General features: G+C 56.7%; 97 protein-coding genes and 1 pseudogene (2 of these 98 running past the window's edge). 72 read left to right on the top strand and 26 right to left on the bottom strand.

The window, feature by feature from the left end; all coding sequences use genetic code 11:
* The 4 genes from FJE54_RS08610 to FJE54_RS08625 all read right to left on the bottom strand — a co-directional run.
* Window positions 1–373 carry the beginning of a DUF5996 family protein gene (locus FJE54_RS08610; protein ID WP_139652393.1) on the bottom strand. 521 nt of this gene lie to the left of the window's left edge, so only the first 373 of its 894 coding nucleotides appear in the window; its start codon is at window positions 371–373; its stop codon lies beyond the left edge, outside the window.
* 10 nt (window positions 374–383) lie between these two features.
* The gene (locus FJE54_RS08615; RefSeq protein ID WP_139652394.1) at window positions 384–1,019 is read right to left on the bottom strand and encodes an ABC transporter permease; all 636 of its coding nucleotides are present in this window, start codon (window positions 1,017–1,019) and stop codon (window positions 384–386) included.
* Entirely contained in the window at window positions 1,016–1,780 is a 765-nt protein-coding gene (locus tag FJE54_RS08620) for an ABC transporter ATP-binding protein (protein ID WP_139652395.1), read from the bottom strand. Before FJE54_RS08620 ends, FJE54_RS08615 begins: the two co-directional genes overlap by 4 nt.
* A gap of 145 nt (window positions 1,781–1,925) precedes the next feature.
* A complete protein-coding gene (locus FJE54_RS08625; protein ID WP_139652396.1) occupies window positions 1,926–3,491 on the bottom strand; it encodes a glycine betaine ABC transporter substrate-binding protein in 1,566 nt (521 codons plus the stop codon).
* Between the two features lie 254 nt (window positions 3,492–3,745).
* Here FJE54_RS08625 and FJE54_RS16455 point away from each other — a divergent pair, with 254 nt between their 5' ends.
* Together FJE54_RS16455 and FJE54_RS08635 are read left to right on the top strand one after the other, a co-directional pair.
* Complete coding sequence (locus FJE54_RS16455) at window positions 3,746–4,024, top strand: type II toxin-antitoxin system RelE/ParE family toxin (RefSeq protein ID WP_139652397.1); 279 nt, start codon at window positions 3,746–3,748, stop codon at window positions 4,022–4,024.
* 14 nt (window positions 4,025–4,038) lie between these two features.
* A complete protein-coding gene (locus FJE54_RS08635; RefSeq protein WP_139652398.1) occupies window positions 4,039–4,350 on the top strand; it encodes a HigA family addiction module antitoxin in 312 nt (103 codons plus the stop codon).
* A gap of 23 nt (window positions 4,351–4,373) precedes the next feature.
* On the opposite strand, the gene FJE54_RS08640 is transcribed toward FJE54_RS08635, so the two are convergent.
* On the bottom strand, window positions 4,374–5,840 hold the full coding sequence (locus FJE54_RS08640) for a DUF2130 domain-containing protein (protein WP_139652399.1): 1,467 nt from the start codon (window positions 5,838–5,840) through the stop codon (window positions 4,374–4,376).
* Between the two features lie 228 nt (window positions 5,841–6,068).
* Here FJE54_RS08640 and FJE54_RS16035 point away from each other — a divergent pair, with 228 nt between their 5' ends.
* Window positions 6,069–6,236 carry a hypothetical protein gene (locus tag FJE54_RS16035; protein WP_180326669.1) on the top strand — a complete coding sequence of 56 codons (168 nt, stop codon included), beginning with the start codon at window positions 6,069–6,071 and terminating at the stop codon, window positions 6,234–6,236.
* A 58-nt stretch (window positions 6,237–6,294) separates the two neighbouring features.
* Here the strand turns inward: FJE54_RS16035 and thpR are convergent, their stop codons facing one another.
* Window positions 6,295–6,834, bottom strand: a complete 540-nt coding sequence (thpR, locus tag FJE54_RS08645; protein ID WP_139652400.1) for an RNA 2',3'-cyclic phosphodiesterase — start codon at window positions 6,832–6,834, stop codon at window positions 6,295–6,297.
* A gap of 170 nt (window positions 6,835–7,004) precedes the next feature.
* Here thpR and FJE54_RS08650 point away from each other — a divergent pair, with 170 nt between their 5' ends.
* Together FJE54_RS08650 and FJE54_RS08655 are read left to right on the top strand one after the other, a co-directional pair.
* Window positions 7,005–8,174: a nuclease-related domain-containing protein gene (locus FJE54_RS08650; protein ID WP_255467472.1), complete on the top strand. Its 1,170-nt coding sequence runs from the start codon at window positions 7,005–7,007 to the stop codon at window positions 8,172–8,174.
* An 81-nt stretch (window positions 8,175–8,255) separates the two neighbouring features.
* Window positions 8,256–9,455, top strand: coding sequence for a hypothetical protein (locus tag FJE54_RS08655; RefSeq protein WP_139652402.1), 1,200 nt, complete (start codon window positions 8,256–8,258; stop codon window positions 9,453–9,455).
* Window positions 9,456–9,521: 66 nt separating this feature from the next.
* On the opposite strand, the gene FJE54_RS08660 is transcribed toward FJE54_RS08655, so the two are convergent.
* Window positions 9,522–9,932, bottom strand: a complete 411-nt coding sequence (locus FJE54_RS08660; protein ID WP_139652403.1) for a peptide deformylase — start codon at window positions 9,930–9,932, stop codon at window positions 9,522–9,524.
* Between the two features lie 170 nt (window positions 9,933–10,102).
* Here FJE54_RS08660 and FJE54_RS08665 point away from each other — a divergent pair, with 170 nt between their 5' ends.
* On the top strand, window positions 10,103–10,585 hold the full coding sequence (locus FJE54_RS08665; protein ID WP_139652404.1) for a flavodoxin: 483 nt from the start codon (window positions 10,103–10,105) through the stop codon (window positions 10,583–10,585).
* Window positions 10,586–10,685: 100 nt separating this feature from the next.
* On the opposite strand, the gene FJE54_RS08670 is transcribed toward FJE54_RS08665, so the two are convergent.
* The 4 genes from FJE54_RS08670 to FJE54_RS08685 all read right to left on the bottom strand — a co-directional run bounded on the left by FJE54_RS08670 (window position 10,686) and on the right by FJE54_RS08685 (window position 14,262).
* Window positions 10,686–12,251: an amidohydrolase gene (locus FJE54_RS08670; protein ID WP_139652405.1), complete on the bottom strand. Its 1,566-nt coding sequence runs from the start codon at window positions 12,249–12,251 to the stop codon at window positions 10,686–10,688.
* A 9-nt stretch (window positions 12,252–12,260) separates the two neighbouring features.
* Complete coding sequence (locus tag FJE54_RS08675; RefSeq protein WP_139652406.1) at window positions 12,261–13,400, bottom strand: aromatic amino acid transport family protein; 1,140 nt, start codon at window positions 13,398–13,400, stop codon at window positions 12,261–12,263.
* Window positions 13,401–13,424: 24 nt separating this feature from the next.
* Complete coding sequence (locus FJE54_RS08680; protein ID WP_139652407.1) at window positions 13,425–13,844, bottom strand: peptide deformylase; 420 nt, start codon at window positions 13,842–13,844, stop codon at window positions 13,425–13,427.
* 160 nt (window positions 13,845–14,004) lie between these two features.
* A complete protein-coding gene (locus FJE54_RS08685) occupies window positions 14,005–14,262 on the bottom strand; it encodes a helix-turn-helix domain-containing protein (protein ID WP_139652408.1) in 258 nt (85 codons plus the stop codon).
* Window positions 14,263–14,526: 264 nt separating this feature from the next.
* Here FJE54_RS08685 and FJE54_RS08690 point away from each other — a divergent pair, with 264 nt between their 5' ends.
* The 11 genes from FJE54_RS08690 (at window position 14,527) to FJE54_RS08740 (ending at window position 27,952) form a co-directional block, all read left to right on the top strand.
* Window positions 14,527–15,138 carry a cytochrome c3 family protein gene (locus FJE54_RS08690; RefSeq protein WP_139652409.1) on the top strand — a complete coding sequence of 204 codons (612 nt, stop codon included), beginning with the start codon at window positions 14,527–14,529 and terminating at the stop codon, window positions 15,136–15,138.
* 72 nt (window positions 15,139–15,210) lie between these two features.
* A complete protein-coding gene (locus tag FJE54_RS08695) occupies window positions 15,211–16,878 on the top strand; it encodes an FAD-dependent oxidoreductase (RefSeq protein ID WP_139653760.1) in 1,668 nt (555 codons plus the stop codon).
* A 272-nt stretch (window positions 16,879–17,150) separates the two neighbouring features.
* Window positions 17,151–18,122, top strand: a complete 972-nt coding sequence (locus FJE54_RS08700; protein WP_139652410.1) for a carboxypeptidase-like regulatory domain-containing protein — start codon at window positions 17,151–17,153, stop codon at window positions 18,120–18,122.
* A 189-nt stretch (window positions 18,123–18,311) separates the two neighbouring features.
* Window positions 18,312–18,800: an ASCH domain-containing protein gene (locus FJE54_RS08705; protein ID WP_139652411.1), complete on the top strand. Its 489-nt coding sequence runs from the start codon at window positions 18,312–18,314 to the stop codon at window positions 18,798–18,800.
* 268 nt (window positions 18,801–19,068) lie between these two features.
* Complete coding sequence (locus tag FJE54_RS08710; protein WP_139652412.1) at window positions 19,069–19,896, top strand: GIY-YIG nuclease family protein; 828 nt, start codon at window positions 19,069–19,071, stop codon at window positions 19,894–19,896.
* A 382-nt stretch (window positions 19,897–20,278) separates the two neighbouring features.
* Window positions 20,279–20,656 carry a DUF5674 family protein gene (locus FJE54_RS08715; RefSeq protein WP_139652413.1) on the top strand — a complete coding sequence of 126 codons (378 nt, stop codon included), beginning with the start codon at window positions 20,279–20,281 and terminating at the stop codon, window positions 20,654–20,656.
* Window positions 20,653–21,276 (top strand): RadC family protein, encoded by a 624-nt coding sequence (radC, locus tag FJE54_RS08720; RefSeq protein WP_139652414.1) that lies wholly within the window; start codon window positions 20,653–20,655, stop codon window positions 21,274–21,276. Before FJE54_RS08715 ends, radC begins: the two co-directional genes overlap by 4 nt.
* 126 nt (window positions 21,277–21,402) lie before the next feature.
* Window positions 21,403–21,981, top strand: coding sequence for a restriction endonuclease subunit S domain-containing protein (locus FJE54_RS08725; protein WP_139652415.1), 579 nt, complete (start codon window positions 21,403–21,405; stop codon window positions 21,979–21,981).
* Window positions 21,978–25,178: a type I restriction endonuclease subunit R gene (locus FJE54_RS08730; protein WP_139652416.1), complete on the top strand. Its 3,201-nt coding sequence runs from the start codon at window positions 21,978–21,980 to the stop codon at window positions 25,176–25,178. The genes FJE54_RS08725 and FJE54_RS08730 overlap by 4 nt, the downstream gene beginning before the upstream one ends.
* An 8-nt stretch (window positions 25,179–25,186) precedes the next feature.
* Window positions 25,187–26,356: a restriction endonuclease subunit S gene (locus FJE54_RS08735; protein ID WP_139652417.1), complete on the top strand. Its 1,170-nt coding sequence runs from the start codon at window positions 25,187–25,189 to the stop codon at window positions 26,354–26,356.
* A 15-nt stretch (window positions 26,357–26,371) separates the two neighbouring features.
* Window positions 26,372–27,952, top strand: a complete 1,581-nt coding sequence (locus FJE54_RS08740) for a type I restriction-modification system subunit M (protein WP_139652418.1) — start codon at window positions 26,372–26,374, stop codon at window positions 27,950–27,952.
* On the opposite strand, the gene FJE54_RS08745 is transcribed toward FJE54_RS08740, so the two are convergent.
* Window positions 27,933–28,658, bottom strand: coding sequence for a restriction endonuclease subunit S domain-containing protein (locus FJE54_RS08745; RefSeq protein WP_139652419.1), 726 nt, complete (start codon window positions 28,656–28,658; stop codon window positions 27,933–27,935). The two genes, FJE54_RS08740 and FJE54_RS08745, sit on opposite strands and share 20 nt — an antisense overlap.
* Here FJE54_RS08745 and FJE54_RS08750 point away from each other — a divergent pair.
* From FJE54_RS08750 to FJE54_RS08795, 12 genes and pseudogenes are all read left to right on the top strand, one after another.
* Window positions 28,612–29,190, top strand: a complete 579-nt coding sequence (locus tag FJE54_RS08750; RefSeq protein ID WP_139652420.1) for a restriction endonuclease subunit S — start codon at window positions 28,612–28,614, stop codon at window positions 29,188–29,190. The two genes, FJE54_RS08745 and FJE54_RS08750, sit on opposite strands and share 47 nt — an antisense overlap.
* A 330-nt stretch (window positions 29,191–29,520) precedes the next feature.
* Complete coding sequence (locus tag FJE54_RS08755) at window positions 29,521–30,447, top strand: site-specific integrase (RefSeq protein WP_139652421.1); 927 nt, start codon at window positions 29,521–29,523, stop codon at window positions 30,445–30,447.
* Window positions 30,448–30,683: 236 nt separating this feature from the next.
* Window positions 30,684–32,246: pseudogene (locus FJE54_RS16500) on the top strand (TOTE conflict system archaeo-eukaryotic primase domain-containing protein).
* The gene (locus FJE54_RS16310) at window positions 32,189–33,079 is read left to right on the top strand and encodes a DEAD/DEAH box helicase (RefSeq protein ID WP_255467321.1); all 891 of its coding nucleotides are present in this window, start codon (window positions 32,189–32,191) and stop codon (window positions 33,077–33,079) included. Before FJE54_RS16500 ends, FJE54_RS16310 begins: the two are co-directional and overlap by 58 nt.
* Window positions 33,080–33,281: 202 nt before the next feature.
* Window positions 33,282–33,668, top strand: coding sequence for a phospholipase D-like domain-containing protein (locus FJE54_RS16315; protein WP_255467322.1), 387 nt, complete (start codon window positions 33,282–33,284; stop codon window positions 33,666–33,668).
* Window positions 33,669–33,782: 114 nt separating this feature from the next.
* Window positions 33,783–34,082, top strand: a complete 300-nt coding sequence (locus FJE54_RS08765; protein ID WP_218971914.1) for a helix-turn-helix domain-containing protein — start codon at window positions 33,783–33,785, stop codon at window positions 34,080–34,082.
* Entirely contained in the window at window positions 34,066–35,289 is a 1,224-nt protein-coding gene (locus tag FJE54_RS08770; protein ID WP_218971915.1) for a type II toxin-antitoxin system HipA family toxin, read from the top strand. Before FJE54_RS08765 ends, FJE54_RS08770 begins: the two co-directional genes overlap by 17 nt.
* Before the next feature lie 313 nt (window positions 35,290–35,602).
* Window positions 35,603–35,824, top strand: a complete 222-nt coding sequence (locus FJE54_RS08775) for a helix-turn-helix domain-containing protein (RefSeq protein ID WP_139652422.1) — start codon at window positions 35,603–35,605, stop codon at window positions 35,822–35,824.
* A gap of 238 nt (window positions 35,825–36,062) precedes the next feature.
* The gene (locus tag FJE54_RS08780; RefSeq protein ID WP_180326670.1) at window positions 36,063–38,687 is read left to right on the top strand and encodes a winged helix-turn-helix domain-containing protein; all 2,625 of its coding nucleotides are present in this window, start codon (window positions 36,063–36,065) and stop codon (window positions 38,685–38,687) included.
* Window positions 38,688–38,945: 258 nt separating this feature from the next.
* On the top strand, window positions 38,946–41,693 hold the full coding sequence (locus tag FJE54_RS08785; RefSeq protein ID WP_139652424.1) for a molybdopterin-dependent oxidoreductase: 2,748 nt from the start codon (window positions 38,946–38,948) through the stop codon (window positions 41,691–41,693).
* A gap of 13 nt (window positions 41,694–41,706) precedes the next feature.
* A complete protein-coding gene (locus FJE54_RS08790) occupies window positions 41,707–42,312 on the top strand; it encodes a 4Fe-4S dicluster domain-containing protein (RefSeq protein WP_139652425.1) in 606 nt (201 codons plus the stop codon).
* Window positions 42,313–42,436: 124 nt separating this feature from the next.
* Window positions 42,437–43,354, top strand: a complete 918-nt coding sequence (locus tag FJE54_RS08795) for a formate dehydrogenase accessory sulfurtransferase FdhD (RefSeq protein ID WP_139652426.1) — start codon at window positions 42,437–42,439, stop codon at window positions 43,352–43,354.
* A gap of 1 nt (window position 43,355) precedes the next feature.
* Here FJE54_RS08795 and FJE54_RS08800 read toward each other — a convergent pair whose 3' ends face one another.
* From FJE54_RS08800 to guaA, 6 genes are all read right to left on the bottom strand, one after another.
* Window positions 43,356–43,787 carry a hypothetical protein gene (locus tag FJE54_RS08800; RefSeq protein ID WP_139652427.1) on the bottom strand — a complete coding sequence of 144 codons (432 nt, stop codon included), beginning with the start codon at window positions 43,785–43,787 and terminating at the stop codon, window positions 43,356–43,358.
* A gap of 819 nt (window positions 43,788–44,606) precedes the next feature.
* Window positions 44,607–45,140, bottom strand: coding sequence for a hypothetical protein (locus FJE54_RS16505; protein ID WP_139652428.1), 534 nt, complete (start codon window positions 45,138–45,140; stop codon window positions 44,607–44,609).
* A gap of 52 nt (window positions 45,141–45,192) precedes the next feature.
* Window positions 45,193–46,968, bottom strand: a complete 1,776-nt coding sequence (locus tag FJE54_RS08810; protein WP_139652429.1) for a coiled-coil domain-containing protein — start codon at window positions 46,966–46,968, stop codon at window positions 45,193–45,195.
* The gene (locus FJE54_RS08815; protein ID WP_139652430.1) at window positions 46,961–47,410 is read right to left on the bottom strand and encodes a hypothetical protein; all 450 of its coding nucleotides are present in this window, start codon (window positions 47,408–47,410) and stop codon (window positions 46,961–46,963) included. Before FJE54_RS08815 ends, FJE54_RS08810 begins: the two co-directional genes overlap by 8 nt.
* Before the next feature lies 1 nt (window position 47,411).
* Entirely contained in the window at window positions 47,412–48,530 is a 1,119-nt protein-coding gene (locus FJE54_RS08820; protein WP_139652431.1) for a hypothetical protein, read from the bottom strand.
* A gap of 562 nt (window positions 48,531–49,092) precedes the next feature.
* Entirely contained in the window at window positions 49,093–50,688 is a 1,596-nt protein-coding gene (gene guaA, locus FJE54_RS08825) for a glutamine-hydrolyzing GMP synthase (protein ID WP_255467324.1), read from the bottom strand.
* Window positions 50,689–51,168: 480 nt separating this feature from the next.
* On the opposite strand from guaA, the gene FJE54_RS08830 reads away from it, so the two are divergent.
* From FJE54_RS08830 to FJE54_RS08840, 3 genes are all read left to right on the top strand, one after another.
* Complete coding sequence (locus FJE54_RS08830) at window positions 51,169–51,585, top strand: helix-turn-helix domain-containing protein (RefSeq protein WP_139652433.1); 417 nt, start codon at window positions 51,169–51,171, stop codon at window positions 51,583–51,585.
* 118 nt (window positions 51,586–51,703) lie between these two features.
* Complete coding sequence (locus FJE54_RS08835; protein ID WP_139652434.1) at window positions 51,704–51,934, top strand: hypothetical protein; 231 nt, start codon at window positions 51,704–51,706, stop codon at window positions 51,932–51,934.
* A 15-nt stretch (window positions 51,935–51,949) separates the two neighbouring features.
* The gene (locus tag FJE54_RS08840; RefSeq protein ID WP_139652435.1) at window positions 51,950–52,885 is read left to right on the top strand and encodes an undecaprenyl-diphosphate phosphatase; all 936 of its coding nucleotides are present in this window, start codon (window positions 51,950–51,952) and stop codon (window positions 52,883–52,885) included.
* Between the two features lie 138 nt (window positions 52,886–53,023).
* Here FJE54_RS08840 and FJE54_RS08845 read toward each other — a convergent pair whose 3' ends face one another.
* On the bottom strand, window positions 53,024–54,496 hold the full coding sequence (locus FJE54_RS08845; protein WP_139652436.1) for a helix-turn-helix transcriptional regulator: 1,473 nt from the start codon (window positions 54,494–54,496) through the stop codon (window positions 53,024–53,026).
* Window positions 54,497–54,826: 330 nt separating this feature from the next.
* Here FJE54_RS08845 and FJE54_RS08850 point away from each other — a divergent pair, with 330 nt between their 5' ends.
* The 3 genes from FJE54_RS08850 to aroF all read left to right on the top strand — a co-directional run bounded on the left by FJE54_RS08850 (window position 54,827) and on the right by aroF (window position 58,007).
* Window positions 54,827–56,572: an FAD-binding protein gene (locus FJE54_RS08850; protein ID WP_139652437.1), complete on the top strand. Its 1,746-nt coding sequence runs from the start codon at window positions 54,827–54,829 to the stop codon at window positions 56,570–56,572.
* A 356-nt stretch (window positions 56,573–56,928) separates the two neighbouring features.
* The gene (locus FJE54_RS08855) at window positions 56,929–57,210 is read left to right on the top strand and encodes a chorismate mutase (RefSeq protein WP_102377582.1); all 282 of its coding nucleotides are present in this window, start codon (window positions 56,929–56,931) and stop codon (window positions 57,208–57,210) included.
* The gene (aroF, locus tag FJE54_RS08860; RefSeq protein ID WP_139652438.1) at window positions 57,207–58,007 is read left to right on the top strand and encodes a 3-deoxy-7-phosphoheptulonate synthase; all 801 of its coding nucleotides are present in this window, start codon (window positions 57,207–57,209) and stop codon (window positions 58,005–58,007) included. The genes FJE54_RS08855 and aroF overlap by 4 nt, the downstream gene beginning before the upstream one ends.
* On the opposite strand, the gene FJE54_RS08865 is transcribed toward aroF, so the two are convergent.
* Window positions 57,931–58,587, bottom strand: coding sequence for a DUF1016 N-terminal domain-containing protein (locus FJE54_RS08865; protein WP_139652439.1), 657 nt, complete (start codon window positions 58,585–58,587; stop codon window positions 57,931–57,933). The genes aroF and FJE54_RS08865 overlap by 77 nt on opposite strands.
* Window positions 58,588–58,779: 192 nt before the next feature.
* Here FJE54_RS08865 and FJE54_RS08870 point away from each other — a divergent pair, with 192 nt between their 5' ends.
* Window positions 58,780–61,116, top strand: coding sequence for an ATP-dependent helicase (locus tag FJE54_RS08870; RefSeq protein WP_139652440.1), 2,337 nt, complete (start codon window positions 58,780–58,782; stop codon window positions 61,114–61,116).
* A 79-nt stretch (window positions 61,117–61,195) separates the two neighbouring features.
* Here FJE54_RS08870 and FJE54_RS08875 read toward each other — a convergent pair whose 3' ends face one another.
* Window positions 61,196–62,746, bottom strand: a complete 1,551-nt coding sequence (locus tag FJE54_RS08875; RefSeq protein ID WP_139652441.1) for a helix-turn-helix transcriptional regulator — start codon at window positions 62,744–62,746, stop codon at window positions 61,196–61,198.
* Between the two features lie 271 nt (window positions 62,747–63,017).
* On the opposite strand from FJE54_RS08875, the gene FJE54_RS08880 reads away from it, so the two are divergent.
* Window positions 63,018–64,655, top strand: a complete 1,638-nt coding sequence (locus FJE54_RS08880) for an FAD-dependent oxidoreductase (RefSeq protein WP_139652442.1) — start codon at window positions 63,018–63,020, stop codon at window positions 64,653–64,655.
* 225 nt (window positions 64,656–64,880) lie between these two features.
* Here FJE54_RS08880 and sdaAA read toward each other — a convergent pair whose 3' ends face one another.
* A complete protein-coding gene (gene sdaAA / locus FJE54_RS08885; protein WP_139652443.1) occupies window positions 64,881–66,509 on the bottom strand; it encodes an L-serine ammonia-lyase, iron-sulfur-dependent, subunit alpha in 1,629 nt (542 codons plus the stop codon).
* Window positions 66,510–66,828: 319 nt separating this feature from the next.
* On the opposite strand from sdaAA, the gene FJE54_RS08890 reads away from it, so the two are divergent.
* The 4 genes from FJE54_RS08890 (at window position 66,829) to FJE54_RS08905 (ending at window position 75,700) form a co-directional block, all read left to right on the top strand.
* Complete coding sequence (locus FJE54_RS08890) at window positions 66,829–68,199, top strand: putative manganese-dependent inorganic diphosphatase (protein WP_139652444.1); 1,371 nt, start codon at window positions 66,829–66,831, stop codon at window positions 68,197–68,199.
* Between the two features lie 103 nt (window positions 68,200–68,302).
* Window positions 68,303–68,644: a hypothetical protein gene (locus tag FJE54_RS08895; RefSeq protein ID WP_255467326.1), complete on the top strand. Its 342-nt coding sequence runs from the start codon at window positions 68,303–68,305 to the stop codon at window positions 68,642–68,644.
* Between the two features lie 529 nt (window positions 68,645–69,173).
* Window positions 69,174–72,119 (top strand): PD-(D/E)XK nuclease family protein, encoded by a 2,946-nt coding sequence (locus FJE54_RS08900; RefSeq protein ID WP_139652445.1) that lies wholly within the window; start codon window positions 69,174–69,176, stop codon window positions 72,117–72,119.
* Complete coding sequence (locus FJE54_RS08905; protein WP_255467327.1) at window positions 72,116–75,700, top strand: UvrD-helicase domain-containing protein; 3,585 nt, start codon at window positions 72,116–72,118, stop codon at window positions 75,698–75,700. The genes FJE54_RS08900 and FJE54_RS08905 overlap by 4 nt, the downstream gene beginning before the upstream one ends.
* Window positions 75,701–75,840: 140 nt before the next feature.
* Here FJE54_RS08905 and FJE54_RS08910 read toward each other — a convergent pair whose 3' ends face one another.
* A complete protein-coding gene (locus FJE54_RS08910) occupies window positions 75,841–76,428 on the bottom strand; it encodes a nitroreductase family protein (RefSeq protein WP_139652446.1) in 588 nt (195 codons plus the stop codon).
* Window positions 76,429–76,575: 147 nt separating this feature from the next.
* Here FJE54_RS08910 and FJE54_RS08915 point away from each other — a divergent pair, with 147 nt between their 5' ends.
* The 10 genes from FJE54_RS08915 (at window position 76,576) to rplW (ending at window position 83,903) form a co-directional block, all read left to right on the top strand.
* Entirely contained in the window at window positions 76,576–77,688 is a 1,113-nt protein-coding gene (locus tag FJE54_RS08915; protein ID WP_139652447.1) for a M20/M25/M40 family metallo-hydrolase, read from the top strand.
* A 78-nt stretch (window positions 77,689–77,766) separates the two neighbouring features.
* Window positions 77,767–78,129 (top strand): type II toxin-antitoxin system RelB/DinJ family antitoxin, encoded by a 363-nt coding sequence (locus FJE54_RS08920; RefSeq protein ID WP_139652448.1) that lies wholly within the window; start codon window positions 77,767–77,769, stop codon window positions 78,127–78,129.
* Entirely contained in the window at window positions 78,122–78,598 is a 477-nt protein-coding gene (locus FJE54_RS08925; protein WP_180326672.1) for a type II toxin-antitoxin system VapC family toxin, read from the top strand. The genes FJE54_RS08920 and FJE54_RS08925 overlap by 8 nt, the downstream gene beginning before the upstream one ends.
* 329 nt (window positions 78,599–78,927) lie before the next feature.
* Window positions 78,928–79,302: a 30S ribosomal protein S12 gene (gene rpsL, locus FJE54_RS08930; RefSeq protein WP_139652450.1), complete on the top strand. Its 375-nt coding sequence runs from the start codon at window positions 78,928–78,930 to the stop codon at window positions 79,300–79,302.
* Window positions 79,303–79,381: 79 nt separating this feature from the next.
* Complete coding sequence (gene rpsG / locus FJE54_RS08935; RefSeq protein WP_139652451.1) at window positions 79,382–79,852, top strand: 30S ribosomal protein S7; 471 nt, start codon at window positions 79,382–79,384, stop codon at window positions 79,850–79,852.
* A gap of 17 nt (window positions 79,853–79,869) precedes the next feature.
* Window positions 79,870–81,972, top strand: coding sequence for an elongation factor G (gene fusA / locus FJE54_RS08940; protein ID WP_139652452.1), 2,103 nt, complete (start codon window positions 79,870–79,872; stop codon window positions 81,970–81,972).
* 47 nt (window positions 81,973–82,019) lie between these two features.
* A complete protein-coding gene (gene rpsJ, locus FJE54_RS08945; RefSeq protein WP_102377598.1) occupies window positions 82,020–82,328 on the top strand; it encodes a 30S ribosomal protein S10 in 309 nt (102 codons plus the stop codon).
* Between the two features lie 14 nt (window positions 82,329–82,342).
* Window positions 82,343–82,963 (top strand): 50S ribosomal protein L3, encoded by a 621-nt coding sequence (rplC, locus tag FJE54_RS08950; RefSeq protein ID WP_139652453.1) that lies wholly within the window; start codon window positions 82,343–82,345, stop codon window positions 82,961–82,963.
* A gap of 32 nt (window positions 82,964–82,995) precedes the next feature.
* On the top strand, window positions 82,996–83,619 hold the full coding sequence (rplD, locus tag FJE54_RS08955; protein WP_139652454.1) for a 50S ribosomal protein L4: 624 nt from the start codon (window positions 82,996–82,998) through the stop codon (window positions 83,617–83,619).
* Window positions 83,619–83,903, top strand: a complete 285-nt coding sequence (gene rplW / locus FJE54_RS08960) for a 50S ribosomal protein L23 (RefSeq protein WP_139652455.1) — start codon at window positions 83,619–83,621, stop codon at window positions 83,901–83,903. The genes rplD and rplW overlap by 1 nt, the downstream gene beginning before the upstream one ends.
* 397 nt (window positions 83,904–84,300) lie before the next feature.
* On the opposite strand, the gene FJE54_RS08965 is transcribed toward rplW, so the two are convergent.
* Complete coding sequence (locus tag FJE54_RS08965; protein ID WP_139652456.1) at window positions 84,301–88,461, bottom strand: BadF/BadG/BcrA/BcrD ATPase family protein; 4,161 nt, start codon at window positions 88,459–88,461, stop codon at window positions 84,301–84,303.
* 653 nt (window positions 88,462–89,114) lie between these two features.
* Between FJE54_RS08965 and FJE54_RS16510 the strand changes: the two genes are divergently transcribed.
* A complete protein-coding gene (locus tag FJE54_RS16510; RefSeq protein ID WP_439653132.1) occupies window positions 89,115–89,300 on the top strand; it encodes a zinc-ribbon domain-containing protein in 186 nt (61 codons plus the stop codon).
* A 23-nt stretch (window positions 89,301–89,323) separates the two neighbouring features.
* Here the strand turns inward: FJE54_RS16510 and FJE54_RS08975 are convergent, their stop codons facing one another.
* Window positions 89,324–89,539, bottom strand: a complete 216-nt coding sequence (locus tag FJE54_RS08975; RefSeq protein WP_139652457.1) for a helix-turn-helix domain-containing protein — start codon at window positions 89,537–89,539, stop codon at window positions 89,324–89,326.
* A gap of 236 nt (window positions 89,540–89,775) precedes the next feature.
* Here FJE54_RS08975 and FJE54_RS08980 point away from each other — a divergent pair, with 236 nt between their 5' ends.
* The 16 genes from FJE54_RS08980 (at window position 89,776) to tig (ending at window position 110,890) form a co-directional block, all read left to right on the top strand.
* On the top strand, window positions 89,776–91,320 hold the full coding sequence (locus FJE54_RS08980; protein ID WP_180326674.1) for a response regulator transcription factor: 1,545 nt from the start codon (window positions 89,776–89,778) through the stop codon (window positions 91,318–91,320).
* Between the two features lie 42 nt (window positions 91,321–91,362).
* A complete protein-coding gene (locus tag FJE54_RS08985; RefSeq protein WP_139652459.1) occupies window positions 91,363–92,796 on the top strand; it encodes a helix-turn-helix transcriptional regulator in 1,434 nt (477 codons plus the stop codon).
* Between the two features lie 230 nt (window positions 92,797–93,026).
* Window positions 93,027–95,519: a molybdopterin-dependent oxidoreductase gene (locus FJE54_RS08990; RefSeq protein WP_139652460.1), complete on the top strand. Its 2,493-nt coding sequence runs from the start codon at window positions 93,027–93,029 to the stop codon at window positions 95,517–95,519.
* 15 nt (window positions 95,520–95,534) lie between these two features.
* Window positions 95,535–95,879, top strand: coding sequence for a 4Fe-4S dicluster domain-containing protein (locus tag FJE54_RS08995; RefSeq protein WP_139652461.1), 345 nt, complete (start codon window positions 95,535–95,537; stop codon window positions 95,877–95,879).
* Window positions 95,880–96,091: 212 nt separating this feature from the next.
* The gene (locus tag FJE54_RS09000; protein WP_139652462.1) at window positions 96,092–97,357 is read left to right on the top strand and encodes an MFS transporter; all 1,266 of its coding nucleotides are present in this window, start codon (window positions 96,092–96,094) and stop codon (window positions 97,355–97,357) included.
* 202 nt (window positions 97,358–97,559) lie between these two features.
* Window positions 97,560–98,873: an MFS transporter gene (locus FJE54_RS09005; RefSeq protein WP_180326675.1), complete on the top strand. Its 1,314-nt coding sequence runs from the start codon at window positions 97,560–97,562 to the stop codon at window positions 98,871–98,873.
* Between the two features lie 230 nt (window positions 98,874–99,103).
* Window positions 99,104–101,671 carry a molybdopterin-dependent oxidoreductase gene (locus tag FJE54_RS09010; protein ID WP_139652464.1) on the top strand — a complete coding sequence of 856 codons (2,568 nt, stop codon included), beginning with the start codon at window positions 99,104–99,106 and terminating at the stop codon, window positions 101,669–101,671.
* Between the two features lie 15 nt (window positions 101,672–101,686).
* Window positions 101,687–102,031 carry a 4Fe-4S dicluster domain-containing protein gene (locus FJE54_RS09015; RefSeq protein ID WP_139652461.1) on the top strand — a complete coding sequence of 115 codons (345 nt, stop codon included), beginning with the start codon at window positions 101,687–101,689 and terminating at the stop codon, window positions 102,029–102,031.
* A gap of 118 nt (window positions 102,032–102,149) precedes the next feature.
* Window positions 102,150–103,220, top strand: coding sequence for a uroporphyrinogen decarboxylase family protein (locus FJE54_RS09020; RefSeq protein ID WP_180326676.1), 1,071 nt, complete (start codon window positions 102,150–102,152; stop codon window positions 103,218–103,220).
* Window positions 103,221–103,301: 81 nt separating this feature from the next.
* Window positions 103,302–103,943 (top strand): corrinoid protein, encoded by a 642-nt coding sequence (locus FJE54_RS09025; RefSeq protein ID WP_139652466.1) that lies wholly within the window; start codon window positions 103,302–103,304, stop codon window positions 103,941–103,943.
* A 29-nt stretch (window positions 103,944–103,972) separates the two neighbouring features.
* Window positions 103,973–104,992, top strand: coding sequence for a uroporphyrinogen decarboxylase family protein (locus tag FJE54_RS09030; RefSeq protein WP_180326677.1), 1,020 nt, complete (start codon window positions 103,973–103,975; stop codon window positions 104,990–104,992).
* Window positions 104,993–105,049: 57 nt separating this feature from the next.
* Window positions 105,050–107,416, top strand: coding sequence for a molybdopterin-containing oxidoreductase family protein (locus FJE54_RS09035; protein ID WP_139652467.1), 2,367 nt, complete (start codon window positions 105,050–105,052; stop codon window positions 107,414–107,416).
* A gap of 2 nt (window positions 107,417–107,418) precedes the next feature.
* The gene (locus tag FJE54_RS09040) at window positions 107,419–107,913 is read left to right on the top strand and encodes an oxidoreductase (RefSeq protein ID WP_139652468.1); all 495 of its coding nucleotides are present in this window, start codon (window positions 107,419–107,421) and stop codon (window positions 107,911–107,913) included.
* A 28-nt stretch (window positions 107,914–107,941) separates the two neighbouring features.
* The gene (locus FJE54_RS09045) at window positions 107,942–108,376 is read left to right on the top strand and encodes an FKBP-type peptidyl-prolyl cis-trans isomerase (protein WP_139652469.1); all 435 of its coding nucleotides are present in this window, start codon (window positions 107,942–107,944) and stop codon (window positions 108,374–108,376) included.
* Window positions 108,377–108,657: 281 nt separating this feature from the next.
* Window positions 108,658–109,428 carry a DUF169 domain-containing protein gene (locus FJE54_RS09050; RefSeq protein ID WP_139652470.1) on the top strand — a complete coding sequence of 257 codons (771 nt, stop codon included), beginning with the start codon at window positions 108,658–108,660 and terminating at the stop codon, window positions 109,426–109,428.
* Between the two features lie 163 nt (window positions 109,429–109,591).
* Window positions 109,592–110,890, top strand: a complete 1,299-nt coding sequence (gene tig, locus FJE54_RS09055) for a trigger factor (protein ID WP_139652471.1) — start codon at window positions 109,592–109,594, stop codon at window positions 110,888–110,890.
* Window positions 110,891–111,074: 184 nt separating this feature from the next.
* Here tig and FJE54_RS09060 read toward each other — a convergent pair whose 3' ends face one another.
* Window positions 111,075–111,707: a DUF2284 domain-containing protein gene (locus FJE54_RS09060; protein WP_139652472.1), complete on the bottom strand. Its 633-nt coding sequence runs from the start codon at window positions 111,705–111,707 to the stop codon at window positions 111,075–111,077.
* 311 nt (window positions 111,708–112,018) lie between these two features.
* Between FJE54_RS09060 and FJE54_RS09065 the strand changes: the two genes are divergently transcribed.
* The 4 genes from FJE54_RS09065 to FJE54_RS09080 all read left to right on the top strand — a co-directional run.
* On the top strand, window positions 112,019–112,657 hold the full coding sequence (locus FJE54_RS09065) for a corrinoid protein (protein WP_139652473.1): 639 nt from the start codon (window positions 112,019–112,021) through the stop codon (window positions 112,655–112,657).
* Between the two features lie 73 nt (window positions 112,658–112,730).
* Window positions 112,731–113,735 (top strand): uroporphyrinogen decarboxylase family protein, encoded by a 1,005-nt coding sequence (locus FJE54_RS09070; RefSeq protein WP_139652474.1) that lies wholly within the window; start codon window positions 112,731–112,733, stop codon window positions 113,733–113,735.
* A gap of 75 nt (window positions 113,736–113,810) precedes the next feature.
* Entirely contained in the window at window positions 113,811–114,800 is a 990-nt protein-coding gene (locus tag FJE54_RS09075; RefSeq protein ID WP_255467329.1) for a uroporphyrinogen decarboxylase/cobalamine-independent methonine synthase family protein, read from the top strand.
* 86 nt (window positions 114,801–114,886) lie between these two features.
* Window positions 114,887–115,343, top strand: partial view of an oxidoreductase gene (locus FJE54_RS09080; protein WP_139652475.1) — the 5' portion only. The gene runs 1,532 nt beyond the window's last position; only the first 457 of its 1,989 coding nucleotides appear in the window; the start codon lies at window positions 114,887–114,889; its stop codon lies off the right edge, out of view.

Genomic DNA, 115,343 nt, shown 5'->3' on the forward strand with positions numbered 1-115,343 from the left:
AGGGGGTCGTTATATCCATTTCCTGAGGTGCGGGGTTGATGGCCGTATCGATGCCGATCTCGTCGAGCATGCGCTTGAACTCGTCGTAGTACTGGGCGATCGAGCGCTGGTCGCGAAGCTCAAACGAGCTGTGCGATCCGTCGGTGCTCGTTGCGGTTACGGTCGAGGCGAACAGGTCGATCGATATGCTGCACGCGTTTTTCTCGCAGGGGACGAGGCCGGTGGTGAAACCCGTGGCAGTAAGCGGAAGCGTGACCTGCTGCCATTCGGGTTGCGCGGGCATTTTGTCGAGTTTGAATTTGCCGAGCATCTGAGAGACGAGATGCACGGTTTCCGCAGTGCTGCTCCAGGAAGAATACGGGAGGGCTTTCATGGCGTTCTCCTTACGCGTTGTGGTTGTCGATGTGTCGGTTGAGCCGTCGTTCGACGAGCCTCAGCGTCGCATCGGCGATGACGGCGAGGCCTCCGGCAAGGATCGCTCCCCAGAGGATCTTCACCATGTTCTCGGTGCGGAGGCCGTCGAACAAGAGCGTGCCGATGCCGCCCGCGTTGATGAGTGCGGCGATGGTGATGATGCCGATCGTCGAAACGGTGGCGAGCCGAATGCCCGTGAAGAGCACGCTTTTCGCAAGCGGGAGGCGTATCTTGACGAGTATCTGAAACGTGCTCATCCCCATGCCCGTAGCGGCTTCGACGATGGCCGGATCAACGCTTTCGAGTCCGGCGAGGAAGTTTCTCAGCAAGAGGTACTGGTTGTACGTTACGAGCACGATGAGCGCGGTTGTGGTGCCGAGCCCGGTTAGCGGGATAAGGAGGACGAACAGCGCGATGCTCGGGATCGAGTAGATGACCGAGAAGACGTACGTCAAGCTTCTTGCGAGCGTTTTCGAATACATGGAAGCGATCGTGAGCAACGCGGCGATCACCAGGGATACGGCAAGCGTGATCACGAGCAGCTCAAGGTGTTGGAGCAGGGGAGTGACGAGTTTGTCGGGATAGGCGACGAGGTAATCGATCATGCAAGCTCCTCCCAGAACCGCTCTTGCTCGCGTGCCGAGGCGATAAGCGAAGCGGTGAACTCGTCGGCGGGGTGCAGCGCGATGTTTCGGGGGGTGTCGAACTGGCGGAGCGTTCCGTTATCCATGACGATAACGCGATCGCCCAGCTTGAACGCCTCGTTGATATCGTGCGTGACGAACAGAAACGTTTTGCAGAGAGTGCGATGCAGGCGCAAGAGCTCTTCTTGCAGGTTCGTGCGGGTGATGGCGTCAATGGCGCCGAACGGCTCGTCGAGCAGCATGATCTTCGGGTCGACGGCGAGCGCCCGTGCAAGGCCGACGCGTTGCTGTTGGCCGCCTGAGAGTTGCGAGGGATAGCGGTTCTTGTACTCGCGCGGATTAAGGCCCACAACCTCGAGCAATTCATCCGTGCGCTGCTCGATGGCCGTTTTGTCCCACTTGAGCAGCTTCGGTACCGTTGCGATGTTATCGGCGATCGTCATATGGGGGAACAGGCCCACCTGCTGGATCACGTAGCCGATGCGCCTTCTCACGGTTATCTTGTCGATGGTGGAAATATCCTCGCCGAACAGCGTGATCGTGCCTGATGTCGGCTCGTACAGCCTGTTGACCATCTTGAGAAGCGTCGTTTTGCCGCAGCCCGACGTGCCGAGGATAGTGATGAACTCGCCCTCTTCGATGCACAGGGAGACCCCGTTCACGGCAGGCATGCTCGCATCGCGGAACTGCTTGGTCACGTCCTTCATCTCGATGGCTTTCATCTCTGTCCAATCTTATCGTGTGTCTCATGCGGGTTCGATCGGTGCGCCGCCTGAATTTCTGAAAAGGCGGCGCACCGCTGGCGTTCGTGAGTTGGTCTCCCTGCGTACGTGCGCTCGATGCGCAATGGCGGGCGGTACGGTTCGGTTACTTGATCGAGTCGTAGTATTCGCGGGCGACTTCGTCGTACTCGCGCTTGTCGACATCGACGGCAGCGTTCAGGGCCGTGACGGTTTCGGTGTCGAGCGTTGCGCTCACCTTGTTGAGTATGTCGGCGATGTCGGGGTTCGCGTTCAGCACTTCGTTGCGGACAATGGGGGCGAGGTTGTAGGGAGGCCATACCTGCTTATCGTCTACCAAGAGCGTGTACTCGTCGGTGTTCGTGAGCTGTCCTTCGGTGGTATAGGCGGGCGACACGTCGCCTTCGCCGTTCGAGAGCACGCTGTACTTGAGACCGTTGTCGTAGACCTTCGAAGATTTCCAATCGAACGGCCCGTACGTTGCGATGAGGGCGGGAAGACCGTCTTCGCGCTGGTCGAATTCACCCTGTGAGGCGAAGTTCAAATCGCTCGCGTGCTTTTGCAGATCGGATATGGTTTTGATGCCGTACTCGTTGGCGACCGACGTGCGGATGACGAGGCCCTGCCCGTCGTTTGCCTGCGCGTACTCGAGCCAGGTGATATCGAATTGCTTGTCGTATTCGTCCTTGACGATGCGGTACACCTCGTCGGGATCGGTGACCATATCCATGCCGAGAACCGAAAGCAAGCCGGTTCCCGTGTACTCGGGGTACAGGTCGATTTCGTTGCTCGTGATGGTGGTGTGGATGACTGAGCTCGCCACGGCGGGCACGCGCTCGACGGTGTAGCCAGCGTCTTCGAGTGCGAGTGCGTACACTTCGCTCACGACGATGTTCTCCGTGAAGTCTTTGGAGCCGACGCGGATGGTATCCTTGCCGTTTTCGTTGCTGCCAGCGGTTGCGTTGCCGCAGGCGACCAGCGTGACCGCCAACCCTACGGCTGCAAGGCAGGCCGCGATCGTTTTTATCGGTTTCATTTTCGTACCTTCTTTCGCTCTGGCATGTCTATGCGCTACGAGCACGTATTCCAACAAGTCAAAGAGCAGACTGACTGCCAAGGATATGAGGGCGACCGATAAGCCGCCCACGAGGACGAGGCCCATTCTGTTGAGCCCGAGTCCCGTGAAGATAAGTTCGCCCAGGCCGCCTGCGCCGATTTTCGCGGCGAGGGTTGCGCTTGCGATGATTTCGATCGCAGCGGTTTTCATGCCTGCGAGGATGAGGGGAAGTGCTAACGGGAAGCGTACTTTGAAAAGAACTTGCCGGTCGGTCATGCCGAGTCCGTAGCCGGTTTCGACGACGGCTGGATCGACCTCGCCGAGCCCTGCCGTGGTGTTCATGAGGATGGCGGGTACGGCGAGCAGCACAAGCGCGATCGAGGCGGGAATGACGCCCGTGCCCATGATGGGTATGAACAAAAGCAGGATTGCGATGCTCGGTATGACGCGCAGAACCTGGAAGAAGGCGAGCAGCGGCTTTCCCGCGGACTTGAACCTCCAGCAAAGATAGCCCGAGGGGACGCCGATGATGACGGCGATAAGAAACGCGAGCGCGCTGATTTCTACATGCTGCAGAAAAGCCTGTTGCAGCTCGGCTCCGTTCGTGCTGAGGTATTGTGCTATCTGTTCGCCCATGTGCCTTCGTGACGTTCCTTACGCGGGGATGCCAAGGTAAGAGCTTAGTATACTGGTGCCTATAGGCGTGTTGATCTGCACCGTCAGGCTGTTGACAAGGTGAAGGGCTTTTGTAATATGGTCTTTTTGTAAGGGATTATCTAATAGGAAATTAGGATGCGGGTTCGCGCCCTGCATTATCCAGGCGATGCTTAGAGCGCCCTGCGTTACTAATGACGATTGACGTTATTAACGTGAGGCGTTATTATTCATGCATGATAGTTTCGTACAAAGACGGTGAAACGGAAAAGCTTGCACGAGGTGTCCGGGTAAAGAAGTTTGTGCCGTTTGAACGCACGGCTCGTCGAAAGCTGAGGCAGTTGGAAATTGCCAAGGTGCTTGAAGATCTTCGCATACCTCCAGGCAACAGACTTGAAGCCCTCAAAGGTGACCGTTGCGGGCAGCATAGCATTCGCATAAGCAACCGGTATCGCGTTTGCTTTCGTTGGACCGATGCAGGTGCGGAAGATGTCGAAATAGTTGACTACCATTGAAAGAGGCGATCGATATGGGCGAGATAGAATATGCAGTTGTTCCCATTACACCGGGGGAGCTTCTCAGGGAAGAATTTCTTGATCCAATGGGCATTTCCCAGTATCGACTTGCGAAAGAAATCGGTGTACCTGCTGGGCGTATAGGCCAAATCGTTTCAGGAAAGCGATCGATAACCGCAGATACCGATCTACGGCTGTGCAAGTTCTTCGGGCTGTCGGACGGATACTGGTTACGTGCCCAAGCAGCATACGATACAGAAATCGCGTCGCAGAAAATTGCCGACGAGCTTGCTGCCATCAAGCCGTGGAACGGGTCGGCGGCCTAGGGCGTCGATGGACAAGGTTCTGATCAGGCTGTATCTTTGCTTCCCTCGCTCAGGCGTTTTCCTGCATCGAGTTCGTCGAACTTCGCCTTCATGGTGGGGTTGTTGCGCGTGAGCTTCTTGATGGTGAGGCCCTCGGCCTTGTCGTTTGCGAGCCGGAGGTTCCTATCGGAGGACAGAAGCGCGTCTTTCGTCTTCTGCAGATGGTCGATGGTCTTGTCGATCTCGTCGATCGCAGTTTGGAACTTGCGGCTCGCGAGGTCGTAGTTGCGCGCGAAGCTCGATTTGAACGTGTTTATCTGTTCTTCGAAGTTCGTGATGTCGATGTTCTGGTTCCTGAGCGTTTGCAGCTGCGCTTTGTACTCGAGCGAGTTCAAGGCGGCATCGCGCAGAAGCGTGATCATGGGAATGAAGAACTGGGGGCGGATGACGTACATCTTGGGGTAGCGGTAGCTTACGTCGACGATGCCGGCGTTGTACAGTTCGCTTTCGGGTTCGAGCAGCGAGACCAAGATGGCGTATTCGCAGCCTTTGTCGGTGCGGTCTTTGTCGAGCTTCTTGAAGAAATCCTCGTTCTTGTGCTTCGTGGCGGTTTGGTCGCACTCGTTTTTCATCTCGAACATGATAGAGACGATCTCGTTGCCGTGCTCGTCGCACTCGCGGAAGATGTAATCGCCCTTGCTGCCTTGGCTCGCATCGTTGTCTTTATCGAACTGGGCGCTTCGAAACGCCGTTGCGCGCAGCTTGTTGAATTCGGTCTCGCAATGCTGCTCGAGCGTTTCGCCGACCATCTTGGTCGAAAGCTTCGCCTTCATGTCGCGCAAGCGCTCGATCTCTTGATCCTTGTACCGGATGATCTCCTGCTTCGATTGCAGCTCGCTGTGCATCTGCTCTTTGAACGAGGCTTCGAGTTGGGCTTTCTCACTCTCTTTAAGCTTCACTTCGTTGGCGAGCCTATCGCGCTCGCGCTCTGCTGCGGTGACGGCTTCCTGCACCGCAAGCTGCTTCTGCGTCTCGAATGCCGCCACCTGCGCCTTCAGGGCATCGCGTTCCTTTTCGACCGCCGCGAGCGCCTCTTGTACGGCGAGCTGCTTTTGCGTGCCGAACGCGGCTACTTTCGCCTGAAGCTCGTCACGCTCCTTTTCGAGTTTGGCGGCGACCTCTTGGACGGCGAGCGTCTTTTCGTTGTCGAACGCTTTGAGCTGGGACCTCAGGCTTTCGATTTCCGAATCCTTGGTGTTGAGGGCCTGTTGCACCTGGGCCTTCAGCTCGGATATCTCGACGTCTTTCTGCCCGAGTTCTTTCTGCTGCTCGGCTGCGAGCGTTTGCCGAGCGAGTTCGACGGCCTGCTCCCGTTCACGGCGCATCACCTGCTCGCGCTCGCGGATGGCCTCATCGAACTCGTGATTGCGCACCTGCTGCACGATGGCCGCGTAGTCTGATTCGTCGACGGTGAAAACCTGTCCGCAGCTCGGGCATTTGATTTCGTTCATGGGAACCTCTTTCGCGGCGTGTATGCAAAAAACGTATTGGTAGGTATTGTAGACGATATGCGGAAGGTAGGTGTCCCGAGTGGGGGACGAGTCGGATTCGTTGTTGACTCATGCCGTGCGCGCAAGGCATCGGTTCATTCGTATAGTGTCCTATTTATGGTACACATATTGCATGGTAGAGCGGTATGGTGATGCCTAACGGTTGATAGGAAGCGAACGGTGAACAGCATGGAGCATACGAACAACGCGCTCGTTGAGGCATTGCATGAAGAGCGTGCATTGCTCATCCAATTCGAAGAGATCGAACGCGAGCGCAGCGCAAAGGCGCTTGCAAGCATCGAAGGCAAGGGCGACGCGGTCGTCGCACGGCTGGCTGCGTATCGCCGACCGGCATAGAGGTTCGGAATCCTGGGCTCTGAGAGCGTTCGGCCTCCCGTCAAATTCTCGTGCGTCTTTACGGCCGACCTGCGGCGAGCTCGACGGAATGCAGGGGCTTGTACGCTGCGCCGTCCCGCCCGAGCGTGCTTCTGAAGAGCGTGACTGCGGTTGCTTCGTCGTCTTGGGGGAAGGCGAGCGGCGGCAGATCGGCTTTCGGTATGCGTGCGCGGCGGGCGAAGGTGATGTGCGGCTTGAACGGCTTGCCGTCGAAGGGTACGGCTCGGGCGGCAAGCTCTTCTCGTATGTTCGCAGAAAGCTGCATGAGCTCAGGTGCGGGTGCGATGCCGAGCCAGAGCGTCGCATCGTTTGCGCGCCCGAACTTTCCGAGGCCGTCGCTGCGCAGGGGGATAGCTGCGATGTTCGTGCAGGATACGTCTATCGCATCGATGGCGCAAGCGAGGTCCGTCTCGGATGTGTCGCCCAAGAACGCGAGCGTAAGGTGATAGCTTTCCGGGAAAAGGAAACGCCCCTCGATCGAGGGCTTAAGCCGCCGCGAAATCGCAGCGATATCCGAGGCGAAGTCGGGCGGCAGCTCGAGTGCGATGAAGGTTCTCATCGGATGCCTCCTAAATGGCGAACATTTCGGTCGGTTATGATGAGACATTGTACCTCAAACATCATATGCGGGTTTTTGTTGTACCACGTATGGGACACCAGCGGCAAATGTAATGGGTATACTCTCGATATAGAGTGGTGCAAGTTTTTCGAGATGATTGGTTGGCCAAAATGGAGAATGCCAAAAAATGCATCTGCTGGAACTGTGGGGAGGACGTGTCGCTAGAGTATGCGGGTAAAACGTGTCCCGAATGCGGAGCGAGTCTCACCGTTTTCGATTACGACGAGGTGGCCAAAGAGGTTTTAGAACTGAAAGAAGCTCTAAAAAACGAAACAGATGTGCTACGGGTTCGGGTTGAGAAGGCTGCCGGCAGAAATCGCTGTTTTGGTTTTTTGGGAAGATGCCGCTTTTTCCCTACCCTTGTTTTGCTTAAAAAGAAGGTTTCTGCGTTGGGGCGCAGAGAAAAGGAGATCGCTGAAACCGAAAAACGGCTTGCCGAACTTGCTGCAGCGAGATGGTATTGCGGTTTATGGTTCAGGGAGACGGCGATGCTGCCTCGTTCGCTTGGTGGCAATAGCTCGGCGATCGACAGCGTGTTCTATAACGGCGAAGGAAAGTACGAAGTAGAAAGCAGCGCGTCTAACCTATCTCGCGAGGCGGGCGAATACGGTGAGTATAGGGTGTTCGATCTTCTGTCTCAAAGCGTTGAGGCGGGAGAGTTTGGCTATGCTCATTTGATTCCGAGGGTTTTCGTTCCCGTTTTGCGCAATCCCTATTCTCGCCGATGCCAAAACTCCTATGCTGAAATCGATGCCGTGCTCATCACTGAACGGGTAGTTGTCGCCATAGAGGTGAAAAACGTTAGCTGCGAAATTGACATCCGGTATGTTCAGGGTAAGGGTCACCGTGTGGAATTTCGCTATCATGATGATATGGGGCGGGTCTTACGTCGGGAAAAAAGCAATGTAATCAAGCAAAACGCCTATCATTGCAAGGCCCTCGAACACGCTTTGGAAAACTGCGGTGTAAAGAAGGCGGTCAATCTCGTTGTCTTCTGCGAAAGCGACCCCCGCGTCAATGTTTCCACGCAAGGACGCGACGGCGTTTTCGTTGCAACCAACTGGCGCGGTGGCCGCTATCTTCCGAAGGTTATTCACCGGGTAATTCGTAAAAGCGCGCGTATGCGTACCCGAGAGCAGGTTGATGCTCTCTATGAGCACATCAAGCTGAATTACTCCGATCCACATGGTTCGAAAGCGAAGAGCCATGTAAAAGAAGTAAGGGAAGGAAAGCGTCTCGACGAGATGATCAAAGCCATGCGTTTCTTCGAGGCTTCTTGAGTTCTGAGCGTTCAGCGGGTGTGCAGCGGAATCTTCGGGCGGTACGGGAGCGGATACGGTTGGGAACAGGGGTGGACGGATATGGGTTCTCGGGCAAATGTGGTTTTGATACGCAATGGTACAAGGCGCGTTTTCTATAGCCATTCTGCTGGTCAGCATATGGATGAAATAATGATGTGGGGTCCGGAAATCGCCGAATTGGAGCTCTCTGGATGGCAAGATGTCACAGGAGCCGATTCGAATTGCCAAGACGTGCGCTGGCTCGATAACGCATGGGCCGAAGGAGGTGCGTGCATCGATTTTGATACGAGGCACCTCGTTCTATGCGGGGGAGAAGACATCGAGTGCGACGTCCTTTGGATAGAAACGTATCTACGCCTTTTACGATTCACCTGGCGAAACTGGACTATGGAATGGTCGTGGGGAAAGCTCGGTCAAATTGCTCGGTATGCCGGCGTAGATGGGAAGGCGCTTGCTGAAATCGAATGCGACACGAATTGGAGCGTAGGAATAGATCATCTGAGCGACGAATGGATTGCTGAAAATGTATTTACTGGTGAGCCTACTTCGACGTTATCGATTAAGGATTCCGGGTCGTGCGCTATAGCGTTTGTTGATAGTGTGGTTCCGGAATCTTTGCTTTCCCTCGGCGACAGGCTGTTGAGCTTTTCGCCCTTGCTCACACCCGACCCGTTGGACTTCAAGGATTTCAGGTGCTTTCTTATGGGGGGACTGCATATCGATGAAGACTCCAAAGACATCTTCTGCTGGAGAACGTGGAATGCCGATCGACGTATTGTGGATCATGACAAATGGTCTGGATATGCCATCCATGATCTTGGACATGATTATCGTGCGTTTTATCAGGTGATCAGGGGGATGATTCGCATCGAGCAAGTATCGGAAGGGGTTTATATCGACCAGATCCGAAAACGAGTGACCGATAATCTGAGTTCGACTCGGTTGAGCAGAGATGATCGGACGAAGCGTTTTGACGCTCTCGAGCAAGATTACTTTGACGAAAGCCCTTTCGATCGATATGTGCCTTGCGATCTTGACGCAGAAGAGTGCGAACCCGAAATAACAATGGGGGACGTTCTTATGGATGGCGAGCGAGAGTGGATCGAAAACTATCGTTGCCCAATGTGCGGCAGGCCCATACACTATCGTTACTCAGCGTGCATTGGCTTTTCGTACGGGTGCAAGTGTTTTGAGTGCAGAAGTCTGCCTCCGTCCTACATGCCCAATTGCGTTGTCTACTTTGGCGATGAAATGAATTGAGGGGAGCGACGCGTTGAGAGGTTGGCCAACGTGTCTCGGTGAAGACGTTTAGCTGGGTATGGGGTTTTAGATGATGATCCCGTTTATGTGATCTATCTCGTGCTGGATGATCTGCGCGGTCCATCCGGTGTACGATTTCGTTTTTTCGCGAAATTCGACATCTTCATAGCGTATCCTGATGGTGCGGTAGCGCGTGGTCGGACGACGGCCGGCAAGCGAAAGGCATCCCTCTTCCGTACCGTATGTGCCGGCCTTGCTGATGATTTCGGGGTTGTACATGATGCGGTATGTGCCCTCGTCGTCGAATGCGATGATGCGCTTGGCCACGCCGATCATGTTCGCCGCCATGCCGACGCACTCGTGTTTGTGGGCGGCAAGCGTGTCGAGGAGATCCTGGGCCGTCTGCGCATCTTCGACGGTTGCCTGCGCCGAAGGCTGAGCGAGGAACATCTCGTTGGTCATGATGGGCTTGATCATGGTGACTCCGGTTTTTCGCGGGATACATGCTGTACGTACTTAGTGTAGCCGAGCCTGTGCGGTTGCGGAACCTCTTGTGCGCGCACCCGACGACCGCGCACCGTGCCATTTGACTTAGAGTGCACTCCAGGTTTTACAATCGTGTGAACGAAACCGAACAGGAGGCATCAATGAGTAAAAAAGCACTGGTTGCGTACTTTTCATGCAGCGGCGTGACGAAGGGCGTCGCCGAATCGCTGGCCGAGGTTGCGGGAGCCGACCTCTTCGAGATCGAGCCCGAAAAACCCTACACCGCTGCCGATCTCGATTGGACGAACAAGAAAAGCCGCAGCACCGTCGAGATGAACAACCCCTCGTCAAGACCCGCGATCAGGCGCACCGTTTCTAACATGGACGACTACGACGTTGTGTTCGTCGGGTTCCCGATCTGGTGGTATGTCGCTCCGACCATCGTCAACACGTTTTTGGAGTCATACGATTTCGCGGGTAAAACGGTCGTGCCGTTCTGCACATCGGGGGGAAGTGGCGTCGGCCGCACGGGCGAGGTGCTCCGGGCGCTGTGTCCCGATACCGTCATCTGGCGTCCAGCCAAGCTGCTGAACGACGTTTCGAAGGCGAGCTTGCGGGCGTGGGTCGACGGGCTTGATTTGTAAGAGTCGGATACGCGGCATAGTCGAGCGGACGCCGAGCCGTCAGCGCTCTAGGCGATGATCGGATGGGCTGGACTGCTTGCGCGGATGACCTCCGATGCCGCTAAATCTTTCTCGGTTTCGCGGCAAGCAGGCGAAGGAACGTGCCGAGCCCGTCGGGCAGGGGTTTGTAGCGTTTGCCGTGGAGCCACATACCTTGCGCATGCATGCTTTCGAGACCCGCCGGTTCGATGTCGAGCAGGTTTTCCGTGCAGGTGAAGAAATTCGCCTCGTAGCCTTCGCGCAGAAGCCCCTTATTCTCGCCGAGCATCGCGCCGCCGTTTACGGTGTAGGTTTTGAGCGCCTCGTAGGCCGAAAGCGACTGGTCCTCGACATAGAACTCGCGCATGCCACGCATCTGCAGAAACGGATCGACCGATTGCACGGGCGCGTCGGTCGATCCGCAAAGCGGCACGCCCGCTTCGGCCAGGCGCGCAAGGGGGATCTGGCTTGCTATCTGGGTCTCGCTCAGGAAGCGCTCGTAGCCGTGCAGGTAGCGTTTGTCGATCCAGGCGTAGCCCGGCTGCACCGTGACGAAGGGCTTCAGCGTGCAGACGCGTTCGACGGCGTCTTTCGAGGGAAATTCGCAGTGGTCGATGCGATGCCGTCCGCCCACCCGCTCGAAGATGCCCACCAGCTGATCGATGGCCGCATCGCCGATGGCATGCGCCGAAACCATGAACCCGCGGTCCGCAAAGCCTTCGACGGTGTGCGCGAGCTCATCGGTATCGAAGTAGAGCGAGCCTGCGGAGCCGTCGGCGTAGGGCTCGAAGAACGCCGCCGTGCGCGATCCCACCGATCCGTCGAGTTCCCATTTCATGCAGCCGCCCACGCGGCTCGCTCCCATGCGGGGGAGCACCTTCTGAAGCTTCTCTTCGTCCATGTACTGGGGGAATAGGCGGACATCGAGGGGGAAGCGCTGTGCGAGGAACGCGGTAAGCTCCGCCATACGGTCGCGCTCGCTGTCGTCGGTTCCCTCGAGGGCGCACACGGTGCCGATGCCGTAGGCGGCGCACTGGTTGCAGAAGTGCGCGATGCCGCGGGCGAGTGCGGCGGGCGTGATGCTCGAGGCCAGATGGTCGGTGAACTTTCCGAGGTTCGCGTCGTGGGCGGGGCCGACGAAGATGCCGTCGGGCGCGATATCCTCAAGCCCGAGTGCTTCGAGGAGGGCCGAAGAGCACGCTCCCGAATGCCCGTCTATGTTGAGCACCCACACCCGCGCTCCGTTCGCCCACGCGTCGAGCTCATGGCGGTTGGGAAGGCGGCCTTCGTCCATGGCGGCGGACACGTAGTTGCTGAAGATGAAGAGCGAATTCGGCTTCGCTTGCGCGGTATGCGAGCGGATTTTTGCTTCGATGCCCGCGAGGTTGTGGGGCTTCACGCCGCCGTGCACGATATCGCAGATCTGCTCTCCCATGCTTGCGAGCGCGATGCTTTCGAGCATGTGCAGATGCGCATCGATGAGCGCGGGAAACACGTGCGCACCCCCGAGGTCGACCGTTTGCGCGCCGTTCGCTTCCGCAGTTTCATCGAATCCTGTGATGATGCCGTTCTCGACCGTCATCGTGGCGTGCGTGTCGGTTTCGCTTTCCATCGTGTGGAAGGTTGCGTTTACGAAGACAGTGCGCATGACGCTTGCCTAGATTCCAACCGCACTGCCGATGGCCATGAGCAGAAACGCCAGCAGCACGACAACCTGCAGGGGCGTGCTTGCAAGGGGGTTCGGCAGCAAAAGCTTGCCGTTTTCCCGACGGCAACGTCTGAACGCGGGCACGACGAGGAAAGCCATGAGGATGGCGATGAGGCCGCCCGCCGTGCGCATGATGTCGAGGAATCCCCCGAGGTTCAGCAGCACGAGGATGAGCGAGGGAAGCGTGGCGATGACCCAGCAGATGCGGCGGTTCCACTTCGTCTGTTCCTCGACGATATCTGAGAGCGCGAGCGAGATCGACCAGTATGTGGTGAGCATCGCGAGTACGGTGAACGCCGATCCGAGCACCTGGGCCCAAAGCCCTATGCCCTCAGACCAGCCAATCATTGCAAGCTCGGTGATGCGCGCGGAGCTTGCGAGCGAACACGTGACGATGACGAGGATGAACATGAGGTTGAGCCCGAGTCCGATGAGGATTGCCTTGCGCACCTTGGCGGGATCGCGATCGAGCCCTTCGACGGCTTGCGGCACGCTGAAGAACGCGACGAACGAGAACATGGCCATGCCGAAGAAAGCGAGGAGCTCGTTGGGCGTGCCAACGGTACTAAGCGGCAACGGATTATGCCAGTTGAAAAGCGAAGCAACGGCGAGTACCGCAACGATGGCGATGATGATGCTGACCGAGATGGATTCGCTTATGCCGAGCACTTTCAAACCGAAGAACACGACAGCAGCGGCGATCACGTAGAACAAGAGCTGAGCTGCCAAGGGAGGCAATCCGGCTGCCGCGAATATCTCGGCACCGCCTGCGATGTAGGCAGCGAGGTTCGTGATGAGCACGAGTGTGGTGAGCACGAACAGTGCGATCACGAACACATTGCCGTGTTTGCCGCGGAAAAGGTAGGTGCGAAATACCGAGATGACCTGCGTGCCCTTGCCGCTTCCGATCGTCAGCTCGGCGAGCATCATGTGCATGCAGTAGCTGAAGAAAAACGCGGCTAGCATGATGGCGAGGCTTGGTACGAGTCCGGCACGGTCGACGAGGTAGGGAAGCGTCATGACGCCGCTGCCCACGCCGTATCCGGTGATGATGCAGGCTGCCTGCCAGACGGTGAGTTTTCGTTCCATGGGGATCCGTTCTTGCGATGCGGCCTAGACCAGCTTGCCCTTGCAGTGGTCGATCATATGCTGGATGATCTGGGCCGTCCATCCCGTGAAATCCTTCTTGCGGGACACGAGCGCGCCATCGACAAGCTCGTCGTAGGCAACTTTGATGCGATCGTAGCGCGTCACCTTGGATTCGTCTTCGAGCGAAAGGCAGCCCTCGACGGCCTTGAACGCGCCGAGCGCCTGCTTGAGCACGGGATTGTACATGACGTGCGGCTGGTCGTTGTCATCGAGGTAGACGACAACGCGCTTGGCGAAGCCGATCTGGTTTGCGGCCAGGCACGCAGCGCCCTCGAGCGACGCGATGGTATCGAGCAAGTCCTGCGCCACCGCTTCGTCTTCGACCGTAGCTGCCTCGCAGGGCTGCGAGAGGATCGCTTCGTCTTTGGTGAGTTCCTTGATCATGGTGCTCCTGTCTTGGTGGGCCGTGCTCACGCGTTCTTCCGGCAATACCGCTCCCTCTCGGAGGCGGATTTCTCTTCCGATGAATTCTATCACGAGGGGATGTTGGTTGAGCACCTTGGATAAGCAGGGGCTAGTTACATTCTTGGGTCGAAATTTGCGTTTACCCGAAGTCGAGCAGATCCCGAATGTCCATGTCGAATACGTCCGCGAGGGCGAGCAGCGTAAACAAGCGCGGATTCATGGGGGTGCCTGGTTTTGATTCACCCTTTTCGAATTTCTGATACGTGTAGGTCGATATGCCCGCAGCGTGGGCGACGCTCTCTTGGCTTAAGCCCCGTTCGTCGCGAAGGGTGCGGAGACGTTGTGCGAGCTTTGCCGAATATGCCTCGAAAGGGGCTTGTTGTTTGCGAGTATCCATGTACTCATAATTCCTCAAATTCCCTCTAGACACTACCATATATGTATGGGAATATATTTATGGAGCTTTTTAGTAAGGGGTAGGGATGCACTAAGGTTCGGCGATGGGGTTTCTCGTCAATTCCGTCGCAAACCGTACGAGGGCTTGAGGATTATCTGACAAAGCAAAGGTTCGCTCAAAACTGAAAAGGCACTTAAAAGGCTTCGCAGCAGAGGCTATCCTCTCGCGGTCTTGCTGCGTATTCCCAGATTGAAAGGGGATTCGATGGGGCTTGCTCGAAATTCAATACGTCGTATAACATGGCTCTGCGTCTCGATATGCGCTGCGGGTGCGGTAGTGGGGTGTGCGCCGCATGCGCCCAACGCGGTCAAAACAGAGAACGTCAGCGAGAACCCCGTTTCAGCAGTCGCCTTTACTTGGTCGCCCGATTCCGATTGTGCGATGTGCCACGCTATCGAATCGGAATCGATGCAGGACTCCGCGTATCCAGCCGCTCTTCACGAGCAGGAAGCGGCTGATTGCCCAACGTGCCATGCGGATGATTCGAAGCTGTCCGTGGCACACGAAGGGGTTCTGCCCGATTCCGAAATGCCGCAACGGTTGAAAAGCACGGCAGTGCCCGAGCAGCTGTGCCTCGATTGTCACGATGACGTGGCGGTTCTCGCGCAGGCAACCGAGGACCGTGCGGCGCTTATCGATTCCGAGGGAACCGTCGTCAACCCCCATGAACTTTCGGAATCCGAGGATCACGAAGGAGTTTCCTGCTCCGATTGTCACAAAATGCACTCGTCTGATCCAGTGGAAGAGATTGCCATAGGGGCATGTCTCAGCTGCCATCACGAGGGCGTGTTCGAGTGCTACACATGCCACGAATAGGCGATTTAGCAGGGGCGCTCTTGAAAGGTATTGGCGGTACAAGACCGCCTGCCGAAGAAGAAAGGGGAACAGATGGAACATGCGGTATCGAGGAGAAGCTTCCTCAAAGGCGTTGGTCTTGCAGGTGGCGCGGTGGGTGCGGGGATGCTCCTCAACGGGTGCGCTTCGGGCGGGGAAAGCGCAGGCGAGGCGACTCCCTGGTGGGCTCCTGAATTGTGGGACATCGAAACCGACGTCATTGTGGTCGGCACGGGCGATGCCGGAGCGCCCGCAGCTATCCGCGCAGTCGATGCGGGTGCCGAGGTTGTCATGATCGACAAGGGCGAGTTTTTCGGCGGCTGCTCGGTGCTTGGCGGAGGAAACTGCCAGCTCGCGTGTACGAGCGTGCAGGAGCGGCTCGGCATCGAGGACAAGCCCGAATGGGCCTTTGAAGACCAGATGGAGTTCGGTTTGCACCGCTCCAATCCCGAGGTTCTTCAGGCGTGGATCGATACTTCTGACGAATACGCAAAATGGGTGGAAGACGTGTGCGGTGGCGAGTGGGTCGATGTGACCAAACAGGAGCCCGCACGCGTTCCGCGTTCGCATCAGATCGCAGAGCACAAAGGCCAGCCCCAGGGTTCGGGCGTCGTGTTCTCGATGCTGTTCCACGAGCAACTCGAGGCACGTGGCGTGCAAATTCTGCTTGAACACAAGATGACGAAGCTGTATCGCGAGCCAGGTGGTCCCGTTCTCGGGCTTAAGGTGGAAACGCCCGACGGCACCATCAACATGAAGGCTCGCAAAGGCGTGGTGATCGCTACAGGTGGGTTCAAGGGCAATCCACGGATGATCAGGGCACAGCACGCCGCGTTCGACGAGACGTTGATCTGGACCGGCTGGCCTGATGTTCTGCCGACCGGCGACGGCCATCTGTGCGTGATGGACGCGGGGGGCGGCTGCGTTGATATGTCGTTTATCATGGAGTTCAGCGGCAGGCTTGGGAGCCGTCAGTATGTGCGGTGGGATCGCCCGCACTTCGACAACCCCTCGACGAAGACGGGACTGCCTTCGGGAAAGCTCGACCACATGGTGTTCGTGCAGAACCAAGGCACCCGCTATCTCAACGAAGCAGGATGGGAGGCTGGGCACACGCTTCCGTGGCTCCCTCACATGATCGCCTTTTTGCAGATCGAAGGCAGGCCCCGTATGGAGTGGTTCGTGACGGATCAGGCGGGGGCTGTGGACGCCGGCTGGGACAAATTCGAGGATTCGTTTACGAGCCCCGATCCCGAGAACACGCCCTGCTGCGAACCGGGTTGGGTTGCCAAGGCCGACACCATCGCCGAGCTTGCGGAGCAGATGGGCGTTCCGGTTGATAACCTTGAGGCAACCATTGCGCAGTACAACGAGTACGCTGCTGCGGGCGAAGACCCCGATTTCGGCAGGCCCGGCCCCCTCTATCCGGTTGCTGAGCCGCCGTTTTGGGCTGCGCGTTGGTGCCGCATGCCGCACGATCAGTGCACGGGCATCCGCGTGAACCAGAACATGCAGGTCGTCGATCAGTCGTTCCAGTGGCAGCCCGAAGGCTGCGACAGCGTTGCCATCAGCGAAGAACCGGTTATCCCGCATCTGTATGCGGCAGGCGAGTGCACGGGCGGCACGGGCGGTGCCGTGCGCGGAAGCGGCAAGCGCGGCTGGTACCAGGTGCACGGCTACATCGCAGGCGACATGGTCGGCAAGGAAGAGCCGATTGCGTAGGTTGCGCTTGAGTTGGAAAACCGAGCAGATCGGCTGGTTTGGCCGGGTGGCCGATCGAGTAGTGTTTGGCAGAGGAGCCGATCGACTGGTTTGGCCGGCAGAAAAGTGCGCATCGGGCGATGCCTGATCGGCATACGGAGTTGACTGAACGGTTGACGCTGGATCGGCGGGATTCCCCATCACCAGCAAGGGCTGTTCGAGTCGAGAAGATTGCTTTTGGCGGGGAAGGGGCTTGGGATTCCTTCCCCGCTTCTGCGTGAAAGGTTGTTGCGATGGACGAAAATCGAAACGGTACCGACGATGCGGCACGCGGGATCAGAGACTCCTCGCCGATCGAGACGCATGCCGCCGAACTCTTGCTGAGCAGACGCAGGCTCGTCCGGCGGCCGGATGGGGCCGATCTGGTCCTGATCGCGCGGGTGACCTGCTTTGATTTCTGCGATCTCAGGGGAACCGGAGTGCTTGTGCGGGACAGCGCGGGTCGAAAATGGGAAGAGGAGATCGTTGCCTTCAACGGCGCCGAGAACGAGACGCGCGAGATATGCGTTTCTGTGGGTCCCGAAGCGGGAGCGTACTCATGGACGGCGACGTATTGCGACGCCGGGGATGAGGTGCGCCCTGCCCACGGCGAGGTCGAAAGCACGGTTTCATACGAGTACCGTCCTCACGCGGTGAGCCTGGCAACGTGGGGCGTACCGTTTCCGGCTTACGTGGGGTGGCCCGCCGCCGTCAAGGTCGGCGCGAAGTGCTCGAGCGGCTGCTGCTTGGGCGGCACAGGGTTTCGCATATGCGACGAGAGCGGGGAAGAGGTTGCCGTTGGCGTTCTCGGCGATGCTCCGCGCGAGGGCACCGATGGACTTTATTGGGCCGAAGCGTCTTTCGCCGCGCCCCATGAACCCGGAGTCTATCGCTATACCGTAGCGCTTGCCGCTACGGAGAGACATGAGGAAGCGAAGTCGACGTTCACACTGCTGGCTACTCGGGAAGCGCCCTACAAGATAAACGTCGCCGTGACCGACGAAAAAACCGGCAAGCCTCTCGCCACCGCGAGGGTTTCACTTCATCCCTTCATCGAGACGACCGAGGCCGACGGCCATACCGTACTCCCCGCATGCGCCAGCAAAGTGGATCTGCGCGTTGTTGCCGAGGGCTACGAAGACGAGTTGCTTTCCCTCGTGGTGACGGGGGATGCGAGTTTGCATGTTGCGCTCAGGAAGAAGCCTGAGGATGTGGGTGATTTTTAGGATGAAGCGGCACGCGGCTTCTTTTCATTTTGCGAGGTTCGCTTCGCGCTTGGAATGCTTAACGCATGGATTCGATCGAGGTACTGCGCTATAGTGGTGCAGGTGCGATAAACCGCTTTTGTTGGTGCACTCTTAGCATGAATAGTTGGCGTATGCTTTGTTTAGGTCAACACGACCGAAGGAGAGCCATTGAAGTGCTTGAGCTTCCAAGAACCCTTCGCGACATTCATAGCGACAGGCCAAAAGACGATTGAATGTCGTAGCAGGAAAGTTAAAACGCCAATCGAGAACCTTGTTGTTTGCGCATCGAAAACAGCGCGGATGTACGACAACATACCGGGTTTGCTCTATGGCTATGCAATTGGCTTGGTCGATGTTGTCGATTGCGTACCGTTTGCCCATGCCCATAGGAGGCAGGCGATGATGTCTGAGTTGCCTGACATAGATTCCTATGCGTGGATTCTTGAAAACCCTCGGATGATCAAGCCTTTTCCCGTGCATGCCTCCGCAGGGTTCTTCTATGATGAAACCGAACCTATTTTAGTCGAAACGAGCGAGTCGTCGTATAGAGAGCACATGCTTTCTTTGGCGTACCGCGGAGATAGAGATCAGGAAGAAGATGTTATCGAGTCACTGTTCGGAGACCCAGATCTTCCGTGGCAGATTTTTGACCTGTGAACTGCACGTCGGCATCCTGGGTGGCTTTTTAGTGCTTCTTTGTTTTTGACTTGAGCCATGCGTCTATAGTGCAACAAACCTCGTAGAACCCACTTAGATCGACGAAATAGAATTGTCATTCGCGCTTTGGGACAGCGGCGAAAAACTTGAAGTTGCGCGAAGTTATGATAGCCATAAAAGCAGTGCGGCCAATTTGGGTTGCTTCGTACTGCGATAAAATGGAAGACGATATCGTAAGTAAGCATTTTCATGGAGAAACGAGATGCGCATGGGTCGGTTGAAAACGATAACGACGCAATTCATTAACGGGAACCCAAAAGGGGTGCGCGTTTGCTTGAGAACTTTGTCGCCGATAACAACCGTCGTCGTTCCCCGTCCTCTTATGGACGAGGCGAGGACGATCGAACTCCCTTCCCATGGAGTCTACTATCTCATTGACGACGAAGACGGCAGACTTTCCCGTTTGTATATCGGACAGACTACCCAAGGTATACTTCGTCTTGAAGATCACAAGGTGAAAAAAGAGTTTTGGAATAAAGCCATACTGTTTTTAGCCGATAGCTCAGTGCTTACGCTGGATTTGATCAGTGCTCTTGAACGATATGCAATCGAAAAAGCTCAGGAATCGAAGCGTTATTCACTTGAAAACAAAATCAATCCAAAGTGCAGAATAGATCAGTATCAGAAACCGATTGTTGAAGAAGTGTACGAGGAGATAGGGTTTATTTTGTCGTCGCTTGGCTACGATATGGAGGATGCGCGCGAAGGGATCGCAAGAGAAAAGATCTTGTACACGTCGCGCAGGGGCGTCAAAGCTTCTGGTGTCTATACGGGAGACGAGTTCGTCGTTTTGGATGGTTCTCCGATCGATGTGTCTTTTCCGGCTAAACTCGAAAAGTACAATCAATTGCGAAAAGCTTTGGTTGAATCGGGGGACTTAAGCGAGGATGCAAGCGGGATTGTGCGGCTTGCGAAGTCGATTGCCTTTGACTCCCCAAGTGGTGCAGCAGATTTCGTCCTTGGGGGATCCAACAACGGTTGGGTTGAATGGCGGGACGGCGAAGGCCGAACGATGGATGGATTGTATAGGCGTTAGAGGAGAGCTGTCATTGTTTCGCAAGTATTGCAATATGGGCGAGATAGGCGGACGTGTTAACAGGGTTTCCGCCGTCTATGTATGGGAGAAGCAAATCTTTGCGAGAGCAAACGCAGTGAAATGCTGTCCCTACGTAACCGCCTAGCGCATTCGAACGTCTAGTCGAATATCAAGGCGAGATTCTGAAATGCTGCGACGGTCTAAGAGCTACATTTGTTTGCGAGGGTGGTAGAATATTACTGGCTTACTGGTGCAGGTGCGCACGGTTTCGCTTAGCGGCTGAAGAATCGTATACGCTTCTCATGATCGTGCAAACGTTTTTATGTAACGTCTGTCCTGCAACTCAATCAAGAAATGCCGCTTTTGACCATCGGGAGGCTCCTTGAAGCGCATTGAATCAATTGGTCAAGAGGAATTGAAAAACATGGCTTCGCTCATGCGCGGTTCTCCTATGAAAGCCATCGTTGAGGCTCGTTTGGGCCTCGTTGTTGTCGATCCAGAATCTCACTGCAATAAAGAGCTGTACTTGTTTGAGGTGGGTTCTGCGCAACCAGGTTTTCGGGGCATTGGTCTCCATCCTGATGGATTCGGTGTTGAAGATGATTCTATCGAGGTCGATTTCATGATCAACATTCGTCAAACGCGGGGCAGTATATTACACCACGTTGAAGGTGTGTTTAACGAAGGAGCTAATATGCTCAAGTGGTACTTCACTCAATTCGTTATGGCTACGAGCAGCGATAAGAATAATAAGCTATGAATAAATTGATGCCCAGAGAGAAGTTGGTAAAGTACGGCGTAGGCAACTTAAGTGATGTCGAGCTTCTTCATTTACTGATTGGAAGCGGCAACAGGCAAGTTTCTGCAGCCGAAATCGCGAAACAAATACTGGTGCTGCTAAAAGAAAAAGGCAGCTCCATCACCTATGATGAATTGAGCTGCATTAAAGGTATGGGGCAGGCTAAAACCAGTGAGATAATTGCGCTGTTTGAACTCGGCAGACGCTATTTGATGCCAGCGGATCGTCCGATAATTAGAGATACCGACGACGCTGTTGCGCAATTGGACAATATCAGAGATAAAAAACAGGAGTACTTTGTAGTCCTCACGTTGGATGGAGCGAATCGGCTCATCAGCAATCAGGTGGTTTTTCAAGGAACGCTCAATCAAAGCTTGGTTCATCCGAGGGAAATCTTTGCCAAGGCTATCGAGGATAGGGCTGCAAGCATTGTCGTCGCTCATAATCATCCCAGCGGAAACGTTGAGCCTTCGGATGAGGATATTGTAATAACCCAAAAGCTTAAAGAGGCCGGACAGCTCTTGGGAATCAAGGTGCTCGAGCACATCATAGTCGCCAAAGAAGGCTATACGAGTACATAAGCCTTTCGGTAATGCAAAAATGCCATTTTTAATAGATAGAACAGTAATTTTTTACAATTACAGATTTTATATTGACACATCTGATCATGTTCATATAATGAATCTATAATTGTTGAAAGGCAGAAAATGACGATACCTATTTCAGATGTCGTTGAATTGACTAGCGGTACGCCTCAGTTTCGTATCCAAGAATCGTTTAGCGATGAAGCGCCGGTGTATATCCTTTATGGCCAGCCTGAGATGGATGACGATCTTAATGGATTAAGTACCGTCAGAGATGCAAGGAGATCGATACGAACCTTCGATAGGGTAAGCACTGTGAATGCCGGAGATGTTATCTTTAGTCTGATTTCTGGAAAGGCGACAGTCGTCCAAGAGAATCATGCGGGTTATCTATTTACTCAAAATTTCGTGGTTCTTATTCCCTCAGAATCAATTGACGCAAAATATCTTGTATTTATGCTTAACGAGAATTGCGAAATCAAGCGGCAGCTCCAAAGCGGGCAACAAGGGTCGGCCGTGCTGAAATACACAATACGACAACTGAGCAACCTAGCTCTCCCGAATCTTCCGGTGATTGAAGAGCAGAGGATCATTGGGGATCTTTATTTCAACCAGCTTAAACGAGAAGCACTTATGAATCGAATCGCAGCGAACGAGACCCTTTTTTTACTGGGGAAAATCAAGGAGGCTACCAAGGCATGAACGAAGAGCAATTTGAAAGCGAGCTCATCCAATACCTATGCAGCGGAGCAGTATCTAGTGCGACGGATTCAGGGTGGGGCTTCGTCAAAGAAGGTGTTACTGACTATGTTGGTAAGACCAAGCTTTGGAAATACGAGCCAGACATCAAAACCACAGACCAACTTTGGGATAATTTTAAGATAATACTAGAGCAACACAATCAAAACACGTTGGATCATCCATTAAGCGCCGTTGAATTCAATCAAGTGAAGAGGGTTGTTTCCGATCTTCAAACACCCTATCAGGCAGGTCAGTTTCTCTATGGGCTTAACGGCGTTTCACAGATCGAGATCGATCTTGATGATGGCCGACATGTGTTTCTCACGGTTTTCGATCAGAAACAAATAGGGGCGGGCGACACGGTGTATCAAGTAGTGAACCAGATTGAGCGACCGGCGAAGATAACGGGAAAACAAGCCCGGCGCTTTGATACAACGCTTTTAATAAACGGCTTACCAATAATCCAGATTGAAGAAAAGTGCGCCACGCATAACGTTGATGAAGCGCTCGAGCAGATGCGCCAATACATCGATGAAAATCAGTACCGAGACATTTTTTCTACACTCCAGATTTTGGTTGCCATTACGCCCAATAATGTGAAGTATATGGCAAACACAACATCCGATCATTTTAATAAGGACTTTGCCTTTAACTGGCAACGTAAAAAGGACAATGAGACAGTGCGGAACTGGAAAGAATTCGCCGACTCTATGCTGTCAATCCCGATGGCGCATCAAATGGCAACAAACTATATGATTTTGGATGGTACGAAAAACAGGCAAAGCCTCAAGGTGATGCGTCCCTATCAAGTATATGCTACGCAAAATGCCATAGCTGGAATAAAGAAGGCGGATTTCGAGTTTGGCGTGAATAAAATTGGCTATATTTGGCATACTACTGGATCAGGGAAGACCATCACCAGCTTCAAAACAGCTTGGCTTGCAAGCCGCATGCCGGGTATTGATAAGGTGGTTTTCTTGGTTGATCGTATCGCTCTTACGAGGCAAGCTAACGAGAGCTACAAGGCTTATGATCCTGATGCTTCCGATGATGCTCTGGGCAGTATACAAGACACCAATAACACAACAGATCTCAGTCGCAAGTTGAAGTCTAAGGACAATAACATTATCGTCACTTCAGTTCAGAAGCTGGAAAGATTAATTAAGCGCAAATCGTTTAAGGCACCAGATAAAAACATTGTGTTTATCGTTGACGAAGCGCATCGCTCAACGGGAGGAGAGTCGTTTAAGGCAATACAAAAGGCTTTTAAGCGTGCCGCGTGGTTGGGCTATACCGGTACTCCAATGTTCGACGATACCACCTCAGGCCTTCGCACCGAAGACATCTTTGGTGAGCTACTGCACGCCTACACTATCCGGGAGGCTATATCGGATACTAATGTCTTAGGTTTCAAAGTTGATTTCGAAACAACCATCGACGAGAAAACAATGAAGGAGCGCTATCTTCCGCAGTTTTATAAAGAACAGCATCCAAATTGGTCTGAAGAGAAGATTAGGGATAAAATTGCTAATCTATCTCAGGATGATATGGATGATGCCATTGAGCCGAGTTTTTACGACGAAAATCACGATCACGTTACAGAGGTTGTACAAGACATATTTAAAAATTGGCGCAATCGCTCTGTTGAAGGCAAATACAATGCATTGCTCACTACGCACGTTGGCGGTGGCAAAGCCTCAACTCCTATGGCGATGATGTATTTCAATGAATTTCAGCGGGTGAACACCATACGTAAATCTGAAGGTAAACAGACGCTCAAAGTGGCTGTCACGTTTAGTCAGAACACGTCCAATAATGACACTATGCTCGACACCAACAGAGGGCTTTATTCGGCCATTGTCGCATACAACGAAGAATTCGGCACAAACTTTGGTATGGATAACGTTTCGGGCTATACGCAAGATGTCACATCGAGGCTTAACAAGACAGCAAGTGATGGAGTGTTCCTGGACATTGTTATCGTAGTAGATCAGCTTCTGACGGGCTTTGATGCGCCGGAACTTAATACGCTTTATGTTGATCGTACATTGAAGGGCGCAAGTCTGATCCAGGCATATTCTCGAACAAATCGCATTGCGGACATGCAGACAAAACCATGGGGTCGCATTGTAAACTATCGCTGGCCGGCGCAAAACGAAAAGCTCATGAACGAAGCTTTGGCAATCTACGCGAATAGGGATTCAGCCAATTTGACAGATGAAGAGCGCGGCAAGCAGAACATGAAAGACGGCATCACCGCACCGATGTTTGAAGAAGTGTTTAATGCAGTCAAGGGTAAAGTTTCAAAATTGGCAGATCTGACCAATGGGTTCACCAAACTTCCGCCGTCAGAAAAACAAAAGGATTACATGCTCGACCTTCTTCGCGAATACAATGTCGGTATGGCAAAACTAAAACAGTTCGAGTCGCAGAAAGTCAACGGAAAGCAAGTTGGCTTTAACTACGATCAACCAGATGAACTTTTGTATGCTTTAGGCATGACGCCTGATCAGGAAGTAATGTTGACTACGGTTTTAACAAATGAACTAAAGACGCACATCTCCAAAGAAAAGAGAATACCGCTTTATCAAATCGAGTTGCGAATGACGCATGTTAAGGATGTCAGAATAGACTACGATTACCTAACTGAGCTAATTGAGCGCCTGCTCAATGAAGTTCATGAAGAAAAGATCGATAAAGCTTTAGAGACGCAGAACAAGATCAATCAGTTTGCGAACGGGCTGGAAGATCGCGTCTATGCAGGGAAGATTATTAACGCAGCTGCTGCAATCGTTAAGGGCTATTATCCGAAGAGGGGTTCGGATTTCAAGTATCCAGCGAAACTTAACGATGTCGAACCGATTATTCAAGAAGCGAGCAATGTGAGCCTCGATAGAACGCTACTCGATTTTCGAGTTAAATGGGGCATAACCGACATTATTACCAGTGCTCAGATGCGCGAGTTGTTCAGCCGTCATCGATATGGTCTGCAGGATCTCGATGACAGGGGGCAGATCAGTGACATTCTGGCTAAAGCGTGTAGCGAGTATAGGTCTCTTGCGCATGATGAAGGTATACAGGTGCTATCAAGGATTAAGTACCGCAATGGCTTACGCGAAGCGATCTACGAAATAGCCGATGAGCTGGCAGAGGGTTAGGGGAGACCATGAGCGAATCAAAACGAAACGCACCTAAGCTGCGATTCCCTGGTTTTACTGATCCTTGGGAACAGCGTAAGCTGGGGGATGCCATTACAGTCTGGAGCGGTCGTGACTACAAGCATCTCGGCGAGGGGTCTGTTCCTGTCTACGGAACCGGCGGATACATGCTTGGCGTCGACGCAGCTTTGTCCGAAAATGAAGACGCAATCGGTATTGGAAGAAAAGGCACTATTGATAAACCGTATCTCCTCGAGGCGCCATTTTGGACGGTTGACACGCTGTTTTACTGCATTCCCAAGAAGAATTATGATCTTCAGTTTTCATTTCAGTTATTCAGTAGGATTGATTGGAAGAGGAAAGACGAATCAACAGGAGTGCCAAGCCTTTCGAAAGCAACAATCAATAATGTTAAAATTAGAGTTCCCGATTCTTCCGAACAAACTCAAATCGGCGCCTTCTTCCGCAGCCTTGACGGCCTCATCACCCTTCACCAGCGTAAGGTCGAGCACCTAAAATTACAGAAACGCGGATTCCTGCAAAAAATGTTTCCGAAAGATGGTGCCGACAGACCAGAGATACGCTTTCCTGGTTTTACTGACGCTTGGGAACAGCGTAAGCTGGGGGAATCCGGCACAGCGTATTCTGGTCTATCTGGTAAGTCGAAAGAAGACTTTGGTCATGGTGAAGCAAGATTCGTTCCATACACGAACGTGTTCGACAACCCCGTAACCGATACAACTCGACTGGAAGCTGTCGAAATCGATGCAACTCAAAACGAAGTAAAGCGTGGCGACGCGTTGTTCACTGTCTCTTCGGAGACGCCGGAGGAAGTCGGAATGTCTTCCGTTTGGCTCTCTGATCAGCGAAATGTATACCTTAACAGTTTTTGCTTTGGTTACAGACAAAGTGGGACGTTCGACTCTGGTTATCTTGCCTACATGCTCAGATCGCCAGCCGTGCGATCTGATTTGACTCTACTAGCACAAGGTATCTCGCGCTTCAATATTTCAAAAAACAAAGTAATGGAGCTTGAGGTTTCCTACCCATTCATCGACGAACAGCGCCAAATCGGCGCCTTCTTCCGCAGCCTTGACGGCCTCATCACCCTTCACCAGCGTAAGCTCGAGCACCTGCAAAAACTAAAAAAGGGCTTGCTTCAGCAAATGTTCATTTAGAGAGGAAACAGCACAATGAGCGATCTACATGCAATCTCATCGAAGCTTTGGGCAATGGCAAACGAGCTTCGAGGCAATATGGATGCGGCAGAATATAAGAATTACATCCTTGCGTTTATGTTCTATCGCTACCTATCGGAGCACCAGGAGCAATATCTTGTCATCAATAACGTCATCGATATTGAGTCAGAAAAAACAATTAACGAAGCTTATTTGGAGCAAGCCAATGTAGATGATTTAGATGATTACCTTGAAGATATCTCTTCGAGCTTGGGATACGCCATAGCTCCACTCGATACCTGGGCATCCTTGATACATAAGATCGACAACAGCATGGTCATTCCGAGTGACTACCAAACCATTTTTGACAACTTCAACAAGAATGCTGAGCGGAACAAGGAGGCTGTTCAGGATTTCAGAGGCGTATTTAACGATGTCAATCTAGGTGATTCACGACTTGGCTCATCAACAAACGAGCGGGCTAAGTCGCTTAATCGTATTGTCAAGCTGGTTGATAGCATTAACTATAAGAGCGATGACGGTAAAGACATACTTGGAGAAATCTACGAATACCTTATCGGACAATTTGCTGCTTCAGCTGGAAAAAAAGGCGGAGAGTTCTATACGCCGCATGAAGTAAGTGAAATACTGTCAAGGATTGTTACCTTAGGAAAAAACAAGGTCGATGATTTCTTTAGCGTTTACGACCCTGCCATGGGGTCGGGTTCGCTGCTTCTTACTGTAGGGCAGAATCTGCCAAAAGGGCAGCCGGTCAAATACTATGGACAAGAAAAGAATACGACCACCTACAATTTGGCTCGCATGAATCTCATGATGCATGGAGTGTCGTTTAATAATATGACCTTATCAAACGCGGATACGCTTGAAAGTGACTGGCCTGATGGACCCGATGAAAAAGGCGTAGATCATCCTCGTTCGTTTGATGCCGTGGTGGCCAATCCTCCCTACTCTGCCCACTGGGATAACGATGAAACGAAGCTCAAGGATGCTCGCTTTAATGATTACGGAAAGCTTGCCCCGAAGACAAAGGCTGACTATGCCTTCGTCTTGCACAGCCTCTACCATTTAGACAGAGAAGGCACTATGGCTATCGTTTTACCGCACGGCGTTCTGTTCCGTGGTGCTGCCGAAAGAGAGATACGAAAGACCATCATCGGGAAAAATTATTTAGATGCGGTCATTGGCTTGCCTGCAAATATTTTCTACGGTACCGGCATTCCGACTACCATCTTAGTATTCAAAAAAAATCGGACAACTAAAGATGTCCTCTTCATCGATGCGTCAAATGAGTTTATGAAGGTCAAGAAGCAGAATCGCTTGACTGATGACAACATTAGCAAAATTGTGGATACCTATCAAGAGCGAGCAGATGTCGAAAAATATGCGCATTTGGCATCTATCAAAGAGATTCAAGACAATGATTACAACCTGAACATACCACGTTATGTTGACACCTTCGAACAAGAAGAAGAGATTGATTTAAACGAAGTAAAACAATTGCTCGAACAGGACAAACAGGAAATAGCTGAGCTTGAAGCCAAAATCGCAGAGCAGCTCAAACTGCTAGGTGCTTAATGGGAGAGAAAAGGTTGGAGGCCATGATGACCAGTTCTGAAAAACCGACCCGATCATTCCAGATACCGCATAGGAGCTTGCTCTTTTGAGTCTTGCAGGGTGCGCATGCAATAGGAATTTGCCCGAAGGCATGGCTATGGAGCTCGTCCTGCTTACGCTGGTGAAGGGTGATGAGGCCGTCAAGGCTGCGGAAGAAGGCGCCGATTTGAGTTTGTTCCTGCTCTGTTGGAACTAAAATTGGCATACTCAGGAAGACGTCCTCATGAATTCGCTTAGCTTTTCTACCTCCATTTGCGATCATTCCGTGACGCAGATAAAAGTCTTCTTGTGTTACGCTGTCAAGCAAGAATCGGCTATCAATACTCGCAATATCGAAAGCCGGAGAATCGAGCGTAGATTCATAACCATCAAGTTTATCAGGAACGATGCCAAAAGCTGCATGTAAGAAATCGAGTTTTCCATACATAAACTGGCCGGAGCGGCGAACATAGTATTGAGTTTGTTCACTTCCTGTATAGGAATCCGCTTTCCCTACAACACCTTTCCCCCAAAGCTTAACTGTTAGCTTCTTTGCATTGGCACCTGTATGCCCAGGAGTTCTACTTAAAGTCAGAAAGTCCCCCAGCTTACGCTGTTCCCAAGCAGGCGTGCCCCAGCAAATGCATTTGACTGATTTATGCGACAGACTACCAAAAGCAAAGAACACGCCTGCTTGGGAACAGCGTAAGCTGGGGGACGTGGCGCTACTTAATCCGAAATCAACATTGCCGAATACGTTCGAGTACGTCGATCTCGAGTCGGTTGTAGGAACGGAGATGGTAAACAGTAGGCACGAGCAAAAAGAGTTTGCACCCTCTCGCGCGCAGAGGCTCGCAAAGGCTGGGGACATCTTTTTTCAAACCGTTCGTCCTTATCAAAAGAATAATTATTTATTTGAATTACCTGATGAAAGTTATGTTTTTTCAACTGGCTATGCTCAACTGAGACCTCGACATAACAGCCGCTTTCTCTTTTCTTTGCTGCAAAGAGATTCGTTCGTCGGGCAAGTTCTCGATAGGTGTACGGGGACCGGATATCCTGCCATTAATGCCAATGATCTTGTTGGTTTGGAAATTTCTTTACCTAGGAGCGAAGCAGAACAGCGCCAAATCGGCGCCTTCTTCCGCAGCCTTGACGGCCTCATCACCCTTCACCAGCGTAAGGTCGAGCACTGTTGTTTGAGGGTTACTTCTTGCTAGAATGGCCGTGCGAGTTGCTGAGGCGAAATGCTGCTTTACGATGATGCCGACTGGAAAACGATCATCGGTGTTCGGCGATGAGCAGGGTTTTGTGAATGTGCTTTATTGGAGCGCGGCTATCAGCATCGTGCAAAACAAGTAGATAACACGTTTGGCGGAAGCTCTAAGAATCGCGAGTGAACGCTTGTGGCGTGCGTTTATCTTGGAAGGGGGTTTAAGGGGATTTCGACATCGACTAAACAGTTTCAAGAGGCGGGAAACGCAGTCGCTTTCGCCATACTGCCCTATCAGCGCGGGCCGTATCTAATATCCGAAAGGAGAGATGAGGATATGATCGGCGAAGCAAAATGCACGGATTCTTTTTGTGATTATTATAAGCAGTGGATCTCAATTTATAAAGAAGGTGCCATCCGGAAGGTAACAATGGAGAAATACCTGCTCACCCATAGTTGGTTGACTAGGCTTATCCCCAATCTTGCTATTAAAGACCTTGATAGAATGGCTTATCAAGGCCTCTTGAACGCCTACGCAGAGGGCCATGAGCGGCAGACGGTTATGGATTTCCATCATCAGCTTAAAGGTGCGATTCTCGATGCAGTCGATGACGGTTTGCTGGAGCGAGACCCTACGCGAAAGGCGATCGTCAAAGGAAAGCCTCCACGAGATAAGAAGCCAAAGTTTCTCAACCAATTTGAATTACATAAACTTCTGGTTGAGTTGGATTTAGGCCCTCAGCTGAATTGGGATTGGCTAATTCTTCTAATGGCGAAAACAGGATTGAGGTTTTCGGAGGCTTTGGCTGTAACACCGCGGGATTTCGATTTCTCGCACCAATGTCTTTTAGTCGAAAAGACATGGGATTACAAAGGGGGAACGGGTTTTTTGCCAACGAAAAACAAGTCTTCCGTACGAAAAGTGGCAATCGATTGGCACTTAATTGTACAGTTTTCGGAGTTGGTTAAAGGGCTTCCCGACGATCGCCCGATTTTCGTGCAGGGAAAAGTGTATAACTCGACAGCGAATGATCTGCTTGCGCGACATTGCATGCGCGCTGAGGTTCCTGTGATTTCCATCCACGGACTTCGACATACTCATGCGTCACTGTTACTTTTTGCGGGTGTTTCGATAGCGAGCGTAGCGAGGAGGCTGGGGCATTCGAGCATTAACACAACACAAAAGACCTATCTTCACATCATTCAGGAATTAGAAAACAAAGATGTTGACTTAGTAATGAGATCCCTGTCCGGACTCCTGTAAACAACAAGACTGTACGGTCCGCGCTGACTTCGGATGGCGGCTGCAAAAACAACAAATGCGTAATGGCGGTCCGCCTTTGACCCATCCTGTAGTAGATTGAATTACTAGCTCGTATGGTTATGCAGATCTAGCCAAATATCTTCTGTCCCATCTAAGGAAAATATCCTCTACCTGAGTTCAATCATCCTTGACTCATGCTATGCTCATTCGGGTTATCCTTCGAGATGGGAGTCCGTATGGGTAACGGCTTGAAGCAAGGCAAACGTGCTTTGATCGGGGAACGCGAGTACCGCTTCGTCGAGCTGCTTGAGTCGGTTGGCGGCGATGGTGAAGTGGTTGTATGCGAGGGCGTCGATGGGGTGAGGCGATACGCTACGCAGGAATCGTGGGAAGCGGGGTGCCTGTATTTAGAAGCCGAGAACAAACGGAATCCCTCGCTTGTCACTTCCGCGAGCACGAATACCGAGAAGCTGGCTTTATTCCGATCGTTGTTTGCCGTACGGGACGATGTGTATGCGAAAAGTTACTTTAGCAAGAAAACGTCGCGTGTTGGGTATGTTCCCGCCTGTTCCAACGAGTGGGTTTCAGGGGTTTGCGGCAAGCCGCGCGTCAAATGTGCCGATTGCGCGCGCCGCGAGTTTTTGCCTCTCGACGATGCGGCGCTCAAGCGGCATTTCGTCGGTGCGGATCAAGAGGACTTCGGCATTGTTGCCGGCTATCCCTTGATCGACGAAGATAAAACCTGTGTATTGGCGATCGACTTTGACAAGGCCGACTAGGAGTCGGCGGTGCTTGCTTTTTGGCAGGTGTGCGATCAAGTGGGTGTACCCGTCGCTGTCGAGCGATCCCGTTCGGGTAACGGAGCCCATATCTGGCTGTTTTTCAGCGAACTTGTTGATGCTGCAGATGCGCGAAGGCTCGGTTGCGCCCTCGTGACGCGGGCGATGCAGGCAGACCCTCGCGTGAAGCTCTATTCCTACTACCTTCTTTTCCCAAGTCAAGATTTAACTCCGAAAGGCGGCTTCGGAAACGCCATCGCTCTTCCGTTTCAGGGCGGCGCTATGCGCAATGGGAATTCGGTGTTCGTCGACAAGGCTTTTGCGCCGTATGGCGATCAATGGCGCTTCTTGTCGTCCGTTAAGAGTCTGTCCGCCGATGAACTTGCAAAGCTCCCCCGTTGTTTCGGCAAGCGCGTGCTGGGCGATTTGGCGGATGCGAACGCTGCTGAAACGGACGAACTTTTAGGCGACAAAGGAGCCGATGGCGATGGGGAAGAGCGAAGGAACCCCTCAATGCTTTGGGCATCGAATCCGAAAAAGGGCTTAGGGGTCGGAGATGCGCCCGAACAGGTGCGCATAGTCCGCTCGAGCATGCTCTACATTGCTAAAGAGGGGTTGTCGGCGGCTGCGCTCAACAGGCTGAAGCGCGTGGCGGCATTCGGCAATCCGGAATTCTACCGAGCTCAGGCCATGCGCCAATCGGTGCACGGAAAGCCGCGCGTGCTGTACTTCGGGGAAGATGTCGGCGATTGGCTGGGACTGCCGCGGGGATGCGAAGATGCCGTTGTCGAGTTACTTGTGACATGCGGTTCGCAGGCGATTCTGAAAGACGAGCGATGCGACGGCTCCCCGATCAAGGTGAGCTTCAAGGGGGCTCTTCGACCCGAGCAAAAGCCAGCTGCAGATGCTCTCATGCGTCATGATATCGGTGTTCTTGTTGCTCCCACAGCGTTCGGAAGACGGTGGTTGCTGCCAATCTCATTGCCCGACGCAAAACGCGTACGCTCATACTCGTTTTGAGGGCTACCTTGCTCGAACAATGGCAGCAGAGGCTCTTACAATTTCTCGATATCGACGAAGAACTCCCCGAACTGCTCACCCCGACAGGTCGTCTGAGCAAGAAGAAGCGCTCGCTCGTCGGGCAGATCGGCGGCGGAAAGCGACTGCCGAGCGGTATCCTCGATGTTGCGCTGGTGCCGGCTCTGTTCGAGAAAGGCGAACTGTCGAACGAGAAGCGCGTGGCCGACATCGTGCAGCAGTACGGCATGGTGATCTGCGACGAGTGCCACCATGTGCCTGCATTCAGCTTCGAGCAGATCATGCGCAGCACGAAGGCTCGCTACGTGTACGGACTCACGGCCACCCCAAAGCGTGCCGACGGGCTGCAGGCCATCGCCTTCATGCAGTGTGGACCCATCCGTTATCGAGCAGAGAAGACCGAAGACGGCGAGCTGTCGTTTTCACGCATCATGATTCCCCGTTTCACTAAGTCGCACCTCGACGGCGTCGATCCCGACAATTACACCCAGATAGTCGAGGCTCTGAGCCTTGATGCGGCTCGCAACGATCTGATCGTGCGCGATGTGGTCCAGGTACTTGATCGGGGAGGGACCCCTTTGGTTCTGACAAAGCGCGTCGATCATGCAGTGTTGCTGGAAGAATCGCTGCGGGCGAAAGGACGCGAGACGGTGCTGCTCGTGGGTTCGGACCCGCAAAAGCTCAAACGGGAAAAGCTGCTCATGCTCGAACGAATCGAATCGGGGAAGTCGTTTGCGATCGTAGCAACCGGCAGCTATATCGGGAGGGGTTCGACGATGATCGCCTTGACGCCCTATTCCTTGCGGCACCGGTAGCGTGGAGCGGATTGGTGGCGCAGTACGTTGGGCGTCTGCATCGTCGACGCGAGGGAAAGCGAGAAGTGGTCGTATACGATTACGTTGATGTGAACGTCCGCATGCTCGACCGTATGTATCGCAAGCGTTTGAAGGAGTACGCATCGCAAGGCTATGTGCTGCGGCCTACGGCCGATGGGGGCGATGTGCGTGGGAGTTCGTTTTGCGTGACGAGTACCTGGAGCGATTCGAGCTTGATATCAAGTCTGCTGCAAAGAGTTTGTTCATAGCAAGTTCTGAGGTGCATAAGCGGCGCGTCGACTTGCTTGTTCCTTGTATCGAGGAAGCTACTGTTCACGGTGTCGTCGTAACGGTGGCGCTTCCCGATCCCGAGGAGGGGAAGGCGAAAAGGGCGGGTATTTGCCAAGGGGCTGCTGCTCTTTTAGAGCAAGCGGGTGCCTGGTACGGCGGCATCGCGCCGCTGGCCTTTCCGCATGCCGACGAGCAGGTGCTTCGCTTTGTAAGCGTTGATGTTGCAATCGAGCTGGAAGGGCTCGTGCGAGATTCTCGAGATTCCGAAAATGGGGCCGATGCGACTGTTGCCCTATAGCGGAGCGAATATATCGTTGCAGGATCGTGCACCAGAATCGCGTTATCCCGGAAATCCCAAAAGAGTTTTCATATACGGATAAAATAATATCCCTATCTAGCAAATTTCTCCATAATGGCTAAAATACTATCCATGATTAACCTCGATCAAAGAACCGCTCCTGAGATAGGCGCATCGATTGCGTCTCGAGTGCGCATGCGCCGAAAAGAGCTGAAGCTTACGCAAGAGCAACTGAGCCGCAAGGCGGGTATGTCGCTTGCGTCGTATAAGCGCTTCGAGCAGAAGGGGCTCATCTCCCTCGATGCGCTCATCCGCATAGCAATGGCTCTGGATTGCGAAGATGATTTCGATGGGCTCTTTTCAAAACGCGGATATGCGTCGATAGAGGAGGTGCTTCGTGGCCAAAGCCGTTGATCAGTCGCGCTTCAACAACGCTTCGGGTGATGGATCGCCTGCAAGGCGTCACGCGCCCGAAGGACTGAGCGGCTCCGATCTCGCCATTGCATCCCTTCGGGTTATTATGCACGGCAGGCTAGTCGGAACGCTCGCTCAAACCGAGGATGGCGTAGTCGCTTTCCAGTATGCGAGCTCATGGGTGGAAGAGGGCTTCTCGCTGAGCCCTTTGAGCCTCCCGCTGGAAAGCAAAGTGTTTGTTGCGAAACCGCATCCGCTTGGGGGACTGTTTGGCGTTTTCGACGACAGCCTACCCGATGGTTGGGGGCGTCTTTTGGTGGATCGAACCCTGCGAGAGCGCGGACTCGATCCTTATTCTATCGGCTCGCTTGCGCGCCTTGCCATCGTAGGGAAAAGCGGCATGGGGGCGCTCGAATACGAGCCGGAAGTTTCCCTCGCGCCGTCGTCTGCGCTTCGCGATCTTGACGAGATAGCGGCAGCGTGCGCCGAAATGCTCGCTACGGATTATTCGGAGGATATCGATGCCCTTTTTGCGCTGGGCGGCTCATCTGGCGGCGCGCGACCAAAGATCCTGACAACCATCGACAGTGAAGACTGGATCGTCAAATTTCCCTCTTCCTTCGACCACGATCGCATTGGTGCGGAAGAATATGCACTCGCATGTGCGGCAAAAGCGTGCGGAATCGAAATGCCCGAAGTTCGGTTATTGCCCTCCAAAGTACGCTCGGGCTATTTCGCAATTAAGCGTTTCGACAGGGTCTGTACCTCACAAGGCGGTGTTCGCAAGGTCCATATGGCTTCGGTCGGCGCGCTTCTAGAAACCTCGCACCGCACACCCAAGCTCGATTACGATGTACTTATGCGGCTAACGCTCCGCCTCACCGATGATATGGAAGAAGTCGAGCGGCTGTACCGCCTCATGGCGTTCAACGTGCTCATAGGCAACAGAGACGACCACGCCAAGAACTTTACGTTTCTCCATGAAGACTCGCTTGATGCATGGACTCTGTCCCCTGCGTATGATTTGACGAGAAACCCAGGCATGAACGGCGAGCATGCCACGACCGTCAACGGAAAAGGGAAGGGTATATCGCGCGCAGACCTGATAGAAGTCGGTTTGCGGGCCGGACTGCCTTCTCGCATTGTGCGTTCGGCAACCGAAGAGGTTGAGGAAGCGGCGCGCGAGGTGTTGAGGGAGTTGGGTTAGATTCCCGTTGTGCCCCAGTCGCCATCCCGGTTGCTTTGCGCCGATGCTTTTGACGTCGGGAGCATGGCGAAATACCCAGTGAGCTGGAAATCACCGTATGAGTGGAACGGTTTGTCCTCAAGGCAAAGTCAAAATTGATGTGTACGTGCGGTTGACTGAATCGTCTTCGCAATGCGATTGTGGGTAGCTGAGCTACGGGAGCCGGACGGCAAAGGTAAGTTCACTTCTTCGCCACGGGTTTCTTGTGCTGCTCTTTACCTTTAGCCTACTATATTAGGCGTTTTGCGCTGTTGGAGGCAATAGGCTGTTCTCCATGGATGCGGCTACGTACAAAACGATCATCGGCGGGAAGATACGGGCAGCTCGACGCGCTAACGGCATGAGCGTCGAGAAGCTTGCGCTCATGATCGGCGTCAATCGCAACTACCTACGCAACATAGAACTCGGCAGGGCTAACCCCACCCTCGACATCATCATGAAGATCGCCGACGGCTTGGGCCTGGCCATCTGGGAGCTCATGTCTCCCGACAAATAAGGAGCCGTCCGACCGCTCGTGCGTTTGGGCTTCGCCCCCCCCGGGTATCGGAAGGGCCTGTCGGGCAAGCTTGTGAATGCGGGTATGGGCAGCCCTGCGCTCGAACGCCCCGAAGGGTTCGCCGCTCGATATGGCCTCCGCGCGGAAAGCGCGAGTGGTATAATCGGCTCCCAGAAGAACTTACCCGTAGGTTTTGGCGGTCGGGATGGGCGGAGTTCATCGCACGTCAGGGGGAAGCGTGGCGAAATCCGGGAAACATATGGCGTTGCTGCCTACTAAAGTTTGCAGACCCGAGCCATCGGATAAGGCGGTGGTGCGCGAGCGCGTGGCCGAAAAGCTAGCGCGTACTATGGACTACAAGGTGGTAACGGTGGTATCGCCTGCGGGATTCGGCAAGACCACCGCCGTCTCGTCCTGGTCTGCAACTTTGGACGACACGACGGTCGCCTGGCTGCATGTGGATGAGGTCGATTCAGGGGCAGATCGCTTCTGGAGCTATTTCCTGGGAGCTCTCGAGGTGGCTGATCCTGCGCTTGGCGAAAGGCTCGATGCGATGCTTGCGCTCCAGGGTCCCGTTCATGCATTCCTCGATGAGCTCATAATGGGTCTCGCTGCATACGAAAAGCCGTGCGTCATCGTTCTGGAGGACTACCACAGGCTTTCCGAGGCGGATGAGATACACGAGGGTATCAGCTACGTGATCCGCCATCTTCCCGAAAACGCGCATCTAATTATCACTTCGCGTGCGATTCCCCCCATTCCGCTGTCTAAAATTCGCGTGCGAGGCGAACTTCTTGCGGTGGATGAAGAGGATCTTGCGTTCACGCCGCAAGAAACGGGCCTTGCCATGCTCGAGCACGGGGTGCGTTTGACCAAAGAAGATGCGCAGCGGGTCTTTGACGCGTTGCATGGTTGGCCGGCAGGCGTCGCCATCATCGGCCTTTTGTGCGAGTCGGGGGCGTCCGAAGAAGTGGAGCGCGCCCTTGCGAGCGCTCGCCATGATATCAGGGCTTACCTTGTCGAGGAGGTGCTTGACGGCTTACCGAACAACGTCCAGGATTTTCTCGAGGCCACGGCCATCGTCGATTCGTACAGCATCGATTTGGCTTGCGAGCTTACGGGGCTTGAGCGTGGGGCGGTGTCCGCCATTGTCGAAGAGCTGATGAGAAACGGCCTGTTCATCGGGCGTACGGAGCAAGACGGTTCGGGCGAGGCATGGTACCGCTACCACCATCTGTTCGCGGAGCTTCTCGAAGACAGGCTTCGCCGGATGGACGAACCGAAAACGAGGGCCCTCGCCTCCAGGGCTCGCGATTGGCTCGGCGCTCATGGCTACCTTGACAGTGCAGTCGAGCTCTCTTGCAGAATCGAGGATTACGGCTATGCGCGCTCCGTGCTGCTTGGGCAGTGGGAGACCTGCTATACGAGCGATTCTCATCGCATGCTTCTCAGATGGGCGGATCTTATGCCCGAAGACGAGGTGAAGGCGGATCCTCTCGTGTGCATCGTGTTGGCCCTTCCCATCATGATGGCTGCTGACTACGAGAGGGCCCGAGACTACATCCGGATAGCGGAAGCGGGCTGCGAGCGTTTGGATCCGGGCGATGCGCACGATATGCTCTTCGGCTTGTGTATGATGCAGCGGGCCTATCTCGCAACGTATCAGAACCATCGCGAGGAATCTGCCCGTTTCGCGTCGGCCGCGCTTGAGCGTCTTCCGCATGATGAAGCGGCGTATCTGCGAGGAACGATGAAGCAGGTTCTTGCTTCGTGCCACTGCTACGACGATCCGCTCGCATCCAAGCACGACCTCGAGGCGATCATCGCCGAACAGCGCGAGCGGGGAAACGCGAGTCTTTTGAGCGCTCTTTACTGCAATCTCGCGGTGCTCGATGCCCAGCTCGGGCTCGACGGCAAGTCGAAGTACATGTGCGAGCGCGCGTATGCTTTGTTCGATGAGAAAGACCGCTGTTACATGCCGATATACACCTTCGCCTACTACGCGGAGATGCTCTGCGCCTACGGGCGGGGGGACTTCGAAGAAGCGCTTGCGTTGTACGAAAGGTACGAGGGGGCCAATCTTGGCATCATCGTGTCTCATTACGATACCGAAGCGCTCTGCCTCAAGGCGAAGGCTCTCTATCGTCTCGGCATGCCCCAGGCAAGGCAAGTTTTTCTCGATGCTTGGGGTTCAAACGAAAATGCGGTGTATATGACGGTGCCTTCGCTTACGATGATGCGCGACTGGTGCGGTGTGTTCGGATCAGACGAGCCCCCTCGTTGCAACGTTGCGGGCGCGTTCGACCATGCCCGTGTGTTCTTGGGTATGAGGGATTACGCGTTGGGCAACATGGCTGCATGCGAGAGGGCCTGTCGCACGGCTGATGAGCTGTCTGAGCGCAACCGCGCCGCGAAGATCGCAGGCGATATCGTTGCGGCGCTCTTCTCTTTCGCAACAGGGCATTTGAGACGCGCTGGCGAATACGTACGTGCTGCGGCTTCTCTCGCAAGCGGCAGCGGGCTCGTTCAGTTGTTGTACGAAAACGCGCTCGACCTCAGGGGAGCGGCCGAGTTTGCCCTTGAGGACGCAGGTATCTCCGCAGACGAAAAGGCTGTGCTTGAGGAAACGGTGCGAGTTTGCGATGCTGCATCTTCGCTGCATGTTCCCCCTCAACTTACCGAACGCGAGCTCGAGGTGCTCAAGGAACTCGCGGGGGGAGCGACGGTAGCCCAGGCGGCGTCAAGTCTCTTCATTTCGAAGGATACTGCAAAAAGCCACCTCCAGAATGCCTACGGCAAGCTCAAGGTCCACTCCAAGGTGCAGGCCATATCGGTCTTGCGCGAACGAGGCATCCTCGACTGATCCGATCCGGGCGCATGCTGCACTCGAATCACCCCGCCCTCACCTCTTCGGGTGATATGCGCCGCGCCCGCTCGATCCCACAATGAAACGAGTTCATCCCCGTAGGGGTTCGTGGAAAGCGGGGATGCGGGGGTTTGCTTGGACGAGATCGCTTGACGGGAGGCTGCGATTCCGACCGTCTTCGCTGTATGCGCATGTCTTTCTTCGACTGATCTTGCCTGAGGGAACCTTTGACTCGAGATGAGAGGAAGGTGCAAGATGAAGGAGAACAGGGCGGGCATCTCTCGACGCAGTTTCACGCTAGGCGCGGGCGCAGCTGTCGGCGCAGGTATTGCTGCGACGGCGTTCGGATGCGCACCGTCGAAAGAATCCGACGAGGGTTCGGAGTCGACTGGGGCGGATGCGAAGGTGACAACTGCCGTATCGCATGATGACGGCGAATGGATTCCGACCACCTGCAACATGTGCTTCAACAACTGCTCCGTTTTGGCGCATGTTGTCGATGGGGTAGTGGTGGAACTCACCGGCAATCCCGAAAGTCCTATCGGCGGAGGACATATTTGCGCGAAGGGAGCTGCGGGCATCATGCAGCTCTACGACCCCGACCGCATTACCAAGCCGCTCAAGCGAACGAATCCCAACAAAGGCTTCGATGAGGATCCAGGTTGGGTGGAAATCAGCTGGGACGAGGCGTACGACACCATCGTGTCCACGATGCAGACCGCAGCCGCGACCGAGGGCAAATGCGTCGGCGGCGCGTCTATGGTGGCCGGTCTCAACGGCAGCGTATGGCGCGGACTTGCGCTTGGCTGCGTGTGCGGCGCATCCGAAGGCGTGCTTTCGGATATTTGCGGCGCGGGCATCCATGTGGTTGAGGCGCTCTACACCTCGAACGGCAATGCCATGCCCGATTACGACAACGCCAATTACGTGATCCAGTTCGGGACCCAGGCGGGTACGGCGACGCGCCATGGATTCACCATGACCTGCGACCGTTTCGCGCAGCGCCGTAGAGACGGGCTCAAGCTTGTCAGCTTCGATCCGCATATGAGCGCAGGTGCCGAGCAGGCCGACGTATGGATGGCGCTTCGTCCCGGCTCGGATGCGGCGGCGGCGCTCGCGATCGCCAACGTGCTTGTCGAAAACGACCTCATCGACCGCGAGTTCCTTATCGCGCGCACGAACGCGTGCGCTCTTGTTGACCCGGATACGGGCCGCGTGCTCCGCAGCCCTGGCGAATCGGGGAAATCCCTGTACTGGGATCAGAAGGCTAGCGCGCCCAAAGCCTACGACGAGGCGGAGGAACCTGCTCTGGAAGGTGCGTTCGACGTCGACGGCAAGCAGTACAAGACCGCGTTCGAAGTGTACAAGGAGCACATCGCATCGATGACTCCCGAATGGGCGGCTGACATCACGACGCTCGACGCAGATGCCCTGCGACAGGTGGCGATCGAATTCGGGGAAGCGGCCTGCATCGGCCAGACCACCAAGGTCGATGGCGTGGAGCTGCCTTACCGCCCCGCAGCGGTCGACATCTTCTCCGGCGTTTCGCGCCATAAGCATGCGATCTTGAGCACGTGGAGCTGCCTTATGCTCAATGTGCTCATAGGCGGTTGCAACTCGGTCGGCGGTTTCATTGGCTTCGGGCCGGCCTGCAACGGCTGGACCGACGACAACCCTCAGGCGGGGTTCCGCGCTACGATTTTCGAACCCGACGGCTTTATCAACAATACTTCGCTGATGATCGGTCAGCCCCACTCGTTCTACGAAACCATATACAACGGCGACTACACGCCGAGCGGTATGGGAATGGCGGCCTTGCAGCCGCTCTCCGAAGACGGCCATTTCGTGCACATTGCACAAAGCGATCCCGAGCGTTACCGCACCCAGCCCATCACGCATCTGTTCTGGTATGCGTGCAACCCCATCAAGTGGTGGGCGAACGCCGATGAGCAGGCCGAAGTGTACAAGAAGATGGATTTTATCGCCGGGTGCGATCTGTTTTTGAACGATATGAGCCTGTTCAGCGACATCATGTTGCCCGAAGCAACGTACCTCGAGCGATGGGACGTGCTGCCGCAATGGTTCATGAACCATCGTATGCCGGGCGGCATGACCAAACCTTGGACGCTTGCCATGTGGCAACCGGTTGTCGAGCCGAAGGACGGGGTTCCCGGCTTTATGGATATCTACGGCGAGCTCTGCTACCGAGCGGGCGAACAGTCGAACGCCGCCTTCATCGGCGCGCTTGCCGGCATGTACCGCGTCAAAGAGCAATACATGCCTGACCTTACCCAGAAGCTCGATAAAGAAGCCTTCATCGATGCAGTGTATAAATCGAACATCGACGAAGCGCACGGGCTTGAGTGGTTCAAGCAAAACAACGGGGTCTACACCCATGACCGCACTGTTGACGAGGTTTACATCTGGGCGAACGACGCCCCCGGCCGCATCCCGTTTTATTGGGATTTCATGCTCGAGATGAAGGACAAGGTCGAAGCGAAGGTTGCCGAGCTCGATATCCCGTGGGAGACCGACGACTACATCCCCTTGCCTGAATGGCGTCCGGGCAGCGATTTCTATCCGGTCGAGGATGCCTCTTTCGACATGTTCCCCATCTACTACACCAACGCCGCCAACACCGATAGCTGGACGGTCCAGAACCCTTGGCTGAACGAAGTTAACGAAGACGACGGCATGACCTATTGCATCGAGATGAATCCCGCAACCGCTCGGGCGAAGGGCATCGAAAGCGGCGATGAGATCGTGCTCACTTCGACCGCTGGCTATTCGGTCGAAGGCAAGGTCGTGCTCAACGAGGGCATCCATCCTGAATGCCTTTCGTCTGTGGTGGGTACTTGGGATTGCAAGAGCAAGGCGATGTCGATTGCATTCGGCAAGGGCGTGAACCTCGTGAGCTTGCTGCCGGGCACCAAAGCCGAGCGCATGGACCATATCGTATCGGCGTTCGATCAGCTCATCCGTGTCAAAGTCGAGAAGAAATAGGGACGTGATTTCCATGACATACGGAATGCTCATTGATCTGAAGAAATGCGTCGGCTGTCATGCGTGCTCGGTCGCCTGCAAAGAGGCCCACGGCACGCCTCCAGGGGTGCGTCGCTCTCATGTGGAGCGAGAAACGGAGGGCGTCTTTCCCGACGTGAAGAGGAACATCGTGCCGATGCTGTGCATGCAGTGCGAGATTGCACCATGCGTGGAAAACTGCCCCACGGGCGCGAGCATCAAGCGCGAAGACGGCATCGTCATCGTGGACAAGGAAACGTGCATCGGGTGTAAAACCTGCATCGAGGTCTGTCCCTACAATGCGCGCTACTATCGCGAAGACGACACCGGGTACTTCGGGGAAGAGCTCACCGAGTACGAGACCGTCATGTACGTTGACATGCCGAAGGGTACCGTCGACAAGTGCACCTTCTGCGTCGAGCGGATCGACGGTACGGGCGAGCCCCAGGCATGCGTGGCCGCCTGCCCGGCAGGTGCGCGCGTGTTCGGCGACCTCGAGGATATCAGGGCCGAGGCTGAGGCTGCAAACGGCTTCCAGCTTGAGGCGGAGGTAAGCACCAATCCGTCGGTGTGGTATCTGCCCCACGAGGTGAACGCATAGCGAGCACGGCAGCGGGAGACGTCGTCTGGCGTCTCCCGCAGGTTTTTGCGATGCGCCCCGGGCCTGTTCGGCTTTTCTAGGACGGGCGGGCGGCGCTTGACGAACAACCAGGCAAGGAGAACCCATGAAGACGGTAGATCTTTCGGTGCACGGAAACCATGCGAGCAGGGCGGGATACCCCATGTTGCACCTTGGGGCCGACGGCGGCGGGGAAGAAGCGTTCGACGAGGTTCAGACGGAAAGCGCGTTGGACATCCTTCTCGACGGTAAGCCAGTGATGCGGCTCGTATGCGATTTGTCCGACATTGCCGCGCTGGTCGTGGGACGCTTGTTTACCGAGGGGTTCATCGGAGGCGTTTGCGATGTCGAGTGCGTTTACGTGAACCGGCATGCGACGGAAGCCCATGTAACGCTTACTTCGGCGGCGTCGAGGAAGCTTTGGGGGAAAGCGAAGGGTACGGGACATGTCTCGATTGCAACCCACGGAGCACCGCAGCGCGAATTTGGGAGCCGCTTGCATCCCGTGAGCCCGATTCCCTGGAGTGTGGACGACGTATTCGCCCTCGCGCGAGTCTTTTCGAGCGATTCGCCCATGCACCGACGCACGTTCGGCGCGCACAGCTGCTATGTCGCGCTCGGGGATCGGGTGCTTTTCTGCTGCGAGGACTTGGGCAGGCATAACGCTTTCGACAAGGCGATAGGCAGAGCGCTGATCGAGGGAGTCGATCTCAAGCGGGCTACCGTGTTCACAAGCGGGCGAACTCCTGTAGACATGACGGCGAAAGCGATCCGCGCAGGGATTCCCCTTCTCGTATCCAAGGCCGTACCCACCAACCTTGCAATCGAACTTGCCCGCAATAACAGGCTTGCCCTCATCTGCTCTGCGCACCCCGATTCGATGCGGGTGTTCAATGACCCGCTCGGATGTGCTGGGGCGCGCAGGTGCGGGGACGGTCGGCGCGAGGCGCAGGGTAGTATTTCGTGGAAGGGCGCTCCTGTGGCTGGGTCGCGTGGCGAAAGGGTCGGGTTAAAAACTTCTTAGGCTAAACCATGGCGTAGATCATGTCCCACGTGATAACTTTCCTGATCGCGCCGCACGCTTTTCTGTAATCGCCAGCGGCAACGGCAGCCTCGTAAGCATGCTTTACGGTAGATTCATCGATTCCGGCAGCTTCGGCTATCCGGAGAAGCGACGCGGCGTTCATAAGCCTGTTGTAGCAACGCTGGGCACTTTCGTTGGGCGTCTGCCTCGAATACGAGCCTTTGCCTTTGGTTTCATTGGATTTGAACCACTCGACCATATGCTCTCGTTCGGTGTTGCCGGTTTTATCCGGCGAATCATGTATTTCGGCGATGTACTTGTCGGAATACGGATAGTGGTCCGCTTTCGTCGAGAGAATGCTCGAGAACTCCTTACACCCGATATCGGTCATAGTGTCCTCCGGTTTTTCTTTGCAAGCGTATTCTATCTGCATGGTTTCCTGTGCCGTCCTGCATTTTCCCACGCGTCCAAAGTCTGATTCGGCAATTTTTGTTTATCGAGCTGCTAAAGCCCTTTCGGGGAAACTTTCCCTGGTTACGGGCCTGAGCGACTATATTCCTGCTCCTTGATCAGGGAGCAGCCGGTTTATCACTCTGCTTTTACTCCATCTTTTACAATAAAACTGGCTCTTTTTGAAATAACGACACTAATTCGGCGGTGGTAATAAAATCATTGTTAAGTGAATGCAATAAGTCTACGGAAATGTCCATAGCGCTTCACCGATTGTGGCTCAACCCTACTTGGATAATTACATAAAGAAGCATTGCCCGAATTGTCCCGTCGGTCGACTTAACGTATAGAAGTCTACAATAAGCGGCAATTATGTCTACGTAGTTAAAGTTGAAGTTTGTTGTCATCATGATAGCCCAACGTTTTGCTAATCAATGACCGAAGAAGTTCAAGGTCCCTGCGTTCAATGTAGGAAAACATCATCAGATAACTGGCAGAAGAAAGTTTCGACTTCTGAGTAATATTCAGGATTCAGAAGAGTTCTTGCCAATTGAATAATACTTCAGCATCGAGTTGTTCAATCCTCATTTGCTCCTAGAGTGTTGGCGCGTTTAGAGGCGCCTTAACGGCATAAATCCCGAATACGCTATTTATAGCCTCTTGGGCTAACTCGATTAAGATGAATCTTTCTTCGGATGCCTGTCGTGCGCACCTGTCTATTGATGCGCCGAAAAAGGAACATTAGCATTGGGAGTAATTGGAAAAATGTCTTCAATAATTCTTCCAACCGAAAAACTAGCACTCAATGAGTTTGCGCGTGCGAAATCATGCATTTGCTCTGGAGCCATATAGCCGCGCGTTCAATAATTATTTCTAAAAAGATAAGTAACCCTATCGGAGTCAGAGCTGTCTTGGCGGTAGAGACCGAAATCCGCAATTGCGATGTCATGATTGGAGCTATAAAGAAGTTTTGCAGGTTTAAGATCGCGATGAGTGACGGTTTGACTGTGCATATATAAGAAACACCCGTAAGGATATTTGAGATCACTTGATATTGGTTTGCCGGATTATCGTACAGCTGAGGATTGATATCTACTAGGCTACAGGCATACAGCGGCATGGTGCAATAAACTTGATTCCCGTCATGTCCTTTGTCGAGTACTTTCACAATGAATGGATGATTCAAGCGTTCCGCAGTTCTTATCTCTTTGAAGGATATCTGTCGAGCCTCTTCGTCATTTGAGCTCAGGTACTTAATGGCAACTTCATTACCGCGAACATCATGGGTTCTATGGACGGTCCCCAAGCCTTCCCGCTGATCGCCAATTTTTTCCATATCTCAACTCTCAAATTGCCTTGCCATGTATAGGGTACACTTAATACTAGATTCATCCTTTAGTTCGACAAGCTATATTGTCTCGGACGGTGTCGCTTGGGGCTTGATAGAAGGGGTTAAAGCCAGTTTTTCCTCTGGTCGCTTCTTCAAGATTGATTGTATTGTCTGGTTGTAAATCCAGCTTTTCTTGATCTTCCTTGCCAAATAGAATTACCTGAATGTCTTCTTTGGAATAATCAACGTAAAGCTTGTTGAAGACAGCTCCAATGGCTTTCATATTTTCGTCATCAAACGGTTCTGCGATATTGTCTATTATTAGCACGGGAACAAGCGGGTACTCTTGGCTGGAGAGAAGAAAGATCAGAAATCCGAGATAGCCACAAAGTTGGATAAGCGTATGCCTCGCATGGCTTCCAGAATAATACCCCGTGGGTATTGAATTCTCTGAAAAATGAGGTTGAAGAATGTTACCACGTTTAAAGTATAAAATCGAAAAGTTTTGAAGACGTAAATCTTGTTCTACGAGTTTAGACACGCTGGCAGCGCTGAGATAAAAATCTGTTATCAGTGAAGATAATCGATTGATTCTTTCCTTATCATCGTTGTCGCGCAGTAGTCGCGCCTCTCTTTTTAATTCTAGCCGTTCGTTTTGCAATTCCTCAAGTTGCTCTGTGTCAAAGTTCTCGTCAAATTGAGAGAGATATTCTTTTGCTAGCATCAATGCTCTCGTTTTGTCTTCTATCGTGTATAGCTCGAATTTATTTTTGCTCAAAGTGAGCCTTTCTTGAAGAGCCTTCCTCTCCTTTTTCATTTTCTTCAAGGTGTTTGCCAAGGTTTCATCTTCAGCAAAAGAAAGACTGCTGCTAAGGTTGATTAAAACTTCATGTGTTGGCTCAATTAAATATGAACCCGAGGGATTGCTTTTGATGATTTGGGAGAACTCCTCAATCAGTGATTCTCGGTTGGCATTTTCTCGAAAAACCTGATCATAATCTGCAATTCTGTTTTCTAGCGTTTTGATTTGTTCTACAAGAGAGTCATATGCAAATTCTAATTCTGATTGAGTCTTCTCTTTTAGCTTTTTACCTCGAAGCTCGCCGTGCTCAACTCGGTGTATCTCGTCTTCGACCTGATCTTTGTTCCGCCCATTGAATGATATGGGGCATTTTAAGGTTGAAAGTTGTTTGTTTATCTGTGATTCGAGAAAACTGATTTCTCCTTGTTCGGCTTCGAGTCCTAATATGATCTCATCGATCGTCTTTAACCGTTTTTTTATCTCATGAAGCCTCACAAGGCTCATATTGAAAAAATAGTCGAGTAGAACGGGGAGTTTTATACGGTACTCTGTCTCGCTGCATTTATCGAAAAAATCATTCAGGATTCCGAATCTTTTTTGTCCAAGGAAATTGAACAATGTAAACGTCCTGAACGTGATGCGTTCCTCTGTGAAATCCCATAAGTTGCGCGTTGCAGTTTCCCCTTGACTCAGTAAATCGTTCAAGGAGGTTTTGTAGTCATCTAGCCTGTCGAAGGATTGTTTCCCGTTTTTAGACTCAATTGAAAAGTGTATATTATCGAGGTGTCTTTCTAGGGTATACTCGTCCTTGTTCAGGCGAAACCGAAGCTTCGCAGCTCTTAGTGTGCCTGCATACCAAAGGCGTAGGGAGATGTCTTCAAATTTTTTTCCGAGCATGTAGTCAAGAAAAAGATAGAATTCCGTTTTCCCGGTATCATTTGATCCTTGAATATAGTTTAGCCCGGGCTTGAATTCGTAAGAGAAGTTCTTTCCATCATAGCTGTATAGGGCGAGTTCGGTAAAACTAAACATTCTTTATTACCTCTTTTATAAAAATGGAGTCTTCTATCTCTTTGCTTGCTTCAATTACTTTTTTTGAAAACAGATCAATGTCTCCAGAATAATCGCGCCCTTCTTCATCTAGGGTGGATGCTCGATTGCCCTCTATACGAACCAGATTTGCATCTCGCAGTATCTCAAGCGAGAGGACAATATATCGTAAGTCTTTTCGCATCGCATCAATTGACCCAGAGGCTTCCAATGCCATCTTGGCAACCATGTGCCTGCTTTGTTTGCCGTCGAACAAGGAGTGAGGATTGACTCCGCGCCTCTTGATAAAATAGGCTAAGAATATAAGCTTTGATATGCTCAGTTCTCCAGAAACACTTAATATAGCTAATAGTTTACGGCAATAGATGCTGCCGAGGACGACTGCGAGGTCGGCCTGTACTTTTCGACTAAGATCTATGTACATTTTAGTCATCCTTCCATGAAACCAAATGATCGGGGTCGGTATCGCTCTTGGTCAGGAAGATGCATGAGCCCCACTTTTCGTGACTGTTGCATGAATAGGAGTTAGGCCTTGATTTTGTGTCTCTGAGTCTTTTTCCTGGGGTATCGGTTCCCGAGTCAACAAGGTCCGCTCGTACATCTCGAAAATTAGCATAGGTTTCGTCAAGAAGACCGTCTATATGCGCAACAGAATTCTGCTCCAGATGGAAAAACCTGATATGTTCGTAGTATTTCAAGTAATGCAAGTGATCAATTATCTCACGATCGCTGTTGCAGCTATAACCCAACTGCTCAACTTCTCTCAAACCATTTTCGACATATAGATTAATTGGATGAGTGTTCCTATATGTAATGAATTTGGGCTCATAACGGGTGGGGCAAATGGCCGCAACTATCTCATCGCAGTTTTTCATGAGCTGTTGATGGGTGTAAACGAAAGGCTTCTTTTGTTCAATGGATCGTGCAACTTCGCATAATATTGTGTTCTTGAGTTCTTCAACTCGCTGTTCGTAAAAGAAATTGGAAACTCCGCCCTTATGAAATGGGGTGGAGAGGTCTCTATAAATTAGCTCGTCAATATCGGATATTAGTTCAAGTTGATAGTGTTCTTTGATGTAAGCGTAGTCGGTCAATAAAGACCCTTCGTCATTTTCATATAAAGTTGCAACGCGGTTGCATAGAGCCAAAGGGCTTTTTTTCGTTGGTTCAAAAATTGTTTTCAATAATGCAGGATCGTCCATTACAAAAGCTTTATCCGAAAAGGAGTATCCGGTTTGTTGGGCAATTGTGAATTTTTCGATTCCTGAGCATGTTCGTATTGCGATTAGCCAGTTAAGTAGTATGCGATATCCAGTTGCTTGGGATATGTTGGCTTTTTTAACCTGCACCGCCACGTATGATCCATCAGAGTTTTGATGCAATCCCAAATACTCGTCTTTTTCGGAGAATTCTTTTATCGAAACGTCATCAATGTCTTCATACCCTATTGCTTGACCATCATCCAGCAGAGATGCCTTCCATGTGAAATATCTCATTTGGAAAACAAATCCGGCTTGACTTTCTATTCCTGGGTTAGTGCTCAAACAGGTCTCGAATCGATCGATGTATTTATGCTGGTCAAATTATAGCTTGAATAGATAGAATTTCAAAATACCTAATGAGGGGCGCGCGTTATTGTGGGTTAAAGGGTGTGCATCATTATGCAATTACTTAATGAAATGAAGTTATCGATAGAGTTAAATTAACTCGACTTGTGAGCATCAAAAAAGCGTCTTGTTTCAAAAGATCGCCGTCGTCGGCAACGGGTTGATGTTCGAGCGCTTGCGTAACTTGTTGGGCGAGATCAAGGCAGAGCTTCGATGGGTCAACAACGCTAGCGAGCTTGACGCCGTTTTGCTTTAACCGCTTCAAACGGTAGAAGAGATTTTGGCAGCCTTTGAAGTGGCCTAAAGCATTTACCAGCCACCCACTACCTCATACATAGGCAAAACGATAGCAGCCCTTCAGGATAAGAATGGCTGCCATACTATCTGCTTATGGCCAGCATCTTTCATGTCGTCACTCCGAAATTACCCCTAAAGCAGTACGACCAGTTGAGAAATAAACCTTGAACAGCATAAATGTCAGGACTAAAACCTTTCCTGCCTATTCCCACTCGATCGTCGCAGGCGGCTTGCTCGTGATGTCGTACGCTACCCGGTTCACGCCCGGGACCTCGGCGACGATCCTGCTCGAGATCCTCCCGAGAACTTCGTAGGGCAGCTTCGCCCAATCGGCCGTCATGGCGTCGCTCGACTCGACGGCGCGCAGGATGATGGGGTAGGCGTAGGTGCGCTCGTCGCCCATGACGCCGACGCTCTTCACGTCGGGGAGCACGGCGAAGTACTGCCACACGCTGCGCTCGGAGTTGCGCTCGCCGGTCTCCTCGAGCACCTGCGCGTTGTAGGCGTCGAGCTCCTCGCGCACGATCGCGTCGGCGCCTTTAAGGATCGAGAGCTTCTCGAGCGTCACGGTGCCGATGATGCGGATGGCGAGCCCCGGGCCGGGGAAGGGCTGGCGGTGCACGATGTGGTCGGGCAGCCCGAGCGCCGTCCCCAGCGCCCGCACCTCGTCCTTGAAGAAGCGGTCCAGAGGCTCGATGAGGTCGAAGTGCACGCCCTCGGGGAAGGGGATCAGGTTGTGGTGGCTCTTGATGGTGGACGCCTTGCCGCCCGTCTTGCGCGCGCCGCTCTCGATGATGTCGGGATAGATGGTGCCCTGAGCCAAAAACTGCACTCCGTCGAGATCCTGCGCGACGGTGAAGAATTCCTTCCAGAACTGCGACCCGATGATGCGGCGCTTCTCTTCGGGCTCAACCACGTCGGCGAGCAAGGCCGCATAGCGATCCTCGGCATGCACGTGCACGAAATCCACGTCGAACTGGCGGGTGAACACTTCCTCGACCTCTTCGGGCTCGTTCTTGCGCAGAAGCCCGTGGTTCACGAACACGCAGGTGAGCTGCCGGCCGATCGCGCGGGCGCACAGCGCCGCCACTACGCTCGAATCCACACCGCCTGAGAGGCCGAGGATCACGCGCTTGTCGCCCACTTGCTCGCGGATGGCGGCAACCGACTCTTCGATGATGCTGCCCATGGTCCACGTGGGCTCAAGGCCGCAGATTTTGAACAGGAAGTTCTCGAGCATGGCGTTTCCGCATTCGGTGTGGCGCACTTCGGGGTGGAACTGCGTCGCAAACAGCTTCGCTTCTGCGTTCTCCATAGATGCCACAGGGCAGGTGGAAGTCGACGAGGTTACCGTGAAGCCCTCGGGTACGGCAGTCACGGCGTCGCGGTGGCTCATCCAGACGGTCTGCGTCTCAGGCGTCCCGTCTAGCAGCTCGGATGATCCGCTGCGCGCAATCTCGGCAGGACCGTATTCACCCGCGTCGGTATGGCCGACGGTACCGCCGAGCGCGACGGCCATCGCCTGCTGCCCGTAACAGAAACCGAGAACGGGAATGCCGAGCTTCAGTATCTCGGGGTCCAGCGTGGGAGCATCTTTTGCATACACGCTCGCAGGGCCGCCCGATAAGATGATAGCCGAGGGGTTTTCGGCGCTCATCTCTTCGGCGGATATGTCGCAGGGCGCGATTTCGGAATACACGTGCAGATCACGCACGCGGCGAGCGATGAGCTGGCCGTACTGGGCTCCGAAATCGACGACGACGACTTTCTGATCGGGCGAGGGTGTTGCTTGCGTCACGGGTGCTCCTAGTCTGTTTGCTCGGGAGCACGTTGGCGGATCGGATGCTGCGGATCGGGCGGCTGCCGAAACGTGTCCCTGTAAGGTATCAGCACTATAGTACATGAACGTTTCAGGCTCGTTTCATTGGGCGCACAAGCATCACGTCGTTTCCTTTTCAGGACGCGTACCCCAACGCTTCGCCGCACGGAGAAATCGCTCGTATGCGAGTACGGGCAGTCCAAAACCAGGTGCAAACAGAAGGATGCGAACTCGCAGGGCGTGAGGGCGCCATCCCGCAGAAAAGCAACCGACTCGCAGAGCGCAGATGAATTCGCCCTAAAAGCACCGGCTTGGCAAGCGAGTTTTCGCAGGTACGTATGAGGTAAACCAAAGGTCTACTCGACTCAACTGACGTTCGGTAGAATGCGCAAGAGGAAAGCGATACGATGCGACCGCTATGCGAAGAGAAGTGACAACGTGAAACCGAGGAATGAATCCATGACTACCCAAACGCTTGGAGCGATGATCGCATCGCTGAGGAAAGAACACGGAATGACCCAGCTCGAGCTGGCAGAGAAGATGGGCGTGACCGATAAGGCCGTCTCAAAGTGGGAGCGGGACGTGTCGTGTCCGGATATCAACCTGCTGCCGAAGCTTGCAGAAGCGTTCGGCGTGTCGGTCGATCAACTTATGCGAGTCAAGTCGAAATCGCAGACGGGCGGCATCCGAAAGGAGGAGGTAGATCGCATCATCCCGCTCGTGTTCAGGGCGATCGCTTTGGCGATGGGGGTGGCCGTGCTCGTGCTGTCGATCTTGAGGTCGCTCGATATGTACACGGGATTCAGCCTGCTGGGCATTGGCTTGGTGTGCGTGGGGATTTCGCTCTTCTCGGAGAAGGATACTACTTCAGAATAACGGCATTCGTTTCGGTTGGATTCGGTAAGCAGCGTAACCGGTCTGAAGTCCTTTCAACCAGGATGACATCATGGTGTATTTTTCGCAGCATGCGAGGTCGTCGTGTACAATGCAGCGCATGGACAAAAAGCGAGTGGAAATAGATGAAGAGAAGCGCAAGGACTTGCACGAGTCCTTCAACAACCGCATCTCGTACGTGTGCAAGCTCGTGGCGCTCGTTATCGCCGTTGTCGCGTTCGGGTCGGTCATCCTCGGACAGGATGACAAGACGTTCGTCATCCTGGGATTGTGCGTCTCGGTCGCCCTGCTCGCCATCGCATCGCTGCAAGACAACCACGGCAAAAGGTAAAAGGTACCCAACCCTATGATTATCGAAGCGCTCAAGGCCTTCCTCATCGGCATCGTCGAGGGCATCACCGAATGGCTTCCCATCTCTTCGACCGGTCACATGATCCTCGTCGACGAATTCGTCAAATTGCAGGTGTCGGACGAATTCCTCGCCCTGTTCCTTGTGGTTATCCAGATTGGCGCCATCCTTGCCGTGCTCATCCTGTACTTCCACAAGCTCAATCCTTTCTCACCGCGCAAGAGCGCGACTGAGAAGAAGAGCACGTGGAGGCTGTGGGGGATGGTAGTCATCGGCTGCATTCCCGCCGCCATCTTCGGTTTCGCACTCGACGATTGGGTGAACGAGCATTTTTACAACAAGGTCGTCGTGGCGGCGATGCTCATTCTGTACGGCATCATCTTCATCGTGCTCGAGCGCCGCAACCGCAAGCGTCTGCGCCAGGCCGAGGCCATGGTCGCCGCGCCGCGCGGCCGCCATGCGCGCATCGAAGAGGGCGATGCGGGGGATGCGGCCGAAGAGGCCCTCTTCAAGGTGACCGATGTCGACGACATCGATTGGAAGACGGCGCTCAAGATCGGGTTGTTCCAAGTGCTCGCCATCATCCCCGGCACGAGCCGCTCGGGTGCCACTATCATTGGCGGCATGCTCTGCGGCTGCTCGCGCACCGCAGCGGCGGAGTTTACGTTTTTCCTGGCCATTCCCGTCATGCTCGGGTGGGGCCTCGTGAAGGTGGTCAAGTTCGTGCTTGCTGGTCTCGCGATGACGCAAGTGGAGATAGTCGTGCTCGCAGTGGGCATCGTGACTGCGTTCGCCATGTCCATCGTGGCCATCCGCTTCCTTATGGGCTACATCAAGAAGAACGACTTCACGGCGTTCGGTTGGTATCGCATCGTTGTGGGCGTGCTCGTGCTCGGGTACTTCTTCTTCGAGTCGATGGGTATGCTGCCGTAGGGCTGTTGCTCGGCAAACCTTCGGTGCCGTTTCCTATCCCGTGCAGCCTTTTGATTGTGCGCCTCGCGAGCGGTTTACGGCTGTACATCTATTTGATCAGGCGCGATGTAATCTCTGTTCGGACTCGGTGCTCAGCGCTCAGTACGTTTCCACCATGTCGATGAGCTCTTGTTGGGAGTGTAGATCCATCTTTTGGTAGATGTGCTTGATGTGCGTCTTGATGGTGTTGCGCGAGATGATGAGTTCCTCTTCGATGAAGGGCACGTTGCGCCCTTTCGCCAGCAGATTGAATACGTCGGTTTCGCGTTCGGTCAGAGCGAACCGCTCGGCGATGCGGGCGCATTGTGCTTCGATGGCGTCCGTCTGTTCGCTACCAGGATCTTCGATTCGCTCGAATACGGGTACGGCTTCAACGCCTTCGATGGTCTTTTCAAAGCTGAACGTGCGCAGAACGAGCAAGTTAAACGCCGAAAACGCAAGAACGACGAGCACGACGGTACCGGGAACCAGTATGGGGTCGGCAATCAAAAGTCCGTTCGTCAAGTGACCGAGCGACGTGCCGACGAGCGTACCCGCGCTTGTCGCAAACTGGCCCCATGCGAAAATGGGCAGCGCGTGGAGCGGGTTGCGTCTGCCTATTGCGGCGAGCGCATAGTATACGAGCACCGAGAAGCAGTCGGCGCCTGCGGCTAGCAGCACGTTGGGTGCAGGCGTACCCGAGAGCTGCGGTACGAGCACGCTCAAAAATCCCGCAAGAACGAACAAGCTTGCCACTTGGTACAAGATGTCGGCTGGTGCCGCTCTTCCTGCGATGAAAGCTTGCAGTGCCACGACGGCGAGGGGAAGAAACGCCAGGATGGTAAAGGGCGGGACCCCCTCCGAAACGCCGAACATGAGCGAGAAGCCATAAGCGATGCGGAAGATGAAAAACGAAATGAACAGGATGTGCGAATAGGATAGGAACGACCGCGGTTCGGTGAGGGCGAGGGTTGCCGCAGAAGGGTTCGAGCGGATGCGGTTGAGTATTTCGGAAGCGAGCGGATACGCAAGTGCGAGCGTGACAAGCGGTGCGAGCGCGAACGAAGCGATGCCGAAGCCGTCGGGAAGCGCGACGAACACGCCGCGCATGAGGTAGGCGAGCGCGAGGCTTCCCGCGATGCATACCGCCGATGCCCTCGTTTCGAGGGAGATGAGCGTGATGCAGGCGTATATCGATATGAGCCCCCTCCCCGGACTCATGAGAAAGCCGCCGCATGCGAGCAAAGCGGGGTTTTCGGTGAGCAGGCCCATCGCGATGAGCGAAAGTCCGACTGCGAGGAGCGCCACCGCTAGCGCGGCAAGCCTGTCTGGTCTGAAAAGAGTCGGCCTGAGCGAGGAGGCAACGGCGACCGTGAGGTATACGCAGCACGAGCCGAGCGTGGCGAACTCGCGGGCCATTCCGTACACGAGCGTGAAGCGGGGGAAGATGTACTGATTGAGCAACCATGTTCCCAGAAACACGAGCATGAGCGCACCGAACGTGCGAATCCACCGCGCGTTCGCGATTTCGGCGACGAAATGCGTGCTGTCTGATGGATTGCTTTCGCGTGCCTCGGCCTCATGAGAGCTCATGGTTCCCCCTTCCAAAAGCCCTAGTATAAAGCAAGTGCGCACACCGCGGTACGTCGCTGTATTTCACGTGTCGCGCTGCTGGCTCCGAAATACTGTTTTGGCAAGCGAAGCCCCCCGGTTCTTTTACTTGCCATCGAGATAGGCATCCTCAAACGCTCTTTGATCAGGACAAATAAAAATCTCCCCTCGTCTGGGTGATGGCGGATTCGGCTTCGATTCCATAATGAACGCCATCGGGAGCTCGTGTGGGCAGCGAAACGCCGGGCTTCCGCGGCAAGGATCGGCGCCGCATCGGGCGCGCGCCGGAAACGTGAAAGGGAGATCGAGGATATGGGAATCAAAGCGAACAGCGGCATCTCTCGCCGCAACTTCATCGGACTTGCGGGCATCGCGGGCGTCGGTGCGGTAGCCGGGCTTGCGGGATGCTCGCCGCAGCAAAGCGGATCGGGATCGGGTACGGCAGCTCAGGCGGCCGAGGGTGCATCGAGTGCTGCGGCGGCTGCGGGTGGTCAGGCTGACTGGCTCGGCAGCGCACCCGATATCGCCGAGGGCGACATCGTCGAGACGAAGTCTACCGACGTCCTCATCGTGGGTGCGGGCAACGGCGGCATGATGGCGGCTGCAACGGCTACCGACGAAGGTGTCGATTTCATCATCTGCGAGAAGAACGAGAAACCCCAGAGCACGCGTCACTGGATCGGCGCGGTCGACACCGCCCAGCAGAAGGCCGCGGGCGTCGAGATCAACCATGGCGAGCTGTTGAACGAGCTCGCACGCTACGCGTCCTACAAGTGCGACATGGACGTGTGGAAGGTGTGGATCAACGAATCTGCCGAGATGCTCGCCTACCTTGATCCGATCATGGAGGCCTCGCTCGGCCTTACGGCGACGGTCGACACCGAGAAGTTCGACAAGCAGCTCCATTACACGCCGATGGTGCAGCATATGTATCTCGAGGATCCCGCGCTCGGCACGCGACCCGAAAAGGAGCGCAACGAGGTGCTCTACGAGTACATTCAAAGCAAAGGGCAGGACATCGCGTTCAAGCACAAGCTGGTCAAGCTCGTCCGCGAGGGTGAGACCGAGGGCCGCGTGACCGGTGCCATTTTCGAAACCGACAACGGCTACGTGCAGATCAATGCAAACAAAGGTGTGCTCTTGACAACCGGTGGTTACGCGGGCAATGCCGTCATGACCAAGGCGCTCGCACCCATCGTGCCCCAGTGCACCACTACGGCGAACAACACCCCCTCCTGCGACGGCTCGGGCATCAAGGCGGCCCTCTGGGCGGGTGCGAAGATGGATACGCAGCCGGCTCCCATGCTGTTCGCCCGCGGTGCGGTGGCACCGGGCGTCGATGCTGGCTATACGGGTGAAGGCGAAGACGCGGCGCTTCCGGGCAACGTGTTCCAATCTAATGTGGGCACGCAGCCGTTCATGAAGGTCGACCGTTTGGGCAAGCGCTTTGTGAACGAATCGTCTCCCTACGAGGCCGTGTGCTTCGCTTCGGCCAATCGTCCCGGCGGCGTGTGGTGCGAGGTGTGGGACGGCAATATCGTCGAAGACGTCGAGCGCTTTTCCACCGTGGGCTGCTCGAAGGGCATCGCCCAGCAGTTCGCCGCAGGCGTTACACCCGATGAGATGTTCGCGAAGCAGATCGAAGGCGGAACCGTGTTCAAGGCCGACACGATCGACGAGCTCGCCGACCTGCTCGGTTTCGAGGGCAAAGCCAAGGATACCTTCCTTGCGCAAGTCGACCGTTACAACGAACTGTTCGACAAGCAGAGTGACGACGATTTCGGTAAGGAAGCATTTCGCCTCTCCGAGCTGCGCACGCCCCCGTTCTACGGCGGTTGGTTCGGAGCCTGCTATCTCACTACGGTCGACGGAATTAAGATCGACCCCGACATGCGTGCCCTCGACGAGAACGAAGAGGTCATTGAAGGCCTGTTCTGCGCTGGCGACTGCTCGGGTAGCCTCTACGCGGACAACTATCCCGAGTACATCATCGGATGCGCGTGCGGCCGTACCCTCACCTTCTCGCGCCATGCGGTGAAGTACATGATGGAGCACTAGCTCCCCGCTGCTTGGCGGCTTGTGCGGCCGTCGGGCAGGGGTCGCGGTGCGGTTCGAGCACCCGCTTCCGCATTGTGCGCGGAGGCGGGTGTTTCCTTGTGGGCCTACGGGGCTTTCGGGCGTCTGCGGTCGCGCGAGCGTTTCGCGCCGTTCCGAGCGCACGCAGAGCGGCGGCCGGGTGTTTCCTCATCGCGAACTTCTCCGTGAACTTTTCTCCATCCGCCCTGTGCGCTGCATGGCTTTTGCTATCATGATGCCCACACGAGGGCGCCTGTCTGCCTCGGCACCGCTTCAAGCACCGCCGCACCGAAGCGCCATGCTCGTTACCGTTTTTTGTGAATCTGAAAGGAAAGCCGATGTCTGAAGAAAACAGCGTACTCGCGCAAATCCAAGAACATCGTGCGAAGATCGATGAGATCGATCGCGAAATAGTCTCGCTGCTGAACAAGCGCGCGGGGCATTCGCTGGTCATCCGTGGTCTCAAGCCCGGTGCTCATCTGGGCTTGTATGACGCGAGACGAGAAGAGGAAATCTTCGAGCGGGTCGACGGCTATAACGAGGGACCCTTGTATAACGAGAACCTGCGTGAAATATATGCCAGCATCCTCAAGGTTATGAAGGAGACCCCGTCAGTATGAACGAGCAGATAGCAACCAAACTGCCGGATTACGGAACGCGCTCTGACGAGATCACTATCTTCGCCGGCCCGTGTTCCGTTGAATCCGAAGAACAATTCGACGAAGTGGCCGAATGCATTGCGGCCCTCGGCCTTACCTGGGTCCGTGGCGGGGCGTTCAAGCCGCGCACCAACCCGCACTCGTTCCAGGGCCTGGGCGAGGAAGCGCTTCAGATCATGAAAGCATCGGGCGAGAAGTGGGGCCTTAAAACCCTCACCGAGGTGATGGATTCCGCGCACTGCGAGCTCGTGCACTCCTACGTGGACGGCTTGCAGGTAGGTGCGCGTAACTTCCAGAACTTCAGCTTGCTGAAGAACATAGGAATCGTTACGGCCGAATCGCACAAGATGGTGCTCTACAAGCGCGGATTCGCCGGCACCATCGCCGAATGGCTTGCTGCCACCGACTACCTGACCGCCGAGGGCAACGACAACGTGGTTCTGTGCGAGCGCGGCATCCGCACGTTTGAGACGGCTACGCGCTTCACGCTCGATATCTCGGCTGTGCCCGTGATCCATAAGCAGAGCCTCTATCCGGTGTGCGTGGACGTGTCGCATCCCGCAGGCGTACGCGATCTCGTGCCGTCGCTTGCGAAGGCTGCCGTTGCTGTTGGATGCGATTCGATCATGATCGAGGTGCATCCCAACCCGCCCAAGGCTCTTTCCGACGGCCCGCAGCAGCTCACGCCCGCCCAGTTCGTCGATCTGGTGGCGGAACTCCGCGAGATCGCAGCGGTGTTCGGCAAGAAGATCGTGTAGGGTCCGGCGAAAATCGAATCGCGTAGCGTGCCGTCTCGGGATTGCGAGGCGGCACGTTTGCGTTGGGGGTTGTACAGGGCATGCGCCCGTTTTCCCATAAACTCCGCTCGCGAGGCTTCGAGCAATTCGGAACGCAGTGCTCATAATACGATGAGTGTATCTGACGTTCGAGCTGACGCGAGCTCCATCCCTCGTTGGCGGCTTCGTTCATATAGAAATGCCGCTTTTTTTCATCTGCTAGGCGTATGATCAGGCGATAGTGAGTCCAGATCAATTGTGCACGCAGTGCGTGCGGAATTCGAAAAGCAAGATAAAACTGACGTATCGCTTGTAGGTTCCTTTCGGTAAACCCCTTCCCGAATTCCTCCGTTAAGCGCCCAGACAGATACTTCATAAGCCGCTTGCCGTATTCCGCGCGCTCGCCTTGGGCTTCGACGATTTGTCGGCCGATTTCCCAATACGCAATAACTATGGCTTCGTTCACGGCTATACGAGTTTTGCGGCGTGCCTCTTCAAGGGTTTCTCGGATGCTCTTGTAGATTGATGGATCGAACTCTGGCGACGTAAGCGGAACGCTCATGACAGCCTCCTTCTCAAGAAGCGGCTGTCTTCCGTACAAGAGTTAGGGACTTCCCAACCAAGAACATTTGTTCTATTATAATGACGAACGGAAACCGTGTAAAGAAGTTCGGCGGAAAAACAAGGAAGTCGCCCAAGAAGCGGTAGAATACACCTTCTGACTACAGCAACACTTCGGAAGAAAGCGCAACCCATGCCCATCGACATCGACTCTTTGAATCCTGCCCAAAAAGAAGCCGTTCTGTGCACGGAAGGTCCGCTGCTCGTGCTCGCGGGAGCCGGCAGCGGCAAGACTCGCGTGCTCACGTACCGCATTGCGAATCTCATCGAGAATCTCAACGTGGCTCCGTGGCGCATCCTTGCCATCACGTTCACGAACAAAGCAGCCGCTGAAATGCGCGAACGCTTGGGGGCGCTCGTGGGGCCTGCTGCACGCGGCATGTGGGTGTCGACCTTTCACAGCATGTGCGTCCGCATAGTGCGCGCCGATGCCGAGCGGCTCGGGTTCACCCAGTCGTTTACCATTTACGCTGATGACGATTCGAAGCGCTTGGTCAAAGATATCATGGCCGAGCTCGACATCGATCCGAAGCGCTTTCCCGTGAATACGCTCAGGAATCGCATATCCACGGCGAAAAACGAACTCATCGTACCGGGCGATTTCGAAGCGCAGGCGGCCGATCCCATCGCGAAGGTTGCAGCGAAGGTGTACACACGGTTGCAGGAGCGACTGAAGGCGGCGAATGCCTTCGATTTCGACGACCTCTTGCTGTATGCGTATCTGCTGCTCAAGAACCATCCCGATGTGCTCGAAGCCTATCAGGACCGCTTCCGTTACCTCATGGTGGATGAGTATCAGGATACGAACCACGCGCAGTATGCCATCACGACGCTCTTGGCTGCCAAGCACAAAAACATCATGGTCGTGGGCGACGATGACCAATCCATCTATTCGTGGCGCGGTGCCGATATCCGCAACATCCTCGAGTTCGAAACCGACTATCCTGAAGCGCACACCGTTAAGCTCGAGCAGAACTACCGCTCCGTCGGAAACGTGCTTGCGGCGGCAAACGCCGTCATAGCGAACAACCAGAACCGCAAGGCGAAGAAGCTCTTCACGTCCGAGGAGGATGGCGACAAGATCCAGGTGTACATGGCCTCCGACGAGCGCGACGAAGGACGTTGGATCGCGGGCGAGATCGAGAAGCGCAAGGCGGAGGGCTTCTCGTACAACCAGATCGCGGTGTTCTACCGCACGAATGCCCAGAGCCGTATGGTTGAAGACATGCTCGTGCGTGCTGGCGTGCCGTACCGTATCGTCGGCGGCACGCGGTTCTTCGACCGCGCCGAGATCCGCGACGTACTCGCGTACCTGACGCTCGTGGTGAACCCTGCCGACGACATGGCTGCCAAGCGCGTGATCAACGTGCCTAAGCGCGGCATCGGCAAAACGACGATCGAGCTGATCGAGCGCGAAGCCCGCGAGATGCGTATGACGTTTCTCGAGGCTGCCGAGCTTGCGATCGGCAACGACACTATCCGGCTTGCCACACGCAAGGCGCTCGGCGAGTTCGTGGGCCTCATCAAAGATGCGTCCACTTACGGAGGCGACCTGCGCAAGGTGGTCGAAGCGATCATCGACAAGAGCGGCCTTATTACCGCGCTCATCGCTGAGGATACCGACGAAGCACGCGGACGGGTCGAGAACATCCAGGAGTTCCTGGGCGTCGTCGACGAGTTCGTCGATACGCATGACGAGGGCGATGCCGAGTACGCGGCGCCTACGGCAGAGTCCTCTCAGGAAGAGGCACCTGTGCGCGTGCTGCGGGCCAACTCGCTTTCCGACTTCGTGGAATGGGTGACGCTTCGGACCGACCTCGACACGATGTCGGAGGACGGCACGGCGGTCACGCTCATGACGGTGCATTCGTCGAAGGGGCTCGAGTTCGATTGCGTGTTCGTCGCAGGCATGGAGGAAACGCTGTTTCCGCACTCGAATTCGGCGAACGATCCTTCAGGCATCGAAGAGGAGCGCAGGCTCGCCTACGTGGCTATCACCCGCGCTCGCAAAAAACTATATCTCACCTGCGCCTATGCGCGCCAGATCTTCGGTCAGACCATGGCGAACCCCACGTCGCGCTTCATCTCGGAAATCCCGAACGAGCTGCGTCAGACGAGCGGTCTGGGTTCGTCGGGCTTCGAGGGTACCGGATGGGAGAAGCGGGGGAGTCGCAAGGGCATCGCCGGCTCGGGCACCGAAGCAGGCGGAGGCCGCGTGTTCGGCCAGTCGAGCGCATCGGGTCCGTCAAACCGCCCTCAGCGCGGGTCGTACGCGGCGTTCACGCGCGACACGGGCAAGAAAGCTGCTGCGGGCATGGCGTTTGCGGCGGGCGACACCGTCGACCACAAGACGTTCGGCCGCGGCAAGATCGTGAAGGTCGACGGCGATACGCTTCATATCAAATTCTCGAAGTCCGGCCAGACGAAGAAGCTTCTGAAGGATTACGCACCCATCGTGAAGATCGGGTAGAACTTAAGCTTGGATGCGAAGAGTGCCTTAGGCTCAGCGTTACCGACAGGCGCAGTGAGTGCATGCGTTGTGCGCGGCCTTACCGAGTATCTGTATCTGCAGCTTGTCCTTGCGTTGTAGCGTTTTGCACGATTGTCAGGAGGTCTTCGCGCGTGTGAACGCCGAACTTTTTATAGATATGCGATATATGCGTCTTTACGGTGCCGTCTGAAAGATACAGCGCTGTACTGATATGCGGTCTGCTTCTGCCTTGGGCGAGCAGAAGAAAGACGTCGGTTTCTCGGGGCGACAGCCCGTGTTGCTGTGCAAGTATGTGATAACACTGGGCGATATGCTCGCCGATGCTCTCGTGCTCTTTGACGGGTTGCGCAGGTGCGGTACTGTCCTTTGTGCCGTCAGGCGCTTCAGGTGAAGAAGATCCGATGATCGTTGACTCGGCCGGTTTTCTACTGAGCGGACGAATGGCGGCAGCCATTGCAAGAAATGCGGCAACGATGGCGAGCACGCCTTCGCCGATTTCCGTATACAGAAGAACGAGGGCCCATGCAATTGCCACGATGCCGTAAGTCGCGTTGATGATCCCTGGGAACTTCCATACGGGATCGCGCGTGGTTCGCATGGCGGTTAGCGTGACCGCCCAGAAAAGCAGGTGACCGAATAGTTCGACGGCAACCATCAACCAGGAGAAAACTGGTTCGAGTGCCGTTGGATCGAAGAGGTTGCCTTTGAGGGCGTAGACGAGAAATCCGCCGATGAGGACGAGGAAAGCGGGTTGGAATCTGATAAGCATGCGGTCGTTGCTGTTGCGGATAATCGTAGCGTAGGTGAATCCGGCCAACATGAGGCCGACCACGATGTATCCCGCGAGCGAAGCGACGGGCGATCCAAAGTAGCCTTCACCCCATAGACCAAGATGGCTGAGGCCGCGCAGGGCTGCGAGGATAACGGAAACCGCTACGAGCAGGTAAACGAGGTTGCGCTTCTCCGCTGCCCCAATGGTAGGTTCCGAGCGATAGCGCTCAAGATACTCCGGATGATTCAGCTTGCGCATGGCGCCCAAGCAGGCAAGGGAAACCAGTGACAACAGAGCGGTGATGACGATTTGGGTAGCGCCCGAAGAAGTACTTCCGATCGCATCGCCAAGCACTGTTTTGAGGAAAAGGCTTACGGCGATCGCCCATAAGGCAATGGAAAGCCGTTTGAGTCTTGCCAGTTCGCAGTATAGAAACAGCGTCGTACCCAGATAGCCGACCCCGTACAGCACGAGCCCGATAATAGCGGAAGCATCGGGTGGCACGAGTGTAGACGCATACGCGAAGCCATACAGTAACGCGCCGATGCCCGCGGTAAGGAATACGAACCATTTGACCATGGTGAGTTGCTGTCGGCTCAGTCGTGCAACGAATATCGCAATGATCGACAATAAGGTATATCCCGCAAGAAAGAATAAACGCGGATTGCCAAGCGGCTGAACCCCTGCTGATGACGCCTCGAATCCGAACCAGTGGCCAATAAGATCGGCTTGAGCAACGACCGCGGAAATGCCAAGCGCGCCGAACAAGGCGACAAGCATGCTTTTTTCAAACGTCGGCTGTGCCATGGCCTCCTCGATTTTGATTGTGATTGCCACATCGATGCGGCTTGATACCCCGACAGCAAACGCATCGATTATATCCCAAAACAGAAAAACTCAATTGCGCGCAACGATTAATTGCCCCGAGCATTGCTGCGAACTCGGGTAAATCACCCAGTTCGGGGATACGGTGATACTCGATTAGGCCACCTCGGTGATGCCGCTAATGCATCGGAGTCGGTACGCTGTTTCTCCCGCGCCGAAGACTGCATCTCATGCGTCGGCGTGGAAGAAACATGGAGGAATTCGAAAAAAGGGGTGTAGGAACATGAGTGAAAACAAGAATGGGATGAGAGTCGGCAAACCGCTTGCCTCACGTCGCAGTTTCGTCAGGGGGGCGGGGCTTGCACTAGCGGGTGCAGCTGCATTCGGCTTGGCCGGATGTGCTCAGGGAAGCGAAAACGCAGGACGGAGTACCGCGGCGAATCAAGGATCAGACGTCTCGTGGGACGAAGAATACGATGTTGTAGTGGTGGGAGCGGGCATTGCGGGCATTACCGCTGCTATTACGGTTGCCGAAGAGGGTGAAGGTGCATCGTGTCTCCTGCTGGAAAAAGACGCCGCGCCCAACGGTAACAGCCCGTTTTGCGCGGGGTGGCAGCTCTACATCGATGATGTTGATGGAGCCGTGGTCTATCTCAACGAGCTTATCGGCGAGAGCACGCCTGAAGACGTCATTGAGGCGTTCGCTGTCGAACTGAAGGAAAACCGCACTTGGCTTTTAGGTTTGGGAGCACAGGAGGACTGGCTAGAGCCGTATCCTCCTGACCCGACAGGGAAATCTACCAAAGAGTATCCCGAGATGCCCAACGACAACACCATGGGCTTCATCCTCTTTAAAACTGAGGGCGATCAGCCGTACTACCATATCAACGACTTCCTCCTAGACGTCTTGAACGATCGCAGCGACATCGTGACGTACAAGAAGTCCACGCCGATGGAATCGCTCATACAGGATCCTTTTACCAAGGCGATCGTCGGCGTCGAGGCTGGCGGCAAGAGCTACAGGGCGAAGCGCGGCGTCATCATGTGCACAGGGGGTTTCGAAAACGATCCCGAAATGCTTCGCGACTATACCGGTGTTCGGGGTTATCCCTACGCTGGCAAAGGCAACACGGGCGACGGACATCGGGCCTGCATGAAGGTCGGTGCCGATTTCTGGCACATGCACGGCGGAGCGCAGTACTGGCTTTCTCTTCGTGATCTTGAGAACACCAAGTTCGTCTCTACGCTCTTTTCCTTCACATCCAAGCAGCATGGCATCACGGTTGGCGTCAACGGTCGTCGTTTCTATCAGGATTTCGACGCATGCAGCAATTACAGCAAATATGCTGCACCCGACTCTGATCTGAGCCTTAACGTGGGCTACCGTCATGGAATTACGCAGTTCGGTGGCAATTGGACTCATTTGCCGTTGCCTGAGAAAGCGTGGTTCGTGTTCGATCAGGCGGGGCTCGATGCAGGAGCGATGCCTGCCGAGGTTTCGAAGGATCCCGTTGCAGAAGGTTGGGCTTTGAAGGCCGATACGATCGAAGAGCTCGCTGCGGCTACCGAGATGCCGCCCGACGAGCTCGTGAAGACAGTCGGACAGTGGAACGAATTTGTGGAGCGTGGCGAAGACCTCGCATTTTACCGCCCGGCTGACACCTTGACTCCGATCGCTACGTCTCCGTACTACGCGATGCTCTGCGTTCCCGCGCTGCTCAACACCGATGGCGGCCCTGTCCGCAGTGCGAAAGGCGAGATCCTCGACCCGATGGGCGAACCGATCGAAGGATTGTTTTCTGCTGGTGAATTCGGATCCGTTTGGGGGCATCTCTACCAAGGGGCGGGAAATGTTGGCGAATGCGGCGCGTTCGGTCGCATCTCGGCTCGCAGCGCACTTGCGCGATCGGAAAGCGCTTAAACGGCTAAGGAGGATGCGCTGGGCTGCAAAAGACGGTAGGGTGAAGGGCGATGCGGTATGCATCGCCCTTTTTTGGCTCAGATGCGGCTCAGGTAGGGCGCTCAAGATCGGGTAGGCGTGCGGGCTATTGCTCCGAAACGTAATCCCAGATTCTTCGGGCAGTAGTTCTGCTGCTTACCTTGGTGGGATCGGCGTTCTTGAAAAGGCGTTGATGATTTAGCCTTCCTACGAACAGCTCATCCCCGGCGTGCACGAGGCGCAAAAGCCGCAGGCGGCAGGGGTGGCCGCTATGCCGCCGAGAGCGCTTTCGCGCAGCTCGAAGGGAAGCGAGCGGCCCACTTTGCGCATAGCCTCGACCGTCTCGTCGAAATCGACGAGGTTGCCGATGCCTGCGAGCGCAATCTGCGCGCTCACAAGCGCCGTTGCGGCTCCTGAGGCGTTGCGCTTCTGGCAAGGCACCTCCACGAGCCCCGCGATCGGATCGCATACGAGGCCCATCATGTTCGTGAGCGCGTTGCTTGCGGCGGCGAAGCACTGGGCGGGCGTGCCGCCTGCGAGTTCGACAGCGGCTGCGGCGGCCATGGCGGCGGCCGAGCCGACCTCTGCCTGGCAGCCTCCTTCGGCACCCGAAACGGTGGCGTTGCGTGTGATGAGGTAGCCGATTGCGGCTGCGGCGGCGAGTCCGCGCTTAAGGTCGTCGTCGGAATACCTCCGGGTTTCCTGCAACGCGAGCAGCACGCCGGGTATCACGCCTGCCGAACCTGCGGTGGGGGCTGCGACGATGCGGCCCATCGAGGCGTTGGTTTCAAGTACGGCCATCGAAAAGGCAGTGGCAAGCGAAAGCTGATCGTCGCAGATGCCGTCGCCGAGCTTGCGTAAGGCGGCGAGCTTAAGCGCTTCGCCGCCGATCAAGCCTCCCATCGAAGGCAGCGGCTCTTCAAGCGGGCCGAGGGCCGATCGTCTCATCACCGAAAGCACGACATCGAGGTATCCGTTTGTGTTCACGGAGCAGCCGAGGCTTGCGCCAAGCGCTTCCTCGCGGGCGAGGAACGCTTCGGAAATCGTCGTTCCTGACTTCTCGCAGTAGGCAAGCAAAGCTGCGCCGGTCGGAAAATCGAGCTCGTCGAAACGCGCCTGCGCGGCAACCGCATCGACGGTCTCGTCTTTCGCCACCCCGGCCGTCGCGTCGCCGGGGATGATGCGCACGTCGCGGATGGCGGGATGCGCTTCAATGGCTTGCTTGATCTCCGAACTGACGGCTTGATCCGTCTCGAGGATGGTGTAGGCTGCATCGCCTTTGCGTTCGCGGTACATACGGGCGTTCGCGATGTTGACGCCGCGTTCGCCGAAGCTCTTGGCGATGTGCGCGAGTACGCCGGCCTCGTCTTTCTGCCGGATGACGACGTTCGTGTTCTCTCCGGTGATGTAGACCTCGATGCCGTCGATGCGCCTGATAACAGCCGCGCCGCCGCCTATACTCTCGCCGCGGATGCGCATGGCGTTGCCGTCTGCGTCGACGATACGGATGTCGACGGTGTTGGGATGGTCGTACTCGGCGTTCGCATCGGGCTTGAATGAAAACGCCATGCCGATTCCCCGCGCGAGGGCGAACGAATCGCGGATGCGCAGGTCGTCGGTGTCGAGGCCGAGCATGCCGCCGACAAGCGCCTTGTCGGTTCCGTGCCCGACGAGCGTATGAGCGAACGAGCCGAGCAGCGTGAACTCCACGGTTCTTGGCTCGGCGAGGCAGAGCCTGCGCGCCATGTAGGCGATGCGCAGCGCGCCTGCGGTATGGGAGCTCGACGGCCCGATCATGACGGGCCCGATGATATCGCGTATGCTCAAGGTGTCCATATGGTCTCCTTGCAAGATGGCGGTAGGGTGCGGGGCAATCGTATCACGGCCGAAGCCGTCTCCATCGAATCGTAACAGCGTTTCGATAAGCGTCCCGCGGATGGCGGCGACGAAGCGATGTACGGGTGGCGGCATCGGCTGTCTGGGACGAAGCGATGTGCGGGCGGACGGCGGTGAGTATCGTTATGAGCCCGCGATTTGTGGTGAATGCTTCAAACCTTTCGTGTCCTCGTCCAAACCAGCTACAATGGCTGCTTGCGCACGCCGAAGCACGCGTGCGCTCAAGCAAGCCGATACACCATTGCAAGGAGCGTAAACCATGGCGGCACCCATCGTCATCGTAGGACATCGCAACCCCGACAACGATTCGATCAGCGCAGCGGTCGGCTACGCGTACCTGAAAAACGAGCTGGCGAAGCGCGAGGCGAAAGCCTCGGGTACAGCGCCCGCCGAATACGTGCCGATGCGCCTCGGCCCCCTTCCTCCCGAGAGTTCCTGGGTCCTTGAGGAAAACGGCATCACGGCTCCCGCAATCTTGAGCCACATCCATGCGCGCGTGCTCGATGTGATGACGCCGAACCCTATCTCCATCCCACGCACCGCAACGCTACTCGAGGCGGGGCGCCTGTTGCGCAAGCACAACATTCGCTCGCTCGTCGTGGTGAACGACGATGAGACCTACCATGGCCTCATCACGACGCGCATGATCGCCGAGCGCTACATCTCGGCGACCGACGCACTCGAGGGCGACGGCTCCAACAGCATGGCGGTCGCAGGCGACCTCATCGCCTCGCTCGGTCAGAAGGTCGACGAGATGACCGAAACCGACGTGCTCGTACTCGACAAGGAGGGCTTACTGAACGAAGCGGTCGAAGACCTCATGGCGAGCGCGTTGCGGGAGGCGGTCGTGCTCGACGACGACGGGTACTGCATCGGCATCGTCACCCGCTCCGACGTGGCGACGCGCCCGAGGCGCAAAGTCATCCTCGTCGATCACAACGAAACGCGCCAGGCTGTGCACGGCATCGAAGAAGCCGACGTCGTGGAAATCGTCGACCATCATCGCATCGGCGACGTATCGACCACGAATCCCATCCAATTCTTGAACTTGCCCGTAGGCTCGACGGCGACCATCGTTTCGATGGAGTTCGAGCGGCACGGCGTCGAGGTGCCAAAGCCCATCGCAGCGGTGCTACTCTCCGCCATTATGACCGATACCGTGATTCTCAAATCGCCCACGGCGACGCAGTTCGATCGTGAACAGGTTGAGCGTCTTTCGGCTCTAGCAGGCGTCGATCCGACCGAATTCGGCCTCGCCGTGTTCAGGTGCCGGGGCGGCGAGGATAACCTGCCGGTCGATAAGCTCGTCGGTGCCGATTCCAAGGAATTCCAGCTCGGCGATTCCACCGTGCTCATCGCGCAACACGAGACGGTTGATCTGGGCGCGGTCATGGAGCGCGAGGACGAGATCCGCACCTACATGCGCCAGCTCAAAGACGAGAACAACTACGAGTTCGTGCTGTTCATGGCGACCGACATCATGGCCGAGGGCAGCCAGTTTCTGTGCGAGGGCAACCGGCGCATTGTGGATCGGGTGTTCAACATCAAGTGCACGGGCGTGGGCGGCACGTGGATGCCCGGCATCTTGAGCCGCAAAAAGCAGGTGGCGGCCCGTATCCTCGGGTCGTAAGCTTTCCTGTTTGTTCGCGCAGCAAACAGCGTCGAGGCACTCTTAGCAGCGCAAAGCAATCGACGCGGTCGTATGCGGCCGCTCGCAAAGGAGATGGTTGTTCGTGGCAGAGTTGCTCGAGGCGGCGATGCTGATATGCTTCGGCCTTTCATGGCCGCTCAATGCGTACAAGGCATACAAAGCGAAAACGGCGAAGGGCTCGAGCTGGCAGTTCATCGCGCTCATCACGTTCGGCTATGCGCTCGGCATTGCAGCGAAATTCGTTTCGGGCTCGATCAACTGGGTGCTTGTTGTGTACTTCGTCAACGTTGTGTGTCTCGGTGCGAACTGGCTCGTGTACTTTCGGAACCGAAGGCTCGATGCCATTGCCGACGAAGCAGGGGCAAAAGACAGCTGCGAAGCTATCATGCGACGTTCGCCGAAACCCGCTCAGCGGCATTCCTGATCGTATAAATCCCGATCGGAAATCCAGTAAGAGAAACCGTATGGAAGAAGGCCGTTAAGCGACGGTTGGAAGACGGCGAACCTGGAATACGCCGCAAAACCAGAAGCGGCATGCTTTAACGCAGGCGCCGTCGGTGATCGGGCGGTTCGGGCTTGGGCAGGTGTATGCCGCTGGTGGTTTTGCGGCAAAAAGAGCCCTTGGCTACACGTTTTCCGCCGATGTGTTGCGGAATCGGGACCCCGAGCCGCCCCGGGAGCACGCCAAGGGTGCCTCCTGTTGGCGTGCGATTTAGCGCAAAGCTGTGATCAGGGTGTTCGTTCAGGTTGAAAAAAGCCCACCCGTGCTTGCGCCCATCAAGCGCAACACGAAGAGGAAAACTGTGCGGAACGGATCGTCTTCGCTGCAAGGGATGCGGGGTCGATGCATTCGATACGTCGGCGATACGGGTCGTTCTGCTGACGGATAATGGGCGAAGTGGAGGACTTCCGTATCGCTCGCAGGAGACGGCGCGCAGGGGTATAATGGTCGCATGACTCTTTCAATCGTTTCCGTATCCAACAAAGCTGCGGCCGACGAGGCCGCTTACAGTCAAGCGCACCGCGCACTCGATGAGGGCGCGAAGCCCGTTATCGTGGTCTCGGCCTACGAAGAGACGGTTCGTCTCAAAGAGGCGTGGTCGACTCGTTCGCCGTTCGGCATCGATATCGTAGAGTTCTCGTCGTGGATCGCCGATCTCTGGGAGCTGTTCGGCGATGGTCGCTCGATCGTCAACGCAGTGCAGCGCCAGCTCATCGCAGGCGAGGTCCTGAGTTGTTTCTGCAGCGAACGGCGCGCGGCTCTGTTGCAGCCGACGCCGGGAACGCGGCGATTCATCGCATCGGCTGCGCGCGAAGCGCTCCCGAACGCGGTTCTAGGTTCTGACCTGGGCGAGGGCGAACGCGAGGCGGTCGAGGTGCTTCGGCTGTACCGCGAGCGTGCTGCAGAGGCGAACCTAGTCGAGCAGGCGGAAGCCGTCGCGATACTCACCGACCCCGATGTGCTCGCCGGATATCGCCCGATCGTCGTCGGCGCTTCTCTCGACGATTTCACGGCAATCGAACAAGCGCTGCTTGGGCAAGCCGATGCCGTGCTGCTCGAAAACGAGCGAAGTGCCGTTGCCGAAGGCGAACGGGCGCCCGAGCTCGCAGAGCTTCTCGCATCGTTGTATCGCCCCGATGAAGCGCATCCGGTTGAAGCGTCGGGGGCCGTGCGTTTCGTGCTGCCCGCTGGCCGCTACGCTTCGGCTCAGGCGTTGTGCGATGCGATCGAAGCGATGCGCGCCCACGACGGCTCGGCGTCCGTTGTCGTTGCGGCCCGCGATCCGCATACCTTGTTCGAAGGCGTTGCGGAGCGCCTTGCTGTGCGCGGCATCGCTTCGGAAGTGCGGGGGACCGTGCCGTTTTCTGCAACCGAGTTCGGTTCCGCATGGCTTGCGCTTCTTGAAACGCTCGACGGGGATTCCCCGTTCGTTGCACGCGCTGCAACGGATTTCGCGCTGAGTGCGTATTCGGGTGTGGGGGTGCGAAGCGCTTATTGGATGGACGCGCGCTGGCGGGCGAACCGTGCGATCGACCGCGATTCGGTGCTCACCGATTTGGCAGGTACTGCCGATCACGGGCTCAACGGGCTGGTCGGTCTGCTGGAAAGCGGCCGGGCTTCCGATGCCCTCGATCTTCTCCAGGCGCACGTGGGAAAGCAGGTTTCCTGGCCAGAAGGGTACCGCGATCGGCAGATGAGCGCTCTGGCGAGCGCCCGCACGGTTTACGACGAAGCTGTCGCCCTCGGCGCGAGCAGGGAGGAGTACCGCTCGGTTCTCGAGGATCAGCGCCTGTTCGCAAAACTGGCCGTCGAACCGGGAAGGCCGGGGGGCGCTCGGGTCGCACCGGCGGGTTCAGCGGCCTCGGAAACATCGAAAGAACCCCGAGGGATGCATGCTTCTGCTGAGGCGAATAATCCTGTCGAGTCCTGTGCGCAACCTGTGCTGATCGTCGACCTTGAGACCGCGGCGTCGCTTGGTCCTTCTACGTGCGACGTGCTGTTCGCGGTCGATCTGACGGCAACGTCGTATCCGGTGCGTGACGAGGGCGGCACGCTTGCGACGCTGCTCGAGAAGCTGGGCGCAGCACGCGAGCGCGACGGCCTCGCCTCGATCCGCGCTACGTTCGCCGATGCGCTCGCTGTGCCGCGCGCAGTGCTTTTCCTTTCTCGGCCGCTCAACAACGAGGCGGGCGACGAGGAGCGGCCCGCCGTCGTGTTCGAAGACGTAATCGACTGCTACCGCCGCGACTTGCAGAACCCTGCCGAGGTCGACAAGAAGACCGGGCTCACCGAAGCGCTCGGCCGGTACGCCTTGGTGCGAGGGGAGCAGAGCGCGTTCGTAAACCTTTCCGCCTCAGGCGAGCCGCAGGATCTGTCGATCGAGATCCCCGTTACCCGGACCGGATCCGTCACGGCAGCAGCGCGCGAGAAGATATTGCTTCCCATGCAGTGGGGCGGCGTCGTAAGCGAGGGGAGGAACCTTTCCCCTTCCGCGATCGAGAGCTACCTCGAATGCCCGTACAAATGGTTCGCGCACCGCAGACTCAGGCTCGAAGAGCTCGATGCGGGTTTCGGCGGACGCGAGTTCGGCCTGTTCGCCCATCGGGTGCTTGAGCGGTTTTACGCTCAGTTCAGATGCGAGGTCGCACCAAAGGTGTCTCCCGATACGCTCGATCGTGCGAAGCGCATCCTCTCCTGCGTGTTCGACGAGCAGCTTGCCTACGATGCGACGCTCATCGGCGATCCTGCTGCGCTCGTGCCGCTCGACGATCTCGAACGCCGCGAAGTTGCCGATCTCAAGCGCAAACTGCTCGGCTACCTCGATCGCGAGGCGCAGCTGCTTTCCGGATTCGTGCCGCTTGACGCTGAGGTGGGTTTCGGGCGCACGAAAGGTGCATTCGAGTATGCGGGCTTCATGGTGAACGGGACGATCGACCGCGTCGACGTCGACGGTTTCGGCCGTGCGGTCGTGATCGATTACAAAGGCGCCGTCGGCAAAGCGTATGCGCTGCGCGAGAAGGCGGGCGAGCCGTTTGCGCTTCCGCGCAAGGTGCAGACCCTCATCTACGCGCAAGCCGTGCGTAAAACCATGGGGCTCCAACCGGTCGGCGCACTGTACGTGTCGTACGGCAAGGACGGAGGCATAGCGGGATCGTTCGATCATGCGGTGCTCGATCCCGGCAAGGATCTGCTGGGAATCGATGCCGCTCGCTGCGCAACGACTGATTTCGAAAACCTGCTCGATACCGTCGAGGAAGCCATCGCGGCTCGATTGGAAGGGCTGCTCGCAGGCGAGATTCGCGCCTGCCCGCGCGATGCTGATGCGTGCACGTACTGCCCGGTCACCGTATGCAGCGTGCGCGATGCCGTGCAGCGCGAGCGCGAGGGAGGCGAATGATGGCGCAGGTGAGCTACACGTACGAGCAAGAGTGCTGCATCGGTCGGCTCGTCGGGCCGGTCGACATATCGGCAGGCGCCGGCTCGGGTAAGACGTTCACGCTTTCCCAGCGTATCGCCCATGCGCTCTCCCCCGATTCGCACTCCGGCATCCGCGACATCGACGAGGTGCTTGCCATCACGTTTACCGACAAGGCCGCATCCGAAATCAAGAGCCGCGTTCGTTCGACACTGCGGGCGAACGGTCTGTTCGAACCTGCGCTTAAAGTCGATTCTGCGTGGATATCCACCATTCACGGCATGTGCTCGCGCATCCTGCGAACCCATGCGCTCATGCTCGGCCTCGATCCAGGGTTTGCCGTGATCGGCGACAAGGAGCGCGACGAACTGCTCGACGCGGCCATCAACGAAATGGTAGGCGAAGATTCCGAAATAGTGAGCCGCACCGAGTTCGATGCGCTGTTCGAAGCGTTTCCCGCACGGAGCATCGGATTCGGCGGCGGATCGGTTTTTGCGATGGTCGAAGCGCTCATCGCAAAAGCCGCGGGCATGGTCGACGGGTTCGACGGCTTTCGCACAGGCCCTGCACCCGCATCACCGACCGAGCTCGCCAAGCGGTTGCTGCTTGCCTGCGAGGAAGTTTTAGCGGCGTACGAGGGTGCGAAAACCACAGCGACACTCGAGAAAAACAAGATGAGCCTCTCGAATGCCGCCGAGGCGCTTGAGGCCTATCTGCTCGATGGCGATCAGACGATTGAGGGGTTCATCGACGTGCTCGACCAGTGCGAGTTTCTCGGTAAGCGCGGCTGCCCTGCCGAAGAAACCGCCGAGTACATGAACGTCCATGCGGGCGTTGCCCAAGAGGCGTTTCTTGCAAAGGCGAGGCCGCTGCTCGACGATCTGCTCACCCTCGCCCAGAGGGCTCAGACGGCATACGAATCGCGCAAGCGCGCGCTCGGCGTTCTCGATAACGATGATCTGCTCAAACGTGCGCTCGATGCCTTGTCGCACGAAGAGATAGCCGCGCAGTACCGCGATCGCTTCAAGCTCGTCATGGTGGACGAGTTTCAGGATACGAGCCAGATCCAGATCGAGATCGTGCGCCGACTTGCGGGCGAGGGGCTGCGCTATCTGTGCACGGTCGGCGATGCGCAGCAGAGCATCTACCGGTTCCGCGGTGCCGATGTCAACGTGTACAAAGCGTTCCGATCGGGTTTGGAAACCGACGAGGTACGGGAAAGCGGGGGAGAGCCGACGCTGCTCAAGCTGTCGCGCAACTTCAGAAGCCATGCTGACGTGCTCGCGTTCGTACGCACGGTCTGCTCGCAGAAGCAGGTGTTCGGCGACGATTTCCTCGACCTTGAGGCAGCTTACGACGGACGGGGCTACCGCGCGGCAGAGCCGCGCATCCAGCTCGTGGCCGCAACCGTGCCGCAAGGGTGTTCGGGCGGCACTGCCGATCTGGCGCAAGCCGAAGCGCGCGCCATAGCGCAGTACTTCCGCAGGATGCACGATGCGGGCCATGCGCTTTCCGACATGGCCGTGCTCTTGGGCCGCATGGCGTACGCCGAGGTGTACGCGCAGGCGATCCGCGAAGAAGGGTTCCCGTGCGTGATCGCCGGGGGATCGCTCTTCCATAAAGCGCGCGAAGTCAAAGTGGTCGAACGCCTGCTGCGGGTGCTCGCCGATCTGAACGACACCCAAGCACTCTTTGAGGTGCTGACGAGCGAGATGTTCGAGCTTTCGGCCGACGACATGCTCGACCTCTCGACAGGGTTCGACGAAGCGAACGGCATTCCGCTCAAACGCAATTTGAGTAAGGGGTTTGCGGCGCTCGCCGAGTGCGAGGGCGAGCTTTCCCCTGGGCTTCGCCACGCGGTCATGCTGCTTCGGAAAGCCCAGATGGAGATACGTTTCAAGCGGCCTTCGAAAGCGCTTATGGACGTGCTTTTGGATTCGGGTTGGATCGCGCGGCTCGAGGCTTCGGGCGCGGAAGGCAGCGCATGCATAGCAAACGTGCTCAAGGCAGTGCGTTTCGTAGAGACGATGGAGGAAGATAAGGCGTACGGCATCGCGCGCGTCGCCGCAGAGTTCTCGGGGATGATCGCAGCTGGAATGAAAGAAGCACCCGGAGCGCTTTCGGCCGATGGCCAGGAGGCCGTGAAGATCATGACCATCCATGCTTCCAAGGGCCTCGAATTTCCCCTTGTTGCGCTTGCTCGGTTCGCAAAGGGTCCTTCGGGTTCGAAAAGCAAGCTTTCAGCCGAAACGATCGGTACCGAAACGTACCTCTCGCTTGGCGCCCCTTCCGCATGTATGGAAAAGGGATCGCTCTCGGCCAAAGCGCAGGCAAAACCATACGAAGCGTCTGACGATGCCGATCCCCGTACGGCGAAAAACCTCCTCGACTACCACGCGGCGCTCAAGCGCGTTGCCCACCGTGAGGAGGAAGCCGAAGAGCGGCGGCTTTTCTACGTGGGCGCGACACGCGCCAAAGAGGCGCTTGCAGTTGTGATGGGCATCAAGGAGCAGAAGACCGATCCGTACAGGGCCTACAAAGGCGCGGTTGAGGACATCCGCTCGGCCCTGTTCGGCGATGAGCTGTTTCCAGCCGACGATGCGCTTGCGGATTACGGTGGCAGCGAACCCGCTTCGTTCGTGCGCGTTGCGGCTGTTGCCGAGGATGCGGAAGGGGAGGAGCCGACCGCGGTCATCGCAGGGGATCTGCTCGAAAAGGGGGCTGCTTGCCGTGAAGCGCACCCCTCCGACGGCTATGAGCCTTCCGCATGCGCCGAGGCGACTCGCAGGGGCGAATCTGCGTGCCAGTACGCAGTGGGAGCAGGGGAAATCGGCGATCTCGGTACGGTTTTCGTTCCCGAAATCGAGCCGTTCGGCTTGCTTGACACGAGGGCGCCCGTCCGCGAACGATCCGGGCTCTTCTCGTATTCGTCCATCGCCGAACCACACGACGCCGTTGCGTCCGATATGCACGACGGAGCGCCATTAGCAGCCGATGCCGACAAGGCGACCGATCTCGGATCGGCATTCCACCGGCTCGCCCAGCTTGCCGCGCTGCGTTCTCCCGATTTCGCGCGATCCCGTTTCGACGCCGTGGCGAAAACCTACGGTATCAAGGACGTCGAGCGCCTGCGGAGCGCCGTCGATCGTTGGTTCTCGTCCGGGGTGTGCGCCCGCGCGCTCGGCATGCGCGTGCACGATGCCGAAGTTCCGTTTTGCGCAGCGGTTGCGGGGGCGGGAAGCCTTGAGGGAGAAATCGATTTGTTTTGCACCGATGACGGACGACATGCGCTTATCGTGGACTACAAGACGGGCGGGAGCGCGGCGGAAACCGACGAGCAGCTCCACGAAAAGCATCTTCTGCAAGCGCAGTGCTACGCGTTTGCGACGCTTCGTCAGGGCTACGATTCTGTGGAGTTCGCGTTCGTCCGCGTCGAGAGGGACGATCCCTCGGGTGTCGACACGTTGCAGGTGGTACCGTACCGTTTCGAACAGGGCGAGCTCGAAGAACTCGAGGCGGTTATCGCCGAGCGGGCCGAGGCGGCTCGCGCGCATCGGGAGTAGACTGCTCGTAGCTCGTAGCTCGTAGCTCGTAGCTCGCAGCTCGCAGCTCGCAGCTCGCAGCTCGCAGCTCGCAGCTCGCAGCCGGGCGGAATGCAGGTTTTCGCTTTGCACCCTAAGGAGGTTCTCGCTTTGCGGCGAGCCTACCTTTGGGCGATGAGCACCTCGTCGAGCGAGCGCTTGGGCACATGGTGCACCTGGGCATCGTCGCGCCAGTAGGCGGGCGATCCGTCGGTGGGCATGGCCTCGATAACGGCTTCTTCCCGAGGTCTGCCGAGCGCAACTACGAGATCGGGTTCGAGCGTCTCGCGGTCGATGCCGAGCACCTCAGACAGGCTCTTCTTCTTGAAAGCCCCGATAGGGCATGCGGCATATCCCTTTTCGCGTGCAGCGAGCATGATCGTTTGCAGCGCGATGCCCTCGTCCCATGCGGTAAACAACTCTCCGAGAACGAGCGTTTTGTCGTGCAGGATGACGAGATAGCCGCTTGGGCGTTCGCCCTGGTCGGGACCCGGCCAATCGGGAAGCGCTGCAGCCCACGAAAGGCAATCGAACACACGAGCGCACAGGGCGGGATCGTGAACGACGCAGTATTTGAGCGGTTGCCGATTCCCGCTCGAAGGGACGAGACGGGCGGTATCGACGAGATCGACAAGCGTATCGCGATCGATGCGTTCGTTCTCGTAAAAGCGTCGACAGGTTCGATTTTGGGAAACGGCATCATGCAGCATCGGGTCTCCTATCTCTTACTATGGCTATAATGAGACGAAACAACGGAAGGTGCAAGGCCATCATGCAAAGCGTTGGCCGATCGTTTCGCCCGCCGCTTGCGGCGATCATCCACGCCCAAGGCCCGCTAGAGTAAAAGGACACGACTTATGGATACTGCGCGTTTGCTCGATACGTTTTTCGATCTCGTCCGAATCGACAGTCCTTCGCGCCATGAAGCGCAGGTTGCCGCATATTGCGCAGATCGTCTGAAAGCGCTCGGATGTACCGTTCGCATCGATGCGACCGAGGAGGCTACGGGATCGGATACCGGCAATATCATCGCACATTTGCCCGGCACGGTGTCGGGCCATATCGCGCTTTCGGCTCATATGGATTGCGTGAGCCCGTGTTGCGGCGTCGAGCCGGTTGTCGACAGCGGCGTGGTGCGCTCGGCGGGCGATACCGTGCTCGGAGCCGACGATAAGGCGGGCATCTCCGCCATCCTCGAAGCGCTTGAAGCGGTCGTTGCCGACGGCAGGCCCCGTCCGGCGATCACCGTCGTGTTCACGGTGTGCGAAGAGCTGAGCCTGCTCGGATCAGGTGCGCTTGAGGCGGATCTGTTCGACGGAACCGTGCCGTGCTTCGTTTTCGATGCCGACGGCGCGCCTGGTTCCATCGTGCTCGGCGCACCGTTTCACTACACGCTTCGCGCGACGTTTCTCGGGTGCGCCGCCCATGCCGGCGTTGAGCCTGAAAACGGCGTGTCGGCCATCCAGATGGCAGCCGAAGCCATCGCGTCGATGCATCTCGGGCGCCTTGACGAGTGCACCACGGCAAACATCGGCATGGTTGAGGGCGGGCGCGAGGTCAATATCGTCCCTGACAGCTGCTCGCTTGCAGGGGAGTGTCGCTCGCTCTACGAAGACCGCGTGAACGCAGTGCGCGATCGAATGACCGAAGCGCTGACGAAGGCAGCGGAGAAGTTTGAAGGTTCGGTGGATATCGACTGGCGCCTCGATTATCCGGGCGTGCTTATCGATAAGGCCGACGAGATCGTCGAGAAGCTCTTCTCTGCTGCGCGCGCCGCAGGTCTTGAGCCTCAAACGACGGTGTCGGGCGGGGGAGCCGATGCGAACCTGCTTTCCACGAAAGGCGCGAAAGCGGTTACGCTCGGCATCGGCATGACGGCGTTCCATTCCCTTGACGAGCATATCGCCATAGCAGACATCGAGGGTACTGAACGGTTTATCGAAGCGATAATCGCCGAGTTCGCGGACTAGGCTTCGGATGCGCGGTCGGTGCCCCGCCTCTGCTCAGCTTATGATGTGCTATACTGTATAGCATGAAAGGAGAAGCGCATGGCCGCAACGCAGATGAATACGCGCATCGATTCCGCACTTAAGCGGAAGGGCGACGAGGTGCTGGCAAAGCATGGGTATTCTCCTTCGGAAGCCGTCCGCGCATTATGGGAGTACGCTGCCGCTCACGGCACGATCCCCGATTTCATGGCGGAAGCCGAAACCGCGGCGCGCGAAGCGGAACGGCAGCGCAAGATCACGTTAGCCCGCGAAGGCGCGGGAATGGCCCTTCGTCTAGCGATCGACAAAGGACTGGTTCCCCCCGGAAGCACGTCGGTATTCGAAGACATTTCCTACGACGAGCTTGTTGAGATGATGTATCTCGAGAAGCTCGAGAAATATGAGGCGATGGACCGTGGCTAGGGTTTTGGTTGATACAAACGTGTGGCTCGACTACCATGGAATTCACGAAACGGTTGACAACGAGGCGTTCGAGCTTGTCGATCGGCTGTCGAGTTGCGGAGACGAGATATGCGTGACGCCGATGGTCCTCAAAGACTTCTATTACCTTACGGGGTTAAACCTCAAACGTAAAGAGTTCCTAGAACAGGGGGGTGTAAGCGAGAGGTCGGCTCGTGCTGCTCACGAAATCGCCTGGAGCTGCACGAAGCAGATCATGGCCCTTTCGACGATTCTTCCGGTTGGCAGCGAAGAGTGCGGCGAGGCGTGTGCGCTTCGCTCCGTCCACGGAGACTTCGAAGACAATCTTCTGCTCGCTGCCGCTCGGCATTGCGCGGTCGAGTATTGCGCAACGTACGATAAGGCGCTTTGTCGGCATATTCCCGATCTGTGCGTTTCTCCCCGTATGCTTCTTGATATCCTCTCGTTTTAAACTAAAAACGTGACTCAATGCTCGAGGCGATCTTTCGGTAAGATCTCAGTGTGCGACGAAAGTTTTGAAGCTATAATAATCATTCATGCGCTCAAGCGTGTTCAAACAAACCATCCATCAGGCATAACGTACATGATTGGCTATAGATACACCCGGGTGCGTGGCGTTTGACAAGCCTGATGGCGGGTGATAAAGTTCTCGTTCGCGTCTCTAAGGGGCGCGATTTTTCGTGTGCGTAACAGCTGAACGCACTCGGAAGCGTAGAAGAAACGGCTTCCTCTTATATACAGTAAGGGAAGTCAAACGGAAAAGGTAGAAGGAGTACAGCTTTGCCTACAATCAACCAGCTGGTCCGCAAGGGCCGCAGCAAGTCGGCTGAGAAGAGCAAGACGCCGGCACTGAAGGGCAACCCGCAGAAGCGCGGGGTGTGCACCCGCGTGTTCACCACGACCCCGAAAAAGCCGAACTCGGCTCTTCGCAAGGTCTGCCGTGTTCGCCTCGTCAACGGTATGGAAGTGACCGCCTACATCCCCGGCGTCGGCCACAACCTCCAGGAGCACTCGATGGTGCTTCTGCGCGGCGGCCGCGTGAAGGACCTCCCGGGTGTTCGCTACAAGGTCATCCGTGCGGCGCTCGACTGCGCAGCCGTTGACAACCGCCGCCAGGCCCGTAGCCGCTACGGCGCTAAAAGGCCCAAGAACTAGCAATCGTTAAGCCGTGCGGGCCCAATCGGCCTAATGGGCGCAAGCGCCCCGAAGCACGCAGACAGGAAAAGGAGAAAGAATGCCGCGTCGTGCAGCAGCTATCCGCCGCGAAGTGCAGCCGGATGCAACGTACAACAATCGTTTGGTCACGCAGTTGATCAACAAAGTCCTCCTCGACGGCAAGAAGTCCGTCGCCGAGGGCATCGTCTATGGTGCTTTCGATATCATCGAAAAGAAGACCGGTGGCGATCCGCTGGCCGTGTTCAAGAAAGCCATGGACAACGTGCGCCCCACCCTCGAAGTCAAGCCGAAGCGTGTCGGCGGCGCAACGTACCAGGTGCCGATGGAGGTCAACTCCCGTCGCGCCACCACGCTCGCGATTCGCTGGATCGTGGACTTCTCGCGCAAGCGTAAGGAGCACACCATGAAAGAGCGCCTCGCAGGCGAAATCCTCGATGCCTCCGAGAACACCGGCGCTTCGGTTAAGAAGCGCGAAGATCTGTACAAGATGGCCGAGTCCAACCGTGCATTCTCGCACTATCGCTTCTAAGAAGGGCGGTATCGAGTATGGCTAAAACACCCCTCAAGGATACGCGCAACATCGGCATCATGGCTCATATCGACGCCGGTAAGACCACGACCACCGAGCGCATCCTCTACTACACGGGCAAGACCCACAAGATCGGCGAGGTTCACGACGGCGCTGCCACCATGGACTGGATGGTCCAGGAGCAGGAGCGCGGCGTAACCATCACCTCGGCGGCCACCACGACCTTCTGGGAAAAGGAAGGCGTGAGCTACCGTATCCAGATTATCGATACGCCCGGCCACGTTGACTTCACCTCCGAAGTCGAGCGCAGCCTGCGTGTTCTCGACGGCGCCGTCGCTGTGTTTGACGCGGTCGCCGGCGTGCAGCCCCAGTCCGAAACCGTGTGGCGCCAAGCGCATCGCTACGGCGTGCCGCGCATCGCCTACATCAACAAGTACGACCGCGTGGGAGCAGATTTCTTCCATGCCATCGACACCATGAAGGACCGTCTCGACGCACCTGCCATCGCAGCTCAAATGCCGATGGGCGCCGAGGACAACTTCTGGGGCGTCATCGATCTTGTCACCATGACCGCATGGGACTTCAAGGCCGATGACAAGGGCATGACCTACCCCGAGCCGATGGACGCGATTCCCGCAGAGTTCGCCGACGAAGCCGAGATGCGCCACCAGGAGCTGCTCGAGGCTGCAGCCGACTGCGACGACGACCTCATGGAGAAGGTCCTCATGGAGGAAGAGGTCTCCGTCGAGGAGCTCAAGGCCGCCATCCGCAAGGGTACGATCGAGAGCAAGATGAACCCGGTGTTCGTCGGTTCCTCTTACAAGAACAAAGGCGTGCAGGAGTTGCTCGACGCCGTAGTGGACTACCTTCCGAGCCCGATCGACGTTCCCGCCATCAAGGGCGTCAACCCCGATACGGGCGAAGAAGACGAGCGCGCTTCCGATCCGAAGGGCCCGTTCGCGGCGCTTGCGTTCAAGATCATGACCGACCCGTTCGTCGGCAAGCTGACGTACTTCCGCGTGTACTCCGGTACGCTCGACGCAGGCAGCTACGTCATCAACGCCACGCGCGACAAGAAGGAGCGCATCGGCCGTCTGCTCGAGATGCATTCGAACAACCGCGTCGACATCGATTCCTGCTCCGCTGGTGACATCTGCGCGGCCGTCGGCCTCAAAGACACCACCACAGGCGATACGCTCTGCGACGAGAAGGCTCCGATCATCCTCGAATCGATGGAGTTCCCCGATCCGGTTATCGACATCGCCATCGAGCCGAAGACCAAGGCCGAGCAGGACAAGCTTGGCGTTGCACTCCAGAAGCTCGCCGAAGAGGATCCGACGTTCAAGGTTTCCACGAACCAGGAAACCGGCCAAACCATCATCGCCGGTATGGGCGAGCTCCACTTGGAGATCATCGTCGACCGTTTGCTGCGCGAGTTCAAGGTCGAGGCGAACGTCGGCAAGCCGCAGGTTGCCTACCGCGAAACGGCTACCAAGCCGGTGCAGGGCGCCGAGGGCAAGTTCGTGCGCCAGTCGGGCGGTCGCGGCCAGTACGGCCATGCGGTCATCAACCTGATTCCGCAAGAGGCGGGCGATGGCTACGAGTTCGAGAACAAGATCGTGGGCGGCGTTATCCCCAAGGAGTACATCAACCCGATCGACAAGGGCATCCAAGAAGCGCTCAACTCGGGCGTGCTCGCCGGATACCCGGTCGTTGACATCAAAGTCGAGCTCGTCGACGGTTCGTATCACGAGGTCGACTCCTCGGAGGCCGCGTTCAAGGTTGCCGGCTCCATGGCCGTCAAGGACGCCCTCAAGAAGTCGAGCCCCGTCATCCTCGAGCCGATGATGTCGGTCGAGGTCGAGACGCCGGAAGAGTACATGGGCGACGTCATGGGCAACCTTTCGAGCCGTCGTGGTCAGATCCAGGGCATGGGCGATCGCGGCAACGCGAAGACCATCAAGGCGAAGGTGCCCCTGAGCGAAATGTTCGGTTACGCGACCGATCTTCGTTCCGGTACGCAGGGTCGCGCAGTCTACACGATGCAGTTCGACTCCTACGAGCCGGTCCCGAAGAACGTTGCAGAAGAAATCATCAGCAAGGCTGGCGGGAACGCGTAAGCCTTTCGGCTGCCGCATTTCGCTTATAGCTAACGGAGGTAAAACAAGTGGCTAATCAAAAGATTCGCATCCGCTTGAAGGGCTATGACCACGAGATCGTGGATCAGTCCACGAAGCTCATCGTGGACACCGCTCAGAAGACGGGTGCAAAGGTTTCCGGTCCCATTCCGCTGCCGACCGAGCGCAACATGTACTGCGTGATCCGTTCACCCCACGTGAACAAGGATTCGCGCGAGCAGTTCGAGATGCGCACGCACAAGCGTCTGATCGACATCTTGGAGCCGACCCCCAACACGGTCGATTCCCTGATGCGTTTGGACCTCCCGGCCGGCGTCGACATCGAGATCAAGCTGTAAGGGGGCAAACGATCATGATCACTACCATCTACGGTAAGAAACTGGGTATGACCCAGATCTTCGCCGAGGACGACCGCGTGCTTCCCGTGACGGTCATCCAAGCGGAGCCCAACAAGATCTGCCAGGTCAAAACCGCTGAGACCGACGGCTACGAAGCCGTTCAGCTCGGCTTCGGCTCCATCAAGGAGAAGAAGGTCAACAAGCCGATGGCGGGGCACTTCAAGAAGCAGGGCACCGATCCGGTGCGTTACCTTCGCGAGGTCCGTGTGGACGCTGCGGGCGATTTCAAGGTGGGCGACGAGGTAACGGTCGCAAACCTGAACGATGCCAAGAAGGTTCACGTGACGGGCACGTCCAAGGGCAAAGGCTTCGCAGGCGTTATGCGCCGCTACAACTTCGCCGGCGGTCCGGGCGGCCACGGTGCGCACTTCCATCGCGCTCCGGGTTCGGTCGGCCAGTGCGCTACGCCGTCCCGCGTGTTCAAGGGCCTGAAGCTCCCCGGTCACATGGGCTGTGAAACCGTCACCGTGAAGAACCTCGATGTTGTTCGCATCGATGAAGACCAGAACCTCATCCTCGTGAAGGGCGCTGTTCCCGGCGGTAAGAACGCCGTGGTCCGCATTCGCATGGCATAGAGTGCTTGAGAAACTTGAGGAGTTAAGACATTATGGCAAGTATTGAAGTAAAGAATGCAAGCGGCAAGAAGGTCAAAAGCGCCGACCTGTCCGCTTCCGTGTTCGGCATCGAGCCGAACGTGCATGCCATGCACGAAGTTGTCCGTGCCCAGCGCGCCTCGTGGCGCAGCGGCACTCACAACACGCTGACCCGCGGTCAGGTGCGTGGCGGCGGCAAGAAGCCGTGGCGCCAGAAGGGTACCGGCCGTGCCCGCCAAGGTTCCACCCGTTCGCCCCAGTGGGCAGGCGGCGGAACCGTGTTCGGCCCCCATCCGCGTTCCTATGCGATCAAGGTGCCGAACAAGGTCGTGAAGCTTGCGATGCGCTCGGCGCTTTCCGCGAAGCTGGCCGACGGCGAACTCATCGTGATCGAGGAGTTCGGCTTCGAGAAGCCCTCGACCAAGCAGGCTGCAGCTGCCATTAAGGCGCTCGGGTGCGAAGGCCGTACGACCGTGGTCATCGCCGACGACGACGTGAACGCGTACCTGTCGCTTCGGAATCTTCCGCGTGTGAACGTGATTCCCGTTGCCGAGGCGAATACCTACGAGCTCATCGACAACAAGGCGCTCGTCTTCACGGCAGCCGCCCTGGCTCGCATCGAGGAGGTGCTCGCATAATGAAGGATCCCCGCGAAGTCATCATCCGCCCGATCATCTCGGAGCATAGCTACGACATGATGGAGCAGAACTGCTACACGTTCGAGGTTGCCAAGACCGCTAATAAGGTCGAGATCGCCCAGGCGATCGAAGCCATCTTCGACGTGAAGGTAGCGAAGGTCAACACGCTCAACGTGAAAGCCAAGCCCAAGCGCGTCCGCTACCAGCTCGGTAAGACCCGCACGTGGAAGAAGGCTATGGTCACCCTCAAAGAAGGTGACTCGATCGAGCTGTTCGCCTCGTAAGGTCGGCATCGAATCGATCAGAGAGATAAAGGCCTCCGAGCGATCTATTCGCTCGGAGGCCTTTTTGCGCGCTGCGCTTTGGCCTTCGCTATCCCATAGCCGCCTTTGTTAGGCTCTTCCTGTATGCTGCGGTTTCGGATGCGTTGTTCCCTTCCAGGACCGATACAAGCTGCTCTGCACTGAAAGTCTTACGTCGGAAAGCGGTTCTAATACTTCATTGCGGGCGCAAATCGCAAAAAATAGTACCCCATTATCTACGGCTGCACCCGATTTCATCCTATCGGTGTCATGCTTTTTCGATCGAAAACGGTCATCATACTCAGTGCGCGCATGCTCGCCGGCGCATCGAACGCAAAGCGTTTGCCGTCCCCCGCGGTTGCTTTGCCGTTTGTCGGCCTTAAAGTTCGTCGGAAGCATGCGCGTTTCTCTTTTTGGCAGCTTCCGCGACGAGCAGGATGCGGTTCTTGCGGTTGAGCGCCGAAGCGTCCGGGTCGTAATCGATGACGGTGATCGACAAATTCGGAAACCGCTCCTTCAGCTCCCTGAGCGCTCCGCGCGATTCGATGTGCCCTTTCAGACATCCGAAACTCTGAGCATACACCACATGGTCGATGCCGCGATCGTTCCATATCCTGAGCTGATCGAGATAGCGAACATCATCGACCAAGAGCTTATCTGCGTGCGGCAACACCGCTTCGCAGTCGAGCGATTCGATAAGCGAGAGGAGATCGTCGTTCAAGGCGCGCTCGAATGTGAGATAGGGGTTGCCGATAATGCCGATCCGAGGCTTGCGCGTCGGGGCTTTCGACAGCTTGCTCGGGGCGGCCGCATGTGCCGGTTGTCTTTCGAAGCCTCCTCCGCCGTTTCGAGGCGGCGCTTCGCCTGCCGACCACTGCCGCTTCAAGACGACGGCGATGTCGCGGCCGAGCGGGAAGCGGACGAGTTCGGGAAGCGCGTCGAAAAGACACGAGACGCATCCTTCATCCACGATGACGGTGTCGATGTGCGGATCGGCCCTGCTGAGCCTGATGATGCGTCCCGCAACGGCGGCCACCGTCGAGCAGATGTCCTGGCTCACCTCTTGACGACCGACTTCGACGTCTTCGCGCTCGATTCTGCCGAGGGCTACGCTGCGGCTCGGGGACTGCGGATGTCCAGGGAAAGACGGGGCCGATTCGGCTTCGCTCGGATTCTCCGCAGCGGTACGTGATGCGATGTGCGGGGCGGAGGCCGACATTCGGGATTCAGAGGAGCTGGCGCACGCGCGTCCCGGGGGAGACGGAAAGCCGCCGCCGCTCGTGGCCCTTTTGGTCTCGGCGCCCTTCCTCCCTTCGATGGTATCGGCGAGCGTGCGCAAACGGATGAGGACGTGCGCCGTGTCGGCGATCTCGTCTACCTTGAGCGCCGTAAAGGGATGATCGGCGGCTTCGAGCACCTGTTTCGCCTCAAGCAGGCTCACGGCATCGAAGGCGCAGCCGAACGATTGCAGGCATACCATGTCGATGTCTCTGCGGGTTGCCGTAAACGCTGCGAGGCGGCCGAGGCGCTTGCCCTGCTTCCAGAGTGCATGGGATGCAAGCGCGCCATCCTCGCCAGCGGCCAGGGGAGCCTCGGCCTTGCGTGCGGGCGCAGCGGTATCGGCGGAATAGGTGTCGAGGGAGGCTTCGGTAGTGGCAGGTGCGCTCGAAGCAGGATTTCGCAGAGCTTTATGCGCGGAGCGTGCGAGCTCATCGAGGCCGACGGGCGAGAGGACGGCGAATCCCAGCGAAGCGAGCATGGCATCGATGCCATGGCACAGTGCGCTGTCGGCGTGGTAGGGCCTGCCGGCGAGCACGATTCCGTGTGCTTGCTCGGCTTCGATCCACGAAAGGGCCTTCTCGCATGCTCGTCTCATCGTGCAGGCGAACGCCTCCTGCTCGGCGAGGGCGGCGGTGAGGGCGCAGTCGAACTCTTCGAGGCAAACGGGGTGGTCGCCCGGTGCGAAGGAGTTTACGGCGGCGAAGAGCGCTGCGCGGTCCTCTTCGCTCGAAACGATCTGAGCGGGTTTCAAGGAGGCGAGTTCGGGACTCGCGAACCGGGTGGTGCCATCGTGCAGAAGCGGCATGCTATCGTTGACGGCGCGAGCGTACAAGCTCGATACCGGGCAATGCGAGCCGCGATGGTATACGGGCATGAACACGACGTTTGCGCCGCGCTCGATAAGCGAGAAGATGCGCTCGTGGCCGATCTTCGCTGGATAGCAGACGCTTTCCGAGGGGATGGTATCGATTCCGCCCGAGCCGAGGTCGACGGCAAAGCCTGTGGAAACCGAGAAACCGAGCCGCACCATGAGCGTGTGCCAGAACGGAATGGTCTCGCAGTCGTTGAGGGTCGAAGGAAGGCCGACGACGATGTGCCCGCGCCCGTCCGCCTCGTTGCCTTCGCAGTCGGCAAAGCGAAAGAGCAGGCCCTGCTCGAGCGCGACGGTGTTGGGGGCTTTCGAGGGAGTTTTGCCCTGCGTGCCGATGCGCCCCTGAGTGTTCTCGAAGAACCCGTAAGCCCGTTCGCAGCGGTTGCCGTCAACGAAGCATCGTGGGGGCGCGGCGGAGTTCGGGTCGTGCGGCGTGCGGGCACGTTCGGCTATCGCTCGCCCCTGGGAAGAGTTTTTAGGCGCTCGCTCGCGGACCTGTTCGAATGTGACGATGGAGAGTGCGCAGGCGTTCGCACACCCTGGGCAGGTTTCGCTGCGAAAGCGTGGTTCGAGCACGGCGATCTCTTCGCTGGTGGAAAGCGTGCTCGGGCGGCTTCCGGCACGCGATCGGGCAACGAGCGCAGCACCGTATGCGCCCATGAGGTGCGCGATGTCGGGACGCAGCGCATGGGTTTTCGTGACGAGCTCGAACGCGCGCAACACGGCGTCGGACAGAAACGTGCCGCCCTGTACGACTACCTCGTTGCCGAGCGAATCGAGGTTGTCGAGGCCGATCACCTTGAAGAGCGCATTGTTGACGACCGAGTAGGCGATGCCTGCGGAGATGTCGCCGTAGGATACGCCGATCTTCTGTGCATGGCGCACGCGCGAGGTCATGAAGACCGTGCACTTGGTGCCGAGGTCTACCGGCGCCGGTGCCTTGACGGCAAGATCTGAAAACGAGTAGGGCGTGCAGCGCAAGGAGTGAGCGCTTCCTTCGACGAACGATCCGCAGCCCGACGAGCAGGCTTCGTTGAGTACTGCTTTAGAGATCGCGCCGTGGTCGGTCCAGAGCGCTTTCATATCCTGGCCGCCGATGTCGAGCACGAAGCTTACGTTGGGTCGAAAGGCGCGGGCGGCTCGCAGGTGGGCCGTGGTTTCGACGACGCCTGAATCGATGCCGAAAGCGGTTTTCAGTAAGCGCTCGCCGTACCCGGTGACGGTGGCATGGGCGATGCGGACAAGCGGCGTGCCGTCGTATTCGTTGGGCAGCGCGCGGTAGAGATCGAGCAACATCGCCGAGGCGGCTGCGAGCACGTTTCCTTCGACGGGTCGGTAATCCGAGTACAGCAGGCGCTCGTCGTCGTCGATCAATGCAAGCTTGACCGCCGTCGACCCCGCATCGATGCCGAGGTATACGGTGCCCTCGGTATCCGCTATGCGCCGCCGCGGCACCTTTTCCATTTCATGGCGTGCTCTGAACGCTTCGTACTCGTCGTCGGACGAAAAGAGCGGAGCAAGACGCGCGAGGTCGTCGTGGGCAGTGCAGGTGTTTTTTAGGGCGGCTTCGAGTGCGACAAGCGACGTTTCAACCGGGCTTTCGTCGAGCCGGGCGGGATCGCCCGCGGCGAGCGCGGCACCCAATGCGGTGAACAGGTGGGCGTTCGCAGGTTTGATCCCCGTGCGATGATCGAGTCCGAGCGCTGCGCGAAAGCGGTGCACAAGGCTCGCGATGTGCTCGAGCGGACCGCCGAGGAACACAACGGTGCCCGTGATGGGGCGTCCGCAGGCAAGCCCCCCGAGCGTTTGCTTGACGACGGCATCGAGCGCGCTTGCGGCGATGTCCGTTTTCTTCGCGCCTGCGTTGAGAAGTGGCCGTACGTCGGTTTGGGCGAACACGGCACAGCGCGATGCGATGGGGTAGGTTTTGGTGGCACCCATCGCAAGGCTGCTCATTTCTCGGGAAGAAACGCCGAGCATGAACGCGATGGTGTCGATGAAGCCGCCGGTTCCGCCTGCGCAGGTTGCGTTCATGCGCTGCTCCAGACCGCCCGAGAGGTAGACCACCTTCGCATCCTCGCCGCCGAGTTCGATGATGGCGTCGGCTTGGGGCAGCGCGTTCTGGACGGCATAGGTGGTAGCGACCACCTCCTGCACGAACGGCAACCCGAGCGCGGCGGCAAGCTCGATGCCCGCCGAACCGGTAACTGCGACTGTGCCTGCCGCATCTCCGTAGCGCCACACGAGGTCGTGCACGACCTCACCGAGCGTCGTTTTGATGTCGGCCCGGTGTCTGCGATACGCCGAGCGCTCAATTGCGCCCGACTCGTCGAGAACGACGACCTTGATGGTCTTGGACCCCGCGTCTATGCCGATTCTGAATGCCATAGGTACTATCTATACCGCAAAACGCGGCAAAGCGCTATGAGTCGGCGAGCATGAATCGGCAATTCTCTTTTACGCAACGATGATACCCGCAAGCGTCCTGGGTGCTTTTTTGTGCTCTTGCAAGCGGTCTCATACTTTAAATGAGCTGAAAAATACCTGATGGGAAGACAAGATTAGTCTGTTGGTATTATCTCTTATCTTCTATTTAGTGACGATCACGGGATGCTTTCGGTGAAGCCCGTTGCTAGAGTTTCCTTCAGGTTCTCGAGTAAAAGTGAAAGGATACACCATGTGTTTCAGACCAGCTTCCGTCGAGCTCGACAAAACGTGCTCGAAATGCGGTGCTCCATGCAAAGCTTCCGAAACCGAATGTCCCGAATGCGGCGAACGCTTGCCGGCGGGTCCGGCGATGCCCGGTAGCCCGGGCGCTCCAGGGGCTCCCGGGGCGCCGAAAGCGCCGGGAGCGCCAGGCGCGCCGAAGGCTCCGGGGGCTCCCGGTGCGCCGAATCGGCCTGGGGGCAATTAGGCTGTATACTCGATCGCGGCGATGCGGTTATTGTTCGCATCGCCGCAAAACGGCCTGCAAGCCGTCGAATGCTTGAGCGAGTACGAGAGGTTTGGCGCGTATCGGATTCGGCAGGAAGGAGGAAGGCATGTGCTATCCCTGTACTCATTGCAACAAATGCGGTCGCGAACCCGAACCTGGACGCTGTCCGCGGTGCGGGTATGCGAACGGACTCGGTGCGCAGATATGCACGCGGTGCGGCGCACTGTTTCCTCGTCCACCCGGGCCGCCTCCTGAAAGAAAAGCGGCTGATCGCACAGAACGTGTGTCCTGAGCGATCCGGTCGCCGTTGCGGATTCAGATGCCGTCGAGAAACTCCGAAAGCGTCAAGCCGAATCCGTTTGCGATTCTCTCTATCATATCGATGCTCGGGTTTCTTTCGCCTGATTCGACCCTGCTGAGATACGCCCGTTCGATATTCACCATGTTGGCGAACGTGACTTGCGTCAAACCGTTTTGCTTGCGCAGCGAACGGATTCTTGCACCGATGGCTTTTCTCGTGGCTTTAGTCATGGGGAAATGGTATCTTTAGCACTAAGATTTACGGTGTCCGATAGAACACATCAGGTGGTAACAGTAAGAAATGAGCACGTTTAGGAGCGCGTGGACTACCGATCGCACGTCGAACGGTCGGACGATTATGGTAATCTCTTAGATGCTTGAAGTCCACAGCGTCTTGGACGCGGTCTAAAAAACGAGAGAGCCGACTCTCTTATATGGCGAATGCAATAACTGGGGGTAGATGTTGCATGGAAGACGTATCGATCAGTCACGTACCCGATCTCGAGCAGACGGAAAAGAAGACCCGCGAAAAGAAAAACGAATGGCTTTTCGTCAACCCGTATCTTATCGCAGGAATCGCAGGGGCGTCGTTTTGCTTCTCTTGGTTTTTCTCGATTCTTCTCACCCCTGATTTTCTCTATTCCCATCTTGCCGATACACGCGTCGATCAGTTGCTTCATATAGCGTTTGCCGCGGTTTTGTTCATAACGTATCTGATCGTTTGGCGGCTATCGGGTTTCTTCCAGCGCCATAGGGGGTTTCTTCTCGTTATCGCTCTTGTATGCGGTCTTATAAGCGCTTTTCCTGTGGTATGGCCGGGATTTCTCCAGGATGCAGTGCTTCCGGTGAGGACTGCATGTGCAGGAATAGGCGTGGCATCACTTGCGACGCTCTGGGTCGAATTTCTTTGTGTGCATCTCAAGGAGCAAGTACGCGTGGCAATTGCCTCGATATTCGTTTTGTCGTTTGTCTGGTATGCCGGTGTGCTGCTCGTCGATGAGAGGTACTCGCCGTTTGTCGTCGTGGCTTTCGTTCTCGTATCATGCGGGGTCTACTATTTCTTACGTAAGAATTTTGCTCTTATGGACGCCATGCCGGCAATCGAGGCCCGCGAATCCGATTCGAGACTGCTCATTACCTGGAAACCGTCGTTGTTGACGGTGATGGGATCAGTTGCCCAAGGGTTTGTGCTCTATTGGCTTTTGCAGGCGGAAGCGCATGCTTCAGCGACATCGTTTTTACTCGAGGGGGTATCGCTCGTTGTCGTGGTACTCTTGCTCGTTGATTCGCTGAAATCGTTCACCATCAAGGAATCGTTTATTAGGAAGCTGTTCCTTCCCGTGTTGGCGGCATGTATCCTGGCACTCCTTTTCATCCCCGCTGAATGGCGCTATGTGCCATGCTTACTCGCGTTCGGCTTTTCGCTCCTACCGTATTCGAGTGCAATTTTCGCAACGTGCGAACATATCGTGCGTTGCCGCCTTTCTGCGATCCGTGCGTTCTCCTGGGCTCGCCTCTATGCGTCCATCGGTCTTCTCATCGGTTTGGGGGCGGGATGGTTGGCCTTTTCGAGCAAAGTGTTCGGCGATGTGACCCTGCCCGTCCTGATCGTTATCATCGTGATGTTCTTCATCCTCGTGTCGACAACCCTGAGTACGAAAAGCTATTACCCAGGCGAAGACGAGGAAGGTGAGAGGATCGCCCGTATCGGGCAAAACGGAGAAATCCTGTTCGAGCTGGTCGAGCATCAAGCAGACCATCCGGGTGACGGCAAAAAATACTTCCAGCAAAAATGCGATGCCATAGCTCGTATATACGGTCTGACAAACAGGCAAACTGAGGTGTTGCATCTGCTTGCGAAGGGCCGCAATGCAGCGTATATCCAAAAGCAGTTGGTGATTTCCCAGCATACAGCGAAGGCTCATATCTACTCGATCTACAAAAAGACGGAAACTCATTCCCAGCAAGATCTGATGGACCTCGTTGAGGCTTACGAGCTCTACGAGGGGTAAGCGTTGTTGCCGTTCCGAACGATTTCGAAGTGAGGTGATAGTATGCCAGCAATCGAATCCAAAGGTGCGGTAGGGATAGGTTCGCTTAAGCTCGGCGTTGACGCTTTGGGAGGTTTCGTCGGGTTCGGGTGCACTATAGCCTCCATTCTGGCGTTGTTCGTCGTCGTCCCCGACCTCGTTGCGGATATTGGTGTTGACGCGCTGCAGCTCAGGTTTGTGTACGCGGTGTCCATGGCTCTCGGGTTCATGATCGTTCGCATGGGCGCTTACGTGATTGCGCGTCGCAAATGCACGGTGCTTTTCGCGGGAGCAATCATAGGGCTTGCCGCTATGGCTGCGGTTTTGTTCGCGCCGATTTCCTTCACTGCCGTTCGCGTAGTATGTCAGATCGTGTCCGCTGTCGGACTCTCCTTTTTAGCGTTGCAGTGGTTCAGCTATCTGTGCTCTCAGCCGAACCGTATCATACTCATGCTTGTAGCCGCAGGCGTTGCTGCGGGGATTGCGGGATGCCTGATCGAGCAGTATCTTGTGCGAGAAGCCGCTCGCATCGTGATCCTAGCCATGTGGGCTACTTCGTTTGGCTGCATGGTCGCTCTGGTTCGTTTTCGGTCTGAAGACGCTCTTCCGCTCGCTATCGGCAACAAGGAATCCGACAAACGTTCGAAAATTCTCTGGACTTCGACGATCATGCTCTCCTTCAGCAGTTTCGAGTTCGGTTTCACGGTGAGCGTTGCATCGGAAGTGGGGGCGACGGCGGTGTGTCTCGGTGCGGCGATTGTAGCTGCGGCGCTTCTTGCGGTCGACTGGATGAACCGGAGGATGATAACCGAACGGAGCATGTCGCCGCTCAAGCCGCCGTTGACTATGCTGGCTTTTGTAGCGTTGTTCTTGTTCGGCGATGTCGTTCAGGTCGTCTCGCTCTGCGTCCTCTCTGCGCTATTCTCCATTTATACGGTTTTCGGGTGGGCTGCTATGGTCGAACACGTGCGCATTTCGCGTTTGGCACCTTTGCGCACGTTCTCAAAGGCTCGCCTCATGGATTATTGCGGCATGGCGTTCGGTCTCATATGCGGCTACGCGGTCTTCCTGATGGCACAGCAGGGCGGTCTTCTCGCGGTGCAGGTGTCGGCGGCCATTGCGATTGCGTACAGCTTTCTCGCTGCGTTCTGCCATAAAGCACGGTTTCCCGAATCGGGCGTCGAAGACGTCGGACGCGCATCGCTTCCCGAAACGAAGGGGTTGTGGAAGAAACGGTGCCGTGCGGTAAGTGAGCAGCACGGGCTTTCGGAGCGGCAGTACGAAGTGCTCATGTTGGTTGCCCAGGGTCGCAACGCCAAGTACATCGAACAGACACTCACGATTTCGCTCAGCACGGCGCAGACGCATATCAGAAACATCTACCGCAAAACCGGCGTTCATTCTCGGCAAGAGCTTTTAAACCTCATCGAGAATACGAAACTGTACGGTGAAGACTGATTCTCGCCTCATTGGTCTTCGGGTATGAGGCGTTGGGCGGCTTAGTCGGTCGTACCCATAGCCCTTTGGCGCTAGGCTGATCTTTTGGCGTTTCCCGAGGTCGGCTATCGTCAAAAAATAGGTATGCACCCGAACACCAGCAACGGTACGATGACATCCTCTTTTGTCCGGAGCTATTCTTCGCGTCAATGGCACCGTCATACGCCAGAGACGAGAAGGAGGAATGGCTCATGGCCGATTATCAAGGATTCTTGGATGGCATAGACCGCGCAGCCTACCATGAGGGCGAGGTAACGTGGGAGGAAGACGGCTATACCGTAACGCGTACGTATAACTACACGGCACCCGGCTGTCACGACTCATGCGGCGTGCTGCTGTATACCAAAGACGGCAAGCTGGAAAAGGTCGAGGGCGATCCGCTCGATCCCTATGCGAACGGTAAGCTCTGCATGCGCTGCCTCGACCTCGAGGAGATGGTCAATCATCCGCAGCGTTTGAAGTACCCGATGAAGCGAGCGGGCGAGCGCGGCGAGAACAAGTGGGAGCGCATCACGTGGGACGAGGCGCTCGACATGATCGAAACCTACATCAAAGAAGAGATCGACGGTAAGGGTCTCGGCCGCGAAGCGATCCTCGTCGGGCACGGCACGGGCCGCAACATCAACTGGCAGGTGCCCTTCATCGCTGGTGCGTGCTTCAGGACGGCGAATGTGGGCGGCATCTACTTCTCCGGATGGTGGTGCTACATGCCGCGCGTGTGCGGTGCTGCAGGACCTTTGGGAGATTATCCAATCGTGGATGCGTCCGAGACGCTGCCCGATCGCTACGCAAACAGCGAGTGGGAGCGTCCCGACGTACTGGTCGTGTGGGGCAACGAACCGCTTAAATCGAACGGCGACGGGTATCTGGGCCACTGGCTGAACGTATGCGTGCAGGCCGGTACGAAAATCGTTTCCATCGATCCGATGCTTACCTGGTGGGGTGCGCGAGCCGAGTACTGGTTGCAGCCGCATCCCGGCACCGACTGCTGCATTGCGCTTGCGTGGCTGAATGTCATCATGAACGAAGATATCATCGACCACGAGTTTGTAGAGAACTGGTGCGCATACTACGACGAGCTCAAGGAGCATGTCCAGGAGTTCACTCCCGAATGGGCTTCGTCAATTACGGGCGTTCCTGCCGATCTGATCGCGGCATCGGCTCGATTGTATGCGCATGCCGACAAGGGGGCCATCCAGTGGGGCCTCGTGTTCGATGCGGGTACGAGCTCTTCGATGCATTGGGTCGAGGCCGTCTGCGATCTCATGGCTATCTGCGGCAACATTGAGAAGCCGGGTACGCACGTGCTTGTGCATAACTCTTTTGATATCAACGCAGGCTACTCGTCGGTCGATCTGTACGCCGATCCGCAGGCGCTCGAGCGTAAGTTCCGTAAGTGGATGGTGGGCGACGAGGGTCTCGACTTCGTCGGCATGTCAAACTGCGATGCGATGGCATCGGTACTCGAAGCAGGCGAGATTCCCGCGACTGGCGAGCCGTATCCCATCAAAATGCTCTGGGCGCAGAGCTGCAACGCCTTCGCTGGGCATGAGGGGCAGGCACCGCGCGCGTACAAGTACATGTCTCAGATTCCCTTCATCGTATACGCTGATCCGTTCATTACGCCGACGATGGTGGCACTTGCGGACATCATTTTGCCGGTGTCGATGTCGGTCGAACGCGATTCGGCCCGTACGTGGTGGACGCCGTTGCGCGCCATGAAGAAGGTTACAAGCTTCTACGAAGCTAAATCCGACGAGGAAATCGCGCTGTGGCTCGGGAAGCGGCTGAACCCTGAATTGTTCGTTCGCTGGGACAGCGCCGAAGATTTCATCAACGATTACCTGCTTACCGACCTTGCGGTTGTCGGGCCTGACGGCAAAGTGAAAAAAGCAAACTTCTCGGCGGCCACCGATGACGAGTGGGGCCATACGTCGGTTACCGACGACAGCGGCCCCTCCATCACTACGAAGTGCCCCTATACCTTCGACCAGCTTGTCGAAGCAGGTGGCCATGCCTATGACGAGTGGAACGCCACGTACTACAAACACGAGAAAGGCATGCTGCGCCCCGACGGCCAGGTCGGGTTCAATACGCCATCGGGACGTATCGAGCTTGTGCCGACAATCTTTCAGGCGTGGGGCATACCCCCTTATCCGGTATACACGCCGGCACCTGAAACGTGGGAGACCACGCCCGAGATCATGGAGGAGTTGCCCTTCTACATGATCAACGGAGCCCGTTCGTATGAGTTCTTCCACACCGAGCACCGCCAAGCGCCCACGATGCGCGAATTCCATCCCGAACCGCGCGTCAAGGTATCGCCGAAGACGGCGGCCGAATACGACCTGCATGACGGCGACTGGATTTGGATGGAGAACAACGAGGGCCGCTGTAAGCAGATGGTTGAGGTGTTCGAGGGCATTCCCGACGATTGCATTTCAGCTGAACATGGGTGGTGGAAGCCCGAGGAGGATGCGGCGGAGCCGCACTTGAATGGGTGTTTCGATTACAACGTGAACAACCTCACGCGCAATTTCCAATCGGGGCCGGGCGGCATCGGATCGCCGATCAAATGCACGCGTTGCCGTATCTACAAAGTGAGCGACGGCGACGTTATGCCCGGCGAGCAGATCACCCGCCTCGGCGGCTGGCGCGATGATTACCAGCCCATGCAGGCCTAAAGGAGGAGACGAACAATGACCAAGGCGATTCTCATCAACTACGAGTACTGCACGGGCTGCCACTCCTGCGAGGTGGCCTGCAAGAAGCACCTGGGCCTGCCGGCGGGCGAGTTCGGCATCAAGCTCTCCGAGACCGGGCCCTACGAGTACCGAGGCGCCCCCGAGGGCCCCGGCAGGTGGGAGTGGACGTGGCTTCCCGTGATCACGAAGGCCTGCGACCTGTGCGAGTCACGCACCGAGAAGGGCAAGATGCCCGCCTGCGTGCAGCACTGCCAGGCGTGGTGCATGTACTACGGCGAGGTCTCAGAGCTCGCCGCCAAGATGGACGGGGAGACGCGCTGGGCGCTCTTCACGAAGTAGGCTGGCTTTCCGACTGCGACGGTGCCCGGCAGGATTGTCGGGCACCGCAAAACGACGGTCGGTCTTATACGTCGAATGCCCGAGATGCGATCGGGTCGTTCGACCCTTCCGAGGGGAAATACGGGCATGCGGAAAGGGGGAGCGTACGAAAGCGGCTGCTCTTGGAAGGGCTCATATAGTGGGGGTTTCATTCAATAAGGAGGTTTTAGGTTATGACTACCGATATTGATGCGCGCAGTAAGAAAAGGGCAATGCTCGTATTCGCCGGCTGCTGCGTTATGCAGGCTTTCGGTTTGGGTACCGTGCTGAACTCTTCGTCAGCTTACTTCGCCATCGTTCCCGGTGCGCTCGGGATCGATATGGGCGTCTTTGCGATGTGGATCACGTGCTACGGTATTGCTGCCCTGTTCGGTACGTTCTTTGCGGGTATCCTCATCCCGAAGTTCGGTGCGAAAATCATCATTTCCATCGACGTCGTCATTACGGCGCTTTGCTGCGTGGCGTTCACCTTCGCCGATCCGACGTGGACATGGCAGTTCATGGCAATCGGGGCCGTCATGGGTTTGACGGGTGGCATGTACTTCCTCTACGCGACCCCGCTGCTCATGGGCGCGTGGTTCGGTAAAAAGGTTCTGGGCCGCTATCTCGGCATCGCCCAACTCATGTCCGGTGTTGGCGGAGCTATTTTCCCACTCGTGTTCACCTCCCTTTCCACCGTCGTCGGCTGGCAGGGTGTGTACTACGTGAACGCTGTTCTTCTGCTCTGCATCCTTTTCTTCTCGCTGACGGTGTTCAGCGAAGATCCTGCGAAGATCGGACTGCATGCCTACGGCGCCGATGAGAACGAGATGACCGATTCGAAGAGTTTGCCCGGCGTGCCGCTTAAATATGCGCTTCCCACGCTCGCGTTCGTGCTTCTGTTCTTGGGCTGCATGCTCTCCGCGTTCCCCGGAAGCTACAATTCCTTCGTCCAGGCGAATGCCATCGAAGTGCTCGGCCCCGAGGCGCTCATCTTCTCCTCAACGCTCATGATCGCACTTCAGATCGGCTACATCATCGCATCGTTCGTCGGCGGCATCTTGGTCGACAAGATCGGCGTGCGCTGGCTCACGATCATTCTGTATGCGATCCTCATCGTCTGCTACATCAGCTTCTCCTTCGCTTCGAGTGAGCTGGCGCTTATGGCGACGGCCTTCTTCTTCGGCATGAACAACGCGATTGTAACCATCTCAGTGCCGATGCTTGCCCGCGAGCACTTCGGTATGAAAGCATACGACAAGATTCTGTCTTACTGCATGATGGGCGTCGGCCTGTGCGGATCGATGGGAGCTCCCGTCATCGGCATCATTTTCGACACCACGAAAACCTACAGCGGATCGTTCTTGGTCGGCGCGGTGATCGCGGTGATTGCCATCGCCATCATCCTGCTGTCGTTCATTCCCGCCAAGAAGGTCAAAGAGGCTCACTGGGAGGCGTAGCACCCGTTTACCAGGGGTACGTTTCGCCAGGATGTTGAAAGGACTGATTATGGGATACGCGAAGCCTCTCGTGCTGGGAAGATTTCCGGAAAAAACGGGACTTCACCTTCCTGGCCGCATGTGGTTCATGCCCAACTAATCATGGCCGATGATCGCCTCCCGCCTAAGCGGGCGGGAGGCGTACTGCGAGGAGGACTGTTCAGTGGCTGAAAAGAAAAAAGGCATCCACTACGCATGGCTGATCGTTGTAGGATGCTGTTTTATGCAGGCGTGTTGCCTTGGCCTCATGATGAATTCGGCCGGTATATTCTATACGCCGGTTACCGAGGATTTGGGTATCGGCCTCGGGCCCTTGGCCCTGTACGTGACGGTGTATTTTTTCGTGACGACGTTCACGTATCCGTTCGTTGCACGGATTCTTCCCAAGTACAACATCAACGTGGTGCTCAGCGTTGCCGTGGCGATCTGCTGCATCGGTATGGGCTTGATGTCGACGTATACGGAGGTGTGGCAGTGGTACTTCTCCGGCGTGCTGTACGGCATCGGCGGTGCCTTCGTGTTCGTGGTTGCCGCGACGGTGCTCATAGAGAATTGGTTCGATAAGAAGCGCGGGCTCGCTCTCGGTATAACGCAATGCTTTTCGGGAATCGGCGGTGCCGTGTTCCCCCTTGTCGGCACGATGCTCATCAACCAAATCGGATGGCGTTCGACGTATCTGATTCTCGCCGTAGTCGCCGCCGTGCTCGTTTTGCCATGGACGCTGTTCGTGTTCAAATATAAGCCTGCGGACAAGGGCCTCAAGCCCTACGGGTACGAAGAGAAGAGAACCGACGAGGGCAAGGCCGTTGCGATGTATCCCGGGGTTTCGGCGAAAAAAGCACTTTTGACCATCGCTTTCTGGGCGCTGTTTCTCTATGGGGGAGTCGAGGCGCTCATGTCGGGCTACAACACCCATCTACCTGGCTTTTCGGTGTCGATAGGGTTAGGCGACATGTTCGGTTCGCAGATGCTTTCGCTCTCGATGATCGGTTACGTGTTCGCTACGGTGATCATGGGATGGCTCACCGACAAGATCGGGGTTATCATTCCATCGTTCATCACGCTTCTCATTACGGCGTTGTCGCTCCTGGGTTTTGCGATCTTCAGAGAGCAACTGCCGCTGGCGGTCTGTGCGTTCTTCTTTGGAACGAACTCGGTCATCATCACCATAAGCATGGCAACGCTCGTTTCAGATATCTTCGGACGACGCGACTACGCGAAAATCCTTTCGTATATCAGGATGTCGGGGTGCATTGCGGCCTTCGGCAGCAGTGCGATCGGGTTCGTCTACGACGCAACGGGGCGCTTCGACATCTCGTTTTATGCAGGTGTCGCCATCATAGCCGTATGCGCGATTCTCGTCGCCATAGCGGTATCTCAGAAGAAAAAGATCCGGAACACGCTGTGGGTTGCCACCGATGTCGAAGCAGAGCAAGCATCGGGCGCAAAACTCGATGCGAATGGTTCGTCGGCATAGGCCGGGTTGCGCATGTACGCTGCTCAAGCCACGAAAAGGGAAGTAAGCCTTGCGGTATAACGACGGTATGCCGAAGCCTCATGCTCTCGGACTGCCAAGCGCTTCGCGCATTGTAGCCCTCGATTTCGCAATTACAGCTTATCGGTGCAATGCGCAAAACGGAGCGCACCGCTACCATCCGGCGTGTTTCTGTGTGCAAGAACCAAAGGACGAAAAGAACAGGAGAGGCCATGGCTGATTATCAAGAGTTTCTCGACGGAGTCGACCGCGAGGCGTACCACGAAGGGGAATGGCAGTGGGAGGAGGACGGCTACACCGTCACCCGTACCTACCACTATTCGCCACCTGGATGCCATACGTCGTGCGGCATCCTTCTGTACACGAAAGACGGGAAGGTCGAGCGCGTCGAAGGCGATCCGCTCGATCCGTGCACGAACGGCAAGCTCTGCATTAAATGTCTGACGCTCGACGAATCGGTGAACCATCCGGATCGTTTGAAATATCCCATGCGAAGGGCTGGCGCGCGTGGCGAGAACAAATGGAAGCGTATTTCGTGGGACGAGGCGTACGACGAGATTGAAGCCAAGGTCAAAAGCATCTGGGAGACCGATGGCGGCAATGCGATCATCTGCGTCCACGGTACAGGCCGCAACATCAACTGGCAGGTGCCGTTCTTCGGTCAAGCCGGATTGAAGACCCCGAACATCTCGACCTTCGGTTTCACGGGTTTTTCGTGCTACATGCCCCGTATTTGCGGGTCGATCGCTCCTTTCGGCGATTTTCCGATCGTGGATGCATCCGAGACACATGCGGATCGTTACAACAATGCCGAATGGGTGCCGCCCGAGGTGCTCGTCGTGTGGGGCAACGAGCCGCTCGCCTCGAATGCTGATGGCTACGTGGGCCATTGGCTCGTCCAGTGCGTGCAGATGGGCACGAAGATCATATCGATCGATCCGCGCCTGACCTGGTGGGGTGCTCGTGCTGAGTATTGGCTGCAGATCCGTCCCGGAACCGATGCGGCGCTCGGTTGTGCGTGGCTGAACGTTATCATCGAGGAAGGCCTCTTCGATGAGGAGTACGTTGCCGCGTGGTGCGCGGGATTCGAGGAGCTGGCGGAATCGGTGAAGGATACGACTCCCGAGTGGGCGGCTGAGATCTGCGATCTCGATGCCGAGATGATCCGTGCATCTGCGCGTTTGTACGCGAATGCGAAACCGGGCGCCATCCAGTGGGGCCTTGCGTTCGACCAGCAGCTTTCCGCTATGGCGCTCTGTCTTGCCGGATGCGACCTCATGGCGCTTTGCGGCAACGTCGACGTTCCGGGTGGCAACATCCTCGTGCACAACGCATTCGAGATCAACGCGGGCTACGCGTCGGGCGAAAATCTGACTCCAGCCGAGTGGCGGGCCAAAAAGTTGAACAACAACTTCGCCCTTTCGATCGAGGGTGGCGATTTTGTGGCTCACGCGAGCTCCGACGGATTGCTCCAAGCCATCGAAGACGGTTTCCCGTATCCCATCAAGATGATGTGGATACAATCGTCCAACACGCTTTCATGCCCGAGCCAGGATTCGCCGCGCGTGATGAAGGCCATGCAGAACATACCGTTCATCGTCAACGCGGATCCCTACATTACTCCGACCTCGGTGGCGCTGGCCGACATCATCTTGCCAGTGGCGATGAGTGCGGAGCGCAATTCGGCTCGTACGTGGTGGTCACCCTGCCGCGCGATGGTGAAGGTTGCCGATTTCTACGAGGCGAAATCCGACGAGCAGATCATCCTCGAACTCGGAAAACGCTTGAACCCCGAGGTGTTCGGGCAATGGGAGACCGATATCGATTGGTTGAACTGGTATCTGCACGATGGAACCGGCTCGTTCTCAGCGACCACCGAGGCAACCGACCAAGGCGGAGCTAAGAACTCGGGAAAGACGCTATTTACCGCATCATGGGACGAGCTCGTGCGCGATCCGAGCATGGTCGGTCATGCCTACGACGAATTCAACGCTACGTACAACAAGGCGGAAAAAGGGATGTTCCGGCCCGACGGTTCGGTGGGCTACGGCACGCCGTCCGGCAGGCTCGAACTTGCGCCTATGCTCTACCAATACTGGGGCCTCTCCACGACGCCGTTTCATACCGAGCCGCCCGAGGGGCCGATTTCGACTCCTGAGCTTATGGGCGAGTATCCGCTCATCCTCACGTGCGGCGGCCGTTCGTTCGAATTCTTCCATTCGGAGCACCGTCAGCTGCCCACCATGCGCGAGCTTCACCCGCAGCCCTGCGTGCTCGTCAACCCGAAGACAGCCGAGCGCTACGGCATCGAAAACGGTCAGTGGGTGTGGATCGAGAACGATCACGGCCGTTTCAAACAGATCGCCAAGGTTTCCCCTGTCGTAAACGAGAAGACCGTCCATGCCGAGCACGGATGGTGGTTCCCCGAGACCGAGGCGGCCGCGCCGTATCTGTTCGGTACGTTCGAATCGAATCCGAACAACTGCACCAAAGCGTTTGTGACGGGGCAAGGCGGCGTGGGTTCGCCGATCAAGGCCATGATATGCAGGATATACCCCGTCAAAGAGGGCGATACGATGCCGTATCAGCAGATTGCCGAAACGGGCAATTTCCCATGGTACGAAAAAGTCGAATCTCCTCGCCAAGGCGAAATCGATCGGTTCCACACTGCCTTGGACGAAGGCATGGAATACGACGTTATGAAAAACGAGCTCATCGATCCCGCTACCGGTCAGCGTACCGATCTCAAAACCGGCGAAGCGATCGAGATCCAGGCCTAAAGGAGGAGACGAACAATGACCAAGGCGATTCTCATCAACTACGAGTACTGCACGGGCTGCCACTCCTGCGAGGTGGCCTGCAAGAAGCACCTGGGCCTGCCGGCGGGCGAGTTCGGCATCAAGCTCTCCGAGACCGGGCCCTACGAGTACCGAGGCGCCCCCGAGGGCCCCGGCAGGTGGGAGTGGACGTGGCTTCCCGTGATCACGAAGGCCTGCGACCTGTGCGAGTCACGCACCGAGAAGGGCAAGATGCCCGCCTGCGTGCAGCACTGCCAGGCGTGGTGCATGTACTACGGCGAGGTCTCAGAGCTCGCCGCCAAGATGGACGGGGAGACGCGCTGGGCGCTCTTCACGAAGTAGGCTGGCAAAGCATCCCGAAGAAGGCACCTTCTTCGGGATGTTGCCGAACGTTCGCAGAGGTTTTGCGCCATCGCCGCCAAAAAAACGGCAAGCGATGTGCGACGAGGGAGAAGGCGATATGGAAAAAATAACCGAGCGCGAAAACTTTATGCGTATGATCGGGCGCAAGCAGCCCGATTTCATACCTCATCAGCCGAGCCTGCTGCAGATGATCATCCCGAGTGCTTTGGGAGATCGTGCCGAGATGTGCTCGACGGGATACGACTGGTTCGGTGTGCATTGGACGGAAGACCCCGCTATGCCCATGATGCCTATGGTGACGCCGGGAAGCGATCCTGTTCTCGAGGACATCGAGGATTGGGAAGAGGTCATCGTGTGGCCCGACCTCGATGCGATCGATTGGGAGGCATGCGCGAAGAAAGATGTTCCCGAAAAGGATCCCACGAAGATTCTCTGCGCGATGATGCTTTCGGGCCCTTTCGAGCGCCTGCACGATCTCATGGGGTTCGAAGAGGCTCTGTGTGCGCTCGTGACCAATCCCGATGACTGCGAAGCCTTCTTCAGCCGTTTGTGCGACTTCAAGATCGAACAGATCAAACGTTTGAAGCGATATTACGACATCGATATGGTTCATTTCCAGGACGATTGGGGCACGCAAAACGATCTGATGTTTCAGCCTGAACTTTGGGAGAGCCTCATTCGCCCGCACGTTCAGCGTGTTGTCGAGGCGGCTCATGAGGTCGGCGTTCTGTTCGATCAGCACAGTTGCGGCAAGATCGACAGAATCGTCGGCAAGGTGATCGACATGGGCATCGATGTGCTCGATCCCGCTCAACCGGTCAACGACCTTGAGCGGTGGATAGACGAATACAAAGACCGAGTGATCTTCATGGGAGCTCTGGACGCGCAAAACGTGATCGACAATCCCGAAGCCACTGATGAGCAGATTATGGCCGAAGTAAAGCAGAAAATCGATGTGTTCGGGAATGCGGGAGCCTATTTCATACCTTTCGCCGTGTCGCTTACCCCCAACGTCATGAAGGCGCTCGACGACTGCTTCGTGTACGGCAGGACGTTCTACGGCGATGGGTATGCTGACGACGTCGAGGCGTTCAAGGTGGAAGCGGAAAAGCGGGCAGGCGAGCCGGTGAAGATGGGAACGGTACCCGGAACTGAAATGAACCAGTGAGAAGGGTTTATGTGGCACACGCGAACCCGTCCGATCAAAGTGTTGACTTCGGAGATTGAAATCTCCGAGAAAGGGCAGCTCATGACTGTTGTGGAAGATATTTCGAGTGCGGTGCAGCGCGGCAAGAAGAAAGAGGTCAAACCCCTCGTCCAGCAAGCGATCGACGAAGGTGTCGATCCCGCGGTGATTCTCAACGAAGGGCTCATTGACGCAATGGCGATAATCGGCGAGAAATTCTCCGCAGGCGAGGTGTTCGTTCCCGAAATGCTCGTCGCCGCACGCGCGATGAGTGCGGGAACCGAGATTCTCAAACCCCATCTTGCGGGGGAAAGCGCGGAGCCGTTGGGTAAAGCCGTCATTGGCACCGTCAAAGGCGATATGCACGATATAGGCAAGAACCTCGTGCGCATGATGATCGAGAGCAAGGGCTTCGAGGTTACTGATCTCGGAGTCGATGTGGCGCCCGAAACGTTCGTGAGCTTCTTACAGGAGCACGAAGACGTCGATATCGTGTGCTGTTCGGCGTTGCTCACGACTACCATGCCGGCGATTTCGGCCACCATCCAGGCTATCGAGGATGCGGGCTTGCGCGACAGCGTCAAGATCATGATCGGAGGAGCGCCGGTAACCCAGGCGTTTGCCGACGAGGTAGGGGCCGATGCGTACACAGCGGATGCGGGTGCCGCTGCGGTACGCGCAGCCGAGCTCGTAAGCCAATCCTGATCTGTGCCCGTGACGAAGGAGAAAATCTGATGAATATGAGGCAATGGATTGCCGCCACCATCGCGGCTGAAAGGAAGAAGGCGCTGCCCGTCTTGTCGTTTCCCGCAGTTCAGCTAATGGATATCACTGTGCGGGATCTTATCGGCTCGTCTGATTACCAAGCCCGTGCCATGCGCTTGATCGCAGAGCGCGTCAACAGCGCTGCTTCGGTGTCGTTCATGGACCTGTCGGTGGAGGCGGAGGCGTTTGGAAGTCGTATCGTGGTATCCGACGAGGAGGTCCCCACGGTCGTCGGTTCCATTGTCGGCGAAGATTCTGTTATCGAAGACCTTGCGATTCCCTCGGTCGGTGCCGGACGCACGGGGTTGTATCTCGGTGCGATAGAAAGCGTGATCCCCCAGATTGTCGACCGCCCCGTCTTCGCGGGCATCATCGGCCCGTTCTCCCTTGCTGGAAGGCTTATGGATGTAACCGAGGTGATGATGCTGTGCTATGACGAGCCAGAGTTGGTGCACGGTGTGCTCAGGAAGTGCACCGATTTCCTCGTCGAGTACGCACGCGCATACAAAGACGTGGGAGCTCACGGTGTCGTCATGGCGGAGCCTTTGGCGGGGCTTCTATCACCGAGTTTGGCGGAGGAGTTCTCGTCGACCTATGTTCGCCGCATCGTTGATGCGGTGCAGGATGATGCTTTTGCGGTGATCTACCACAACTGCGGAGGCGGGGTGGTCAAATCGATCGATTCGATCATCGAAACGGGCGCTTGGGGATTCCACTTCGGCAATGCTATCGATATGGCCGAGGTCGCACCGCTTGTTCCTGCCGATCGTCTCGTGATGGGAAACGTCGATCCTGCGGGAGAAATCAGAAACGGAACTCCCGAAAGCGTTCGTGCGAAGACCTTCGAGATTCTCGAACGCTGTGCGCAGTATCCCAATTTCATCATTTCGACGGGATGCGATATCCCCCCGATGGCGCCGTGGGAGAACATCGAGGCATTCTTTTTCGCAGTCGAAGAGTTCTACGACGAGAAGACGACGACCGAGTAGCCTCGGCAATAAGGCTTTACATGATAGATAAGGACGAGAACGAGGAAGGATGTGACCATGAGCGAAGACACGTTTTACAAAAAAGCGGAAGTAGTCAAGCTCGACACGCTTTCGGATGTGAACGACATCGGAAAGCCCTGGCGCTACGAGGAGGACGGCTTGACCGTGACACGGACAAGTCCCTGGTCGCCTCCCGGATGCCATCCGGTAGGCTGCGGCCTTAAACTTTACGTGAACGATGAGGGCAAATTGGTGAAAGTGGAGGGCGACGAGAACAATCCGGTTACCCAAGGCCGCCTGTGCCCGCGGTGCATCGCGTTGAAAGACTACATCTACAACCCCGCGCGCTTGCTTCATCCCATGAAGCGCGATCCGAAGGATCGTGGTAACGCGGATGCGTGGGAGCAGATAAGCTGGGATGAGGCGTTTGCCATCATCAAGAAGGAGTACGATCGCATCACGGCAGCATACGGTCGCGAGAGCATCGTCGTGTTCGCAGGCACCGGGCGCGAGGGCGGCACGTTCGCCCCGTACGGAACCATGTGCTTCGGAACCCCGAACTTCTGCTATACGCAATCGGGCTATGCATGCTACACGCCGCGCCTGGCTGCCATCGCCTATATTGCGGGCACGACGTATCCCGAATGGGATTACGCAGGAGCCCTTCCCGGACGATGGGACGACGAGCGCTACGAGCTCACCGAGTGTCTTGTCGTGTGGGGCAAGGCACCGCTCGAGTCGAACCCAGACGGATTTTTCGGCCACGCGGTCATCGACGCGATGCGCCGCGGCACCCGCCTCATCGTCATCGACCCCCGCGTCAACTGGCTTGCGACCCGAGCGGACATCCACTTGCAGCTGCGTGCCGGGACCGACACGGCCATGGGCATGGCGTGGTTGAACATCATCATCAACGAGGATCTGTACGACCATGATTTCGTCGAATACTGGTGTTACGGATTCGAGCAGCTCGCCGAGCGCGTGCAGGAGATGCCGCCTGAGAAGGCAGCCGAGATCTGCGACGTGCCGGTTGAGAAGATCTACGCTGCTGCGCGCATGTACGCCCAAGCAAAGCCTGCGGCCATCCAATGGGGCCTTGCAGCCGACCAGAAAACCGACGGCATGCAAAACGGCCAGGTAACGGTCGACCTCATGGCCATAACGGGCAATCTCGACGTTCCCGGGGGCCAGATTCTTCCCGGTACCGGTGCTGGCCACAACGAATCGGGCTTCGGCTTCGAGAAAGGCGTCGGCGAGGAACTCCAAAAGAAAATGATCGGTCTCGAGCAGTACCCGGCGTACTGCATGATCATCCTGAACGCCCACGCCGATCTTATGTTGCATGCGCTTGAAACGGGAGACCCGTATCCCATCAAGATGGGCTTCTATGCGGGCAACAACCTCATGAGCTGCACATCGATGGAGCCGAAGCGCTGGCATGACGCTATCGTGAAATCACTCGAATTCTGCATCGGATTCGATACGTTCATGAACCCGTCTATCGAAGCTTCGTGCGATATCTTCCTACCGCTTTCGACGGTTGCCGAACGCGAGGGAACCGTGTTTACCCACTACGCCCCGTGCACGGTGACGGCAGGCTTTATGCACAAAGCCATCGAGGTGGGCGAGACCATGACCGATTTCGAACTGTGCTACGAGCTCGGTCGTCGCTTGCGCCCCGAAGTATGGGAGGAATTCGCATCGGCGAAGGAATTCATGGAGGCTCTTCGACTGGGCCGTCGTGAACAGGGAAAGTACTTCGACGAGGTGTCCCAGAACGTGGTATGCCAGATTCCCGTAGACTATTATAAGTACGAGCGCGGCGAGATGCGTCAAGATGGTCAGCCCGGCTTCGCTACACCGACAGGGCGCGTCGAGCTCTGGTCGACAGCGTTCAACCAATTCGGCGACGACCCGCTCCCTTACTTCCTCGAACCCGAATTCGGGCCGTCGAATCCCGAGCTTATGAAGGAGTACCCCTTTATCCTGACGACGGGTGCTCGTACGACGGCATTCTTCCATTCGGAGCACCGCCAGATCGCGTATCTGCGTGAGCTCAACCCCGATCCGATCGTTGAGATCAATCCCGCGGTTGCAAAAGAACTCGGCATAACCGATGGGCAGTGGGTGCGTATGAAGAGTCCATTCGGCGAGTGCGTCGAAAAGGCGCGCATCACCGAAACCGTTGACGAGAAGACCATCCATGCACAGCATGCTTGGTGGTTCCCCGAAGAGGACGGCAATGAACCGAACTTGTACGGCAACTTCCGCTCCAACATCAACAACCTTCTTCCCAACGACCATTACGGAAAACTCGGTTTCGGTGCTCCCAACAAGTGCTTGGTCTGCAGCGTGGAGCCCATTTCCGAGAATTACGACACCGACATGGATCTGATTTGGGACAAATTCGGAAAGCTGGTGTAGCCATGACGACGTACGGACTATTGATTGATTACGAATTCTGCACGAACTGCGGTTCTTGCCAGGTTTCGTGCAAAGAGGAACACGCTTACCCTGTGGGCAAAACCGGCATTAAGGTTTTGTCCGACGGTCCGTGGAAGATTGATGACGAGCATTGGAACTGGAATTATTTCCCAGTGCTGACCGATTTATGCGACCTGTGCGCCGAGCGCGCGGCCGTAGGGCGCGAGCCGATGTGCGTACACCATTGTCTGGCAAACATCATAACGTACGGACCGGTCGAAGAGCTTGCCAAGAAACTCGAAGAGAAGCCGAAACAATTTCTCATGGTTCCCGAATTCAACCCCATCGTCTCCCGCGGAAAGTTCGTTCCGACGGGGAAGAGCAAACATCAGGCGGCCCACATCGAGGTTCAGGGTACCGGCAAGGCATCCTACGCCGTTCATCGGCACGATACCAAGGTGGGCGAAATCGACGAAACGGCCGAGCTTGGCGACTAGCACGAGACTCGAGCGAGACGAGGTAGGTATGGGCGATACGAACAGAATAGGCAGAGTAGCCTCGATTCGATACCGAGGTGGCGTGAAGGGCGAAGAACCCGCCGATGATCATTCGACGGGCGCACCGCTTGAGATAGTGCTCGGCGACATGAGGGTACCGCGAGGCATCGAAGAGGCCGTTTCCGACATGCAGGTCGGCGAGCAACGGGAAGTTGAGATACCTTGCGAGTTGGGGTACGGCCGCTATCAGGAAAAGCTTGCCAGCTGGCGGCCGAAATCCATGGTTGACGACGGGTACCGCCTCAAAGTCGGGGACGTCATATTCTGGACGAACCCAGACGACGGCCGTAAGATGCCGGTTTGGGTGGTAGATGAGACCGAAGACAACATTCGGCTCGATTTCAACCATCCGTTTGCCGGAAAGACGCTCGTATATTGGATCGAACTCGTCGATTTGAAATAGGTGGTCATCGTGTGCTATCCCTGCACGCAGTGCGGCCGATGCGGAAAGTACGAAGAAACGAGCCCGTACTACTCGCCTCCTGCAAAAGTGCCGTGCTTTACATGCGGTGGCGAAGTCGATCCCTCGACGGGTACGTGTGCGGCGTGCGGGGCCGTGGCGTTTGCTCCGAGCGGGACGAAGCTCGTCGAAACGCCCCCCGTTCGAGGGCAGCGTACGTGATATGAGATGGGGCCGGGGCTCTATGCGCCCGGCCTCTTTTTTGAAACCAGTAAGGAGGATGCATGACTATCAAACCGCTCGAGCACGATTTCTCCGTTTTTGAAAAGCTCGGTTTCGAAGATCCCCCTGTCGGAGTTAAATTCGAGTACTTCAAGCCTAATTCTATCGAACGTCTCGATCGCTCGCTCGCGATGTGCGAGATGGTGAAAGAAGCCCAGCTAAGAGACAGCGCTTTCTACATGGACGAGGGCAACGAGAACTGTATGGGCAAAGGGGCCATGGGGATGATGCCAGAAGATCCGAGCTGGGCCTGTGCCGGCTTGATCGGAGAACGCATGGGCATCTTCAAAGATGCTGGAGCCAACATGCGTTGCATGCAGCACTATACGACATTCGACAAGGGGGCGGTGAACTATGTTGCCTTCGCTCAGCTTTCCGCGCTCGATTTCGAACCCGATCTAATGGTGTTCAGCGGGCCGATGGAAACCTGCGAGATTGTTCTGCGGGCGATGGCGTATTCTACGGGCGAGATGTACGAATCTAAGGCAACGCCGGTGTTTCAGTGTTCGTGGCTGTACTCGTATCCCCAGTTGACAGGCAAGGTCAATTATATCGTTATGGGCACAGGGCACGGTACGACCGCACGCGAGACGTACAAGTCGGGAACGGTTCTCGTTTCGGTTCCTTCTCCGTGGTTTCCGGTGATTCTCGAAAATCTTGCAAGTATGGAGCTCGTCCCCCGTGCATGGTCAGTGGGGCGTGAAGCGTGGCTCGAAGAAGAGGGTGCCCTATACGGAAAGCTTGCAGCCGACGCGGAAACGAGCGGCGAGTGATCGTGCTGATGCGCGTCGGGGCTGCCTATTTATCGAAATGAACTCGCAGATACCTGCGTTCTGCGATACAATCCACAAGGAGCAAGAGGGGATTGTGCCTGAATGCGTGTCACAATGCTTTCTGGTGCAACCGTGCGAGACGTATCGAAACAAGGAGCTAGAGATGAAGGTAACCGATAAGAAACTTGACGACGGCAGGATTCAGCTCGAGGCCGTCGCGACGCCGGAAGAGGTCGACCAGGCGCTTAACGCTGCCGAATACGGGTTCGCCCAGCAGATGAACCTGAGGCCGGTACAGGGCAAATCCATCGAGCAAATCGCCGAAGACCAGCTCGGCATCAAGGACCTTGCTTCGATCGTCGAGCCGCAGGCAACCGAGATGCTCGTGCCGTTCGCCATCGATAAGAAGAACATCATTCCGTCGTATCCTCCGAAGGCAACGGCGAAGAGCCCCTTGAAGCGCGGCCAGAGCTTTACGTTCACCACGACTGTGGCGCCTCGCCCCGATTACGAACTGAGCTCCTATGACCCGGTTTCGATCACGGTTGCTCCGTTCGAGATCGATCCTGCAGAGGTGGAAAACGAAATCGCCCGCATGGCCGACCAGTTCGCCGAGTTCGTGACCGACGACCCGCATCCGGTTCAGTCGGGCGATCACTGCATGCTCGCCATCGAGGCGACTAAGGATGGAGAGACCATGCAGGGCCTTACGACCGACGGCCGCACCTACACTGCAGGCGCCGGCCTCATGCCCGACGGTTTCGACGAGAATGTGATCGGAATGGACGTGGGGGAGACGAAATCCTTTTCGTTCACGGGTCCCGGCTTTGACGATCAGGGCAATCAGGTTGACGAGACCATCGATTGCACTGTTACGGTAAAGGAGATCCAAAAGCGCGTCATTCCCACCATCACCGACGAATGGGTGAAGAAGAACATGCCGCTGTACCGCGATGCCGAGGCGTTGCGCGGCAGCATTAAAGAGCGCATCGAGAAGGGACGCGCGGCAGAGTACGAGAACTACAAGCGCCAGGTGGCCGCTTCCGAGCTTGCGAAGCGCTTCCAGGGCCGTATTGCCGACGAGGTGTACGAGGCCATGCAGCAGACGATGCTCGGCAACATCCGCGGCGAGCTGCAGCAGCAGGGTATGACTTTCGAGCAGTTCGTCGAGCAGAACGGCGGCGAACAGCAGTTCAACATGATGCTCATGATGCAGATCCGCGAGACGCTCGTGCAGGGCTACGCTCTCGATGCGCTGTTCCGCCATGAGGGTCTGGTCGTATCCGATGAGGACATCGACGATGCATGCAGGCTCATGAACGCTCAAAATCCGAAGATGGCCCGCGATCAGATGGAGAAGTCCGGCCGCGGTTTTGCGCTACGCGAAATCGCCGAGCGCATGAAGGCCAACAAGTGGCTGCTCGATCACGCCGACGTGACGGTTGCCGAGCCGCAGAAGTAGGCGCTCGCTTCTAGGCGGATGGCGGCTGCGTGCGCGACTGCCTAAAACTGAACCATGAGTACGGGGCCGGCGATTTACCGTCGGCCCCGTGATTTTGCGAGGGTGCAGCGCATCTGGGCCAGAAAAGTCCGGCTATAGTTTTATCGATAAAAGCGTGCACTTACGGCGATGCGGGCGAGACGCTTCAGACGAGCACACAGCTCGTGTAAGCGAGGGTGCCCTTTCCATGGTAGTAAGGTATGCCTGCCGATTCGCATACTTCGGAGACAACGAGGCCTGCTGCTTCGAGCGAAACGAAGGCACTGGTGGGGAATCGGCAGGGGGCGTCGGGGTAGGTACATGTGGGGCACAGGGTGCAGGTTCCTGCGGCGAGAAACAGCGGTTCGCCTGCGGCTTTTGCCGCTTCGCCCGGAGAGTCGCCTTTCCCCGATGCCGCGCTCAAGGTGGTGCGCACCGCTTGGGCGAAATGCGCAAACCGCTGTTTGTGAAGCACTTCGGCTTCCTGCATTCCCTCGATGTCGAACTCGTCTTCGAGGCGAGCGACCGTCTGCACGACGATTGCGGTTCCACGGTCGGCGATGAGCGCTGCGTACGTATCGAGGCTTCCGCAAGCGGGCGGACACACCCAATTTTTACCGTACGCATGGCATCGGTCGACTGCGCACATGGCACGCACTTCGGGTCTGACGACAAGGTGCGATGCGTCTAGCGATCCAACCGTATCGAACCCCGCATCCCGTGCGATCCCGATCAGCTTGATCGACGGTTCGGATCCGCGGTTTTCCAGGGGAGAGCTGCCGCTTGCGATGGCTTCCATACAGGCTCCTGCCGACGGTTTCATTGGGTTTACAAGCATATTAGCATCGAAGTCTTAGGGCCGGGTTCGGCACTGCACCCGATTTGCGAAGATCAGCCTTTACGCCTCATGCTTCCTCTTGCCTGGCTTTCTAAACTGCTCGTAGCGTTTGGCGGTGCCGTATCGTTTGGCGGTGCGAGGCATGCTTGCCCGCATACGCCCGCATGCACGGGGGCGCATGATGGCGCAATGCGGGTCGCGTGCGACGCATGTGCGAGGCTGTGTCCGGCGCGCCAAGCAAAAAAAGCAATTTCGAGCTGTAAGGAGAACCCATGTCAATCTACGACGATATCTCGAGCGCGGTTCAGCGCGGCAAGAAGAAGGAAGTCGCGCCGCTCGTGCAGCAGGCCCTCGACGAGGGATGCGACCCGATCGCGATCCTGAACGAGGGGCTCGTGCCCGCCATGTCCATCATCGGCGACAAGTTCTCCGCCGGCGAGGTGTTCGTACCCGAGATGCTCGTGGCGGCCCGCGCGATGGCCGCCGGAACCGAGATCCTGAAGCCGTTTCTGGCGGCCGAGGGCGCAAAGCCCGTGGGCAAGGCGGTCATCGGCACCGTGAAGGGCGACATGCACGACATCGGGAAGAACCTCGTGCGCATGATGATCGAATCCAAGGGCTTCGAGATCACCGACCTCGGCGTGGACGTGGCCCCCGAGCAGTTCGTGAGCTTTTTGCAGGAACACGACGACATCGACATCGTGTGCTGCTCGGCGCTCCTCACCACCACCATGCCCGAGATCGCGACGACCATCGAGGCCATCGAGGAAGCAGGGCTGCGCGACAGGGTGAAGATCATGGTCGGGGGAGCCCCCGTCACCCAGGCCTTCGCCGACGAGGTGGGGGCCGACGCCTACACCGTCGATGCGGGGGCGGCGGCTGTGAAAGCCGTCGAGCTCGTGCAGGGCTAAAGGCGCATCCCGGCGTCGAAACCAATCGCCGCCTTTGATTTCGAGGCAGTTACAGCAAGGAGGGTGTTTGACTATGGATATGCAGAAGTGGGCCGCCGACCTCATCGCGTCGGAAAAGAAGAAGCCCCTGCCGATCATCTCGTTTCCGGCCGTCCAGCTCATGGGCGTTTCGGTGCGCGAGCTTATCGGCGACGCGGCTTTGCAGGCCGAGGCGATGAGGGTCGTGGCCGAGCGCCTCGACGCTGCGGCCAGCGTGTCGTTCATGGACCTGTCGGTCGAAGCCGAAGCGTTCGGAAGCGAGATCCGCGTGTCCGACGAGGAGGTGCCCACGGTGGTCGGCTCCATCGTGGACGAGGATTCCGATCCGGGCGAACTTTCCGTGCCCGAGGTGGGCGCGGGCCGCACGGGGCTCTACGTCGAAGCCATCCGCCGCGTGGCCCCGCTCATCGCCGATCGCCCCGTTCTGTCGGGCGTCATCGGCCCCTTCTCGCTTGCGGGCAGGCTCATGGACGTGAACGAGATAATGCCCCTGTGCTACGAAGAGCCCGAGCTCGTGCACGCCGTGCTCGAGAAGACCGCGGCGTTCACGGCCGCCTACGCCCAGGCGTTCAAGGACGCCGGGGCCGACGGCGTGGTCATCGCGGAGCCCATGGCTGGCCTGCTTTCGCCCGAGCTCGTGGGTGAATTCTCCACGCCGTACGTGCGCCGCGTGGTCGATGCGGTCCAGGATGGGGCGTTTTCTGTGGTCTACCACAACTGCGGGGCGTCGGTCGTGAGGGCTCACGAGCAGGTTTTCGCTACCGGTGCGGCGGCGTACCACTTCGGAAACGCCATCCCAATGGCCGACATCATGCCACTCGTCCCGGCCGACCGCATCGCCATGGGCAACGTCGACCCGGCGGGCCAGATCAAGAACGGAACGCCCGAATCCGTGCGCCGGGCCACGCTCGAGCTCATGGAGTCGTGTTCGGGATACCCCAATTTCGTACCCTCGACCGGCTGCGACGTGCCGCCCATGGCCCCATGGGAGAACATCGAGGCCTTCTTCGGCGCGGTGGACGAGTTTTACGCACGTTGAGCGATGCGTCATCGTACAGACCGCGCCGAGCGCGCTCACGCACTGCGTGCACACATAGTGAAAGGAACGAATTCGATGGAGATGACTCCAAAAGAAAATATGATGGCCATTTTCGAGGGAAAACAGCCGACGCAGTACGGCGATTTCCAAAGTGCCGTCAAGATTATGTTCGATCCGATTTGGATGAGCGATTCGGTGCCCGAAGATGGCCTTGAGCACAAGGATTCATGGGGGACGGTGTGCGTTCGCGCTATCGGCTCGCCGGGTAAGCATCCGCATGTGACGCCCGAGAACGCCGTGGTCAAAGACATCACGGAATGGAAAAGCCAGCTCGTCATCCCCTCGTACAAAGACCTTGACTGGAGCAGCGCGAAAGAACAGGCTGCAGCGGTCGATCGCAGCCAGCATTTCGTCGAATACTTCTGCGCCCAAGGCCTGTTTGAACGTTCCCATTTTCTCATGGGTATGGAGGATGCGTTCTGCGCCTACCTCGAAGAGCCTGAGGCGATGATGGAGATGCTTGAGGCGATCGCCGAATACAAGAAGGCCGTCATCAAAGAAGCGGCTTTCCATTTGCATCCCGACGTCATCTTCTTCCAGGACGACTGGGGAAGCAAGCAGAACCTCTTTCTGCCGCCTGCCGTGTGGCGTGAGATGATCAAGCCGCTTCAAGCCGACATCGCTCAGACCATCCATGAGTGCGACATGCTCTACGTGCACCATGCCGACTGCATCTGCGAACCCATCGTCGAGGACATGGTTGAGATCGGAATCGACATCTGGCAGGGCGTCATCCCGCAAAACGACATCGTGTCCATCCAGGAGCGCACCGGCGGAAACCTCGCCATGATCGGCGGTATCGACGGGCCTGCCATCGACGACGAGACCACGCCCGACGAGGCGATCGTACGCGAAGTGCACCGCTGCATCGATACGTACTGCCCGGCTGGCAGGTTCTTCCCCGGTGCACCGGCACCGCTTCTGCGTGCGCGCAACGGAGCTGTGCTGAATGCCGAGCTCGACCGCTACGGTCGCGAGTGGGCAGAAAAGCATCCCATCGTGTAAGCAAGGGGCCCGCTGTAAGCGGGCCTTCGTTTTGCTCGGAGGCTCGTCACCTCAGGCGTGCCTGCGAGCCGATCAAGGAGGTTGCCATGCGCTATCGAACTTTGTTCGAGCCGGTGTCCATCGCCGAAGTTGAACTGCCGAACCGTTTCGCCATGTGCGCCATGGGTCCCATGGGCTTAGGCGATGCAGAGGGAGGCTTCACGCAGCGCGGCGTCGATTACTACGTGGAGCGCGCGAAGGGCGGCACGGGACTCATCATCACGGGTGTGACGCATGCTGCCAACAACGTCGAAGTGCACGAGTATCCTTCGACGCCCTCAGCGACCATCAATCCGCCTCATTTCATCCGAACGGCGCGCGAGATGACCGAGCGCATCCATGCATACGGATCGAGCATCTTCCTGCAACTTTCCGCAGGGTTCGGACGCGTTTTCGCCGAAATGGCGCCGGGGGAGCTTCCCGTTTCTGCCTCGCCGATCCAGAACCGCTGGTTCGATGTTGCCTGCCGCCCCCTCGCGGTAGACGAGATACGCGACATCGTGC

Source organism: Raoultibacter phocaeensis, from assembly GCF_901411515.1.
GTDB classification, from domain to species: Bacteria; Actinomycetota; Coriobacteriia; order Coriobacteriales; family Eggerthellaceae; genus Raoultibacter; species Raoultibacter phocaeensis.

Bases quoted from the DNA above. Each gene is read 5' to 3' on its own strand.
- FJE54_RS09030 (WP_180326677.1), top strand. From the start codon at position 103,973: ATGAATATGAGGCAATGGATTGCCGCCACCATCGCGGCTGAAAGGAAG.
- FJE54_RS08730 (WP_139652416.1), top strand. From the start codon at position 21,978: ATGAACGAAGAGCAATTTGAAAGCGAGCTCATCCAATACCTATGCAGC.
- FJE54_RS16510 (WP_439653132.1), top strand. From the start codon at position 89,115: ATGTGCTATCCCTGTACTCATTGCAACAAATGCGGTCGCGAACCCGAA.
- FJE54_RS08985 (WP_139652459.1), top strand. From the start codon at position 91,363: ATGCCAGCAATCGAATCCAAAGGTGCGGTAGGGATAGGTTCGCTTAAG.
- FJE54_RS09070 (WP_139652474.1), top strand. From the start codon at position 112,731: ATGGATATGCAGAAGTGGGCCGCCGACCTCATCGCGTCGGAAAAGAAG.
- FJE54_RS09040 (WP_139652468.1), top strand. From the start codon at position 107,419: ATGACGACGTACGGACTATTGATTGATTACGAATTCTGCACGAACTGC.
- FJE54_RS08800 (WP_139652427.1), bottom strand. From the start codon at position 43,787: ATGCAGATAGAATACGCTTGCAAAGAAAAACCGGAGGACACTATGACC.
- FJE54_RS08855 (WP_102377582.1), top strand. From the start codon at position 56,929: ATGTCTGAAGAAAACAGCGTACTCGCGCAAATCCAAGAACATCGTGCG.
- rplW (WP_139652455.1), top strand. From the start codon at position 83,619: ATGAAGGATCCCCGCGAAGTCATCATCCGCCCGATCATCTCGGAGCAT.
- FJE54_RS08795 (WP_139652426.1), top strand. From the start codon at position 42,437: ATGAAGACGGTAGATCTTTCGGTGCACGGAAACCATGCGAGCAGGGCG.
- FJE54_RS09050 (WP_139652470.1), top strand. From the start codon at position 108,658: ATGACTATCAAACCGCTCGAGCACGATTTCTCCGTTTTTGAAAAGCTC.
- FJE54_RS08670 (WP_139652405.1), bottom strand. From the start codon at position 12,251: ATGCGCACTGTCTTCGTAAACGCAACCTTCCACACGATGGAAAGCGAA.
- FJE54_RS08750 (WP_139652420.1), top strand. From the start codon at position 28,612: ATGCATTTGACTGATTTATGCGACAGACTACCAAAAGCAAAGAACACG.
- FJE54_RS09020 (WP_180326676.1), top strand. From the start codon at position 102,150: ATGGAAAAAATAACCGAGCGCGAAAACTTTATGCGTATGATCGGGCGC.
- FJE54_RS09010 (WP_139652464.1), top strand. From the start codon at position 99,104: ATGGCTGATTATCAAGAGTTTCTCGACGGAGTCGACCGCGAGGCGTAC.
- FJE54_RS08640 (WP_139652399.1), bottom strand. From the start codon at position 5,840: ATGAACGAAATCAAATGCCCGAGCTGCGGACAGGTTTTCACCGTCGAC.
- rpsG (WP_139652451.1), top strand. From the start codon at position 79,382: ATGCCGCGTCGTGCAGCAGCTATCCGCCGCGAAGTGCAGCCGGATGCA.
- FJE54_RS08790 (WP_139652425.1), top strand. From the start codon at position 41,707: ATGACATACGGAATGCTCATTGATCTGAAGAAATGCGTCGGCTGTCAT.
- FJE54_RS08655 (WP_139652402.1), top strand. From the start codon at position 8,256: ATGGGTTCTCGGGCAAATGTGGTTTTGATACGCAATGGTACAAGGCGC.
- FJE54_RS08975 (WP_139652457.1), bottom strand. From the start codon at position 89,539: ATGACTAAAGCCACGAGAAAAGCCATCGGTGCAAGAATCCGTTCGCTG.
- FJE54_RS08675 (WP_139652406.1), bottom strand. From the start codon at position 13,400: ATGGAACGAAAACTCACCGTCTGGCAGGCAGCCTGCATCATCACCGGA.
- FJE54_RS08700 (WP_139652410.1), top strand. From the start codon at position 17,151: ATGGACGAAAATCGAAACGGTACCGACGATGCGGCACGCGGGATCAGA.
- FJE54_RS09025 (WP_139652466.1), top strand. From the start codon at position 103,302: ATGACTGTTGTGGAAGATATTTCGAGTGCGGTGCAGCGCGGCAAGAAG.
- FJE54_RS08735 (WP_139652417.1), top strand. From the start codon at position 25,187: ATGAGCGAATCAAAACGAAACGCACCTAAGCTGCGATTCCCTGGTTTT.
- FJE54_RS08835 (WP_139652434.1), top strand. From the start codon at position 51,704: ATGGACAAAAAGCGAGTGGAAATAGATGAAGAGAAGCGCAAGGACTTG.
- FJE54_RS08775 (WP_139652422.1), top strand. From the start codon at position 35,603: ATGGATGCGGCTACGTACAAAACGATCATCGGCGGGAAGATACGGGCA.
- FJE54_RS08660 (WP_139652403.1), bottom strand. From the start codon at position 9,932: ATGATCAAGCCCATCATGACCAACGAGATGTTCCTCGCTCAGCCTTCG.
- FJE54_RS08765 (WP_218971914.1), top strand. From the start codon at position 33,783: ATGGCTAAAATACTATCCATGATTAACCTCGATCAAAGAACCGCTCCT.
- aroF (WP_139652438.1), top strand. From the start codon at position 57,207: ATGAACGAGCAGATAGCAACCAAACTGCCGGATTACGGAACGCGCTCT.
- FJE54_RS08615 (WP_139652394.1), bottom strand. From the start codon at position 1,019: ATGATCGATTACCTCGTCGCCTATCCCGACAAACTCGTCACTCCCCTG.
- FJE54_RS09060 (WP_139652472.1), bottom strand. From the start codon at position 111,707: ATGGAAGCCATCGCAAGCGGCAGCTCTCCCCTGGAAAACCGCGGATCC.
- FJE54_RS08840 (WP_139652435.1), top strand. From the start codon at position 51,950: ATGATTATCGAAGCGCTCAAGGCCTTCCTCATCGGCATCGTCGAGGGC.
- rplD (WP_139652454.1), top strand. From the start codon at position 82,996: ATGGCAAGTATTGAAGTAAAGAATGCAAGCGGCAAGAAGGTCAAAAGC.
- FJE54_RS16035 (WP_180326669.1), top strand. From the start codon at position 6,069: ATGGAGCATACGAACAACGCGCTCGTTGAGGCATTGCATGAAGAGCGT.
- FJE54_RS08695 (WP_139653760.1), top strand. From the start codon at position 15,211: ATGGAACATGCGGTATCGAGGAGAAGCTTCCTCAAAGGCGTTGGTCTT.
- FJE54_RS08920 (WP_139652448.1), top strand. From the start codon at position 77,767: ATGGCCGCAACGCAGATGAATACGCGCATCGATTCCGCACTTAAGCGG.
- sdaAA (WP_139652443.1), bottom strand. From the start codon at position 66,509: ATGGACACCTTGAGCATACGCGATATCATCGGGCCCGTCATGATCGGG.
- FJE54_RS08710 (WP_139652412.1), top strand. From the start codon at position 19,069: ATGGGTCGGTTGAAAACGATAACGACGCAATTCATTAACGGGAACCCA.
- FJE54_RS08810 (WP_139652429.1), bottom strand. From the start codon at position 46,968: ATGTTTAGTTTTACCGAACTCGCCCTATACAGCTATGATGGAAAGAAC.
- FJE54_RS08880 (WP_139652442.1), top strand. From the start codon at position 63,018: ATGAGTGAAAACAAGAATGGGATGAGAGTCGGCAAACCGCTTGCCTCA.
- FJE54_RS08785 (WP_139652424.1), top strand. From the start codon at position 38,946: ATGAAGGAGAACAGGGCGGGCATCTCTCGACGCAGTTTCACGCTAGGC.
- FJE54_RS08685 (WP_139652408.1), bottom strand. From the start codon at position 14,262: ATGGATACTCGCAAACAACAAGCCCCTTTCGAGGCATATTCGGCAAAG.
- FJE54_RS08725 (WP_139652415.1), top strand. From the start codon at position 21,403: ATGACGATACCTATTTCAGATGTCGTTGAATTGACTAGCGGTACGCCT.
- FJE54_RS08905 (WP_255467327.1), top strand. From the start codon at position 72,116: ATGATGGCGCAGGTGAGCTACACGTACGAGCAAGAGTGCTGCATCGGT.
- FJE54_RS08915 (WP_139652447.1), top strand. From the start codon at position 76,576: ATGGATACTGCGCGTTTGCTCGATACGTTTTTCGATCTCGTCCGAATC.
- rplC (WP_139652453.1), top strand. From the start codon at position 82,343: ATGATCACTACCATCTACGGTAAGAAACTGGGTATGACCCAGATCTTC.
- FJE54_RS08980 (WP_180326674.1), top strand. From the start codon at position 89,776: ATGGAAGACGTATCGATCAGTCACGTACCCGATCTCGAGCAGACGGAA.
- FJE54_RS08690 (WP_139652409.1), top strand. From the start codon at position 14,527: ATGGGGCTTGCTCGAAATTCAATACGTCGTATAACATGGCTCTGCGTC.
- FJE54_RS08870 (WP_139652440.1), top strand. From the start codon at position 58,780: ATGCCCATCGACATCGACTCTTTGAATCCTGCCCAAAAAGAAGCCGTT.
- FJE54_RS08995 (WP_139652461.1), top strand. From the start codon at position 95,535: ATGACCAAGGCGATTCTCATCAACTACGAGTACTGCACGGGCTGCCAC.
- FJE54_RS16505 (WP_139652428.1), bottom strand. From the start codon at position 45,140: ATGGAAAAAATTGGCGATCAGCGGGAAGGCTTGGGGACCGTCCATAGA.
- FJE54_RS08650 (WP_255467472.1), top strand. From the start codon at position 7,005: ATGGAGAATGCCAAAAAATGCATCTGCTGGAACTGTGGGGAGGACGTG.
- FJE54_RS16455 (WP_139652397.1), top strand. From the start codon at position 3,746: ATGATAGTTTCGTACAAAGACGGTGAAACGGAAAAGCTTGCACGAGGT.
- FJE54_RS08900 (WP_139652445.1), top strand. From the start codon at position 69,174: ATGACTCTTTCAATCGTTTCCGTATCCAACAAAGCTGCGGCCGACGAG.
- FJE54_RS09000 (WP_139652462.1), top strand. From the start codon at position 96,092: ATGACTACCGATATTGATGCGCGCAGTAAGAAAAGGGCAATGCTCGTA.
- thpR (WP_139652400.1), bottom strand. From the start codon at position 6,834: ATGAGAACCTTCATCGCACTCGAGCTGCCGCCCGACTTCGCCTCGGAT.
- FJE54_RS08890 (WP_139652444.1), top strand. From the start codon at position 66,829: ATGGCGGCACCCATCGTCATCGTAGGACATCGCAACCCCGACAACGAT.
- radC (WP_139652414.1), top strand. From the start codon at position 20,653: ATGAATAAATTGATGCCCAGAGAGAAGTTGGTAAAGTACGGCGTAGGC.
- tig (WP_139652471.1), top strand. From the start codon at position 109,592: ATGAAGGTAACCGATAAGAAACTTGACGACGGCAGGATTCAGCTCGAG.
- FJE54_RS08865 (WP_139652439.1), bottom strand. From the start codon at position 58,587: ATGAGCGTTCCGCTTACGTCGCCAGAGTTCGATCCATCAATCTACAAG.
- FJE54_RS08910 (WP_139652446.1), bottom strand. From the start codon at position 76,428: ATGCTGCATGATGCCGTTTCCCAAAATCGAACCTGTCGACGCTTTTAC.
- FJE54_RS08845 (WP_139652436.1), bottom strand. From the start codon at position 54,496: ATGAGCTCTCATGAGGCCGAGGCACGCGAAAGCAATCCATCAGACAGC.
- FJE54_RS08755 (WP_139652421.1), top strand. From the start codon at position 29,521: ATGATCGGCGAAGCAAAATGCACGGATTCTTTTTGTGATTATTATAAG.
- FJE54_RS08635 (WP_139652398.1), top strand. From the start codon at position 4,039: ATGGGCGAGATAGAATATGCAGTTGTTCCCATTACACCGGGGGAGCTT.
- FJE54_RS08965 (WP_139652456.1), bottom strand. From the start codon at position 88,461: ATGGCATTCAGAATCGGCATAGACGCGGGGTCCAAGACCATCAAGGTC.
- FJE54_RS08850 (WP_139652437.1), top strand. From the start codon at position 54,827: ATGGGAATCAAAGCGAACAGCGGCATCTCTCGCCGCAACTTCATCGGA.
- fusA (WP_139652452.1), top strand. From the start codon at position 79,870: ATGGCTAAAACACCCCTCAAGGATACGCGCAACATCGGCATCATGGCT.
- FJE54_RS09035 (WP_139652467.1), top strand. From the start codon at position 105,050: ATGAGCGAAGACACGTTTTACAAAAAAGCGGAAGTAGTCAAGCTCGAC.
- FJE54_RS09015 (WP_139652461.1), top strand. From the start codon at position 101,687: ATGACCAAGGCGATTCTCATCAACTACGAGTACTGCACGGGCTGCCAC.
- FJE54_RS08830 (WP_139652433.1), top strand. From the start codon at position 51,169: ATGACTACCCAAACGCTTGGAGCGATGATCGCATCGCTGAGGAAAGAA.
- FJE54_RS08990 (WP_139652460.1), top strand. From the start codon at position 93,027: ATGGCCGATTATCAAGGATTCTTGGATGGCATAGACCGCGCAGCCTAC.
- FJE54_RS08625 (WP_139652396.1), bottom strand. From the start codon at position 3,491: ATGGGCGAACAGATAGCACAATACCTCAGCACGAACGGAGCCGAGCTG.
- FJE54_RS09045 (WP_139652469.1), top strand. From the start codon at position 107,942: ATGGGCGATACGAACAGAATAGGCAGAGTAGCCTCGATTCGATACCGA.
- FJE54_RS08680 (WP_139652407.1), bottom strand. From the start codon at position 13,844: ATGATCAAGGAACTCACCAAAGACGAAGCGATCCTCTCGCAGCCCTGC.
- FJE54_RS09065 (WP_139652473.1), top strand. From the start codon at position 112,019: ATGTCAATCTACGACGATATCTCGAGCGCGGTTCAGCGCGGCAAGAAG.
- FJE54_RS09075 (WP_255467329.1), top strand. From the start codon at position 113,811: ATGGAGATGACTCCAAAAGAAAATATGATGGCCATTTTCGAGGGAAAA.
- FJE54_RS08815 (WP_139652430.1), bottom strand. From the start codon at position 47,410: ATGTACATAGATCTTAGTCGAAAAGTACAGGCCGACCTCGCAGTCGTC.
- FJE54_RS08740 (WP_139652418.1), top strand. From the start codon at position 26,372: ATGAGCGATCTACATGCAATCTCATCGAAGCTTTGGGCAATGGCAAAC.
- FJE54_RS08620 (WP_139652395.1), bottom strand. From the start codon at position 1,780: ATGAAAGCCATCGAGATGAAGGACGTGACCAAGCAGTTCCGCGATGCG.
- FJE54_RS08665 (WP_139652404.1), top strand. From the start codon at position 10,103: ATGAGTAAAAAAGCACTGGTTGCGTACTTTTCATGCAGCGGCGTGACG.